At 70.5% G+C, this 82,176-nt stretch carries 81 protein-coding genes, 1 tRNA gene and 1 other RNA gene (1 of these 83 only partly in view); 28 read left to right on the forward strand and 55 right to left on the reverse strand.

The window, feature by feature from the left end:
- On the reverse strand, positions 1-152 hold the 5' portion of the coding sequence (locus tag ACGFMK_RS10665; RefSeq protein WP_392760384.1) for an aspartate kinase. The gene continues 1,114 nt to the left of window position 1, outside the view; 152 of the gene's 1,266 nt are visible here — the first part of the coding sequence; it begins with the start codon at positions 150-152; the stop codon falls past the left edge of the window.
- 229 nt (positions 153-381) lie between these two features.
- On the opposite strand from ACGFMK_RS10665, the gene ACGFMK_RS10670 reads away from it, so the two are divergent.
- Positions 382-972 (forward strand): nitroreductase family protein, encoded by a 591-nt coding sequence (locus tag ACGFMK_RS10670; RefSeq protein WP_392760386.1) that lies wholly within the window; start codon positions 382-384, stop codon positions 970-972.
- Here ACGFMK_RS10670 and ACGFMK_RS10675 read toward each other — a convergent pair.
- Positions 969-1,673: a ComEA family DNA-binding protein gene (locus ACGFMK_RS10675; protein WP_392760388.1), complete on the reverse strand. Its 705-nt coding sequence runs from the start codon at positions 1,671-1,673 to the stop codon at positions 969-971. The genes ACGFMK_RS10670 and ACGFMK_RS10675 overlap by 4 nt on opposite strands.
- A 94-nt stretch (positions 1,674-1,767) precedes the next feature.
- Entirely contained in the window at positions 1,768-2,139 is a 372-nt protein-coding gene (locus ACGFMK_RS10680) for a hypothetical protein (RefSeq protein WP_392760389.1), read from the reverse strand.
- Between the two features lie 236 nt (positions 2,140-2,375).
- Between ACGFMK_RS10680 and leuA the strand changes: the two genes are divergently transcribed.
- From leuA to ACGFMK_RS10695, 3 genes are read left to right on the forward strand one after another with little or no spacing between them, the layout of a single operon-like run.
- Positions 2,376-4,139 carry a 2-isopropylmalate synthase gene (gene leuA / locus ACGFMK_RS10685; protein ID WP_392760390.1) on the forward strand — a complete coding sequence of 588 codons (1,764 nt, stop codon included), beginning with the start codon at positions 2,376-2,378 and terminating at the stop codon, positions 4,137-4,139.
- 10 nt (positions 4,140-4,149) lie between these two features.
- Positions 4,150-4,365, forward strand: a complete 216-nt coding sequence (locus tag ACGFMK_RS10690) for a hypothetical protein (RefSeq protein WP_392760392.1) — start codon at positions 4,150-4,152, stop codon at positions 4,363-4,365.
- A gap of 7 nt (positions 4,366-4,372) precedes the next feature.
- A complete protein-coding gene (locus ACGFMK_RS10695) occupies positions 4,373-4,924 on the forward strand; it encodes a DedA family protein (protein ID WP_392760394.1) in 552 nt (183 codons plus the stop codon).
- Here ACGFMK_RS10695 and ACGFMK_RS10700 read toward each other — a convergent pair.
- A complete protein-coding gene (locus ACGFMK_RS10700) occupies positions 4,911-5,555 on the reverse strand; it encodes a peroxiredoxin-like family protein (protein WP_392760395.1) in 645 nt (214 codons plus the stop codon). The two genes, ACGFMK_RS10695 and ACGFMK_RS10700, sit on opposite strands and share 14 nt — an antisense overlap.
- A 58-nt stretch (positions 5,556-5,613) precedes the next feature.
- Here ACGFMK_RS10700 and ACGFMK_RS10705 point away from each other — a divergent pair, with 58 nt between their 5' ends.
- Complete coding sequence (locus ACGFMK_RS10705) at positions 5,614-6,222, forward strand: TetR/AcrR family transcriptional regulator (RefSeq protein ID WP_392760396.1); 609 nt, start codon at positions 5,614-5,616, stop codon at positions 6,220-6,222.
- Here the strand turns inward: ACGFMK_RS10705 and ACGFMK_RS10710 are convergent.
- Entirely contained in the window at positions 6,207-7,112 is a 906-nt protein-coding gene (locus ACGFMK_RS10710) for a LysR family transcriptional regulator (protein ID WP_392760397.1), read from the reverse strand. The two genes, ACGFMK_RS10705 and ACGFMK_RS10710, sit on opposite strands and share 16 nt — an antisense overlap.
- 86 nt (positions 7,113-7,198) lie before the next feature.
- Between ACGFMK_RS10710 and ACGFMK_RS10715 the strand changes: the two genes are divergently transcribed.
- A complete protein-coding gene (locus ACGFMK_RS10715; RefSeq protein WP_392760399.1) occupies positions 7,199-8,107 on the forward strand; it encodes an EamA family transporter in 909 nt (302 codons plus the stop codon).
- On the opposite strand, the gene ACGFMK_RS10720 is transcribed toward ACGFMK_RS10715, so the two are convergent.
- From ACGFMK_RS10720 to ACGFMK_RS10790, 15 genes are all read right to left on the reverse strand, one after another.
- Positions 8,104-8,751, reverse strand: coding sequence for a DedA family protein (locus ACGFMK_RS10720; protein ID WP_392760401.1), 648 nt, complete (start codon positions 8,749-8,751; stop codon positions 8,104-8,106). The two genes, ACGFMK_RS10715 and ACGFMK_RS10720, sit on opposite strands and share 4 nt — an antisense overlap.
- Positions 8,752-8,860: 109 nt before the next feature.
- Positions 8,861-9,502 (reverse strand): SDR family oxidoreductase, encoded by a 642-nt coding sequence (locus ACGFMK_RS10725; protein WP_392760403.1) that lies wholly within the window; start codon positions 9,500-9,502, stop codon positions 8,861-8,863.
- Between the two features lie 326 nt (positions 9,503-9,828).
- The gene (locus ACGFMK_RS10730) at positions 9,829-10,992 is read right to left on the reverse strand and encodes an RNA polymerase sigma factor (RefSeq protein ID WP_392760405.1); all 1,164 of its coding nucleotides are present in this window, start codon (positions 10,990-10,992) and stop codon (positions 9,829-9,831) included.
- A complete protein-coding gene (locus ACGFMK_RS10735) occupies positions 10,989-11,348 on the reverse strand; it encodes a YciI family protein (protein ID WP_392760407.1) in 360 nt (119 codons plus the stop codon). The genes ACGFMK_RS10730 and ACGFMK_RS10735 overlap by 4 nt, the downstream gene beginning before the upstream one ends.
- Positions 11,349-11,412: 64 nt before the next feature.
- Positions 11,413-12,525, reverse strand: a complete 1,113-nt coding sequence (locus tag ACGFMK_RS10740) for an ABC transporter ATP-binding protein (protein WP_392760409.1) — start codon at positions 12,523-12,525, stop codon at positions 11,413-11,415.
- Positions 12,522-13,517: an ABC transporter ATP-binding protein gene (locus tag ACGFMK_RS10745; protein WP_392760411.1), complete on the reverse strand. Its 996-nt coding sequence runs from the start codon at positions 13,515-13,517 to the stop codon at positions 12,522-12,524. Before ACGFMK_RS10745 ends, ACGFMK_RS10740 begins: the two co-directional genes overlap by 4 nt.
- Positions 13,518-13,523: 6 nt before the next feature.
- Entirely contained in the window at positions 13,524-14,453 is a 930-nt protein-coding gene (locus ACGFMK_RS10750; protein WP_392760413.1) for an ABC transporter permease, read from the reverse strand.
- Positions 14,450-15,451 (reverse strand): ABC transporter permease, encoded by a 1,002-nt coding sequence (locus ACGFMK_RS10755; RefSeq protein WP_392760414.1) that lies wholly within the window; start codon positions 15,449-15,451, stop codon positions 14,450-14,452. The genes ACGFMK_RS10750 and ACGFMK_RS10755 overlap by 4 nt, the downstream gene beginning before the upstream one ends.
- Positions 15,452-15,533: 82 nt before the next feature.
- Positions 15,534-17,204 (reverse strand): ABC transporter substrate-binding protein, encoded by a 1,671-nt coding sequence (locus ACGFMK_RS10760; protein WP_392760416.1) that lies wholly within the window; start codon positions 17,202-17,204, stop codon positions 15,534-15,536.
- A gap of 328 nt (positions 17,205-17,532) precedes the next feature.
- Positions 17,533-18,069 (reverse strand): uridine kinase, encoded by a 537-nt coding sequence (locus tag ACGFMK_RS10765; protein WP_392760543.1) that lies wholly within the window; start codon positions 18,067-18,069, stop codon positions 17,533-17,535.
- Positions 18,070-18,073: 4 nt separating this feature from the next.
- Positions 18,074-18,508 carry a DUF2304 domain-containing protein gene (locus tag ACGFMK_RS10770; RefSeq protein WP_392760418.1) on the reverse strand — a complete coding sequence of 145 codons (435 nt, stop codon included), beginning with the start codon at positions 18,506-18,508 and terminating at the stop codon, positions 18,074-18,076.
- A 13-nt stretch (positions 18,509-18,521) separates the two neighbouring features.
- Positions 18,522-19,223, reverse strand: a complete 702-nt coding sequence (locus ACGFMK_RS10775) for a glycosyltransferase family 2 protein (RefSeq protein ID WP_247063782.1) — start codon at positions 19,221-19,223, stop codon at positions 18,522-18,524.
- Between the two features lie 59 nt (positions 19,224-19,282).
- On the reverse strand, positions 19,283-21,250 hold the full coding sequence (locus tag ACGFMK_RS10780; RefSeq protein WP_392760420.1) for a DUF6541 family protein: 1,968 nt from the start codon (positions 21,248-21,250) through the stop codon (positions 19,283-19,285).
- An 83-nt stretch (positions 21,251-21,333) separates the two neighbouring features.
- A complete protein-coding gene (locus ACGFMK_RS10785; protein WP_392760421.1) occupies positions 21,334-22,641 on the reverse strand; it encodes a hypothetical protein in 1,308 nt (435 codons plus the stop codon).
- The gene (locus ACGFMK_RS10790; RefSeq protein WP_392760423.1) at positions 22,638-23,657 is read right to left on the reverse strand and encodes a glycosyltransferase family 2 protein; all 1,020 of its coding nucleotides are present in this window, start codon (positions 23,655-23,657) and stop codon (positions 22,638-22,640) included. Before ACGFMK_RS10790 ends, ACGFMK_RS10785 begins: the two co-directional genes overlap by 4 nt.
- Positions 23,658-23,741: 84 nt before the next feature.
- On the opposite strand from ACGFMK_RS10790, the gene ACGFMK_RS10795 reads away from it, so the two are divergent.
- Both ACGFMK_RS10795 and ACGFMK_RS10800 read left to right on the forward strand, forming a co-directional pair.
- Entirely contained in the window at positions 23,742-24,839 is a 1,098-nt protein-coding gene (locus tag ACGFMK_RS10795) for a UDP-N-acetyl glucosamine 2-epimerase (RefSeq protein WP_392760424.1), read from the forward strand.
- 59 nt (positions 24,840-24,898) lie between these two features.
- The gene (locus ACGFMK_RS10800) at positions 24,899-25,453 is read left to right on the forward strand and encodes a glucosaminidase domain-containing protein (protein ID WP_392760426.1); all 555 of its coding nucleotides are present in this window, start codon (positions 24,899-24,901) and stop codon (positions 25,451-25,453) included.
- 6 nt (positions 25,454-25,459) lie between these two features.
- Here ACGFMK_RS10800 and ACGFMK_RS10805 read toward each other — a convergent pair whose 3' ends face one another.
- Complete coding sequence (locus ACGFMK_RS10805) at positions 25,460-27,499, reverse strand: trypsin-like serine protease (RefSeq protein WP_392760428.1); 2,040 nt, start codon at positions 27,497-27,499, stop codon at positions 25,460-25,462.
- A gap of 159 nt (positions 27,500-27,658) precedes the next feature.
- On the opposite strand from ACGFMK_RS10805, the gene ACGFMK_RS10810 reads away from it, so the two are divergent.
- Positions 27,659-28,135, forward strand: a complete 477-nt coding sequence (locus tag ACGFMK_RS10810; RefSeq protein WP_392760431.1) for a hypothetical protein — start codon at positions 27,659-27,661, stop codon at positions 28,133-28,135.
- Between the two features lie 26 nt (positions 28,136-28,161).
- On the opposite strand, the gene ACGFMK_RS10815 is transcribed toward ACGFMK_RS10810, so the two are convergent.
- The 5 genes from ACGFMK_RS10815 to ACGFMK_RS10835 form a co-directional block, all read right to left on the reverse strand.
- Positions 28,162-28,626 (reverse strand): hypothetical protein, encoded by a 465-nt coding sequence (locus ACGFMK_RS10815; RefSeq protein WP_392760433.1) that lies wholly within the window; start codon positions 28,624-28,626, stop codon positions 28,162-28,164.
- An 8-nt stretch (positions 28,627-28,634) separates the two neighbouring features.
- On the reverse strand, positions 28,635-32,195 hold the full coding sequence (locus tag ACGFMK_RS10820) for an ALF repeat-containing protein (RefSeq protein WP_392760434.1): 3,561 nt from the start codon (positions 32,193-32,195) through the stop codon (positions 28,635-28,637).
- Between the two features lie 146 nt (positions 32,196-32,341).
- Entirely contained in the window at positions 32,342-33,673 is a 1,332-nt protein-coding gene (locus tag ACGFMK_RS10825; RefSeq protein WP_392760436.1) for a glycosyltransferase 87 family protein, read from the reverse strand.
- Positions 33,663-34,259: a recombination mediator RecR gene (gene recR / locus ACGFMK_RS10830; RefSeq protein ID WP_392760438.1), complete on the reverse strand. Its 597-nt coding sequence runs from the start codon at positions 34,257-34,259 to the stop codon at positions 33,663-33,665. Before recR ends, ACGFMK_RS10825 begins: the two co-directional genes overlap by 11 nt.
- 5 nt (positions 34,260-34,264) lie before the next feature.
- A complete protein-coding gene (locus ACGFMK_RS10835) occupies positions 34,265-34,624 on the reverse strand; it encodes a YbaB/EbfC family nucleoid-associated protein (protein WP_392760440.1) in 360 nt (119 codons plus the stop codon).
- Between the two features lie 78 nt (positions 34,625-34,702).
- On the opposite strand from ACGFMK_RS10835, the gene ACGFMK_RS10840 reads away from it, so the two are divergent.
- Entirely contained in the window at positions 34,703-35,560 is an 858-nt protein-coding gene (locus ACGFMK_RS10840; protein WP_392760442.1) for an N-acetylmuramoyl-L-alanine amidase, read from the forward strand.
- A gap of 269 nt (positions 35,561-35,829) precedes the next feature.
- Here the strand turns inward: ACGFMK_RS10840 and ACGFMK_RS10845 are convergent, their stop codons facing one another.
- Both ACGFMK_RS10845 and ACGFMK_RS10850 read right to left on the reverse strand, forming a co-directional pair.
- Positions 35,830-37,962, reverse strand: coding sequence for a DNA polymerase III subunit gamma and tau (locus ACGFMK_RS10845; protein WP_392760444.1), 2,133 nt, complete (start codon positions 37,960-37,962; stop codon positions 35,830-35,832).
- Positions 37,963-38,006: 44 nt separating this feature from the next.
- Positions 38,007-39,560: an ALF repeat-containing protein gene (locus ACGFMK_RS10850; RefSeq protein WP_392760446.1), complete on the reverse strand. Its 1,554-nt coding sequence runs from the start codon at positions 39,558-39,560 to the stop codon at positions 38,007-38,009.
- Positions 39,561-39,653: 93 nt separating this feature from the next.
- Between ACGFMK_RS10850 and ACGFMK_RS10855 the strand changes: the two genes are divergently transcribed.
- Positions 39,654-40,505, forward strand: a complete 852-nt coding sequence (locus ACGFMK_RS10855; RefSeq protein ID WP_392760448.1) for a spermidine synthase — start codon at positions 39,654-39,656, stop codon at positions 40,503-40,505.
- 112 nt (positions 40,506-40,617) lie between these two features.
- On the opposite strand, the gene ffs is transcribed toward ACGFMK_RS10855, so the two are convergent.
- From ffs to ACGFMK_RS10910, 11 genes are all read right to left on the reverse strand, one after another.
- An RNA gene (gene ffs, locus ACGFMK_RS10860) (signal recognition particle sRNA small type) lies at positions 40,618-40,712 on the reverse strand.
- 21 nt (positions 40,713-40,733) lie between these two features.
- Entirely contained in the window at positions 40,734-41,333 is a 600-nt protein-coding gene (locus ACGFMK_RS10865) for an ATP/GTP-binding protein (protein ID WP_392760449.1), read from the reverse strand.
- Positions 41,311-41,667 carry a DUF742 domain-containing protein gene (locus ACGFMK_RS10870; protein ID WP_392760548.1) on the reverse strand — a complete coding sequence of 119 codons (357 nt, stop codon included), beginning with the start codon at positions 41,665-41,667 and terminating at the stop codon, positions 41,311-41,313. Before ACGFMK_RS10870 ends, ACGFMK_RS10865 begins: the two co-directional genes overlap by 23 nt.
- Complete coding sequence (locus ACGFMK_RS10875) at positions 41,667-42,101, reverse strand: roadblock/LC7 domain-containing protein (protein ID WP_392760451.1); 435 nt, start codon at positions 42,099-42,101, stop codon at positions 41,667-41,669. The genes ACGFMK_RS10870 and ACGFMK_RS10875 overlap by 1 nt, the downstream gene beginning before the upstream one ends.
- The gene (locus ACGFMK_RS10880) at positions 42,098-44,866 is read right to left on the reverse strand and encodes a nitrate- and nitrite sensing domain-containing protein (RefSeq protein WP_392760453.1); all 2,769 of its coding nucleotides are present in this window, start codon (positions 44,864-44,866) and stop codon (positions 42,098-42,100) included. The genes ACGFMK_RS10875 and ACGFMK_RS10880 overlap by 4 nt, the downstream gene beginning before the upstream one ends.
- 25 nt (positions 44,867-44,891) lie before the next feature.
- On the reverse strand, positions 44,892-45,680 hold the full coding sequence (locus ACGFMK_RS10885; protein WP_392760455.1) for an ABC transporter ATP-binding protein: 789 nt from the start codon (positions 45,678-45,680) through the stop codon (positions 44,892-44,894).
- Positions 45,677-46,624, reverse strand: a complete 948-nt coding sequence (locus ACGFMK_RS10890) for an ABC transporter permease (RefSeq protein ID WP_392760456.1) — start codon at positions 46,622-46,624, stop codon at positions 45,677-45,679. The genes ACGFMK_RS10885 and ACGFMK_RS10890 overlap by 4 nt, the downstream gene beginning before the upstream one ends.
- On the reverse strand, positions 46,621-47,631 hold the full coding sequence (locus ACGFMK_RS10895; RefSeq protein WP_392760458.1) for an ABC transporter substrate-binding protein: 1,011 nt from the start codon (positions 47,629-47,631) through the stop codon (positions 46,621-46,623). The genes ACGFMK_RS10890 and ACGFMK_RS10895 overlap by 4 nt, the downstream gene beginning before the upstream one ends.
- Before the next feature lie 630 nt (positions 47,632-48,261).
- Positions 48,262-50,154: a glycosyltransferase family 39 protein gene (locus ACGFMK_RS10900; RefSeq protein ID WP_392760460.1), complete on the reverse strand. Its 1,893-nt coding sequence runs from the start codon at positions 50,152-50,154 to the stop codon at positions 48,262-48,264.
- A gap of 87 nt (positions 50,155-50,241) precedes the next feature.
- Positions 50,242-51,753: a sensor histidine kinase gene (locus ACGFMK_RS10905; RefSeq protein ID WP_392760462.1), complete on the reverse strand. Its 1,512-nt coding sequence runs from the start codon at positions 51,751-51,753 to the stop codon at positions 50,242-50,244.
- Complete coding sequence (locus ACGFMK_RS10910) at positions 51,731-52,480, reverse strand: response regulator transcription factor (RefSeq protein ID WP_043776006.1); 750 nt, start codon at positions 52,478-52,480, stop codon at positions 51,731-51,733. Before ACGFMK_RS10910 ends, ACGFMK_RS10905 begins: the two co-directional genes overlap by 23 nt.
- Before the next feature lie 174 nt (positions 52,481-52,654).
- Between ACGFMK_RS10910 and ACGFMK_RS10915 the strand changes: the two genes are divergently transcribed.
- The 4 genes from ACGFMK_RS10915 to ACGFMK_RS10930 all read left to right on the forward strand — a co-directional run bounded on the left by ACGFMK_RS10915 (position 52,655) and on the right by ACGFMK_RS10930 (position 55,465).
- Positions 52,655-53,320 (forward strand): hypothetical protein, encoded by a 666-nt coding sequence (locus tag ACGFMK_RS10915; RefSeq protein ID WP_392760464.1) that lies wholly within the window; start codon positions 52,655-52,657, stop codon positions 53,318-53,320.
- Between the two features lie 118 nt (positions 53,321-53,438).
- A complete protein-coding gene (locus ACGFMK_RS10920) occupies positions 53,439-54,593 on the forward strand; it encodes a sensor histidine kinase (protein ID WP_392760466.1) in 1,155 nt (384 codons plus the stop codon).
- Positions 54,590-55,255: a response regulator gene (locus ACGFMK_RS10925; protein ID WP_392760468.1), complete on the forward strand. Its 666-nt coding sequence runs from the start codon at positions 54,590-54,592 to the stop codon at positions 55,253-55,255. The genes ACGFMK_RS10920 and ACGFMK_RS10925 overlap by 4 nt, the downstream gene beginning before the upstream one ends.
- Positions 55,256-55,264: 9 nt before the next feature.
- A complete protein-coding gene (locus ACGFMK_RS10930) occupies positions 55,265-55,465 on the forward strand; it encodes a hypothetical protein (RefSeq protein ID WP_392760470.1) in 201 nt (66 codons plus the stop codon).
- 4 nt (positions 55,466-55,469) lie between these two features.
- On the opposite strand, the gene ACGFMK_RS10935 is transcribed toward ACGFMK_RS10930, so the two are convergent.
- Positions 55,470-55,916, reverse strand: a complete 447-nt coding sequence (locus tag ACGFMK_RS10935) for a nitroreductase family deazaflavin-dependent oxidoreductase (RefSeq protein ID WP_392760472.1) — start codon at positions 55,914-55,916, stop codon at positions 55,470-55,472.
- Between the two features lie 128 nt (positions 55,917-56,044).
- Between ACGFMK_RS10935 and ACGFMK_RS10940 the strand changes: the two genes are divergently transcribed.
- Together ACGFMK_RS10940 and ACGFMK_RS10945 are read left to right on the forward strand one after the other, a co-directional pair.
- A complete protein-coding gene (locus tag ACGFMK_RS10940; protein WP_392760474.1) occupies positions 56,045-56,716 on the forward strand; it encodes a TetR/AcrR family transcriptional regulator in 672 nt (223 codons plus the stop codon).
- Between the two features lie 70 nt (positions 56,717-56,786).
- Positions 56,787-58,307, forward strand: a complete 1,521-nt coding sequence (locus tag ACGFMK_RS10945; RefSeq protein ID WP_392760475.1) for a 3-hydroxyacyl-CoA dehydrogenase — start codon at positions 56,787-56,789, stop codon at positions 58,305-58,307.
- Here ACGFMK_RS10945 and ACGFMK_RS10950 read toward each other — a convergent pair.
- Both ACGFMK_RS10950 and ACGFMK_RS10955 read right to left on the reverse strand, forming a co-directional pair.
- Positions 58,300-58,827 carry a L,D-transpeptidase family protein gene (locus ACGFMK_RS10950; protein ID WP_392760476.1) on the reverse strand — a complete coding sequence of 176 codons (528 nt, stop codon included), beginning with the start codon at positions 58,825-58,827 and terminating at the stop codon, positions 58,300-58,302. The two genes, ACGFMK_RS10945 and ACGFMK_RS10950, sit on opposite strands and share 8 nt — an antisense overlap.
- Positions 58,828-58,965: 138 nt before the next feature.
- Positions 58,966-59,619, reverse strand: coding sequence for a L,D-transpeptidase family protein (locus ACGFMK_RS10955; protein WP_392760477.1), 654 nt, complete (start codon positions 59,617-59,619; stop codon positions 58,966-58,968).
- Positions 59,620-59,728: 109 nt separating this feature from the next.
- Here ACGFMK_RS10955 and ACGFMK_RS10960 point away from each other — a divergent pair, with 109 nt between their 5' ends.
- Together ACGFMK_RS10960 and ACGFMK_RS10965 are read left to right on the forward strand one after the other, a co-directional pair.
- Positions 59,729-60,250, forward strand: a complete 522-nt coding sequence (locus tag ACGFMK_RS10960; RefSeq protein ID WP_392760479.1) for a GrpB family protein — start codon at positions 59,729-59,731, stop codon at positions 60,248-60,250.
- 113 nt (positions 60,251-60,363) lie between these two features.
- The gene (locus ACGFMK_RS10965) at positions 60,364-60,873 is read left to right on the forward strand and encodes a hypothetical protein (protein ID WP_392760481.1); all 510 of its coding nucleotides are present in this window, start codon (positions 60,364-60,366) and stop codon (positions 60,871-60,873) included.
- Here the strand turns inward: ACGFMK_RS10965 and ACGFMK_RS10970 are convergent.
- The gene (locus tag ACGFMK_RS10970; RefSeq protein ID WP_392760482.1) at positions 60,863-61,753 is read right to left on the reverse strand and encodes a serine/threonine-protein kinase; all 891 of its coding nucleotides are present in this window, start codon (positions 61,751-61,753) and stop codon (positions 60,863-60,865) included. The two genes, ACGFMK_RS10965 and ACGFMK_RS10970, sit on opposite strands and share 11 nt — an antisense overlap.
- A gap of 15 nt (positions 61,754-61,768) precedes the next feature.
- Positions 61,769-63,463 carry an N-6 DNA methylase gene (locus ACGFMK_RS10975; RefSeq protein ID WP_392760483.1) on the reverse strand — a complete coding sequence of 565 codons (1,695 nt, stop codon included), beginning with the start codon at positions 63,461-63,463 and terminating at the stop codon, positions 61,769-61,771.
- A gap of 77 nt (positions 63,464-63,540) precedes the next feature.
- Between ACGFMK_RS10975 and ACGFMK_RS10980 the strand changes: the two genes are divergently transcribed.
- From ACGFMK_RS10980 to ACGFMK_RS10990, 3 genes are all read left to right on the forward strand, one after another.
- On the forward strand, positions 63,541-64,293 hold the full coding sequence (locus tag ACGFMK_RS10980; RefSeq protein WP_392760485.1) for a PP2C family protein-serine/threonine phosphatase: 753 nt from the start codon (positions 63,541-63,543) through the stop codon (positions 64,291-64,293).
- A gap of 44 nt (positions 64,294-64,337) precedes the next feature.
- Positions 64,338-64,422, forward strand: a tRNA-Ser gene (locus tag ACGFMK_RS10985).
- A 785-nt stretch (positions 64,423-65,207) separates the two neighbouring features.
- Positions 65,208-65,681: a HEPN domain-containing protein gene (locus tag ACGFMK_RS10990; protein WP_392760486.1), complete on the forward strand. Its 474-nt coding sequence runs from the start codon at positions 65,208-65,210 to the stop codon at positions 65,679-65,681.
- Between the two features lie 335 nt (positions 65,682-66,016).
- Here the strand turns inward: ACGFMK_RS10990 and ACGFMK_RS10995 are convergent, their stop codons facing one another.
- Positions 66,017-66,802, reverse strand: a complete 786-nt coding sequence (locus ACGFMK_RS10995; protein ID WP_392760488.1) for a hypothetical protein — start codon at positions 66,800-66,802, stop codon at positions 66,017-66,019.
- Positions 66,799-67,704: a DNA-processing protein DprA gene (locus ACGFMK_RS11000; protein WP_392760489.1), complete on the reverse strand. Its 906-nt coding sequence runs from the start codon at positions 67,702-67,704 to the stop codon at positions 66,799-66,801. Before ACGFMK_RS11000 ends, ACGFMK_RS10995 begins: the two co-directional genes overlap by 4 nt.
- A gap of 1,145 nt (positions 67,705-68,849) precedes the next feature.
- Here ACGFMK_RS11000 and ACGFMK_RS11005 point away from each other — a divergent pair.
- The 4 genes from ACGFMK_RS11005 to ACGFMK_RS11020 are packed head-to-tail and all read left to right on the forward strand — an operon-like array spanning position 68,850 to position 72,527.
- Positions 68,850-69,110 carry a hypothetical protein gene (locus ACGFMK_RS11005; protein ID WP_285457569.1) on the forward strand — a complete coding sequence of 87 codons (261 nt, stop codon included), beginning with the start codon at positions 68,850-68,852 and terminating at the stop codon, positions 69,108-69,110.
- Between the two features lie 4 nt (positions 69,111-69,114).
- Entirely contained in the window at positions 69,115-69,360 is a 246-nt protein-coding gene (locus ACGFMK_RS11010) for a hypothetical protein (protein ID WP_323324606.1), read from the forward strand.
- 33 nt (positions 69,361-69,393) lie between these two features.
- Complete coding sequence (locus tag ACGFMK_RS11015; RefSeq protein ID WP_392760492.1) at positions 69,394-72,120, forward strand: FtsK/SpoIIIE domain-containing protein; 2,727 nt, start codon at positions 69,394-69,396, stop codon at positions 72,118-72,120.
- On the forward strand, positions 72,120-72,527 hold the full coding sequence (locus ACGFMK_RS11020) for a hypothetical protein (protein WP_392760494.1): 408 nt from the start codon (positions 72,120-72,122) through the stop codon (positions 72,525-72,527). The genes ACGFMK_RS11015 and ACGFMK_RS11020 overlap by 1 nt, the downstream gene beginning before the upstream one ends.
- Before the next feature lies 1 nt (position 72,528).
- Here the strand turns inward: ACGFMK_RS11020 and ACGFMK_RS11025 are convergent, their stop codons facing one another.
- From ACGFMK_RS11025 to ACGFMK_RS11055, 7 genes are all read right to left on the reverse strand, one after another.
- Positions 72,529-72,915 carry a YbaB/EbfC family DNA-binding protein gene (locus ACGFMK_RS11025; RefSeq protein ID WP_392760496.1) on the reverse strand — a complete coding sequence of 129 codons (387 nt, stop codon included), beginning with the start codon at positions 72,913-72,915 and terminating at the stop codon, positions 72,529-72,531.
- A 122-nt stretch (positions 72,916-73,037) separates the two neighbouring features.
- Complete coding sequence (locus tag ACGFMK_RS11030; protein WP_392760497.1) at positions 73,038-73,421, reverse strand: hypothetical protein; 384 nt, start codon at positions 73,419-73,421, stop codon at positions 73,038-73,040.
- Positions 73,409-73,750: a hypothetical protein gene (locus ACGFMK_RS11035; protein WP_392760499.1), complete on the reverse strand. Its 342-nt coding sequence runs from the start codon at positions 73,748-73,750 to the stop codon at positions 73,409-73,411. The genes ACGFMK_RS11030 and ACGFMK_RS11035 overlap by 13 nt, the downstream gene beginning before the upstream one ends.
- Complete coding sequence (locus tag ACGFMK_RS11040; protein WP_392760500.1) at positions 73,747-74,322, reverse strand: hypothetical protein; 576 nt, start codon at positions 74,320-74,322, stop codon at positions 73,747-73,749. The genes ACGFMK_RS11035 and ACGFMK_RS11040 overlap by 4 nt, the downstream gene beginning before the upstream one ends.
- Positions 74,322-75,512, reverse strand: coding sequence for a WXG100 family type VII secretion target (locus ACGFMK_RS11045; protein WP_392760502.1), 1,191 nt, complete (start codon positions 75,510-75,512; stop codon positions 74,322-74,324). Before ACGFMK_RS11045 ends, ACGFMK_RS11040 begins: the two co-directional genes overlap by 1 nt.
- On the reverse strand, positions 75,509-76,084 hold the full coding sequence (locus ACGFMK_RS11050) for a hypothetical protein (RefSeq protein ID WP_392760504.1): 576 nt from the start codon (positions 76,082-76,084) through the stop codon (positions 75,509-75,511). The genes ACGFMK_RS11045 and ACGFMK_RS11050 overlap by 4 nt, the downstream gene beginning before the upstream one ends.
- 148 nt (positions 76,085-76,232) lie before the next feature.
- Positions 76,233-78,716 (reverse strand): endonuclease/exonuclease/phosphatase family protein, encoded by a 2,484-nt coding sequence (locus tag ACGFMK_RS11055; RefSeq protein ID WP_392760506.1) that lies wholly within the window; start codon positions 78,714-78,716, stop codon positions 76,233-76,235.
- A 126-nt stretch (positions 78,717-78,842) separates the two neighbouring features.
- Here ACGFMK_RS11055 and ACGFMK_RS11060 point away from each other — a divergent pair, with 126 nt between their 5' ends.
- Entirely contained in the window at positions 78,843-79,877 is a 1,035-nt protein-coding gene (locus tag ACGFMK_RS11060; protein WP_392760508.1) for a CapA family protein, read from the forward strand.
- Between the two features lie 290 nt (positions 79,878-80,167).
- On the opposite strand, the gene ACGFMK_RS11065 is transcribed toward ACGFMK_RS11060, so the two are convergent.
- Together ACGFMK_RS11065 and ACGFMK_RS11070 are read right to left on the reverse strand one after the other, a co-directional pair.
- The gene (locus ACGFMK_RS11065) at positions 80,168-80,611 is read right to left on the reverse strand and encodes a limonene-1,2-epoxide hydrolase family protein (RefSeq protein WP_392760509.1); all 444 of its coding nucleotides are present in this window, start codon (positions 80,609-80,611) and stop codon (positions 80,168-80,170) included.
- A 16-nt stretch (positions 80,612-80,627) separates the two neighbouring features.
- Entirely contained in the window at positions 80,628-81,545 is a 918-nt protein-coding gene (locus tag ACGFMK_RS11070; protein ID WP_392760511.1) for a TauD/TfdA dioxygenase family protein, read from the reverse strand.
- Positions 81,546-81,869: 324 nt separating this feature from the next.
- Here ACGFMK_RS11070 and ACGFMK_RS11075 point away from each other — a divergent pair.
- The coding region (locus tag ACGFMK_RS11075) for a hypothetical protein (RefSeq protein WP_392760513.1) at positions 81,870-82,176 on the forward strand (307 nt) is incomplete at its 3' end.

The raw sequence follows: 82,176 nt of genomic DNA on the forward strand, positions 1-82,176 counted from the left end.
AGCAGCTCGTCGGTGGTGTCACCCATCGCCGAGCAGACGACGACGACGTCGTTGCCCGCCTTCTTGGTGGCGACGATCCGTTCCGCGACACGCTTGATCCGGTCGGCACTTTCCAGCGACGATCCGCCGTACTTCTGGACCACGAGGGCCACGCCCGAACCTCCTCGACGGGCCGGGTCTGCTCCCTGGTGGGCACCGAGGAGCCCCCGCGTCCCATGTTTGAAGAGGAGCCTACCGGGGCTTCAGCGCCCCGCCACCCTCTCGACGTGGGGCGGGGTGCGAATGTCGGCGACGCGGAAGTAAATCTTCCGTAACACCAACGAAATGCACGGAGCCCTTCCTTCCGAGTGATGCAGCGCACTCATCGGTAACGTGTTGATCGTGCGCAAACCAGCTGTGACGAGCGTCCCGATCGCGTCCCTGATGGCGGAACGCTGGAGCCCCCGAGCCTACGACGCGTCGGCGACGGTGTCCCCCGACCAGGTGCGGGCCCTGCTGGAGGCGGCCCGCTGGGCGCCGTCGTTCGGCAACACCCAGCCGGCCCGCTACCTGGTGGGCGTCCGCGGCACACCGGCGTTCGACGCGATCCTGGCGACGCTCAACTCGGGCAACCAGGCGTGGGCGGGCCGGGCGGGCCTCCTGCTGATCGGCGTGATGGTGACGACGAACGAGAAGGGCTCGGTGCCCTACGCCGAGTACGGCCTGGGGCTGGCTTCGGAGAACCTGGTGCTGCAGGCGGTGGAGCTGGGGCTGATCGCCCACCAGATGGCGGGCTTCTCGGCTCCCGACGTCAGTGCGTCGTTCTCGCTGCCCGCGGACGCGGTGCCGAAGGTGGCGATCGCGGTCGGGTCGCCGGCCCACCCGGACGTGCTGGAGGAGGACTGGCGCATCGAGCGCGAGAAGGCGGACCGGGTGCGGATCCCGCTGGAGGAGTTCGCCTTCACCGACAAGTGGGGCAACCCGGCGCTTTAGACCGGCAGGACCACGGCCCGGTCGCGGATGCGGTCCAGCGTCCCGAACGGCACCACGGCGCCGACGTCGTCGACCGCGGCGAACCCGCCGACGGTTGCCCTGATGTCGACGATGGCGGCGGCGGTGTCGGCATCAAGCCCGCAAACCGACGCAATCACGTTCGCCGGCGCGTTGTTGAGGTCGACAAGTCCACCGTCGTCGTAGTTCCGCGGGAGATCGGGACGGCCGATCCGGAGGTCGCGCGCGATGAGCGGGTCTTTGGTGGCGAGCTTCCGCGCCTCGGTGCGACGATCCCGTGCGGCCAGCGCGGCGGCGAGGGCCGGGTCGGGGCCGTCGAGACGCTCACCGGGAACGTGGCGCAGGATTTCGCGGCGCAGCTTGGACTGCTGGACGCAGGCGACCGCGACCGCGGCCAAGGCCACGATCAAGGCGAGTGAGGTGAGCAGGTTCCCGGTCGTGCCGACCACCTTGCCCGCAGCGTCCGTGGGCGCCAGCGACAACAGCACGCCGACGAGCGCGGCCGCCGCCCCGAAGGCCACCGCGCGAACGTAGAGCGACTTCCGGCCCAGCCGCAGGGCGGCGTGCACGAACGGCACCCACGCGAAGAAGCCGAACGAAACGATCGTGACGACGAAGTACCAGCGGCTCCCGAGGCGGGCGACCGCACTCGGCGATGTCGCGACAGGCTGTGAAACGGACATGATCAGCACCCCTTCCGGCGTGCTGATGTCGCCCGGCATCGACACTGCGTTACGGGGCCGGGCTCCGGGTCAACCGATCGTGATCACCACGAAATCAGGAAGAGCCGCCCACCCGGCGGATCACCTTGGCCAGGATTCCCGAAACCACGAGCCAGAAGATCGCCGCGATGCCGTAGTTCACCAGCACCCGCAGCTTGGCGTCGCTCGGGGTGAACAGGTCGCTGAAGCCCAACGCGAGACCGTCCGCCCAGGAGTGGACGAACGAGACGATGCCGTTGTCCGGGTTGGCCGAGCCGACCGTGAAGATCACGTGGATCACCAGGATCGCGGCGAAGACCAAGCCCACCCAGCGGACGATCGACGCCACCGCGTTGGACACCTTGCCCCCGGCACGGCGCCAGTCGACGGGAGCCCGGCGGGAGATCTTCGTCTCCGTCTCCTCCGACGACTCTGCGTGTTCAGCCATGCCCGCAGTTTCGCACGGGGCTGGGCCGATTGCTACCCGCTGGTAACACGGATGGACGATCCCACGTAACGGTTGGATCGCGACCTCACTTCCCTCCGGCCGCGCTCGATGGTTATGGTGTGGTCGTGGCGCGTGCTCTCCTGCTTCGCTGCCGCGACGGGGCCTGACCGGACCGGCTCCCCGTCGCGGGGCTTCGTGGTGCCGGTCGCACCCGTCGAGCTGGAGACACCCCTTTCATGAGTTCGCGCATTCGCAAACCCTCTCGTCCCGCGCCCGCTGACCAGCCCGTCTGGAACACCCAGCGCGGCACGTCCATGCCGGTGCACCGCTACCGCCCCTGGTACGACGTCGTCGAGAACATCGACCTGCCCGACCGCACCTGGCCGGCCAAGCGCATCGACCGCGCGCCGCTGTGGTGCGCCGTCGACCTGCGGGACGGCAACCAGGCCCTGATCGACCCGATGTCGCCCGCGCGCAAGCGCAAGTTCTTCGACCTGCTCGTACGCATGGGCTACAAGGAGATCGAGGTCGGCTTCCCGGCGGCTTCGCAGACCGACTTCGACTTCGTCCGCGAGATCATCGACGAAGGCGCCATCCCGGACGACGTCAGCATCCAGGTGCTGACCCAGTGCCGTCCCGAGCTGATCGAGCGGACCTTCAAGTCCCTCGAAGGGGCGCCGCGCGCGATCGTCCACATCTACAACTCGACGTCGATCCTGCAGCGCCGCGTCGTGTTCCGCGAGGAGCGCGAAGGCATCAAGAAGATCGCGACGCAGGCCGCGGAGATGGTCGTCGAGCTGGCCGAAAAGCAGCCCGACACCGACTTCCGCTTCCAGTACTCGCCGGAGTCCTACACCGGCACCGAGCTGTCGTACGCGCTCGAGGTGTGCGACGCCGTCACCGAGATCTGGCAGCCGACGCCGGAGAAGCCGGTGATCCTGAACCTGCCGGCGACCGTCGAGATGGCGACGCCGAACGTCTACGCCGACTCGATCGAGTGGATGAGCCGCAACCTGGCCCGCCGCGACTCGGTGATCCTGTCGCTGCACCCGCACAACGACCGCGGCACCGGCATCGCCGCCGCCGAGCTGGGTTACCAGGCCGGCGCGGACCGGATCGAAGGCTGCCTGTTCGGCAACGGCGAGCGCACCGGCAACGTCGACCTGGTCGCGCTGGGCATGAACCTCTACAGCCAGGGCATCGACCCGCAGATCGACTTCTCGGACATGGACGAGATCAAGCGGACCGTCGAGTACTGCAACCAGCTGCCGGTGCCCGAGCGCTCGCCGTGGGGTGGCGACCTGGTGTTCACGGCCTTCTCGGGCTCGCACCAGGACGCGATCAACAAGGGCCTGGACGCGCTGAAGGACGCCGCCGACAAGCAGGGCGTGCCGATCGACGAGTACCCGTGGGAGGTCCCGTACCTGCCGATCGACCCGAAGGACGTCGGCCGTACGTACGAAGCCGTGATCCGGGTGAACTCGCAGTCCGGCAAGGGCGGCGTCGCCTACATCATGAAGGCCGAGCACCAGCTCGACCTGCCGCGGCGCCTGCAGATCGAGTTCTCGAAGGTCATCCAGCGCTACACCGACACCGAGGGCGGCGAGGTCGACCCGGCGACGATGTGGAACGCGTTCGCGGCCGAGTACCTGGAGCTGAAGACGCCGCTGGAGCTGGTCCGCCAGCACGTCCGCGACAACGGCGACGGTGAGTACGACATCACCGCGACCGTCCGCGTCGAAGGTGACGAACACGAGGTGACCGGCCGCGGCAACGGCCCGATCGCGGCGTTCTTCGACGCGCTGTCGACGGTGGGCTTCGACCTGCGCCTGCTGGACTACTCCGAGCACACGCTCTCGCCGGGTGACGACGCGCGCGCCGCGTCGTACATCGAGTGCGCGATCTCGGACCGCGTGTTCTGGGGCATCGGCGTGGACCCGTCGATCGTCACGGCGTCGCTGCGCGCCGTCGTCTCGGCGGTCAACCGCGCCAACCGGTAGCCGAACTGCCGTGAAGGCCACCTTGAGGGACTCCATGTCCCTCAAGGTGGCCTTCACGGATTTCTGGGGTCAGGCCCGCGACCAGGGCGACCTTCCCGGCAAAGGGTCCATGCCCGCACGGTTACCCCGTATCCCGGCGGCGATCGTCACCCAGTCTGTGGAAGAGCTGTCGGGTTCCTGTGAGTCCCCGGTGATCGGGATTCATCCGGGGCAGGCGGGCGGTTAATGGAGGTGTGGACGCGACTACGGCCGGCTTGCTGGTGCTGTTCGTCGTCTCGCTGGTGCCCTTGCTGCCCACCGAGGTGACGCTCCTCGGCATGGGCGTCGCGGCGGCACAGGGCGGGACGTCGCTGGCGCTGGTGATCGCCGTGGCCACGGCCGGGTGCCTGGTCTCGGACCAGGCGCTCTACGCCCTCGGCCGGTTCGGTGGCCGGGCGGCGCTGGACCGGCTGAGCCGGCGCAAGAAGATCGCCGCCGGCATCGGCTGGCTGGACGGGCGGCTGCAGCGCCACCCGCGCCCGGTGCTGGTGGCCGCCCGCTGGCTGCCCTCGGGCGGCACGGTCGGCGCGCTCCTCGCCGGCTCCCTCCGGTGGCCGATGGCGGAGTTCTTCACCGCGTCGGCCGTCGGCGTCACGCTCTGGACGTCCTACGTGGCCTTCCTCGGCTACGCGGGCGGCCAGATCATCACCGAACCCGGGATCAGCATGCTGCTCTCCCTCGGCGTCGCCCTGGTCCTGGGTTCGGTGATCACCTACAGCGTGAAGCGCGGAGCTAAAGCGATTTGACGGCCTCGAGAATCTGCGAAGGCTCGGTACGCGTCGTGTAGTCCGGGTGGACGTCGACGTACCGGATCGTGCGGTCCCGGTCGACCACGACCACCGCCGGGTACACCAGCTCCCATTCGCCGGTGCCGTTGACCTGGCCCAGGTCCGTGCCGATCGAGCTCATCGCCTCCCGGACGACGTCCGACACCCGGAACGCCAGCCCGAGCTGCCGCGAGACGACGTTCCCGACGTCGGAGAGCACGGCGAAGCCGAGCTCGTTCTTCTCCCGTGTGGACAGTGAGCCGTCCGCGGTCTGCGGGCTGATCGCGGCCAGCGTCGCGCCGAGCTTCGCCAGCTCGGGGACGACTTCCTGCTGATACGTCCGCAACGTCAGGTTGCAGAACGGGCACCACTGGCCGCGGTAGAACACGAGTACCGCGGGCCCGTCCGCGACCAGCTGCCCCAGGCTGACGGTCTCACCGTCCGCCCCCGGCAGGGCGAAGTCGTCGACCGTGACGCCGGCCTCGGCGAACTTCGTCTCGTCGGCCGCGCGCGCCATGTCGGCCTCGAAGACCTCGAACACCGCCGGCGGAAGCGCCGCCCGGCCGTGGTCCTTGGCGGCTTCCAGCCCGCTCTTCAGATCGTTCCCCACTTCGGTCCCCGTTCGTTGTACTGATCGGTACAGTGCGGCTGACTGTACTATTCAGTACATGGAGACGCAAGCAGCCGCCACGACCCCGCGTGGCCGGCGGACCCGCGACGCGATCGTCGACGCGGCGGCGGAGCTGATGTACGTCAACGGCGTCGCGGGCACGAGCGTCGACAAGGTGCTCGCCGCGAGCGGGGCCGGGAAATCGCAGATGTACCACTACTTCAAGAACAAGGACCAGCTGGTCGAGGCCGTGATCGACCGGTACCTGACGCAGATCCTCGACAACCAGCCAGCGATCTTCACGCTGGCGTCGTGGGCTGATTTCGACGCGTGGGCCGAGCAGTTCCTCGACCTCCAGCGTCGCGCCGGGGCGCCGATCCCGTGCCCGCTCGGCAACCTGGCCGGCGAACTCGGCGACGACCCGAAGGTGCGGCCGCTGCTCGACCAGGCCTACCGGACGTGGGAGTCCCACCTGACCCGCGGCCTCGAACGGTTACGGGACCAGGGCGAACTCGCGGCCGACGCCGACCCGTCGCGGCTGGCCCAGGCCGCGATGGTGTGCGTCCAGGGTGGCCTGCTGCTCGCCCACATCCGCGGCGACCTGACGGCCCTGGAGGACGCACTGCACATCGCCGTCGCCCACCTGCGCGCTCACGCCGTGAGCTGAGCGACCTCCGCGCGCAGGTCCTCGATCACCTGGGCCACGGCCGGGCGCTGCAGCGCGCCCGTGCGGCAGACCGCCTCCACCAGCCGGGCCGCGCGGATTCCCGCCAGCGGACGGCCGACCAGGCCGCTGCCGCGACGGGTGTCCATCGTGTACCGCGGCAGCAGCGCGATGCCGTGCCCGGCCGCGACCAGCCGTTCGGTGATCCGGAAGTCGTTGATCCGCTGCACCACCACCGGCCGGACGCCGGTGCGGACGGTCAGCGAGCGCAGCACGTCGTCCACCGGAAAGCCGAAGTCGACGCTGATCCAGCGTTCGTCCGCCAGTTCCGGCAGCTCGACGCGGCGCCGGTTCGCCAGCCGGTGCCCGGCCGGGAGCGCGACGTCGAGCGGTTCACGCAGCAGCGGGACGACGTCGAGGCGGTCCTGGTCGAACTCCGGCGCGTGCTCGTCGCGGTGCGCCACGACGACGTCGTAGTCCGCGACCAGGCCGGGCACCTCCGGGGGTGTCATGTCGACGTCCCGGACGTCGATCTCCAGGCCGTCGTGACCGGCGACGCGGGTCAGCAGGCCCGGCAGCAGCATCAGCCCGGCCGACTGGAAGATCGCGACCCGCACCCGCCCGCGCGGCGCGCTGCGGTAGGTGTCCAGTTCGGACTCGGCGCGTTCCAGCGCGGCCAGCACCTCGTCGGCCCGGGCGACCAGCGCGCGGCCGGCGTCGGTCAGCCGCAGGCCGCGGCCGGCCGGTTCGGTGAGCGGTAGACCGACCTCACCCTGCAGGGCGCGCAACTGCTGCGACACCGCGGACGGCGTGCAGTGCAGCGCCCGCGCGGCGGCCGTCACGCTCCCGCGGTCGGCGAACTCCCGCAGCGTGCGCAGGCGACCCAGATCCACGACGTCAGCGTACTTGAAGCGCAGCTACAAGATTCCTGCAGATATTCTCGCTGGTCCTTCACGGTCGGCCTTGTCAGAGTGGAGGCATGTCCTCCCGCGATCGCCTGCTGGCCGTGTTCGTCGCCGTCCTGTGGGGGCTCAACTTCCTGGCCATCCACGCGGCGCTCGGGCAGTTCCCGCCGGTGTTCGCCGGAGCGCTGCGGTTCGCCGTGATCGCCGTCCCGACGATCCTGTTCGTGCCGTGGCCGAAGGTGAAGGTGCGGTACCTGCTCGGCTACGGGCTCGGGTTCGGCACCGGGCAGTTCGCGTTCCTGTTCATCGCGATGAACACCGGGATGCCGACCGGGCTCGCCTCCCTGGTGCTGCAGGCGTCGGCGCCGTTCACGGTGCTGCTCGGCGCCGTCTTCCTGCGGGAACGCGTCACACCGCGGCAGCTGGCCGGGATCCTGCTGGCCGTCGCCGGGATGACGGCGATCGCGTGGCAGCAGGCCGGCAACGCCGCGCTGCTGCCGATGGTGCTCACCGTGCTGGCCGCGCTGAGCTGGGCGTTCGGCAACCTGAGCACGCGACGGGCGGAGCCGGACAACCCGCTGCACTTCACGCTGTGGATGTCGGTGGTGCCGCCGCTGCCGATGTTCGCGCTGTCGCTGGTCATGGAGGGCCCGGCCGCGCAGTGGCACTCGCTGACGACGCTGGGCACGCCCACCGGCCTGACCGCGCTCGGTGGGCTGGCCTACGTCGTGCTGTTCGGCACGATCGTCGGGTCCGGCATCTGGACGACCCTGATGCGCCGCAACCCGGCGGGTGTCGTCTCGCCGTTCTCGCTGCTGGTGCCGGTGGTCGGGCTGACGGCGTCGTTCCTGATCCTCGGCGAGCGGCCGACCGGCCTGGAGATCGCCGCCGCGGTGGTCGTGATCGGCGGCGTGCTCCTCGGCTCGCTCCGGTCGGCGCGCAAGCCCGACCCGGAGCTGCTGCCGGAGGAAGTCCCGGCCTAGGCGGCCGGTTCTTCCTGCTTGGGCGACTCTTCTTCGCCCTCGTGGTTCTTGCCCAAGCGCTTCTTCATGACGAAGAAGACGACGACGCCGATGACGATCGCGGCGACCAGGCCGTACTTGGAGAAGTTGCCGAGCCACTTTTCCGCGACCACGCCGAGGTAGTAGACGAGCGCGGTGGTGCCGCCGGCCCAGACGATGCCGCCGAGCGCGTTGGCGATCAGGAACTTCGGGTAGTGCATCCTCAGCGACCCGGCGAGCGGGCCGGCGAGGATCCGCAGGAACGCGATGAAGCGGCCGAGGAACACGGCCCACATGCCGCGTTTGTTGAAGATGCGTTCCGCGTTGGCGATGTGCGTCGGGCCGAAATGCTTCGGGAATTTCCGGCCCGCCCAGGCAAACAGCCGTTGACCGCCGGTTTTCCCGATCAGATAACCGATGCTGTCGCCGACGATCGCGCCGGCGCTGGCCAGGACGCCGATCCACAGCGGGTTGAGGTTGCTGTGCTGCGACGCCAGCAACGCGGCGCTGACCAGCACGATTTCACCCGGTAGCGGGATTCCGAGGCTCTCGATCATGATCACCGCGCCGACGATCAGGTACACCGAGAGCGGCGGGATCGCCTCCAGCCATTGGTCGACGTGCACTGCTCGTACCCCCTGGTACTCGGTCGTCTGTCACCGCAGAGTACCGGGGGCGGTCCGCACGGCGAGCCCAACTCAGGTATCCCACCGGGTACGACTCAAGTAGCGTTTTTCAGCCGAGTGCGGCGAGCGCCGACCCCACCGGGAATTCCCCGGAAACGACGTCGAACCCCTGGTTTTCGGTGAGCGGCTCCTGAAGCACCCCGACCAGCACGGCGGCGACGTCCTGCCGGGTGATCCGCCCGGGTTCGAGGTGCCCGGCGACCTTGACCCGCCCGGTGGCGGGCCCGTCGGTGAGCGTGCCGGGCCGGACGATGGTCCAGGTCAGCGCGGACTTCTGCAGGGTGATGTCGGAGATCTGCTTGGCGAGCAGGATCGACCGCACGAGCCGGTCGCCCTGGTCGGGGCTGTCGGCGAACTGCGCGGAGAGCTGGACGTACCGGGCGACCCCGGCCTTCTCGGCGGCCCGGATGGCGGTGGCGGCCCCGTCCCGGTCCACGAGGTTCACCGAAGCGGGCTCCGGATCCGGCGCCCCGATGGCGCTGATGACGACCTCGGAGCCGCGGAAGGCTTCGACGAGATCCTCCGGATCGGCGGTGACGTCGGCCACCACCGGCTGGACGTCGAGGTCCTGCAGGACTTCGGCCCGCCGACGGCTGCGCAGCCCGGCCCGCACGGTGTGGCCGTTGGCGGCCAGCAGCCGCGCAACGTGAAACCCGGTCCGCCCCGACGCGCCCAGCACGGTGACCTGCATGGGTCCGATCCTCCCGCAGGCCGGGCCGCCGCGCCGTCTCGCTGCGGTATTCGGCTGCCTTTGGCTTGCCTTGGCTCGTAAGCCCAGGGTTGTCCACAGGAGTGGTCCCCATGTGGACAACCTGGGGACAACGGCGCTGATCAGCGGGTTTCGTCGGGGGTGGCCGGTAGACTGGACGTGGGACGCCCCCCAGGGAGGGCGGGGGCCGGTCTGTGTGGGGGCGGCAGGGGGCCACACCTTTCGAGCGTCCGTGACCGTCCGCAGGCCGGGATGGCACCACGCCAACTGGTGCCGGCAGCGGAGCGCGGTGGCGAGCGGGACGGCGGTCAGGAGCTGCTCAGCCTGGCTGCCCTGGACCGCAGGTAAGCCTGCTCCGGCAGGCTCAACGTCCCCAGCGCCGCCGCCAGGTACGCCTCTCGCGCCCCGGCGAGATCCCCCGAAAGCTCCAGCAAATGAGCCCGAACCGCCTCCACTCGGTGGTGGGGCGCCAACCCGGCCTCGGCCAGCTCCGCCAAGCCCGCCTGAGGGCCGTGGACCTGGGCAAACGCCACCACCCGGTTCAGCGTCACCATCGGGCCCGGCGCCACCACCCGCAGGAGGTCGTACAACGTGAGAATCTCCGCCCAGTCCGTCTCGTCCGCGGAGACAGCCTCGTCGTGGACCGCCGCGATCGCCGCCTGCAGCTGGTACGGGCCGACCGGGGACGTCGACAGCGCGGTCGTGATCAGGGAGACGCCCTCCGCGATCAACCCGGCGTTCCAGCGGGAACGGTCCTGCTCAGCCAGCGGGACCAAGGCACCGGACTCGTCGACGCGGGCCGGGCGTCGGGCCTCCGTCAGGAGCATCAGCGCCAGCAGGCCCGTCACCTCGCCGCCCGGTGGCAGCTGGCGGACCAGGCGGATCGCTTCCGTGGTCAGCTCGACGCGGTTCAGCTCGTCGCCCGAACTCGCCGTGTGGCCCTCGGTGAAGATCAGGTACAGCACCTGCAGGACCGCGGCCAGGCGGTCCGGGTCCTGGGACGGAAGGAACCGCTCACCTCGAAGGGCGCGCTTCGCACGGCTGATGCGCTGGCCGATCGTCGCTTCCGGGACGAGGAACGCGCGGGCGATCTCCGCCGTCGTCAGGCCGCCGACCGCACGCAGCGTCAGCGCCACCTGGGACGGCCGGGTCAGCGACGGGTGGCAGCAGAGCAGCAGCAACGTCAGCGTGTCGTCGACGCCCGAGGCCGGCTCCGGTGGCGGGGCCGACGCCACCGCCTCCTCACGGCGTTGGCGGGCCGTCTCGCTGCGCCACTGCTCGATCCGGCGCCGGGACGCCGTGGTGATCAGCCACCCCTTCGGGTGCTCAGGCACACCTTCGACCGGCCATAGCAACGACGCCGCCAGCAGCGCCTCCTGAACGGCGTCCTCGCAGGCGTCGAAGTCGCCGTAGCGCCGGACCAGCGCGGTGAGGACCTGCGGCGCCAGCTCACGGAGGAGGTCGCCGGTCACGACAGGCCCATCACCGGCCGCACCTCCACCACACCGAACGATGCCTCCGGGATCCGCCCGGCGATCTCCACCGCGCGCTCGAAGCTCGCGCAGTCGAGCAGGTAGAAGCCGGCGAGGAACTCCTTCGCCTCGGCGAAGGGCCCGTCGGTCGTCATCGGGCCGGTGTCGCCGACGCTGACCTGCTTCGTCGACTCCGGGAAGGCGAGCCGCTCGGAGACGATCCGCTCGCCGGACGCGTCGAGGTCGTCGTTCAGCTGCCGGTAGCAGGCGAGGCCGGCCGCCCGCTGCTCGTCGCTCATCCCTTCCCACGCGGCGCGCGACGCAGGGTTGCCGTAGATCAGGACCACGTATTTCACCAGCGAAGGATGATACGGGAAAGGCCCCTCCGGGACGTACCCGGAGGGGCCTTTCATCCTTGGATCAAAGGATCTCGGCGGAGGTGCCGACGTCCGGCGGACCCAGGTCGGGGTTCAGGGCCCCGCTCAGTTCCACCAGTTCCGCCTTCACCTCGTGCGGCTGGATGCGCCCGTCGCGGATGTCCTCCGCGTAGTGGCACGCCACCCGGTGGCCGGCGCCGATTTCCCGCAGCTGCGGGCGGTCCGTGTCGCACAGGCTCGCCTGCTTCCACGGGCAGCGCGTGTGGAAGCGGCAGCCCGACGGCGGGTTCGCCGGTGACGGGAGGTCGCCCGCGAGCAGGATCTGCTCACGCGTGTCCTCCACCTGCGGGTCCGGGACCGGGATCGCCGAGAGCAGCGCCCGCGTGTACGGGTGCAGCGGGTCGCGGTAGAGCGAGTCAGCGTCCGTCTCCTCGACCAGCGCACCGAGGTACATCACGCCGATGCGGTCGGAGATGTGGCGCACCACCGCGAGGTCGTGCGCGATCACCACGTACGTCAGGCCGAGCTGGTCCTGCAGGTCCTCCAGCAGGTTGACCACCTGGGCCTGCACCGAGACGTCGAGCGCCGACACCGGCTCGTCCGCGACGATCAGGTCCGGCTCCACCGCCAGCGCCCGCGCGATGCCGATGCGCTGGCGCTGCCCGCCCGAGAACTCGTGCGGGTACTTCCGCAGCGACGTCTCCGGGAGGCCGACCGCGGCCAGCAGCGAACGGAGGCGGCGCTGTGTCGATTCTTTGTCCTGGTCGAGGCCGTGCGCGTGCATGCCCTCGACCAGGATCGACTCGACCGACTGCCGCGGGTCCAAACTGGACATCGGGTCCTGGAAGATCATCTGCATCCGGCGCCGGGCCTTCCGCAGCTCTTCTCCCTTGAGCTTCGCGACGTCGGTGCCGTCGAACTTCACCGAACCCGACGTCGGCTCGTTGAGCCGCAGGATCGCCCGGCCGAGCGTGGACTTGCCGCAGCCGGACTCGCCCACCAGGCCGTAGGTCTCCCCGCGGCGGATGGCCAGGTCGACGCCGTCGACCGCGAACACGTGCCCGACCGTCCGGTCGAACACGACGCCGCTCTTGATCGGGAAGTGCACCTTGAGGTCGGTGACCTCGAGCAGCACGTCACCAGCAGGCTGGTTCATCGGGCCCCTCCTCCCGCCACGACCGTCGGCCGCACGGGGTTGTGACAGCGCAGCAGCCCGCCGTGGTCGGGCACCAGCTGCGGCGAGACCTCGCGGCAGACCGGCAGCGCGTTGGGGCAGCGGGGCGCGAACGCGCAACCGCCGTCCCACGGGATGTTGTCGGCCACCGAACCCCGGATGGGGACCAGCTTCTCGCCGCGCCCCGCGTCGAGCCGCGGGATCGAGGCCAGCAGGCCGTGCGTGTACGGGTGCCGCGGCGCGCCGAACAGCTGGTGCCGCTCCGCCCGCTCGACGATCTTGCCGCCGTAGAGCACGTTGACCTCGTCGCACAGCCCGGCGACGACGCCGAGGTCGTGCGTGATCATGATCAGCGCGGTTCCGGTGTCCTGCACCAGTTCCCGCAGCAGTGCCAGGATCTGCGCCTGGATGGTGACGTCCAGCGCGGTGGTCGGCTCGTCGGCGATGAGCAGCCGCGGCCGGCACGCCAGCGCGATCGCGATCAGCGCGCGCTGCCGCATCCCGCCGGAAAGCTGGTGCGGGTACTCGGAAAGCCGCCGGGCCGGGTCCGGGATGCCGACCTTGTCCAGCAGGTCCGTCGCTTCGACGGTCGCCGCCTTGCGGGACATCCCGCGGTGGCGCTCCAGCACCTCGGTGATCTGCAGCCCGATCGGGATGACCGGGTTCAGCGAGGACAGCGGGTCCTGGAACACCATGCCGAGGTCGCGGCCGCGGCGGTCGCGCATCTCGCGGTCGGACAGCGTCAGCAGGTCGGTGCCTTCGAAGCGCACCGAACCGCTGACCTTGTTGCCGCGCCGGGCCAGCAGCCGCATGATCGCCAGCGACGTCACGGACTTGCCGCAGCCGGACTCGCCGACCAGGCCGACGGTCTGGCCCGGTTCGACGTCGAAACTGACCCCGTCCACCGCGGTGAACGAGCGCTCGCCACGGCGGACGAAGTCGACCGTCAGGTCACGGACTTCAAGGAGTGCCATGGGTTCTCACCGCCTGTTCTTCGGGTCGAGGGCTTCACGGAGGGACTCGCCGAGCAGCGTGAACCCGAGCGCCACGATGATGATCGCGATCGCCGGGTAGTACGCGAGCTCCGGGCGGATGTCGAGGAACTGGCGCGAGGCCTTGCCCAGCATCAGCCCCCACTCCGCGCGAGACGGGTCCGGGTCGCCCAGACCGAGGAACGACAGCGCCGCGGCCTCCAGGATGGACGTCGCCAGGGTCAGCGTCGCCTGCACGATGACCGGGCCGAGCGAGTTCGGCAGCATGTGCCGGAACACGATCGCCCCGCGTTTCACGCCCAGCGACGTCGCCGCCAGCACGTGGTCGGCGTCGCGCTGCACCAGCATCGAGCCGCGCAGCAGCCGGGCGAAGATCGGCACGCCGACCATCGACACGGCCAGGATGACCGTCCACTGGCTCGGCTTCGCGAACAGCGCCGCGATCGAGATGGCCAGCAGCAGCGAGGGGAACGACAGCATGACGTCGACGAGTCGCATGAGGACGGTGTCGACCCAGCCGCCGAACGCGCCCGCGACCCCGCCGATGATCACGCCGATGAGGACGCCGATCACCGTGGCCAGCACGCCGACGAGCAGCGTCTGCTGGGCGCCGACGATGAGCCGGGACAGGAAGTCACGGCCGAAGTCGTCCACCCCGAGGGGGTAGCCCGGCATCGAACCGGGGATGATGCCCCGGCCCAGCTGGACCTGGTCCTGCAACGCGCGGTCGAGCGGGTCCTTGGGGGCCAGCAGCGGCGCGAAGATGGCCAGGAGCAGGAACAGGCCGGTGATGGCGCCACCGGTGATCGCGACCGGGCTGCGCAGCATCCGGCGGAGGGCTTCCCCGCCGAGGCTGCGCCCGCTCGCCGCGGCGAGCTTGTCGATCGGTTCCTTCTTCTTGTTCAGCAGAGTGTTCATCGCACACGCACCCTCGGGTCGATGATCCCGTACGAGACGTCGACCAGCATGTTCACCAGCACGTACACCACCGCGCCGAACAGCAGGAGTGCCTGCAGCCGGGGGTAGTCACGCCGTTCGATCCCCTCGGCCAGCAGGAAGCCCAGGCCGCGGAAGTTGAACACCCGCTCGGTCAGCACCGCGCCGCCGAGCAGGGCACCGGTCTGCAGGCCGATGGTGGTGACCACCGGCAGCAGGCCGTTGCGCAGGACGTGCCGGCGGCGCACCACCGACTGGGTCAGGCCCTTGGAGTTGGCCGTGCGGATGAAGTCCTCGTTCAGGACGTCCAGCACCGAAGCGCGGGTGATCCGGGTGATCACCGCGAGCGGGATGGTGGCGAGCGCGAACGCCGGGAGGATCAGGTGCTTGATCGCGTCCCAGACGGCGTCCCACTCACCCGTCATGATGCCGTCGAGAATGGCGAAGTTCGTGATGGCCGTGGCGTCGAGACCCGCGGCCTGGCGGCCCTGCGACGGCAGGCCCAGCGGAGAGGCCAGCAGGTCCTGCATCATGTAGCCGAGGAAGAACACCGGCACCGCGACGCCGATGAGGCTCAGCACGATGATCACGTTGTCGACCGGGCCGCCGCGGAACCGCGCGGACAGGTAACCGGCCGGGATGCCGATGACGACCGCGATGATCATCGCGGAGAGACCGAGCTCGATGGTCGCCGGCAGGAAGGTGACGATCTCGCCCATGACGGGCTGGGTCGACACCAGCGAGTTGCCGAAGTCGCCGGTGAACGCCCGGCCGAGGAACCCGAAGTACTGCAGGAAGATCGGCTGATCGAGCCCGAGTACGTGGTTGAGGTTGGCGATCTTCTCCGGCGTCGCCTTGTCGCCCAGCAGGGCGGCGGCGGGGCCACCGGGCAGGGACCGGAGCCAGGCGAAGATCAGGATGGACAGGATGAAGAGCGTCGGAATCGCTTGTAGCAACCGACGCACGAGAAAACGGAACACGTGCAGTCCTTCGTAGCCAGCCCGGGATTAGGCGCAAGGGGTGGGCGCGGTAGCGCCCACCCCTTGCTTGGCCGAAATCAGATCAGCTGACGGTCACGGTGTTGAAGCGCTCGTCGGTGAGCGGGCTCGCCACCAGGCCCTTGACCTTCGGGCCGACCACGATGGCCGGGGTCGGGTACGCGATCGGGATCGCCGGCAGGAAGTCCATGATCTGCTTGTTGACTTCCTGGTACGCCTTGGCGTGGGCGTCACCGGCGGGCGAAGCGTCCGCCGCGCTCAGGGCCGAGAAGAGCTGCGGGTTGTTGAACCCGAACTCCTTCTTCTCGCGGCCGAAGAACGTGCCGACGAAGTTGCCGGCGTCGTTGTAGTCACCGGTCCAGCCGAGCAGGTGGAGATCCTGCTTGCCGGCCTTCTGGACGTCGTCCTTGTAACCACCGTTCCACGGCTCGGCGTGGGTCTCGATCTTGATGCCGATGTTCTTCAGGTCCTCGGAGATCGCCGTGAACGTGTCCGCCGGGTTCGGCATGTACGGCCGGGTGACCTCGGTCGGGTAGTAGAACTTCAGCGTCAGGTCCGTCGCCCCGGCCGCCTGCAGCAGCTGCTTGGCCTTCTCCGGGTCGTACGGGTACTTGGTGACGTCGTCGGTGTAGCCCGAGATGACCTTCGGGACGAACTCGGTCGCGACCTCGGAACCCTCGGCCAGCTTCGACTTCACGAACTGCTCGCGGTTGACGCCGTACGCCAGCGCCTGCCGGACGCGCACGTCCTTGAGCTTCGGGTTGTTGGCCTGGTTGATGCCCAGGTACAGCACGTTGAACGACGGGCGGATGAGAACCTGCTCACCGTCGTTGCGCAGCAGGCCGTAGTCCGCCGGGTTCGGGTAGTCGTAGCCGTTGATGTCGCCGGCCTTGAGCGCCTGCTTGCGGGCGTTCTCGTCCGGGATCACCTTGAAGATCAGCTTGTCGAGCTTCGGCGGCGTGGGGCTGCTGTCGTTCTTGACCAGCGTGATCTCACCCTTGGCCTGGTCCCAGCTCTCGAACTTGAACGGGCCGGTGCCGACCGGGAACTTGTTCGCGTACTCGCTGTAGGTGAACGAGTCGCCACTCTGGGTGACCGTGTCGGCGTTGTGCGCCTTGAGCGCGGTCGGGCTCTGGATGGCGAACGACGGCAGCGTGAACGCCGACGGGAACGCGCCCTTGGCCTTGTTCAGGTTCAGGACCGCGGTCGCCGGGTCTTTCGCCTCGCAGCTCTTGTAGACCGGCTCTCCGGTCGCGTCGCCCTCGTTCTTGGCGAAGCCCTCGAAGACGTCGCCGTAGTAGATCATCTGGCTCTGGGCGGCGGCGCCCTTCATGTTGTACCAGCGGTCGAAGTTCGCGCAGACCGCCGTGGCGTCCATCGGGGTGCCGTCGGAGAACTTGACGCCCGACTTCAGGCTGAACGTCCAGGTCTTGCCCTCGTTGCTCGACTCCCACTTCTCGGCGAGAGACGGTTCGAGGTCGGCGGTGCCCGGCTTGTTCTGGATCAGCGTGTCGTAGATCTGACGCGTGATCCGGAAGGTCTCGCCTTCGTCGTTGAACGCCGGGTCGAACATCTTCGGGTTTCCGGCGGCACCGAAGATCATGGTGCCCCCGGTCCCACCTCCAGCGCCCTCGTCACGCTTCGAATCCGCACAAGCGGACAGCGAAACCGCGAGCGCGCCGGCGAGCCCGATCAGGGCCACGCGGCGTGTTCGGGTCAGCCGCAATTGCTGCATCTGGCACCCCTTGGGAGATGTTCGGGTTTTAAGTCACCGTCCGGTCGGTCAGGAACACGCCGGACGATCGGTGTGCTCGCCGACACTAGCGGGAACTCGGCTCGCACTTAAGCACGTGAGGTTACGATCGCGCTACGTGGGCGACGATTTGACCGCAATGTGTCCGTAAATCACGACAGAATGTGACCGTTTGCGGGCTCTGGATGCGCCGGGTGCCGGATCCATGACTCAGATGGCGGTACCCCCGTTAGACCACCCGTGGTGACTGGTTCCGGGTCGCTTGATCGATCCGGACCGCCTTGGTCACGCTGAGTGACCGATCCGTTCCCTACGAAAGTCGGGTCCCGGCGGCCACGGGGGTGCCGTCGACGGTGAACCAGCCGCGCTCGAACCGTTGCCAGCGGCCCAGTTCCGCCCTCGAGGCCTCGCCGTCGCGGGCCACCGACCGGGCCAGCCGCTCGGCCTCCGTACCGCCGGAGATCCAGCACAGGTGGGAAAGCAGGGGCCGGACCGAAGCCCGGCCGCTCGAAACCCCTTCCAGCACCAGGACGTCCGGGACTGTCACTCGGACGAGTTCCCCCGGCCGCGGGACCCCGGTGGACCAGTCCATCCGCCGGTAGGCGCCGTCGACACCGGCCGCGAGCGGCTTCAGGACGCCTTCGACGAGCCGCGGCCACCACCCGACGGGGTCGTCCCACGTCGCGAAGGCGTCGGTGCTCACGAGGGCCGTGCGACAGCCGCGAGAACGCAGTCCGGCGACGACTTCCGCGGCCAGGGTGGACTTCCCGGCACCCGACGGGCCGTCGACGGCCAGCAGCCGGACCCCGCCGAGCCGCGCGGGCGCGGCGAGCAGGGCCTCGATCAGCGCGTCACTTGCTGACGCGCTGGACCTCGGGCAGCCCTTTGACGTCGTCCGGGGCCGCCGTCTTCGCTTCCAGGTCGGCGATCCGGCGCGCCAGCTCGCGCTTGGCGTCTTCCAGCTCGCAGCGCAGCAACGCGGTCTCCTCGACCGAGGTGCGCACTTCCTCCTCGAGGTGACCGACCTCGGTGGACAGGTGCAGCGACACGAGCGCCAGCACGACACCGGCGAGGAGGAAGACGAAGTTCGACGGCGTCTCCACGCCGGTCAGATTGGCCAGGAACTGCGCGGCCGACGGGATCACGGCCAGCACCACCACGCCGACGGCGACGACCAGCCACACACCCGCGTACTTCTCACGGAGCTTGCGGCGTCGCATCATCTCGATGACGACGAACAGCACCAAGCAGGCGATGACGATGCTGAGGATGCGCCAACCGGCCATCTTCGCGAGCTCCTTATGCCGAGTCGGACGAGTCGACCGCGGGGCGGCGGCGCACCAGCGCCAGCAGCAGCGCGAGCCCGGCCCGGCCCAGGTAGACGGCGGACTTGACGGGCGAATGACTGGGGGTGCCGCCCGCGCGCTCACGCATGACGACCGGGATCTCCTTGATGACCAGCTTGGCTCGGATGGCCATGACCAGCGACTCCACCGTGTCGCCGAGGTACTCGGCCGGGTAGTAGCCGGCGAACAGCCGGATCGCGCGCGGGCCCATCGCCTTGAACCCCGACGTGACGTCGGTGAGCTTGGTCTTGCCCAGCCGCGAGAACACCAGCGACAGCGCGACCATGGCGTACTTGCGCGGGCCACTGGCCTTGTACGAGCCCTTGCCGGCGAACCGCGAGCCGATCACGATGTCCGCGTCGTCCAGGCCGCGCAGGAGGGCCTCGAGCTCGTCGGGGTCGTGCTGGCCGTCCGCGTCCACCTGCACGACGACGTCGTAACCGCGGGCGGCGGCGTAGCGGAAGCCGGTGCGCATGGCCCCGCCGACCCCGAGGTTCACGGCGAGCCGGGCCACTTCGGCGCCGGCCGCGCGAGCCAAGCGGGCGGTGTCGTCGACCGAACCGTCGTCGACGACCAGCAGGTCACCGCCCGGGAGCGCCTTCTTCACCTGCTCGATGACCGAAGCGACGCTCGCCTGCTCGTTCAGCGCGGGCATCACGATCAGCACCCGGCGGCTGGTCACGGAGGTCAGAGACACGCGATCACTTTAGCCTTTCACTGCCCGTTACCGGCCGGAGACCCAGGAGCGGCCCCGGACGTGACGACCCCCTGCTGGCCCTCGATCTCGTAGATCGAAGCACCGGCGTTGTGGTAGACGAGCTTGAACCCGGGGCTCTTGTCCAGGTTCAGGAGGCCGACGTCGTTGGGGGTCGTCTTGGTGACCTTCCCCTCCCCGACGAAGGCGTAGCGCACCTTCAGGTTGGTGAGCAGCCGGCGCACTTCCGGGTACTTCTCGACCTCGTTGGCGTAGACGCTCAGGTAACCCGCGTCCGTGTTCAGCTCGGCGCCGTAGAAGTTCCACTGCGTCGGCATCACGCCGGCCAGGGCGTACATCCAGACCGAGCCGTCGGCCTTGTCGTTGAGCACCCGCTCGCCCGGCGCGGTGTGCTGCGCGAGCCAGGCGAACGCGGTCTCCTCGTCCTTGCTGACCGTCGGGCCGCCGCTGTAGTTGAGCTGCAGGCGGGCGGCGTTGCGGCCGATGTAGCCGCCCCGGCTGAGCCCGCCGACCACCAGGGCCACCACGACGACACCGACCAGGGTGAGCGTCGCCGGCTTGAGGTTCGGCAGCCGGGGGGCGACCTTCTCGGCGAACCAGCCCGACGCGGTGTTCGCGAACTCGCCGAACGCCACGCAGCCGGCCAGCGGCACGAGGGCCGCGACGCGCCAGTTGTCGTTGTAGAACGGGCTGCTCAGCGTGTGGATCAGGTCGCTCTCCATCGACACCGTCGCGGCGAACAACGCGCCCAGCACGACGTACGCGCCGACCATCCACAGCATCCGGCGGTGCTTCACCAGCAGGACCACGCCGATGATGGCCGGGATGCCGATCCACCACTGCGGGAACGCGGCCATCGGCGAGAACGTGATCGTCTCGCCGAACGCGCCGGACACGGTGGCCTCGGACGCCCAGAAGGCGCTGGTCACGCCACCCGCGTTGTACAGCGACGGCAGCACGACCGGGATGCCGAACGCGGCCGCCAGCACGACGCTCGCGACCAGCGACGGCAGCGACCGCCGCCAGGTGATCTTCTCGAAGCGGAACACCACCGCGAGCAGGATCAGCAGGAAGTACACGATGACGACGAACACGACGCTCGTGTGCAGCCCGGCCAGCCCCGCGGTGCCGACGCCGATGGCGGCCGGCCCGGCGATCGACCGCGGCTCGAGCAGGTGGCGCGCCACCGCGAGCATGGCCGGGATCAGCGCGACGCCGGCGACGAACGGCCACAGCGGGCCGCGCCACAGCGAGTCGTACGGGAACACCGTGAAGCACGCCGACACCGTGGCGGCCGCGGCCACCCCGATCGCCGGCATCCGCCAGGCGTGGCACATCGCGGCGACGCCGAGCGGCACGGTGAGGACCACCGCGAGCGCCGCGAGGTTCAGCGTCGGCATGATCGTCAGGCCGCCCTTGCCGAAGACCAGGGCGAGCAGCGCGTGGTAGGTGTCCGGGTAGAAGTAGTGCGTCTCGTTCGGCAGGTTCGCGATCGTGCCGACGGTCGACGGGCGCGCGTCGCCGTGCTCGGCGATCCAGCGCACCAGGTTGGCGTGGAACGGCGCGTCCCAGCCCTGCTGGACGTTGTCGATGTTCCGGAAGCCGCGCAGGACCGTCACGGTGCCGATGCCCATGCCGGCGGCGACGCCGAGGCCGATCAGCACGTGGTCGCGGACGCTGCGCGCGGGCCGCTCCGGCTCTTCCCAGTCGGGGTGGCGGCGGCGCGTCCACCGGGTCACGGCGAAGGCCAGCCCGAAACCGACCGCGGAGAGCGCCAACGTCCACAGCGCGACGTTGAGCATCGTCCAGCGGATGCCGAACCGGCCGAGGATCGGGATGCCGAGCGCGACCAGGCCGAACGTCAGCATCGGCGCGGCGGCGGCCAGCGTCCATCCCCGGAGCTGGATCGCCGCGCCGAACACCAGACCCGGCAGCCAGAACGCGAGCAAAACGAGTAGAACGTTCATCGAATTCGCTGTCCAAACCTCAACGGCATCGCGCGCCGTTTCCCGTCCCCACCGGCGAGCCCGAAGCGCACCTTACTGGGCGGCTATGAAGACGTTTCACCGGTGTCCGAGGTTGTCACGGCCGCCGATTCGGGGGCGCGGCGCAGGACGAAGGCGAGCACGACGGCCAGGCCCAGCGTCGGGGCCGCCGCCAGCGCGACAACCGCGCGGAACACGGTGTCGCCGGGCAGGAGCACCAGCAGCAGGGACGCCGTGCCGGTGACCACGGCCCAGGTGACCAGCACGAGCTTGGCCTGGGTCCGGGCCACGAGCACGGCCGTGAGCAGCTGCATCGGCACCAGCAGCACCGACGACCACACCAGCCCCGCTACCCACCAGCCCTGGACCTGGTCGTAGCGCGGGCCGCTGACGAACCGGACCGCCCACGGCCCCAGCCACATCCCGACCAGGGCGCCGAGCGCGGCGAGGACCAGCGCGGCGACCGTGCCGAGCGCCAGGACGCGGCGCAACCGGTGCCGGCCCTCTTCGGTGACCGAGAGCCGCACGACGAACGGGACGGCCAGCGACTGCACCGGCCCGATCAGCGTCAGCGGCAGCCGGGCGATGACCAGCGCGGCGAACAGGGCGCCGACCTGGTCGCGGTCGCCGCCGGGCGCCAGCAGGCCGACCAGCGCCGGGTAACCGGTGATGACCGCCGCCGTCAGGGCCGCGCCGACCAGCAGCATGCCCATCCGGCGGTTCGTGACGCCCCAGCCGTCGCCCTCGACGTGCGGGTCGAGCAGCTGCCGGACCGGCTTGGCGAACAGCAGCCACGCGAACGAGCCTGCGGCGACGGCGATCGCCAGCGAAGTGATGTTGTAGGCCACCGAGACGAACAGCACGCCCAGGATGAGCGCCCGCACCGTCGGTTCGGCGACCACGAGCAGCGAGAACGCCTTGACCTTGTGCTGGCCGATCAGCAGCCCGCGGGCGCCGAACTGGCAGGCGAAGGCGACCCCGCCGGCCAACACCACCAGTGCCAGCGACCAGTCGCCGTCGAAGAGCCGCTCGTTGACCGGCGGGATCAGCAGGCAGAGCGAGAACGCGGCCGCGACGACCACGCCGACCGCCACCGCGCGCAGCGCCGGACGGCCGGCCTTGCCGCCGGCGAGCGCGGCCACCGCGGACTGCCGGGAGAGTTCCTGTTCCAGCGGCGAAAGCGTGCTGCCGAGACCCATCACCAGGCCCCAGTAGGTGAGGAAGACCACGTACTCGTGCGGCGGCAGCAGCCGCTGGCAGGCGACGGTGAGGACGTAGCCGAGGCCGATCGACACGATCAGCGAGCCGCCGAGGCTGCCCGCGGTCGTGCGGCCGCTGCGGGCCGCGGCCGGCGTCTCCACCTCGGTGCTCATCGGCGCCGGAGGCGGGTCCGCACGGCCATCGCGAGGCCGCGCACGACACCGGCGCCGAAGCCGCCGGCGAACACCGGCAGCAGCTTGGTGACCGCGCGGGCCTCCGGCCCGGTCGCGCCGCACTTCTTCACGACCTCGCCGGCCGCGACGGCGCCGAGCACCCCGGCCGCCAGGGTCGTCTTCGGCTTCTTCGCGGCGAAGAACAACCCCAGGACGCCGACGGCGAGCGCGCCGAACAGCGCGTTGCGGGCCGGGCCGGGCGAGCCGATGTAGGAGTCCACGTAGGTCGTGCCACGGAAGTAGGCCTGCTGCGAAAACTTCTTGAAGGAGTCGCGCCCGTTGTAGGTCGCGGACAGCTCGGGGGCCAGCCAGATCTGCTCGCGCTCGGCGATCCAGCGCAGCATGCGGGTGTCGTCACTGGCGAAGCGGATGTCGTCGAACAGCGACGCGAACGCCGTGACCGAGCCTTCGAGGAGCGCGCGCGGGGCGCAGAAAAACGTCGTCCCCTTCGGGTAGACGTCGAATTCCTCGATGCCGTAGGACATCAGCCGCGGATTCGCGCAGTACTTGCGCCACGGGACCTTGACCAGGCCGGCCATGAAACCGGCGTACGGGTTGTGCTCGGAAGCGACTTTGATGTGCCCGTTCCAGACCGCCCGCTCGGGGTGGTCCACGAGCTGGTCGCGCAGGAACGTCAGGGTCGGCTCGTCGAGGATGACGCGGCTGTCGAGCAGCGCGATCCACTCGCCGGACGACTTCGCGATGCCCGCGCTCCGGGCTTCGAACCGGCCGCCGTTGGCCTGGCTGAGCACGGTGATGCCGTGGCGTTCGCGCAGCTCGTCGAGCCGTGACGGCGTGGCGTCGGTGCTGCCGTCGTCCACGACGACGACCTCGATCGGCCAGTTCGCCGCCTCGGCCGACGCGAGCAGCGCGCCGACACTGCGTTCGATCCAGTCCTGCTCGTTGTAGACCGGGATCACGACGCTGAGCGAGGGGAGGAGCGGGTTCGCACTCACCGGGCCGAGGCTACCCGGCGGTCCCGGCGGCGGGTCGGCCAGTATCCTTGCGCCACCGCACCCGACCAGAAATGGGCCTTCACGGTGATTTCCTTCATTCTCGGCACCACCGCGGAACTGATCAAGATCGCGCCCGTCTACCACGGGATCCGCGAGCGCGGGATGCGGCCGAAGATCTGGTTCACCGCGCAGCACGTCGACGAGGTGGCCGACGTACTGGCCGACCTGGACATGCCGGCGCCCGACGTCTGGCTGGTGCCGGAGGAGAAGGCGCACAACCTGGAGTCGCCGTCGCAGGTGCCGGGCTGGGCCGCGCAGGTCATGCGCACCGCCTGGAGCCGCCGTCACGAGCTGCGCGCCGCCCTCAACGAGGACGGCCGCCCGCCGCTGGTGCTGGTGCACGGCGACACGTTCACCACGCCGTACGGCGCGCTGATCGGGAAGCGGATCCTGAAGTCCCGGGTGGGCCACGTCGAGGCGGGCGCGCGGTCGGGCAGCATCCTGTCGCCGCTGCCCGAGGAGCTGAACCGCAAGATCGCGGCGAAGATCGTCGACATGCACTTCGCGCCGAGCATCCGCGAGGTGAACAACCTTCGCCACGCCCGCGGCGTCGTCGTCGACACCGAGGCGAACACCGCGATCGACGCGATGCGGCTGGCCATCAACCAGCCGCTGGACGTGCCGAACCTGCCGGAGAAGTTCGGCCTGGCCACGCTGCACCGCTTCGAGCTGGTCTCGCGCGCGGACAAGTACCGCGAGGTGCTGGAGATCCTGCGCGAGCAGAGCCGCAAGATGCCGATCCTCTACATGGCCGGCGCGCCCGAGCGCGAGAAGATCCGCTCGCTGGGCCTGGACAACCTGTTCGACGACCAGTTCATCGCGCAGCCGAAGATGCGGTACCTGAAGTTCCTGCCGCTGGTCGCGCGCGCCGAGTACGTCGTCACCGACTCGGGTGGTCTCTCGGCGGAGTGCTACTACCTCGGCCTGCCGTGCGCGGTGCACCGCGAGCGCACCGAGACGCCGCAGCACCTCGGCGAGACCGTCGTGCTCACCGAAATGCGCGGCGACAAGCTGCAGAACTTCCTCGACACGTACCAGAACCGCCGCGGTGAGTCCTGGATGGACAAGTACCACCCGTCCGAGATCATCGTGAACTCGCTGGCGCAGCTCGGCTACTGCTGACGCCCTCGATGGGGTGACGCGGGTCGCCGCGGCCGCGGGGATCGGGCAGCTTGGCCGCCATGATCCACTTCGTCCTCGCGGCGGTCCTGCTGCTCGTCCCGCCGATCGACCAGGGCTCGGTGCGCGCGGACGCGCTGAACGCGGGCTACCAGCAGGCGTACGTCGACGCGGCGGGTCCGATCGCCCTGCGGATCCGCGCCGCGTACGACATCCCGGCGTCGGTCACGGTGGCGCAGTCGATCCTGGAGTCGAACTGGGGCCGCAGCAAACTGTCGACGGCCGAGCTGAACTACTTCGGCTTCAAGTGCGTCCGGCCGACGAGCCCGGGCCCGATCGCGTTGCGGTGCGCGCGCTACCAGACGTCGGAATGCGTTCCGTCGCCGTGCCACCCGGTGGACGCGTATTTCCGCTCGTACGCGTCCGTCGACGACTCGTTCCGTGATTACGGGCGCTTGCTGACGACTTCCACGAACTACGCGGCGGCGCTACCGTCGCGGTCCGATCCGGACGCGTTCATCCGGGCGGTGGCGCGCAAGTACGCCACCGACCCGGAGTACGCGAACAAGGTGATCAGGCTGATGGACCTCTACGACCTGCGTCGCTTCGACCGATGACGCCGATCAGAGGAACACCGCCTGGGCCGCGCTGAACGTGCCGCCGCTGTTCCACTTGCCGCCGCGGTCCTCAAGGGCGCCGTTCTGGGCCGTGTGCCAGTAGAACAGGCTGGTGTTCGAGTTCCCGTAGTCGTAGCTGGCGATCACGTCCGCCCGGCCGTCACCGTCGATGTCCGGCGCGGTCCACTGCGACTTGGCCCACGACCAGGTCCCCGCACCGCTGTCCCACTTGGTGACCGGGGCGTCGAAGCCGTCGCCCGTCGCACGCCACGTCGAGAACGAGGTGTCGGCGTTGCCGTTGTCGTAGGCGGCGCCGATGTCGATGCGGCCGTCACCGTCGAAGTCGCCCGTGACGAAGCGCGCCTTGGCCGTGGTGAAGCTCGAGCCGTTCCACTTCACGCCCTTGTCGTCGAACTTGCCGGCCGCGTTCGCGGTCCAGAGGAACAGGTTCGTCGTGTTGTTGCGGTAGTCGTAGAAGGACGCGAGGTCGGCGCGACCGTCGCCGGTGAAGTCGCCCGCGACCCACGTCGACTGGGCGAGGCCCCAGACTCCGGCGGCCGTGGTCCACTGGGTCACCGGGGCGTCGATCCCGGTCGCCGTGGCGTGCCAGGTCAGGAACGACATGCTCGCGTTCCCGTTGTCGTAGGCGGCGCCGATGTCGGTACGGCCGTCACCGTCGAAGTCACCGGCCACGAAGCGCGCCTTGCTCGGCGAGAAGTTCGCGCTGTCCCACTTGACGCCCTGCGCGTCGAACCCGCCGGCGGCGTTGGCGTACCAGAGCCAGATGGTCGAACTGTTGTTGAGGTAGTCGTAGACCATCGCGAAGTCGCTGCGGCCGTCGCCGTTGAAGTCACCGGTCAGCCAGCGCGCCTGGTTGGCGTTCACCGCGCCGTTCCCGCTGTCCCACTTGAGCGCGGGAGCGCCGAGGACCGGGGATTCGACCGACCCCGGGCCGAGCGAAGGCCAGACGTAGAGACCGGTCCGGGCGTTCTTGAAGTCGTACACCGCGCCGACGTCTTCGAGGCCGTCACCGGTGAAGTCGGTGCCCTTGGACAGCGGCGTCGTGGCCGAGACGACCGCCGTCGGCGCGCTGGCCGGGCCGGACGCCGGGGTGGCGACGACCCGGTAGTACCGCGTCTGCTTCGCGGGCAACCGCGCCTGGGTGTACGAAAGCGACGACGTGGTGGCGAGCAGGTGGGCCGCGTCGACCGGGACGTCCGCGGTCGCCGAACCGTAGACGGTGTAGCTGGCGTTGTCGGCCGCCGGCAACCCGGGCCAGCTCACGACGATCGTGTGCCCGATGCCCTTCGCCGACGGGGTGACCACCGTCTGCCGGATCCAGGCGACGACGTCGTCGGTCCGGGCCGCAGTGCTCCCCTGCCTGGTCTCGGTCTCGCCGAAGCAGCCGTGCTGCCAGGAAGCGCTGCTGACACCGACCAGCTCGGCGCGGCCGGAGACTTCGCGGAACGCCGGGCCCCCGGCGTCACCGCGGCAGGTGTCCGCTCCGGCGTCCCCGGTGAGGCTCGCCGTGGTGGCGGTGTTCGCCCCGGCGGTGAAGACCGCGCTGTGCAGCTTGTCGGGCACCCACTCGGTGTCGGTGCGCCCGAACCCGGCGACCCGCAGCTTCTCGCCCGCCGCGGGCGCGTTGGCCGACAGCGAAATCGGGGTAACGTCGGTGACCGGAGCGGCGAGCCGCGCCAGTGCGAGGTCGCGCCCGGCGGCGAGCACCAGGCCGGTAACCCCGACGGCGTGGCCGGCGGACCCGGTGAGGTCGGTCCGCCCGACGACGGCCGTGGTCGCCTTCGCCGGAGCCCCGCCCTGCGGGTTTTCCGGGAAGCAACTGGCGGCCGTGGCGACCCAGTCCGGCGCGACGAGCACGCCGCTGCAGGCCCGCCCGTCCATCGTGAGCTTGGCGGTGAAGCCGTAAGACCCGTCGGCGGCGACCGAGCTGTGCGACACCGCCGACGCCGGAACGGCGGCGAGCAGCCCGGTCACCAGCAGCACACCGCCGATCGCCGTTCTTCCCGCTGTTCGTGAGCGATCCACCAGAGTTCCCCCCTTTATCTTTCGCGAAGCAGTTTCCGCCCCTCGAGGATCATCGCGAAAGATAGACAATTTTTTACGGCGCGAGCCGGTGACGCATGTCACATTTTGACTATCGGGCGGCCAAGTAACATCCGAACCTGAATTCAGGGGAGGACATACGTGAAATCTGTCAATCGCGCATTCGGCGCAGTCGTTCTGACCGCCGCCGCGCTCGTCGCCGGCCCCGCCGTGGCCACCGCGGCCGCCGACGACGCACCGCCGCCCATCGTCGAGGACTACGACTACCCGGGCGCCGACCAGATCTTTGCCGAGCACGGGATCCGCCTGCTCAAGGGCGACGGGCACATCCTGTTCGCCGACTGCGCCACCAGCGGGAACCGGATCGAAGTGTGGAGCCGCACCAACGACGCCACGTTCTGCTTCCACGTCACGGCGAACAAGGGCTACCTGAGCCTCGACCTCGCCAAGGTCTACCTCATCAAGGCCGACGACCACGCCCTCAAAGCGACGATGCTCGTGAAGGGCGTCCCGAAGGTCGTCGACATCGAAAAGAACAGCTGGACTTCGGTCGGCGAAGGTGCGGACCCGCAGAACGGGCCCTCGTCCCTCGTCGAACTCAATTCCGGTCCGGCCTGATCGCATTCTTACGGGCGGCTCACCGGTCAGGTACCGGTGAGCCGCCTTATCGCTGTCGAAAAATTTCGTCCGGACACTTCGGTCATCTTCTCGAAGAATTCGAGCCCTCCGGTGACGATGGCTGAAAGCAACTCCTCTTCACCGGCGACCGAGGTGCGGCGGAATTCCTTCCCGGCCACCGTGATCCGAAGCAGTTTCCGCGGGACCGGCTCGAGCGAAATGTCGATCGACTGATCCGGGAACGACGTCACGGCTCGCCCGTCCCGGCGGTAGTCGCCGATGAGCTGAGCGACGAAGATCCACAACAGCTCGATGGTCGAGTACAGGTCTTCGTCGAGCAGGGCGACCCCGTTGACGGTCAACAAGATCGCGCCACCCGGATCGTCGACCCTCCGCTTCGGCGGCAACTCGGTGCAGTCGAGAACGTCGACGAAGCAGAAGTCCCGCTGTCCGACGTCGAGTACGGTCCGTACCCGCTCCACCGCGCCCATCACACCTCTTACTTCGGGTAGAACTGCACGACCTTGCCACCGTCGACCGTACCTCTGTACATCACGCCGTTGACGAAGCCTTCGATTTTGGTACTGGCGTTGGTACCGCCGTTCGCGATGATCTTCGCTTGGTTCTGGGTGAGTACCTGGCGGATCGCGTCCTCGATGTCCGGGATGGTCATCCGCGCGTCGAAGAAGCTCTGATCCGTCTTGAAGCTGCCGTCCCAGTACTTCGGGTGGTGTCGTTCGAGGATGTGCTTGAGGTAATCCTGGTTCAGCCTCGCCTCTTGACCGCCGACCTGGAACGCCTTGCTCGTCCAGCCCGACAACACACCCAACGACCGCCCGCGGTACAAACCCAGCTTGTCGACGGTCACTCCGGCCGCGCGAAGCTTCAGCATCCGCTGCAGCAGCCTGCTGAACGGCTTCCCGATGCCCGCTTCCTGCGTGATCATCAGGTGGCCGCCGAGGGCCTTCAGCTGGCTCCGCAGCGCAGCGCTGCACGAGCCGCCCTTCTCGCAGTACTCCCGCAGCAGCAGGTCCGAGAACTCGGCGCCGAGGGGTCTCGCGCTCTCGTACTCTTCCGCGTGCTCGGTGATCCACGAGTCGAAGTTGCGCCCGATCGCCTCGCACGCCGACAACCCGTAGTCCGCGAACGGCAGCACCAGCCCGTTGACCAGGCAGGTGCCGTCGGTGAACAGCACCGTGACGCCATTCTCGAACTCGGCGGCCCGGAAGCGCTGCGGTGGTCCGTTCAGCTGCTCGTTGTTGTGCGTCCGCAGGAAGACCTCGGCCGCTTCGGCCGCGGCGTCCGAGGCCTCCGATGCGCTCTTGCCCGCGTCAGCGGCTGCCTTCCGAGCGTCTTCGGCCGCACTCGCGGCCCACTGGGCCATCGAGCGGGCGATCGCCGCCGAGTGCGCCGCCTTCGCCGCCGAGTCCGCCGCCCGGGCCGCGGCCTGCTGGGCCGTCGCCGCTGCCTGACGCGCCTGCTTCGCGGACAGTGCCGCCTGCTCCGCCGATGCCTGCGCCGAGGCGGCGGACGCCTTGGCCTGGTTCGCGTAGTTGCCGGCCTCGGTGGCCGACTGGCGTGCCTGCGCCGCATAGCCCGCGGCCTCGTCGGCCGCGTGGCGCGCGGTGGCCGCGGCCGCGGCCGCCCACGAAGCGGACTCCTGGGCCGACGCCGCGGACGCCGCCGCTTCGGAGACGTAGCGCTGGACGACCGCGACGTGCGCGGCGGTGTCCTGGTCCCGGCGCTGCGCCTGGGCCTTGCCGACCTGCAGGAATTCGCGCAGCTCGTCGTCCGGGCCGGCGAGGGTGATCTGCGCCGCCGCCTTGACCTCGGCCCCGCCGGTCGCCAGCGCCTGCGCGACGGCGATGCGGTCGTCCTTCTTCGCGGCGGAGAACTGGCCGGTGCGCAGGAACGCCCGCCGGTCGGCGGCCGAGCCGTCGAGCGCCGCCTGCGCGGCCTCCTTGGTGGCCGGGCCGCCCGCGGCGAGCAGCTGCGCGATCGCCGTCCGCTCGTCGTGGTCCTTGCCTGGGTACGGCTGGGTCTTCAGGAACTCGTTGACCTGGACGTCGGTTCCGCTCAACGCGGTGAGCGCGGCCTGGGCCAGCGCGGTGTTCTCGCTCTGGGCGAGGTGGCCGACCCGCGCGCGGTCGTCCTGGAAAGCGGCGGTGGTCAGGCCACCGGTGACGTACTCGACGACGTCGTCGTCGGAGCCGCCGAGCACCGCTTCGGCGCGGGACCGGCTGATCGGCCCGGCCGCCGCCAGCTGCTCGACGGCGATCTTGCGACCGTCGGTGACCACGGTCGCCCGAGGTGCGCCGGGCGCCGAAGCTTCGGCCAGCAAGCGCTTCGCTTCGGCGTTCATCCGGTCTGATTCCGGGGTGTCCCAGAGGGTTTCGGCCGGAATGGTCTCGGATTCGGTGCGCAGGGCCTGGGCGAGCTCGACCGCTTCCTCCGTTTCCGTCGCCAGGCGCTCGGCCTCCGCCTGCCGGGCCACCTCCTGGGTCCGGCTCGCCTGCGCGGCCGCCGCTGTCGCCGCATCGGCGGCTTCCTTGGCGGCGCGGGCGTGCGCTTCCGATTCCGTCGCCGCCCTGTCGGCTTCCCCAGCGTGCGCGGCCGCCTCGTCCGCGGCTGCCGCGGCCGCTTCGGCGTGCGTGGCCGCGCTGAGGGCAGCCGTCCGCGCTTCCTGCGCGGCCGACGCGGCTTCGGCGGCCAGCGCACCGGCCGCGTTCGCGGCACGGGTGGCCCGCCCCGCCGCTCGCTTGGCGTCGGCCGCGGCCTTCTTGGCCCGCTCGGCCTGCGCACCGGCCGCGGCGGACTGGTTGGCGGCCGCGCCGGCCGCGTCGCCCGCCTTCTGGGCGTTCGCGGCGGCCGAAGACGCCGCTTGCACCGCGGCGCCCGCGGCACGGGCCGCATCGCCGACCGCCACGGCGGCGTCCGCCGCGAGCCGGGCACTGGCCGCCGCCTGACGAGCTCCGATGGCGGCCTTGCGTGCGTCATCGGCCTTGCCTGCGTCGGTCCAGGCGTCGGCCGCCGCGCGCTGCGCCGCACCAGCGGCCCGGCCGGCGAGTACCGCCGCCACGGCCGCGCGCTGCGCCGCGGTGGCCGCGACCTTGGCCGCCTGCGTCGCCGCGTTGGCCGCGCCGATGGCCTCCCGCGCCGCCGCGGCGGCCCGCGTCGCGGCGTCGGCCGCCTGGCCTGCCGCGTTCGCCGCCTTGACCGAGTCGTCCCTCGCCGCGGCCGTTTCCGCCGCCGCCGTTTCGGCGGCCTGGCGAGCCAGGTCGGCGGCTTGCACTGCTCGCTCCGACGCCTGCTTCGCAAGCGTCGTCTCGGTCGCCGCGCGATCGCTTTCTTCCTTGGCCGCCGCCGCGAGGCCGGCCACGGTCGCGACCTCGCCGTCCCGCTCCCGAGCCGCGTACTGACCGGTCTCGAGGAACTCCTGCAGCTCTTCCCGCGTGCCGGACAACGCGATCTGCGCGGCGCGCTTCACTTCCGCCCCGCCGACCGCGAGGATCTGCGCGGCCAGCACCCGCTCGTCGTGCGCCAGCGCCGCGTCGTGGCCCGTCAGCACGAAGCGCGAGAGGTCCGCGACGGTGCCGTTCAACGCCGCCTGGGCCGCTTCCTTCACGCCGGGGCCGCCGACGGCCATCATCTGCGCGACCCGGACCCGCGTGTCCTGTTCCCAAGGAGCGCGGATACCGGTGGTGAGGAAGGCCTTGATCTCCTCGGGAGTGCCGGACAGCGCGGCCTGCGCGGCCGTCTTCAGCGCCGGTCCCGCGGTGGCCAGCAGCTGCGCCACCTGCACCCGGTCGTCCTGCGCGGTGGTGCTCGCGAGACCGGTGGTCAAGAACTGCCGGACGGCTTCGTCGGTCCCGCTCAGCGCGGCCACGGCCGCTTCCTTGACGCCGGGGCCGCCGGTGCGCCACGCCTCGACGGTCCGGGCACGGTCGGTCAGGGCGGGCGTGGGGTCGTCGGAGCCGGCGGGGACGTCCGCGAGCGCCGGTGGTGCGAGGAGCCCCGCCAGCAACGAAAAGAGGAACACGACGATCGCCGCGTTCCTCAAGAGCCCGATTCCCCATCTCGACGACGATCTCGGCTTCATCGCGACCCATCCCCCTGTCAGCGCGCGTCACTCGCCAGGGGTCGGTGCTCGCCGAAAAGCGGTACCGCCGTCATCCGGGCGACCCTCCCCTGGCGCCCGGACGGACTTTAAAGGAGATCATCGCCTTTGGTCAATGGATCTTTACCCTCGTCGAGCCAGGCCGGACGCAATGCCGCCAGAAGCAGCAGCGCCAGCGCCAAAGCCACGTAGAGCGCGTGAGCCAGGGCCAGCGCCACGGGCGAATGGTTTTCCGGGAGTAGCACCAGCCCCACCAGCGGGACGTCCGAGCGGCCCGTGCCGACCTTCCAGGGGAACAAGAGCAGGTAGGCCAGGACCACCAGCGCCGCCGACTGCCAGGTGCGGGAGCGAAGTACCCAGCAGGCCGCCATCACGAAGAACGGGATGAACCACACCCAGTAGTGCGTCCACGTCCAGGGGGTCACCAGGACCATCAGCGCGCCCACCACGCTCAGTGCCAGCAGTTCGCGGTTCCGGCGGTGCGCCCGCACGGCGACCCAGAAGGCCGCCAGTGCGATCACCGCCGCCACCGGCATCCAGACCTTGCCGGTGACGTCCGGAATGGACAGCAGGCGGGCGAGAGCACCGCGGATCGACTGGTTCTCCGGAGACATCGCGTCACTGTCACCCGTGATGCGCGAGGGATCCGCCAAGTTCGCCGACCAGAACATCGCCGAGTCGTGCGGAAGGGCCACGAAACCCGCCAGAACTGTCGCTGCGAACGTCGCCACCGCCATCGCCGCCGCTCGGAAACGGCGGGTCAGCAGCAGGTACAGCACGAAGATCGCCGGTGTGAGCTTGATCCCGGCCGCCAGTCCGACGCCGGCGCCGGTCCACCAGCGGTTCCGGCCGGTCAGGTCCAGCACCACCAACAGGAGCAGTACCAGGTTCACCTGGCCCGCCGTGAAGTTCATCAGCACCGGCTGCATCGGCAGAGCGAGCGCCGCCAGTGCCGCTGTCGCAGCCACCCTGCCGGGGTCTCGCGCGTACCCGAGCTGCCCGAGTGAGACCCAGACGACGGCCAGCAACGAGAACAGGTTCACCAGCACGGCGAACAACGGCAGCAACAGCTTCGGCAGCACTGTCAACGGGACGAACACGCCAGCCGCGAACGGGGTGTACTTGAACGTGCCGCCGATCGTCGGCAGGTGCGAGACGCCCGGTTCGTACAGGGGCATCCCGGCGCGCGCCGCGGCGCCCGTCGCGACGTAGGACCGGAAGTCCTCGAGGTAGACACCCGTTGCCGTCCAGACCCCGGCCCACACCGTGTAGCCCGCGAAGACGACCAGCAGCAGCGTTCCGGACAGCGCCACCCACCAAACGGGCGCAGGCAGCCGGCGCTCGACCGGCGTTTCAGGAACCACGACAGTGTCCACCAGAATCGCTCCCCCCAGATCTTGCGAGGACACGTTAGAGGACACGGCGGCCCGAGAGCGCGCGGCCCAGGGTCAGTTCGTCCGCGAACTCCAGGTCACCGCCCATCGGGAGGCCCGACGCCAGCCTCGTCACGGACAACCCCGGGAAGTCGCGCAGCATGCGCACGAGGTACGTCGCCGTCGCCTCGCCCTCGGTGTTGGGGTCCGTCGCGATGATGATCTCGGTGATGTCCGCCTCGCCGATGCGCTTGAGCAGCTCGCGCATCCGCAGCTGCTCCGGCCCGATGCCGGACAACGGGTCGAGCGCGCCGCCCAGCACGTGGTAGCGGCCCTTGAACTCGCGCGTGCGCTCGACCGCCAGGACGTCCTTCGGCTCCTCGACGACGCAGATGACCGTGAGGTCGCGGCGCTCGTCGCGGCAGATGCGGCACTTCTGCTGTTCGGAGACGTTGCCGCAGACCTCGCAGAACTGCACGCCCTCCTTGACCTTGCCGAGCACGTCCTGCAGCCGCCCGATGTCGGCCGGGTCGGTGGCCAGCAGGTGGAACGCGATCCGCTGGGCGCTCTTCGGCCCGACCCCGGGCAGCCGCCCGAGCTCGTCGATCAGGTCCTGGACGACACCTTCGTACAAGTTCGTCAGCCGCCGAAGCCGAGGGCGCCGAGGTCCGGCATGCCGCCACCGCCGCCGAGGCCGCTGGCCAGCGGGCCGAGCTTCTGCTCGGTGAGCTTCTGGGCGTTCGCCGACGCGTCGCGCACCGCCGCGACGACCAGGTCGGACAGCGTCTCGACGTCGTCCGGGTCGACGACCTTCGGGTCGATCTGGAGGCTCTTCAGCTGGCTGTCGCCGGACACGGTCGCGGTGACCAGCCCGCCGCCGGCACTGCCGCTGACCTCGGTGTTGGCGAGCTCCTCCTGGGCCTCGACGAGCTTCTGCTGCATCTGCTGGGCCTGCTGCATCAGCTGGGAGATGTCGAAACCGCCGCCGGGTTGCACCATGATCGCACTCGGTCCTCTCTGCACGCCTGTGTCACCACCAGGGTAGTCGCGCCACGGGCGGGCCCGGGGTGTGGCACCGTGGTCGCCGTGCGACGCGCGATTGCTCCCCTCCTGCTGGCCGGTGCCCTGCTGCTCACCGGCTGTGAAGAAGACGCCCCGGCAGCTCCCGCGCCCGCTCCCGTCGTGACCCGGACGGTCACGCCGACACCGGCGACCGTCACGCCTTCGCCGTCGTCGGTCGCGCCTCCGGCACCGCCGTCTTCGGCGGCCGCTCCGCCGGTCGCGGCCGGGAAGGTCGTCGTGCTGGACCCGGGGCACAACGGCGGCAACGGCTCGCACGCCGCGGAGATCAACCGGCTCGTGCCCGCGGGGCGCGGGCAGACCAAGCCGTGCAACACCACCGGGACGTCGACGAACGCCGGTTACCCCGAGCACGCGTTCACGTGGGACGTCGCCCAGCGGGTCGGGAACGCGCTGGCGGCCAAGGGGATCCGCGTCGTCTACACGCGACAGAACGACACCGGCGTCGGCCCGTGCGTCGACAAGCGGGCCGCGATCGGCAACGACGCGAACGCCGACGCCGTCGTCTCGATCCACGCCGACGGCTCGAACTCGCCCGGCGCGGCCGGCTTCCACGTCGCCTACTCGTCGCCCCCGCTGAACGCCGCGCAGGGCGCGCCGTCGACACGGCTGGCGCAGACGTTGCGCGACACCCTGCGCACGAGCGGCTTCAGCACGTCGAACTACATCGGCGGCAACGGCCTTTCGGCACGTGCGGACCTCGGTGGCCTGAACCTCTCGACGCGGCCGATCGCGCTCGTCGAGTGCGGGAACATGCGCAACGCGGCCGAAGCGGCCCGGATGAGCAGCGCGGAGGGACGCCTGCAGTTCGCGTCGTCGATCGCCGCGGCGATCGAGGCCTACCTGGCTTCCTGAGCCCCCACCAGCGTCGGCCCGAGGTCCGCCAGGGAAGTCGCCCATGCTCCCTGACGTCGGGGTCATGGAACTTCCCGAAAGCCGCCGTCCCAAGGCGCGCAACATCCTGTGACGGCCTGATCGAGGACCACGACGGCCACGATTCCCGTGGTCTGCCGCAGTACCTGCTGGGCAACCAGAACTCGCCGACCGCGGTGATCGTCCGCATCAAGGCGGACCGTCACCGGCATCGGCCCCTGGGCCTCCTGACCGCCCGGGGTGAAAAGCCGTCAGTCCAGGGGGCGGGCGCCGAGGTGGTCCGAGATCAGCTTGCGGGCCAGCTCGTCCGGGTCCTGGTCCGGCGGCGGCGGGGGTGGCGGCGGGGCCGGGCTGGCGTCCTCGTTGTAGAGGTCCTCGTCGTCCTCGCCGGAGGGTTCCGGGGGCAGCGGGATGTCCGGCTCGGTCGTCGTGACCCTCGGGCGCGCCGGCTGGGCCGGTGCCGCGGGGGCGGGCCGGGTGGGTTGCGCCGGAGCGGCGGGGGCGGCCGCCGACTGGCGGGTGAACGACTGCTTCGGCGCGGGTGCCGCCTGCTGCGCGCGGGCCGCGGGGGCCGCCGCCGGGGCGTTGCCGTGGACGCAGCGGACCTGCCACTCGCCACCGAGGACGTCGGTCAGGGCGCCGGCGATCTTGCGGGCGTTGTCCTGGTCGGACAGCCGGCGGGCCAGCGGCTCGGACTTGTGCGTCAGCGTCAGCGAGTTGCCCTCGACGGTCGCCACCGTCGCCTGCGTGAGCATCGCCTCGAGGCTGCGGCCGCCGGTGAACTTGCGCAGCGACGTCATCAGCTGCGGCCAGATGTTCCGGATCCCGGCGGCGTCCAGCGCGCCGGACGACTCGGGCGCGGCGGCGGCCGCCGGCTCGGGGTCGGCGACCGGGGCGGGGGCGTTCCCACCCGGGGCTCGCGTGGCACCCCAGCCGCTGTTGTCGGCGGCGGCCGCGGCGGCCGGCTGCGCGGGTGTCCCGCCGCCCGGCGTGCGAGGTGTGCTCCAGCCGCCGTCCGCGGGCGCCGGTTCGGCGGCAGCCGCAGCCGCGGGCGCGGGAGCGGGACGGGCCGGCGGGTTCGGTTCGGCCGCGGGCGGCTCCGGCACCGCCACGGGCGCCGGTCCCGCCGACGCCGGACGCTGCGAAGGCCGCGAGAACTCCTTCTCCGGCGCCGCGCGCACCGGCGGCTCGACACCGCCTTCGGCGGGCGCGCCGCCGCCACCGGCCACCGTCGCACGGCGTTCCAGCCGCTCGATCCGGGCCAGCAGCGCCTTTTCCGCCTCGGTGACCGACGGCAGCAGCATCCGCGCGCACAGCAGCTCGAGCACGAGCCGGGGCGACGTCGCGCCGCGCATCTCCAGGAGTCCATTGTGGACGATGTCGGCGTAGCGCGAGAGCGTGCCGAGGCCGAGGCGTTCGGCCTGGCCGACCATCCGCGACAGTTCCTCTTCGGGCGCGGAAACGAGCCCACCGGCGGACTCCGGCACCGCGCGCAGCAGTACCAGGTCACGCAGCCGGTCGAGCAGGTCGGTCGCGAACCGGCGCGGGTCGTGCCCGGCCTCCGTGACCTTCTCCACCGTGCCGAACACCGTGCCGGCGTCGTCGGTCGAGAGCGCGTCGACCATGTCGTCGATCAGCGCGACGTCGGTGACGCCCAGCAGCGCCACCGCCCGGCTGTAGCTGACGCCGTCGGGCCCCGCGCCGGCGAGCAGCTGGTCGAGCACCGACTGCGTGTCACGCGCCGAACCGCCGCCGGCCCGGATGACCAGCGGGTACACCGCCGGCTCGACCTCGACGCCCTCGGCGGCGACGTTGCTTTCCAGCAGCGTGCGCATCGCGCCCGGCGGGATCAGCCGGAACGGGTAGTGGTGCGTCCGCGAGCGGATGGTGGTGAGCACCTTGTCCGGCTCGGTGGTCGCGAAGATGAAGATGACGTGTTCCGGCGGCTCTTCCACGATCTTCAGCAGAGCGTTGAAGCCCTGCGTGGTGACCATGTGCGCCTCGTCGATGATGAACACGCGGTAGCGCGACTCCGCGGGCGCGTAGAACGCCTTGTCGCGCAGCTCACGGGCGTCGTCGACACCACCGTGGCTCGCCGCGTCGAGCTCCGTGACGTCGACGCTGCCCGAGCCCTCCGGCGCGAGCGCCTTGCACGAGTTGCATTCGCCGCACGGGTCCGGTGTCGGCCCCTTCACACAGTTCAGCGAGCGCGCCATGATGCGCGCGCTCGACGTCTTCCCGCAGCCGCGCGGGCCGGAGAAGAGGTAGGCGTGGTTGATCCGCCCGGCGGACAACGCCGTGCGGAGGGGTTCCGTCACATGCTCCTGCCCGACGACCTCGGCGAAGGTTGCCGGACGGTACTTGCGGTACAGCGCGAGAGCCACGCCGCGAGAGTACCGGGACCGTCCGACAACCTTCGCCGTGCGGGTCAGCGCAGGGCGTCCGCCTCGGCGACCAGGGCGTTCACCTCGGCGACGTGCTGGGCCGTGAAGGCGTCACGCGCCCGCGCCTTGCCCAGTTCGCCGTCGAGGTAGGCCTGCAGGCCCGAGTCCGGGCCGTCGAGCACACCCTGCGCGACGGCGTCGACCTCGGGACCGTTCGACAGCGTCTGGGTCACCTTCACCCGCACGTCGATCAGGCGCGCGGAGTACTGGCCGTGCGCCAGGAACGCGCGGACGTCGGCAATGGTGCCGTCGAGCGCCCGCTGGGCCGCCGCCTTCGTCGACGGGCCGCCGGCCGCCAGGATCTGGTCGACCTCGACGCGGTCGTCGGTGTCGCGGCCCGGGTAGTCCCCGGTGCGCAGCAGCGCGGCGACGCCGTCGTACGGGCCCGCGAGCGCGTCAGCGGCCGCCTGCCGCAGGCCCGGGCGGGCCTTCGGGTCGGCGGCGATCGCCGCCACGGCGGCGCGGTCGTCGGTCTCCTGCGCGGCGGCGAGCCCGCTGTGCACGAAGGTGACGACGTCGTCATCCGAACCGCTGAGCGCGGCGCGAGCGGCGGTCTTGACCGCGGCACCGCCGTTGCGCAGCAGGTAGACCGACGCGCGACGGCCGTTGGGCACCGTCAGCGCCGGGTCGGCCGCGTCGGCCAGCAGCTTGTCGTTGTCGGTCTTGGCCTGCACGGCCCGGGCCGCGGCTTCCTTGGCCTGCTGCTGCGCGGTGGCCTCGGCGTCGGCCGCGGCCTGCCCGTCCTGCTGGTTCTTGGCCTGCTGGGCGGCGAGCCGGTCGGTGTTCGCCTTCCGCGCGTCCGACGCGAGCTTCGCGGCCTGGTCCGCCGCGACCCGGACGCCGGTGGCGTCGTGCCGGGCCGCGGCCGCCTTCGCGGCGTCGACCTGGGCCTGAACCGCGGTGAGCTCGGTGTCGCCGGCCGCGGCGACCTGCTTCCAGACGGCCAGGAAGTACCGGACGTCGGCCGGGTCGCCGTCGAGGGCCGTCTGCGCGGCGGCCTGCACCTCGGGGCCGCCGGCCGCCATGGCCTGGTTGACCGCGATCCGGTCGTCGATGTCCCTGGCCTGCTGCAGGCCGTGGTCCAGGAAGGCGCGCACGTCGGCGGGCGTGCCGTCGAGCGCCCGCTGGGCGCGGGCCTTCACGGTCGGGCCGCCGGTGCTCATGGCCTGGCCGACGGCGATCCGGTCGTCGGCTTCCCGCGCCCGGGGCAGGCCGGTGGCCAGGAACTCGCGGACGTCGGCGATGGTGCCGTCGAGCGCCTGCTGGGCGGCGCTCTTGGTCGCGGGGCCGCCGCTCGACAGGGCCTGGGTGGCCAGGACCCAGTCGTCGTCGTCCTTGGCCCGGTACTGGCCGGTGGTCAGAAAGGCGGTCAGGTCGGCGGGTGAGCCGAGCAACGCCGTTTCGGCGGCCCGCGCGAGGCCGGGGCCGCCGGTCTCCAGCAGTGAGACGGCCTGGGCCCGGTCGGGCAGGACGTCCGCCGAAGCGGGCGTCGCGAGTACGCCGACGGCCAGGGCCGCGGCAACGAGAACTGCGTTCACACGCAAGGTGATCCCCCTCGGATCGTTGATCGTTCCGTTCCCTTATCGCCGGTCCGGCAAGAATGTTTCCGACCGCCGCTAAGGTCGGGTTCCGTGAGCCGAACGCGCAAGCCCGCCCCGGTCCCGGGCCGTTACCCGGTGCGTTTCGGGACGGCGGAGCTGCTCCGCGACGCCGACCGCGCGAACGCGTGGCTGGTGTCGGTGGGCGGGGTCGCGCAGTCGTACGTCGACCTCGACGACCCGGCGCACCTGGAGTTCGACTACGTCCGCCGGTTCGGCGACGTGGTGGACCTGCTGCCGCCGGGTCCGCTGGACGCCCTCCACATCGGCGGGGCGGCGTGCACCCTGCCGAGATACGTGGCTTTTACCCGGCCGGGATCGCGCCAGCTGGTGTTCGACGCGGACGGTGAGCTGGTGGAGCTGGTCCGCACCCAGCTGGGCCTGCGCGTCCCGGGCCTGCGGGCGCGCGTGACGGACGGCCGCGAGGGCCTGGCGACGCGCCGCGAGGACACCGCGGACCTGGTGGTGGTGGACGCGTTCGAGCAGGCGGCCCTGGCGGGCGGCCTGGCCACGCTGGAGAGCCTGCGCACGATCGCGGCCATCCTCCGACCGGGTGGCACGTACCTGGCCAACATCACCGACGGCGCGGGCCTCCCGTTCGCCCGCCGCTTCCTGGCCACGCTGCGGGAGGTGTTCCCGCAGATAGCACTGCTGGCCGACCCGGGCGTACTGCGCGGACGGCGTTTCGGGAACCTGGTGTTCGCAGCATCGGCGACGGCTCTGCCCACGGCGGAACTGGCGTCCCGGACGGCGTCCGCGGCCTTCCCGGCAAGGTGCGTGGAGGGCCCGGAGCTGGCGAAACTGGCGGGAAAGGCCAAGCCGATCACCGACGAGGACGCACCTGCGGCCCCGAAGCCCCCGGAAGACATCCTGGGCGTGTTCTAGGGGCAAGCCGCGGCAGCCACCCAGGCCGCAAGAGAGGCACCGTGGGGGTCCGGGGGCTCGGCCCCCGGGCGAAACGACGAAGTCGAGCGAAGGGCGAAGCCCGAAGCAGAGACAAAGGGGACCCCGCGCACCCGTCAGAGCCTGCTTATCCTTGCTGCCTTCCGGCCCTGGGGAGGTTCACAGGGTGGACGCCGCGCGGGGTCCGTGGCCAAGTGTAGCGGGTATGGATCAGGCCCCCGCGCCCGCCTGGGCTCGCGCTCGCTTGAACGTGTTGTGCAGGACCGCCAGCAACGCGTCTCGCACCGAGAGCTTCTGGCGGGCGTCGAACGTGATCAGCGGGACGTCCTCGCTCACCGCGAGGGCCCAGCGGATGTCGTCCAGGTTGTGGCCGAGCGCGCCGTCGAACATGTTGACCGCCACCACGAACGGGAGGCCGGCGTTCTCGAAGTAGTCGACCGCCGGGTAGCAGTCGTCCATGCGGCGGGTGTCCACGATGACCAGGGCACCCAGCGCGCCCTGGACCAGGTCCTGCCACATGAAGCCGAAGCGGTCCTGGCCGGGCGTGCCGAACAGGTACAGCTTCACCTCGTCGTCGATCGTGATGCAGCCGAAGTCCAGGGCCACCGTCGTCGTGGTCTTCGACGGGACGTGACCCGTGCGGTCGACGTTCGCCGCCACCGACGTGATCGCCGCCTCCGTCGTCAGCGGCTTGATCTCCGAGATCGACGACACCGCCGTGGTCTTGCCGACGCCGAAACCGCCCGCGATGACGATCTTGACCGGGGCCGGCGGGCGGGCCGCCGGTTCAGTGAATGGCTTCGAGTCCACGAATGACCCTTTCGATCATGCCGAGGTCGTGCGAATTGTGGTTCCCCGGCCGGCGGACGACGACGTAGCCCAATTCGGCGAGGTCGGCCACGAGCACGCGCGCGACACCGATGTGCAGGCCGAGCATGGCGGCCACTTCGGCGACCGACATCGTGCTGCGGCAGAGGGAGACGATTTCCTGGCGTTCGAAGGTCAGCTTCGGGTGCGACGCCGCGCCGAGGCGTGACGTCATCACCTGGGCTTCGATCTCGAGGCTCTGGTCCACCGGCTGCGCCCGCCCCGAGGTCATCAGGTACGGCCGCAGCAGCGAGATGTCCGGGTCGTCGTCGGCCATCACGAACCCACGGTGTTCTTGAGCTCCTCGATCAGGCCGGGCGTGAGGACCTCGGTGGCGCGGTTGGCGAACATCGCCATCTCGTAGGCGATCGTGCCGAGGCTGGCCTGCTTGTTGGCGAGCACGCCGAGCGAACAGCCGATGCTGATGGTGCAGACCAGCAGGTAACCGTGCTCCAGCTCGATGATCACCTTGTCGGGCGCGCCGAGCGGGTGGCTGTCGGAGACGCCGTGGGCGAGGCCGAGCATGGCGGACGAGATCGCGGCGAGGCGGTCGGCGTTGGAGCGCTCGAGCTCCGAGGACACCGCGATCAGCAAGCCGTCGGCCGAGACCGCGATGGCCGCGATCGCGCCCGCGGTGTGCTGCGCGAAGCGGCTCACCAGCCAGTTGAAGTTCTGGGCTTCGACGCTGACACCTGGTGCGGGGATGCTCATTTCCTGCTCTCTTCTTCTCGTTCCATCACACGACCGGCGACCACGCCTGGCGGCGGGGTGTCTGCCGTAAGCACGTCCGCCTTGGCCAGGCCGGCGGCGAACGAGTCGAACGCCGCGCGCTCGGCCGCCGGGTCCCGCTTGGGGCGGGTCACGGCGGCTCGGGCGATCGGCCTGGCCACGGCCTCCTGCTTGCGGAGGCCGGGGGCGAGCTGGGCGCCGGGCACGCGCCGGATCAGGCCGTCCCGCGAGATCGGGGCGGTGACCGGCGGCGGGACGACGGCGGACGAGGCCGCGATCCGGTCGTTCCCGGGGACGCGCACCGGGAGGGACGCGGGTTCGGCGACGACGGCGGGCGGCGGGTCGGTCGCCGTGGCACCGGCCTCGGCGGCCTTGGCGAACGCCTCCTGGAAGCCGTCCATGGCGATCCTGGTCGCCTCGGGGTCGTGCCGCGGCTTGTCCTCGACGGCGACGGCGGCGGTCGTGCCCGGGCTGGGCAGCTGCGCGCCGCGGACGCGACGGCGCAGGCCGCCACGAGACTCGGACTCGGGTTCCTCGGTGACCTCGACGGCGGCCGCGGGCTCGGCGGGCTCGGCGGGCTCGGCGTCCGGCCACACCGGTTCGAGCTGGTTGAACCAGCGGAACCCGTTGAGGTGGCCGGTGCCGAGCAGCGCCGGGATCGCCGGCGACGGCAGTTCCGTCTGACGCTCCGGCTCGGCAGGCCGGAACATGTCCAAAGTGGACGCCGAACGCGGTGACGGCGCCGGGGCGGCGTGCCGCGGTTCCGGCGAGGCGATCGGGGGTGCCGCCTGCGCCGGGATCGCCGGCGCGGGTTCGGCCTTCGGGAGCAGCCCGGTGCGGTGGCTGAACAGCGACGACGGAATCGTCAGCCGCGCGGTGACCCCGCCGGTCGTCGGCGTCGCGAGCAGTTCGACGCCGAGTTCGTGGCGCCGCGCGAGCCGGCCGACCACGAACAGGCCGAGCACACTGGTCGGCGCCAGCTCGAGGCGTTCACGTTCGACGAGCCGCTTGTTCTCCTCGCCCAGCTTCTCCGCGGTCATGCCGATGCCGTGGTCGACGATGCTCACCAGGCAGGAGCCGTCGGTGAGGAACATGGTGTCCACCTCGACCGTCGAGCCCGGCGGCGAGAACGACGTCGCGTTCTCCAGCAGCTCGGCGAACACCAGCACCAGGTCGGCACCGAGCGCCGAGGACAGCAGGATCTCCGCGACGACGCCGAGCTTGACGCGCTGGTAGTCCTCGATTTCGGCGAGCGCCGAGCGCAGGGCCGTCGACAGCTCGATCGGGCCGGCGATGCGGGTCTCGTCGCGGGTGCCGGAGACGACGAGCAGGTTGTCGGCGTTGCGGCGCAGGCGGGTGGAGAGGTGGTCGAGCCGGTAGAGGCTGGCCAGCAGCCGGGTGTCCTGCTCGTTGCGCTCGACCTCGTCGATCAGCGCGAGCTGGCGGCCGACGAGGTTCTGCGTGCGCTTCGCGACGTTCGCGAACATCAGGCTGGTGTTGCGCCGGGTGAGCGCCTGCCGTTCGACCAGCTCGGCGGCGGTCGTCTGGACCCGGTTGAACGCCGCGGCGAGCTTGCCGAGCTCGTCGTCCGAAGAGACGTCGATCGTGGCCAGCCGCGGGACCTGTTCCTCGGCCTCCTCGGTGTCGGTCACGCGGACGAGCTCGGTGCCCGCGAGGTCGGCGACCGACGTCGCCGCCGTGGTCAGCCGCCGCAGCGGCCGGGCGATCGAGCGGGACACCGCGACGGCGAGGAAGGCGACCAGCAGGAACAGCGCGGCGGCGCCCACACCGACGACCCAGGCCAGCTGCGTCGCCGAGCCGGCCCGCTCGGTGGCCGAGTCGGCGATCTCGCCGGTGACCTTCTCCTGGACGAGCTTCCGCTGCCCCGCCTGGGTTTCCGCCGCGCTGAGGACGTCGGTGACGTACCGGCCGGTGGCCGCGGCGTCGCGCGGGTTGTCGATCTGGGCGGCGAGGTCCTCGATCCGGCGGCCCGCGTCGCTCTGCTCGACGTTGACCACGAGCGCGGCCTGCTCGCTGTCGGACTCGTCGTCGGCCTGCTGGACGAACCGGTCGGTGAAGATCGGCGCCTGCTGGGTCGCGTCGTCCAGGATGGACTTACCGGAGTCGGGCGCCACCGCCGTCACGATCAACGCCATGCCACGCAACGAGTTCTCCTCGTTCGCGCGCAGCAGCGCTTCGAGGGCGGTGAGCTCCCGGGTGCCTTCGGCGTCACTGGTGAGCTGCGGGACGAGCCGCAGCGAGTCGATGACCGCGCCGATCACGGCGTGGTAGGTGCGGGCCACGCTGTCGAGCGCGACCCCGCGGCGCTCGGCGTTCTGCCGCAGCTCGTTGAGCGAGCCGATCCGGGTCAGGGCCGCGGACAGCTCGTCCGGCGCGTCCGCGCCGAGCTGCGCCCGGACGTTCTCGACCGCGGCGTCGACCGCCTTGCGCTGCTTGACCATCTCGTCCGGCGACATCGACGGCGTCGCGACGAAGGCGCCGGTCAGCAGCCGTTCCCGCTGCAGCTGCCAGACCAGGCCGCCGAGCTGCTGGGCGTGCCGCGCCACGGTCGCCGACTGCGTGGCCGCCGTGGCGCTGCTCACCTGCGTCAGCACGAACGGCACCGAGACCAGCAGCACCGCGACCAGGGGTGGCAGGAGCAGCAGGTTCAGCTTGCCGCGAATGCCGAGCCGTGCGAGGAAACCCCCGCCGCTCGCCCGTTCCGCGGTCGCCCTGCCGTGCCTCATCCCGCCACCTTCCCGTCCAACGTTCTCACTCGCCCGCGGCCACCCGGCTGACGTGGCCGCGGTGCTGCTCCCGGACGAGGTCCTCGATCCGGGCGCGCAGCGCGAGGAACTCAGGCTCGCGCTTCACCCCCAGGTCCCGCTCGGCCGGCAGCGCCACCTCGACGTCCGCGGCGATCCGGCCCGGGTCGGACGCGAGCACCACGACCCGGCCGCCCAGGAACACCGCTTCCTCGACGTCGTGGGTGACCATCAGCACCGTGGTGCCGGTGTCGGCCCAGATCCGGCGGATCAGCACCTGCATGTCCTCTTTGGTCTGGACGTCCAAGGCGCCGAAGGGTTCGTCCAGCAGCAGGACTTCCGGCTCGCACGCCAGCGCCCGAGCGATCGCGACGCGCTGCTTCTGGCCGCCCGAAAGCTGTTTCGGCAACGAGCGGCGCACCGCGTCGAGCCCCGTTTCGGCGAGGTACCAGTCGACCCGCTCGGCGCGCTCGGCCGGGTCGAGCGAAAGCAGCTCGAGTCCGAACGCGACGTTCTTCTCGACGCTGCGCCACGGGTAGAGCGCGCCGGACTGGAACACCAGCCCGCGGTCCGGGCCGGGGCCCGTCACCGGAACGCCGTCGAGCAGGACCTCGCCCTCGGTCGGCCCGCTGAGCCCGGCCACCAGCGACAACAGCGTCGACTTGCCCGAGCCGCTCGCGCCGACGACGCAGACGAACTCGCCGCGCAGCACCTCGAGGTCGACACCGTCGAGGGCGCGCGTCACCTGGCCACCGGCGGTGTAGTCCTTGGCCACGTTCCGCAGTTCCAGTGTCATGCCGCCCACTTCCCGACCCGGGTGCGCACGAGGCGCAGCACGACGTCGATGGTCAGCCCGGCGAGGCCGATCACGATGAGCACCGCGAAGATCGTGTCCGTCCGCAGGAACCGTTGCGCCCGCACGATCCGGTGGCCCAGGCCCGCCTCGGAGTTGATCAGCTCGGCGACGACCACGAAGTTCCACGCCGCGGCGGCGTTGACCCGGATCGCGTCGATCATGCCCGGCAGCGAGTGCGGCACGACGATCTTGCGCAGCACCTCGCCGCGGCGCGCGCCAAGGGTGTAGGAGACGTCGAGCAGCGCGCTCGGCACCGCGCGCACGACGTCGGCGGTCATCAGCGTGTTGAAGAAGACCGTCGCGATGAAGAGGATGGCGATCTTCGACGGCTCCCCGATGCCGAGCCAGATGATCAGCAGCGAGATGAACGCGCTCGCCGGGAGGTAGCGCAGCAGCCCGATCAGCGGTTCGAAGAACGCCTGCCCCGCGGTGAAACTGCCCATGAGGATGCCGAGCGGCACCGACACGAGCACCGCGAGACCGAAGCCTTCGAGCACCCGCCGCGTGGTCGCCCACAGGTCGCCGAACAGCTCGCCGGTGCTCACCATGTCGAACCCGGCGCGGAAGACCGCGACCGGGGACGGCAGGAACGTCGAGTCGACGGCGCCGCTCACGCTGAGCCCGACCCAGGCGAGGAACGGGATCGCGAACGACAGCACCGCCAGCTTCCAGCGGGCCGACGACCCGATCGGCGCGCGCAGGGAGAACAGCGCCGACGCGGGCTTCGGCGCGGCCCGGCGCGGCAGCGGTGCCCAGCCCGGGCGTCCCCGGCCGGCCTCGGCGCGGTCGGCGAGCCCCTGCTCGGCCTCCAGCTCCCCGGCCTCCGAGGCCGCGCGTTCGTCGGCCGGGGAGCTGGAGGTGGTGCGCGGGGTCGGACCGGTCACTGCGGCGTGGCCTTCACGAACTGGTCGTCGAACAGGCCGTCGAGCGAGGGCCGCTGCTGGGCGAGGCCGGTGCTCGTGATGAAGTCGACGATCTTGTTCGCCGAGAAGTCGAGGTGCTGCGCGGTGACACCCGGGGTGAACGCGTCGAGGTTCTGCTGGCGCGTGAAGATCGTGGTGCCGGCGTCGTAGGTCTTGTACTCCTCGTCGGAGACACCGCCGCGCTTGGCCATGATCTTGATCGCCGCGTCCTTGTTGTTCTTGATCCAGGTCAGCGTCTCGAACCAGGTGTTGACCAGCGCCTGCACGTCCTTCGGGTGCTCCTTGACCAGCTTCTGCGACGTCACCAGGTGGTCCGGGATGGCGCCGGGGAACTCGGCCGACGAGGAGATCGCGCGGCTGCCCTGGCGCTCGAGGGCCTTGGTGGTGAAGGGCGCGAACGCGCCGACCGCGTCGACCTGGCCCGCGACGAACGCGGCCGCGGCGGCGTCGGTCGGCAGGTTGACCAGCTGGATGTCCTTTTCGGTCAGCTTCGCTTCCTGCAGCGCCAGCAGCAGGAGGTAGTGGTCGACGGTGCCCTGCTCGACGGCGACCTTCTTGCCCTTGAGATCGGCGACGGCGGTGATCCCGTCCCGCGCGATGATCTTGTCGTTGCCGGTCGAGTTATCGTTTACCAGCACGATCGAGAGCTTCGCGCCGCCCGAAGCCGAGGAAAGCGTGTCGTTGAGCGTCTGGCTGTTGGCGTCGATGGCGCCGCTGGAAAGCGCGTTGATGCTGTCGGTGTAGTTGTCGAACCACTTGAGGTCGACGTTCACGCCGTTCTTCGCGAACAGGCCCTGCTCCTGCGCCACCTGCCAGGGGAACCAGCCCGGCCACGCGCTGAACCCGAGGGTGATCTTGCCGCCGTCGCCGGAGGCGGAACTGTCACTGCAGCCGGACAGAGCGGTGACCCCGAAAAGGGTCAGCAGTGTCAGGAGCGCCGTCAGCAGACGACGAGGGCGGGAAGTCACAGCGAAACTCCAGAAGGCGGGGGAAGTGGAGTGGAGCGACACCAAAGGGGTAGCCGGGCCTACCTGCCGTGACGACGAGGAGGTGGTTCGGGCAAAGCTGCGCCACCGCGCACGGTCATCGCTGCTCTCTTCCAGACGCACCTGATCGGGTCAAGGCGAGAGAACGCGGACAGGAGGTACCTACACCCAGTGAAAACCCGGCACCGCACGCACCGGATCGGCCACCCCTTGTCCCTCTCCCGGCGGAGACTCTAGCGAGAAGGACAAGATCCCCACAACGCCCTCCGGATGCCTCCGAAAGGGTGACGCTCAGGCGGGGTTACCAGCGGCTTCGCCCGACCTGAAGATCAAGTACGCGGCGTTTCTGTCGGCCGCCCGGCCAAGATCGCCGCACTCCGGAAGAGGACCGCCCGTGCAGGCGCACGGGCAGCACGGCGGCGTTGTCACACGTCGGCGCGGGGTGTCGAGATCATCACCGGCGCCGCCACGAACGAGCGAACAATCGTTCGGAACGTACCGCCGGTCGGGACGTCGTTCGAACAGGTGTCCGCCTCCTCGATTACCCCACGGGCACCGGCGCCACCGATGATTCCGCCACTGTTAACACGCCTGAAACAATTCCCTTTTCTGTCAACCGATCGATTTCGTCAGGTCGTAGACGGTGGTTCCCCCGACCGTCGACGGCGCGAAATTCTGTTCCACCCAAGTCTGGATTTCGCCCGACGTGCCCCGGCCCCCGCCGAAGCCGCCGCGCCCGCCCGCGACGTAGTAGTGGAGGTCGCCCGCGGCGACGTACTGCTGGAACCGCTGCAACGTCGGAGCCGGGTCGCTGCCGCTGAAGCCGCCGATCGCGAGTACCGGCCGTCCACTCGAGAGGGCCAGGCCCGCCGACTGCATCGCGCCGCTCTGCGCCGCCGCCCACTTGGTCGTGGTGTTCTTCAGCAGGTCGATCACCGCGGTGTCGGCCTGTCCCTCGCCGAACCCGCCGCGGCCACCACCGAACCCGCCGAAGCCGCGTCCACTCGCGACGGCCGGGCCGGACGACGGCGTGCCGCCGGAGTGCGTGGTCGCCGCCGTCGCGAAGGTGAAGGACGCCGTCCCGAGCAGCGCGCCGAACAGCCCGGCCACGGCGACGGCCGGCCCGAGCCGCCGGAACCGGTCGGCGCCGAAGAGCAGCGCGACCACCGCGAGCGCGCTCAGCACGAGCAGCGCGTAGCGCAGCCATGGCTGCCACTCCGGCGTCCGGTCGAGCAGCAGGAAGCCCCAGACCGCGGACACCGCGAGCAGCACGGTCAGCACCGCGCGGGCCGCGAAGTTCGCCCGGCCCCGCCACAGCTCACGCGCGGAAATCCCCAGCGTGGCGGCGATCCCGGGGGCCAGCGCGACCGTGTAGTACGGGTGGATGATGCCGCTCATGTAGCTGAAGACGAGCACGGTGACGACCGTCCAGCCGCCCCAGATCAGCAGGGCCGCGCGGGTCCGGTCGGTGCGCGGCGCGCGGCGGGTGAACCACAGCCCCGCGACCAGGCCGATCAGCGCGGCGGGCAGCAACCACGAGGCTTCGGCGCCGAACTCGCCGCTGAACAGCCGTGACAGCCCGGTCTGGCCGCCGAACCCACCACCGCCTGCCCGTGCGGGCAGGTCGACGCCGGTCGGGGGCGTGAAGCCGCCACCACCGCCACCGCGTCCCTCGCCGAAGATCCGGCCGAGGCCGTTGTAGCCGAAAGCCAGTTCCAGCACGGTGTTGTCGGTCGAGCCGCTGATGTACGGCCGGTCGGCGACCGGCCACAGCGCGACGACCAGGACCCACCAGCCGGCGGAGACGAGCACCGCGCCGGCCGCGGCGAACAGCTGGCCGATCCGGCGCCCGAGCGACGTCGGCGCCGCGACCGCGTACGCCAGCACGAACGCGGGCAGCACGAGGAACGCCTGCAGCATCTTGTCGAGGAACCCGAACCCGATCGCGACGCCGGCGAGTACCAGCCACCAGGTGCTCGCCCTGTCGAGCGCGCGCACGACGCAGTACGCGCCGGCGACGAGCAGCAGGACGAGGAAGGCGTCCGGGTTGTCGTAGCGGAACATCAGCGCGGCGACCGGCGTCAACGCGAGCGCGGCCCCGGCCAGCAGCCCGGCCCCCGGCCCGGAGAGCCGTCGCACGGCCAGGTACAGCAAGCCGACCGACGCGACGCCGGCGAGCGCGTTCGGCACCAGCAGGCTCCAGCTGGAGAACCCGAAGATCCGGCCCGACAACCCCATGACCCACAGGGAGAAGGGCGGTTTGTCGACCGTGACGACGTTGCCCGGGTCGAGCGAGCCGAAGAACAGCGCCTTCCAGCTCCAGGTCCCGGCCTGCGCGGCCATCGCGTAGAAGTCGTTGCCCCAGCCCGTTTTCGCCAGGTCCCACAGGTAGAGCAGCCCGGTCCCGAGCAGCAACGCGGCCACGGAAGGCTTGATCCACCGAGGTTCCGGTGCGGCCGGGGGCGCGGGCTGGGCGTGTTCGGGCGCCGACAGCGTGGTCGTCATGATCCCCACCGTCTCGGCGCCACATGTGGTGAACTTGTGCCGAACCTGTGCCCCCGCTGTGCATCCACCACGATCGTGTGAACGCCGTCACTCCGGCGCCGGGGCCTCCGCGAAGACGATCTCGAACTCCGTCCGCCCCGGACGGCTCTGCACCCCGACCCGGCCGCGGTGCGCGCTCACCACCGCCGCCACGATCGCCAGCCCCAGCCCCGTGCTCCCCGCCGCTCGCGAGCGTGAGTTGTCGCCGCGGGCGAAGCGCTCGAAGATGTCCGGGAGGATCTCCGGCGGGATGCCCGGGCCGTCGTCGGCCACGCGCAACCGGACGAAACCGTCCGAAGTGGACAGTGTGGTCGTCACCGTGGTGCCCGCCGGGGTGTGCGTGCGGGCGTTGGCCAGCACGTTGATCACCACCTGGTGCAGCTGGCCCGCGTCGCCGAGCACACCGATCGGCTCGCCGGGGACGTCCATCAGCCACTTGTGGTCCGGGCCCGCGACGTGCGCGTCCGCGACCGCGTCGGCCACCAGCCGGCACAGGTCGACCCACTCCGGCACCACCGGGCGGCCCGAGTCCAGCCGGGCGAGCAGCAGCAGGTCCTCCACCAGCGTCGTCATCCGCCGCGACTCGGACTCGACGCGGCTCATCGCGAACGCGACGTCCGGCGGCACCTGCTCGCCGCTGCGCCGGGTCAGCTCCGCGTACCCGCGGATCGCGGCCAGCGGGGTCCGCAGCTCGTGGCTCGCGTCCGCGACGAACTGGCGCACGCGGCTTTCGCTCGCCTGCCGTGCGGTCAGCGCGTTCGCGATGTGCTGCAGCATCCGGTTCAGCGCCGAGCCGACCTTGCCGACCTCGGTGTTCGGGTTGGTGTCGGCCTCCGGGACACGCTCGGACAGCGCGACCTCACCGCGGTCCAGCGGCAGTTCCGAGACGCGCGTGGCGGTCGCGGCCAGCCGGTCCAGCGGCTGCATCGTGCGGCGGATCGTCGCGGCGCCGACCGCGCCCGCGACCAGGATCCCGGCGAGCGCGACACCGCCGAGGATGAAACCCAGCCGCCAGAGCGTCTCGTTGACGTCCCGCAGCGGCAGGCCGATGACGGTCTTGTCGCCGCTGGGAGACGCCGTCGAGACGACGCGGTAGTCCCCGAGGCTGCCGCCGAGGACGATGCTGTGCGGCTTCCCGTCGGACGGCAACGCCAGCAGCGTCCGTACCTGGCTCTCGTCGAGCTGCCGGTACGGCGCCCGCCGCTTGGTCGGCGAGCCCACGCTGGAGTCGAGCACGGCCCCGGTACCCCGCGAACCGATCTGGACGGCGGCGAGCGTGCCCTCGCCCTGGCCCAGCGCCCGCAGCGGGTCCGGCGGCGGCGCGTCGCCGTAGGTCCAGGGCGGCCGTTCCCCGCCGTGCTTGGCGCGGTCGGTGGCCGCGGCGAGCCGGTCGTCCTGCTGGCGCACCAGGAACTCGCTCAGCGCGAACTCCGTGACGACGCCGACGACCAGGCACACCAGGGCGAGCAGCGCGGCGAGCTGGAAAATCAGCCGCCGCCGCAACGACCACGGCCGCTGCGCCGCGAACCGCCGCCGCTCAGCCCGCTGGCTTGAGGACATACCCGGCGCCCCGCATGGTGTGGATCATCGGCTCGCGGTCGGCGTCGATCTTCTTGCGCAGGTAGGAGATGTAGAGCTCGACGATGTTGGCCTGGCCGCCGAAGTCGTAGCTCCACACGCGGTCCAGGATCTGGGCCTTCGACAGCACCCGCTTCGGGTTGCGCATGAGGTAGCGCAGCAGCTCGAACTCGGTCGCGGTCAGCGGCACCAGGTCACCGCCGCGGTGCACCTCGCGGCTGTCTTCGTCCAGGGTGAGGTCGCCGACGACGAGCGTCGACCCGCTCGCGCCGGTGACGCCGCCCGCCCGGCGCAGCAGCGCGCGCAGGCGCAGCGCGACCTCTTCGAGGCTGAACGGCTTGGTGACGTAGTCGTCGCCGCCGGCGGTGAGCCCGGCGATCCGGTCCTCGACCGCGTCCTTCGCCGTCAGGAACAGCACCGGCAGGTGCGGCGCCTCGGACCGCATCCGCCGCAGCACTTCGAGGCCGCTGAAGTCGGGGAGCATGACGTCGAGGACGACGGCGTCGGGCCGGAAGTCGCGCGCGATCCGGACGGCCTCCGTGCCGTCGCCCGCGCTGCGCACCTCCCAGCCCTCCATCCGCAGGGCCATCGAGACGAGCTCGGCCAGCGTCGCCTCGTCGTCGACGACGAGGACCCGGACGGGACTCCCGTCGGCGCGGCGCAGATCGGCCTTGCCAGGGCCTGGTGACGTGGCGTTCATAGCGGTCATAGTGCCACCTTCCCGGTCCGCCCACAGGGTTCGCTGTGGGCTCGCTGTGCGTTCCCTGTGAGGTCCTTCGCCCGGGTAACGGAGCCACAGCACCCGCTGACGCCTCGCACAGCTCAAACACAGCCACGGCGGTGAGCCTGGGCTGGACCAGTGTGGGTACGACCGGAGGACACGATGACGACCGAGCCGACGCCGAACACCCCGCCGCAGGGCGGGCCGGCACCCGCCAGCGACCCCGCCTGGGGCCAGCCGGCCCCGGCGACCTGGGGCGACCCCGCCGCGGCCGCGCCGAAGAAGGGCTGGTCCGGCAAGAAGACGGCGATCGCGGCCGGCATCGCCGTGGTGATCGCGGCCGGCGGCGGCGCGGCGATCTGGGCGGGCACCAGCAGCGCCGACAACTCCGCGCAGCAGGGCGGCCCCGGCGGTTTCGGCGGCCCGGGCGGCCCCGGCGGCGGCCAGTTCCGCGGCGGTCCCGGCGGAAACTTCGGCGGCGGCATGGCGGCGCTGCGGGAGGCCCTGCACGGCGACTTCGTCGTGGCCGACCCGAACGGCGGCTACACGACCGAGCGGCTGCAGACCGGCGACGTCACCGCCCTGAGCGCCACGTCCGTGACGCTGACCAGCAAGGACGGCTACAAGCAGACGTACACGCTCGACGGCTCGACGCAGAAGACGGGCGACGTGAAGCAGGGCGACACGAACGTCACGGTGGTGGCGAAGGTCAACGGCCAGACCGCGACGGCGACCTCGCTCGGCCAGGCGCTGCAGCCGGGCACCGGCGGCCAGCGCCAGCCGGGCCAGCGCCGCGGCGGCGACTACCAGCCCCGGCCCACGAACTAACGCCGCTCCCACCACACCGAAATGCCGTGAAGGCCTCCTTACCGGCCATAAGAGCCGGGAAGGAGGCCTTCACGGCTTTTGGCGACCCCGGCGGCCCGGTTAGGGCAGAGTTGCGGGCGTGTACGACATCAGCGGGTCACTGCGGCGGCAGTCGCTGCTCGTCGCGGTGGTCTGCGTCGCCTGTGACGCGCTGCTGTTCAGCGTCCGCGGGCCGCTCGGCACCGGCCACTGGCAGCCGTGGGTGGTGCTGTTCGCCGGCGTCGCGGTCAACGCCGCGCTCGCCGGACCGGCCCGGTACTCGGGCTGGGTGTCGCTGGCGCACGCCGTGCTGTTCGCCGCGTCGCCGCTGCTGATCAGCACCACCGCGGGGTACGTCGTCGGCAACAACGCCGGCATCCTGATCGCCGGCTACCGGGCGGGCGCCTGGCTGCGCCCGAAACCGGCGGTGCTCGCGCTCCTCGCGATGCTCGCCGGCGTCACCGCGGGCTGCGTCGAAGGCGGCGGCCGGACCGCGGGCGACCTGCGGTTGATCGCGGTCAGCGTCAGCGTGAGCGCGCTGCTGCCGTGGCTGGTCGGCCGGTACACGACGGCCCGGCGCGCCTACATCGCCGACCTCGAGCGCGCGGCGGACGAACGCCGTCAGCACGAAGAAGAAGCCGTGCGCCGGGCGGTCACCGAGGAGCGCACGACGATCGCGCGCGACCTCCACGACGTCATCTCCCACCACGTCAGCGCCATCGGCGTGCACGCCGGCGCGGCGCGGCTGGGGTTGCCCGAAGGCGACTCGCCGGTGCGCAAGTCCCTCGGCGCGGTCGAGTCCGCGAGCCGTTCGGCGATGGCCGACCTGCGCCGGCTGCTCGACCTCCTGCACGCCGAGGACACCGCCGCCCAGCCCGGTCTGGACAACCTCGACGAGCTGGTCGAGACGGTCCGCGCGGCCGGCCTGCCGATCCGGCTGACGCTGCTCGGCGAACCGCGTGAGCTGCCCGGTTCGCTCGACGTCGCGCTGTACCGGATCGCGCAGGAAGCACTGACGAACGCGCTGCGCCACGGCGAGGGCCCGGTCGAGGTGGAGCTGAACCACGGCCGCACCGAGGTCGTGCTCACCGTGACGAACGGCCTGCGCCCGGGCCGCGTCCCCGAGCGCGAGCACGCGCACCGCGGCCTGGCGGGGATCCGCCAGCGCGTCACGCTGTTCCGCGGCCAGGTCACCTACGGCGAAACCGGCACGCGGTGGCAGCTGCGCACGACCTTCCCGGTGGAGAGCACATGATCCGCGTCCTGCTGGCCGACGACCACGCGATGTTCCGCTCCGGGATGCGCGCGCTGCTCGACACCCAGCCCGACTTCACCTGCGTCGGCGAGGCGTCCGACGGCCGCGAGGCGGTGGCCGAGACGGCCCGGCTGCGCCCGGACGTCGCCGTCCTCGACGTCCGGATGCCCCGCCTCGACGGCCTCGCCGCGACCGAGGCGATCCTTTCCGCGCCGGGCAACGACACCCGGGTCATCGTGCTCACCACGTACGACGCCGACGAGTACGTCTACCGCGCGCTGCGGGCCGGGGCGAGCGGGTTCCTGCTGAAGAGCCTGGCGCCGGAGGAGCTGGTCGCGGCGATGCGGGTGGCGGCCCGCGGCGACGCGCTGATCGACCCGTCGGTGACCCGGCGGCTGGTCGCGAAGTTCGCGTCGGTGCTGGAGCCCGCGGCCGCCGAACCCCCCGAGCTCGCGCGGCTGACGTCGCGGGAGCGGGAGGTGCTGCTGCTGCTCGCCAACGCCTGCAGCAACGCCGAGATCGCGCGGCAGCTGCACGTCGGCGAGGAGACGGTGAAGACGCACGTGTCGCGGGTGCTCGCCAAGCTCGGGCTGCCCGACCGCGTGCACGCCGTCGTCTACGCCTACCGGCACAAGCTCGTGCCGGGCGAGCGGCCTGCATAGACTGGGCCGATGAAGCGCTGGATCACCTTCGCGGTCGGGGTTGTGCTCGTGCTCGTCGGCGCCGTCTGGGTGCTGCAAGGCCTCGGCGTCATCACCGGCAGTTTCATGACCGGCCAGAAGCTGTGGTTCCTCATCGGGCTCGTCGCGTTCCTGGTCGGGATCGTCCTGGTCGCGGCGAACGTGACGCGCCGGCGCAAACCCACTTCGTGACGAGCTACTTCGTGAAGATCTCGAAGACGGGGTAGCCGGGCGCGATCTCGCGCAGCTTCTCGTCCGACGCCTTGGCGTCGACGCCCTCGAAGAACGCGCTGACCTCGAACTTCCAGCGCTTGAGGTAGGCGCGCAGGATGGCGGGCTTCTCGTCGTCGCCCAGCTCGCGGTAGGTGAAGGTGTCGTCGCGCCGTCCGACACGCAGCTGCCCCTGGCCCGCGGCACGCAGGTTGCGCACCCACTGCGTCTCGCCGCGCGCCGCGACGAGGTAGTTCACGCCGTCGATGGTCAGCAGGTTGACCGGGGTCGAGCGCGGCTCGCCGGACTTGCGGCCGACGACGGTCAGCACCCGGCTGCCCAGCAGGCTCACGCCCATCTCGGTCAGCTTCGCGACCAGCTCGTTGAAGACGTTGGTGGACTTGCCGGGCTTGAGGTAGCGGGTCTCGGTCATGGTGTCCTCCGAAGTTTTGGGAGAGCAGTGCTCTCTGTTAAGAGCAGTGAACACCCTCCTGTCACACACTGTCAAGAGCAGTGCTCTCGATTTTGTTCGGCGCTCTCGAACATGGCAGACTGACGGCCATGACCGCGACCCGGACCGCGCGCGAACGTGCCCGCGCCGAACTCACCCAGGAGATCAAGGACGAAGCCCGCCGCCAGCTCGCCGAGGTCGGCGCGAACGGGCTTTCCCTCCGCGCGGTGGCGCGTGAGCTGGGCATGGTCTCGTCCGCGCTGTACCGCTACTTCCCCAGCCGCGACCGGCTGCTGACCGACCTGATCGTCGACGCCTACAACGCGATCGGCGAAGCCGCCGAAAGCGGGGACCCCGGCCAGGGCGAGCCACGCGACCGCTGGCTCGCGATCTGGCAGGCGACGCGCGAGTGGGCGAAAGCGCACCCGCACGAGTACGCGCTGATCTACGGCTCACCGATTCCCGGGTACGAGGCCCCGCAGGACACCGTCGCGCCGGCCGCCCGCGTCGCGCTCGCCCTGGTCAAGGTGCTCACGCACACCGAGCTGCGGGCGATCGACGGCGACGTCGCACCCGGGCTGCGCGCCCAGGCCGAGACGCTCACGAAGGCCCTCGGGATCGTCGCCGGACCCGAGACCGTGGCCCGGCTGCTCATGGCGTGGACCCAGCTGTTCGGGGCGATCAACTTCGACCTGTTCGGCCAGTACGTCGGCAGCGTCGACCCGGCCGACGAGTTCTTCACCCACTCGGCGAGGCGGATGGCGGAGTTCGTGGGCCTGTAGGCGTTCGGCTCCCCGCCAGGGCCGAGACGGTACCGTCGCGCGGTAGGCAACTGCGGAAGGCGGGCACGACGTGACGGGGTGGGCCGGGAAGGTCGGCAGGATCCGGGTGATCGGGACCGGGGTGATGGGCCGCGGGATCGTCCAGCTCGCCGCGACCGCGGGGGTGACCGTCGAGCTGGCCGACGTGCAGCCCGAGGCCGTCGCGAAGGCGATCGAATTCGTCGGCGGGATGGTCGACAAGCTGGCCGCCAAGGGCAAGCTCGACGAGGACCCGAAGGCGGTGAAGGACCGGCTCGTCCCGGTCGACGCGCCGGACGCACCCGCCGAGGGCGTCGACCTGGTCGTCGAAGCCGTGCGCGAGGACCTCGCGACGAAGCGGGCGCTGTTCGCGAGCCTCGAGCGCGTCTGTCCACAGGAGACGGTCTTCGCGACGAACACCAGCTCGCTGTCGGTCACCGAGATCGCCGCCGAGCTGGGCGACCCCGGCCGGCTCGTCGGCCTGCACTTCTTCAACCCGGTGCCGCTGATGCGCCTGGTCGAGGTGGTCCCGGGCACCCGGACGTACGACTGGCTGCCCGCCGAAGCGCTCGAGCTGGTCCGCACCTGGGGTCACGAGCCGGTGCTCGCGAAGGACGCGCCCGGTTTCCTGGTCAACCACGCCGGCCGCGGGCTCGGCACCGAGGCGCTGCAGATCCTCGACGAGGCGCTGGCCGAGCCGGCCGACGTCGACCGCATCGCGCGTGACGTACTCGGCCTGAAGCTCGGCCCGTTCGAGCTGCTCGACCTCACCGGCCTCGACGTGTCCCACGCCGTGCTGGAGAGCATCTGGAGCGGCTTCCACGGTGACCCGCGGCTGCGGCCGTCGTGGCTGACGCGCCCGCGTGTCGCCGCCGGCCTGTTCGGCCGCAAGAACGGCGAGGGCTTCTACCGGCACGTCGAGGGCAAGCAGCAGAACCCGGACGAGCCGGCGGCGCCGCCGAAGCCGGCGGGCCCGGTGTTCACCGCCGACGAGCCCCTCGCCCGCGTGCTGTCGGCCGCCGGTGTGCACGTGGTGCCGGACGCCTATCCCGACGCGGTCCTGCTCGTCCCGCTCTACGGCGAGTCCACTGTGGACGCGGCCACCCGCGGCGGCCTGCCCCTGTCGCGCGTCGCCGGCGTCGACCCGCTGGGCGGTTACGAACGACGGCTGACGCTGTCGGTGCACCCCGGCCTCGACCCGGGTGTGGGCCGGGCGGCCTGGGGTGCGCTGGCCGCCACCGGAAACCCGGTGACGGTGGTCCGCGACGGCCCCGCCCCGATCGCCCAGCGCCTGCTGGCGTCCATTGTGAACACGGCGTGCTTCATCGCGGGACGGCACCTGGCGACGCCGTCGGACATCGACACGGCGGTCCACCTCGGGCTCGGCTACCCGCGCGGCCCGCTGGCCTGGGGCGACCTGGTCGGCGGCGACGTGGTGCTGCGCATCCTGCGCGGCCTCGAGGCGTCCACCGGCGACCCGCGCTACCGGCCGAGCCCGTGGCTCACCGAGCGCGTCGCCCTCGGCCTGCCGCTCACGTCGGCCGGGACGACCCCCGCGGACCTGCTCACCTGACGACCTGAACCTCGTCACCCTTGTCGAGCGAGGAGAAGAACTTCAGCGACACCGCGGCCGAAAGGTGCACGCAGCCGTTCGAGTACTTGGCGAGGCTGCCCTGGTGGAACGCGACGCCGTTGTAGAAGAACACCGAGTTGGGCATCGGCGCGTTGTCGAACTCCTTGGAGAGGTGCATCTTCTCCTTGTAGAGCACGTGCCACGTCCCGACCGGCGTGGTGCTGCCCTTCTTGCCGGGCATGATCTTCACCGGGCCGAAGACGATCTTGCCCTCGTCGAGCAGCCAGGCCTGTTTCCCGGACAGGGAAACGCAGGCCTTCGCGGTGATCGTGCACGGCACACCGGGCGCCATCACGGGCTTGGCCGGAGCAGGCGTCGTCGCCGTCGTGTCCGAAGTGGACGACGGCGGCAGCGTCCCGGCCGCCAGCCGGACATCCGCGGTGCCCCCGGCCGAACAGGCGGTCAGCACCGCCGCGGCGACCAATGTGGACAGAGCCGCCAGCGCCCGCCGTACTCGCATTTTTCCCCCGTAATCCGTGGTGAACCCCTATACCCACCAAGACGCGTGGCACGGCCGGAGGTTGTGCGCACGACGAAGCGGGCCGCCCCCGGAGATCCGGAGACGGCCCGCTTCGTGCTTCAGTTCCGTGTCACCGAGTTACGGGACAACCTGCACGACGTCACCGACGTGCAGCGTGGTGAAGTACTTCAGGGACGAGCTCGCCGACAGGTGGATGCAGCCGTGCGAGTACACCGACAGGCTCCCGGTGTGGAAGGCGTCACCCGGGTAGAAGAAGACCGAGTTCGGCATCGGCGCGTTGTCGAACTCCTTCGACAGGTGCACCTTCTCCTTCGACAGCACGTGGAACGTGCCGGTCGGGGTCGCGTAGCCCTTGCGGCCCGGCAGCATCGAGACCGGCCCGTAGACAACCTTGCCGCCCTGCAGGATCCAGGTCTTGTGCGCCGAGAGGTCCACGCAGGCGGCGGTGCCCGAGGACGCGGCGGCGGCCGCGCACGGCACGCCGGGGTCGGCGGCGGGCTTCGGGGCCGGCTTCGGCTTGGGCTTCGGCTTGGGAGTGGTGCTGGCCGGCGCGGGCTTGGTCGTCGACGGGGTCGTCGACGGCGCCGCGCTGGTTGACGTGGTGGGCGTCGGAGACGCGCTGGTCGACGCCGGAGTCGGCGATCCGCCGCCGGCGCCCGCCGCGACCGCCCCGCCGCCGACGTTCCCGCCGGTGCCGGACGCCCCGCCGGAGCACGCGGCCAGCACGAACGCCGTGGCCAGCGCCGCCGCTCCCACCAGAAGCCTCTTCACGATCCCGTACCCCCAGAAGACTCGATCACGCTCTTGGACACCCCTAAAGACGGGGTGCACCCACCAGAGGTTCGTCCACGAAGGTCACGATTGGGTAGATGATGACCCGATGGTGATCGTTTCCCCCTACAACCCGGCCTGGCCCCAGCGGTTCGCCGAGGCCCGCGCCGAGCTCCTCGCCGTGGCCGGCGACCGGTTCACCGAGGTCGAGCACGTCGGCAGCACGTCCGTGCCGGGCCTCCCGGCCAAGCCGATCATCGACGTCGCCGCGCTCGCGCCCGACCTCGACGCCGTCCCACCAGGCCTGTTCGACGGCCTCGGCTACCGCGCCGAGGACTTCGGTGCCCCGGGTCGGCTGTTGTTCGTCCGGCGTGACGGCGACGTCCGCACCCACCACCTGCACGTCTTCCCGCCGACGAACTGGGAGCACAACAAGGAGCGCATTCTGGCCGCGCACCTGCGGAAGTACCCGGAAGCCGCGCTCCGGTACGGCGAGCTGAAGCAGAAGCTGGCGGCGTCCGGGATGTCCGGTGACGCGTACACCCGGGCCAAGACCGACCTCATCCAGGAGCTGTCCGACGCCGCCCGCGCCGAGCGCGGCCTGCCGCCGGAGCCGGTCTGGGAGGAGTAGCGCGTCCACCTGGGGGTTGAGGCGAGGTTCCACCCGGGACCGACCCGCACACCGACGTAATGCGACGGCCGACGGCCGAAGCTGGAAGCACCTTCGAAACCCGGGAGCTTCCGATGTCCAGCATCGCCACCGTCCTGCTCTACGTCGCCGTCGCCGGCCTCGTCCTGTACCGCGTCGTCTACAAGCAGGTCCGCGGCACGCTGCTCGACCGCAAGTCGCTGGTCACGCTGCCGCTGCTCCTCGTCGTGGTGGGCGGTTACCTGACGCTGAAGGCGCTCCCCGGCGCGTCGGCCGCCGAACTCGGCTTCCTCGGCGTCGACCTGGTCCTGCTCGCCGGGCTCGGCGTGCTCCGCAGCACCACGACAACGCTGACCGTGCGCGCGGGCACGACGTTCCAAAAAGGCTCGGCCGTCACGATCGGCCTCTGGGTGCTGACGATCGGTGTCCGGGCCGGGCTGGTCGCGCTGGCCACCGCGCTCGGCGTCGCCGGCCCGCTGTCGTCGGCGTCGATCGCGCTCACCGTCGGCGTCAGCATCGCGGTGCAGAACGCGACGACCTACCGCCGCATCCAGCTGGCCGGCCTGCCGCTGGCCGACCGGGGCTCGGCGCGCGTCAGCCGCTGACGCGGCCCAACATCCGCGCGTACATCCGGCCCGGGCTGGCCACCGACGGCGGGGCCAGGAACCCCGGCAGCGGCGGCAGCCCGGTGACGAACGGCCCCAGCCGGTCGTACAGCGCGGCCGCGCCGGACGGCCGGGCTTCGGGGTCCTTGGCCAGCATCTCGGCGAGCAACCCGTTGAGCTGCTTCGGAATCCCCGGCACCGGCGGCGGCAGCTCCTTGACCTGCCGCTCGAACACCGCGTACGCCGTGGGCCCGTCGAAGAGCCGCTGCCCGGTGAGCATCTCGTGCAGCACGCAGCCGAGGGCGTAGAGGTCGCTGCGCGGTTCGGCGCCACCGCGCTGGATCTGCTCGGGCGCCATGTACGACGGTGTCCCCAGCAGCTGGCCGGCCCGCGTGAACTGCGCGGCGTCGGCCTCGCGCAGCACGGCGAGCCCGAAGTCCATCACCTTCACCCCGCCGTCCGGGCCGAGCATCAGGTTCGACGGCTTGAGGTCGCGGTGGCACACCGCGAGCGCGTGGGCGGCGGTCAGCACCGCGCACGCCTGCGCCGCGATCACCGCCGCCCACGGCACCGGCAGCGGCCCGTGTTCGGCGAGCAGATCGGCCACCGTCACGCCCTCGACGAACTGCATGACCTGGAACAACCGGTCGTCGTGCGTGCCGTAGTCGTACAACGCCGGTACGCCCGGATGGTCGAGCGTCGCCAGGATCCTTGCTTCGCGGGCGAAGCGGGCTTCGAGCTCTTCGTCACGGCCGGGGAGTCTGAGCAGCTTGATCGCGACGCGCCGGCCCAGCCTGCGGTCGTGCCCGCCGTGCACCGCGCCCATCCCACCGCGGCCGAGCGGCAGTTCGTCGAGCTCGTAGCGGTCGGCGATCAGCATCCGTTCCCCTCGGGCTCATTGCCCTCCCGGGCGCAGCCGTCCTTCGACGAGTCCGGCAAAGCCTAGCCGGACCAGCTCACGGCCGGTTTCGGCCGCCTCGCGCAGAACGTCGTCGAACTCGGCCAGCTGCTGGAAGGCCAGGCCGTAGCGGTACTGGACGTCGAGCGGGCACCGCGGCACCCGCACCCGCCTGCTGTCGATCCGGGTCGACGCGGAGGCGGCCGGGAGGTCGGCCGCGCGCAGGCAGCCGGCGAGGAAGTCGGCGTCCAGCCGGTTCGGGTCGACGCGGTACACCGTCAGCCCGGCACCCACCGGCTGCGCTGGTCCACTGTGGACGTAGGCGATGCCGGTCACCGACGCGACGACGTCACCCGCCTCCGCGACCGGCGGCTCGGCGTCCGCCCGCGCGGCGTGCCGCACCTCGACGACGCCGGCCTTGACCAGCTCGCCGATGGTCGTGAACGCCTGCTCGACGTCCGCCGTCGCCAGGGGTGGCAGCTGCGGTGCCAGCTCGTCGAACCGCTCCCGCACGGCCTGGAACGCCTGCCCGGGATCCTCGTCCCTGGCCCGCCACCGGGCCGGCGAGAGGTCGACGTCGTCGTCGAGCAGGTCGATGATCCGGACGCCGGTTTCGGGCCGCGCCAGGAACTCCAGCCACTCTTCTTCCACTGTGGACAGATCGTCGCCCGACTCGGCGAGCAGCACGGTGGACGGCGGGCGCTCGCCGGGCACCGGGCGTCGCAGGAGCCAGAGGTCCGGGCCGATCGACGTCAACGTGACGACCGCGCGGACGGCGCCCGCGCGCAGCAGGTTGCCGCGGATGCGCTTTCCGCTGCGCCGCCCGGCGGCCGCGCCCGGCATCAGGATCGCCACCGTGCCACCGGGCTCGACGTGCGCCAGGCAGTGCTGCACCCAGGCGAGCTCCGGCTCGCCGCGCGGCGGCAGGCCGTACTCCCAGCGCGCGTCGCCGACCAGCTCGTCGTGACCCCAGGCGCGTTCGTTGAACGGCGGATCGCACAACACGGCTTCGGCGGTCCGGCCCGCGAAGGCGTCTTCGCGTAACGCGTCGACGGCGTGGACCTCCGCCTCGATGCCGCGCAACCGCAGCCGCAGCGACGCGATCGACGCCGTCATCGGGTCGCTGTCCTGGCCCAGCACGGTCTTCGCGCCGCTCGCGAGGGCGAGCGCGCCGAAGCCGCACGCCGGGTCGAGGATGGCCGACACCGGCCCGGCGAGCCGCGCCATCAGCTCGGCGACCGGCTCCGGCGTGGTCGACAGCCGTCGCGAGTGCGCCTCGAAGTACCTGCGGCACAACAACTCGAACGCTTCGACCGGGCCGGCCCGGTGCGTCATCTCGCTGAGCAGCGTGAGCAGCTCGGGGTCGGCGAGCTTGCGGTCGAAGGTGTCGGAAAGCCCGGCCTGGAAGGCGAAGAAGGCACCCGCTCGGCTCACGCGCTCGGCGAGGTCGAGGTCGTCACCGAGGGCGCGCAGGCGCTGCCAAGCGCGTTCACCTTCGGTCAGCTCGAACTTCTTGCCACGGGCGTGGAACCAGCCGGCGACGTCGGACAGGCTGAACAGCGGGCTCGACGCCGTGCCGCCGACCGGCTGCGGGAAGTCGGGGTAACGGCGGCGCCAGTTGCTCACCGCGGCCCGGCCGACCCCGGCGAGGCGCGCGATGTCTGCCGCGCTGACCGTGGCGTCGTCGTCCATGGCGAGGACTCTATCGGAGGATCGTCCATTCAGCCGACATGCTTGTGAACTCAGTCAACCAATGCTTTCATGGGAGCATGACACACGATCGGTACGTCCTGCGGTACGCCGCGGGGTCGGACGTCGGCAGGCGTCGCCGGATCAACGAGGACTCGCTGTACGCGAGTTCCCGCCTGCTCGCCGTCGCCGACGGCATCGGCGGTCAGCCGCACGGCGAAGTGGCCAGCGCGACCGCCGTCGACGTGCTGCGTGAGCTGGACGTCGACCTGCGCCGGGTCGACCTCACGACCATCGACCTGGCGGCGACGCTCACCGGTGTCGTCAAGTCGATCGCCGAACGGCTGACCGAAGTCGCGGCGCAGGAGCCCACGACCGAAGGCATGGGCACCACCCTCACCACCCTGCTGTTCGACGGCGTCACGTTCGCCGCGGCCCACGTCGGCGACTCCCGCGGCTACCTCCTGCGCGACGGCGGTCTCCGCCGGCTGACCCGCGACCACACGCTCGTCCAGGCCCTGGTCGAGGACGGCCGCGTCGCCGCCGAAGACGCCGCCTCCCACCCGCGCCGGTCCCTGCTGATGCGAGCCCTGCAGACGACGGGCTCGAGCGACCCCGACATCTGGACGTTCACCGCGAAGCCGGGCGACCGCTACCTGCTCTGCTCGGACGGCCTCAGCGGCCCGGTCACCGAACAGACCCTGCGCGACACCCTCGAGAGCGGCACCGACCCCGCCGAACTGGTCCCGGAACTGATCCGCCTGGCCAACGAAGGCGGCGGCCCCGACAACATCACCTGCGTCATCGCCGACGTCGCCGAACTCACCGCCTGACCCGCCTTCGTAGTGGCGGAAGGGCATCCGGTATCGTCTCCTGCGGAGGATTGGCCGAGCGGCCTAAGGCGCACGCTTGGAAAGCGTGTTGGGTTCACGCCCTCGCAGGTTCGAATCCTGTATCCTCCGCCGCTGTAACCAGGCAAACGCCCGGATGGCCCAGCTCAGGGCCATCCGGCGTTTTCCGTCTTAGTCTCAGTTCTAGTCTCATTCGCCCATGGTCAGGCCCCTCCGGGTGTCGTCGTCCTCGTTCGCCATGTGGCCCGGATGACGCACTCATGCCGTCGTCGTTCCGCGGCTTCCAACCACTGACACCTTGGCACCGTGAGTATCCCCAGCGGGGCGGCGTCCGAATATGAGCGTGTCACCTGGCAGCACCGCTCGATCCACGCCGATAGGCGCGGTTGCGGTGCCGGTTGCGGACCGCCAACGGCGTTTGTTGCGGTGTTGGGCCCACTTCGTCACCCGACCTCCATCACGTCCCCTCTGCTCGCTGACCAGCCAGTCTCTCGATCCGGATCGTTTTTGACGTCGACCACTGGAGCGCTCAGCGGTCACCGCGACGCGCTCAGCCGCCACGGCGGCCGAGTCCACGAGGCCCGTGGTTTACCAGCCGTTTTCCGACGCTGGCCGGGTTGTTCGCCACCAGCTCGCGCAGGAGCGGACGCAGTTACTAGCACGGGCTGCCCTTGGATCCCTACGTCTAAAGTTCGCCGCCATGAACCTTGAGATGGCGAGCGAAGTGCTCCGTGCGGGCATCTCGACGTCTCGGGGTGAGTCGACCGCGTCAACAAGACGTGGCCGGTCAGCGTCAACACTCGCGCATACTCGTCCGCCACCACCAGTTCTACCGCAAGCGAGAAGTCAGTCGCCATGCGACTGCAGTTAGCTACGCGCGGCTTCGCGGAGGCGCTTTGAAGCTCGAAGGAAAAGCCGAGGTCGAAAGACGTCGCAAGAAGTCACTTTCCGTCATATCGGCAATTGACGGAAAGGGGCTCGATGCGGAACTCCTTTCGCACTACTCTAGATATTTATGCGTACTGATATCTGGATACGCAGAGCAGTCGGTGAAAGAACTTGCTGGCTACTACTGTAAAAAGCGTTCAGCCGACCCGGTCCACAAGTACGCGAGAGGACAATTAAGTCTCCTCAGGAATATTGACTTGGAAAAGTTGAGGAAGCTAATTCAGGCATTTAACACCGTCTGGTGGGACCAGCTAGACCGCGACTTCAACGACGAACTTCAAGCTTTTGTAAGCGTGGCATCGACACGAAATAGTATTTCACATGGTGGCGACACTGGTATCACGCTTGCCACTGCACGACAGTACTTCGAGCAGATTTCGGTAGTCCTCTCGAAGCTGTGCGAGCTTTTCGACCCAGGCTAGGCCCCTGGGAGCACCCAGTGCTCTCCCTAGTGTGAACCAAGCCTGGATCGCTCCAATTGTCCGGCCGCGAACCAGCGCCGAGGCCGGCCGGAGGCGCCGCGCATCCCCTCGCCCCCCTACTACCTCTCACCTGCGCCCGGCAGGGCGATCACCGCAGATCAGTCAGCTTATCTGACATCCGTTCAAAACCCGTCCAGCTGCAGCGTGGCGTCGAGCAGCAGCATGCCGAACCCGCGTCGCCGGTGATCGGCGGCCACCCAGACATCGCAGAGGACGCCGGAGGGCGACCCCGCACAGCTCGCGTCGGTCTGGGCCTGACTCGCCGGCTTACGCGTTCATGATGAGCAGGATCCGTCATCGGTCCATGGGCACCAGGTGGGGTCGTAGTCCCTAGTCAGATGCTTCGCGATGAACTCTTTGTTGTCGCCGTAGGTTGGCTTAAAGTATCGAGCTAGCGACAGCACGGAGACAGTCGTCGCGCCAGCCCTTCGGGCAGTGAGCGCCGCCGACTGCGCGTGCCCTCCAGAGGTCCAGGTGTCGTCGATAACGAGGACATGTGAGCCAGGCGGCAGACTCCCAACTGCCCGGAAATGATCGGCGCGGAACGCTCGGGGCGCGGCGGTTTTCGTCGCGGCAGTCAGCGCAAGTTCCGGCAGACGAGAAAGCATGGGCCTTACCAGGGCATGAAGCGGGTGCTCTCCCGATTTTGCCGGCAGGGAGGGGACCGTAGCCCAGTGCGTGATCCGTCTGCCCGCGAGCTGTTCGACACAGCGCATGTGATGCCACAGCCCGACGAAACAGAGCAAGCTCACAATGTTCCAGTGTTCCTTGACGCGTACCGGCTGTGGCGCCTTGTAGCCACGCATGACGTAGTGCGACTGTGAGCTCTCGATCGCATAGGTCAGAATGCCGACGTAATCGGCAGTGGGGCGATCGGAGCCCGCAGACCGGTGGCTGGCACAGGGCCAGCAGTAGGTGTCACCGGAGTTAACGGTCGTGGTGCATATCAAACATGTCTCGCCAGGAATGCGTAGCGTGTTACGCAGGTAACCACCAGTGGCGCTGACGAGCGTTGCTTCAAGCTGATGCTGCGGGTCTGATGCTCTGGGCGCTTCGCTCATAGGGTGGTAAGCAGCTGCTTCATGGCGTCTGCGACATCCCGGCGCTCAGAGATCACCTTGCGGACGATCTCGGTTACGTCCTTCAGTCCGCTGACGCAGTGCACTCCGGGCCGACCTTCGAGCTTCTGGGCCCAGGTGTTCTGCTGAACCACCGAGTCGGTGAGGATCACCGCGCGGCCGTGTTCTACCGCCAGTCGTGCCTGAACTCGCGTCCCGCTGGTCTCACCCGCCTCGACGACGACGGTCGCGAGTCCGTAGCCGGACATGGTCGCGTTCCGCATGAGGAAATTGTGCCGCTGCGGCGGGGCGTCCGGCCAGAACTGCGACAGCAGAAGCCCGCGCTGCGCGATCTCCTCCTGCAGATCACGGTTCGCGGCCGGGTAGTACTTGTTGATGCCAGTACCGATCACCGCGACCGTCCGACCGCTAGCTTCTAGCGCCGTGCGGTGCACTGCGGCGTCGATCCCTGCGGCGAGGCCGGCGACTGCGGTCACGCCTTCCTTGATGAGAGCGCGGCTGATCTCGCTGGCGATCCCCAGGCCTCGTTCGGAGGCGTTTCGCGATCCGACGACTGACACAGCGGGGTCCTTTGCGAGCAGCTGCCCGCGCCAGAAGAGTATGGGTGGGGCCTGGTGGATCCCGCGAAGCCGAGCCGGGTAGTCGGCATCAAGGACCGAGAGGAAGTTGACGCCAGCCTCTACCCACGACTCAAGTTGGCGATCGGCGGCCGCGAGGGCCTCGTGCTCGCCAGCTTCGTCGAACAGTGTGTCGGGCACGAGGTGGCGCCAGGTCTCCAGTGCGCTGCCGCTGGAGAGGACCTCTGCGGTGATCTCTTGCCAGCCCAGGCCCTCTGGGCGGTGCTGAAGCAGCGCGACGAGCGCGGCGTGCTCAGAACGCTTCACGTTGCCTCCCTTCGTGGCACAACCCGTACGGGTGTCGCAGGGCATCGGCACCTGCGTTACCAGTATCGAACGCACGTACGACATTTTTGCTTCGCGACACCGGTGACCAGCAAGGATGTCACTCTGGCGAGCATGACATCTGGGTGAGTTGCCATGGTCGCAGTGTGGATCCTTGCACAAGCAGGCGAGATGCGTCGGCCACCGGTTGCTCGACTGGGGGCATCACGAGGCGACGTCGCCTCGTGATGCATCGCGCATCGTCAGCCGCTCGACGTCGCTGCTCACATACGAGCGGGCGAAGCCCCGCCCTCGCGCTCCGGAGCAGGGTGCCGCACGCCCTCACTCCACTCGAGGAAGGGCGCTCGGCTGTGTTCATCACGGCCGCTAGCCTAGTCTCAGTTCTAGTCTCATTCGGTCCGATTCAGGGAGGTCTGGTGATGTCGAGACATACCTCTGACCTGGGACTTCAACACCCGCAGACGCCGTTGAACACCCCCATGCAAACTTGGAAAGCGTGTTGGGTTCACGCCCTCGCAGGTTCGAATCCTGTATCCTCCGCGCTTGATCAGGCGAAACGCCGGGTAGCCCCACAGGCCGCCCGGCGTTTCGTCGTTTCCGGCCGGGGATCCGGTACGCCGCTTCGAATTCATGTCCCGAAATCGGGTCTTCGCACTCGCAGTGACCGCCGAGCGCCGGTCGCGAGATCCGGGTAAATCCGCGACTGCGTCGCCCGGCCCTGCGCGCGCTCGTCCACCAGGCCTAATGTGAGACATCTTCAAAAATGCACTGAAGTTTCTTGTGCGGTGGCAGGGAGTTACGAACAGGGCTGAGCGCAGCCCACCGGCCAGGCCGCGATAGTCTCCCCACAACCTCGACCGCCCCCGTTCAGAGAGGCCCGAAGTGGCACGAACAACGCTCTGACCTGGGGCAGTGCAGGCCAACGACGCCAATGTGCGGTGTTCGTGCCGGGTTGACCCCCGCACGCACCGTGATCGGCCAGGCCCCGGACGTTCCTGCGTCCGGGGCCTTGCTGATTCCGGACTCGCGATCACTGGGCATCATCAGATGATCACGGTGAGTCGTGGATCTGTTTCAATGGATATCCGCCCCCGCAAGAACAACCAGACTCGAGGAGTAGAGGCCCGATGGCCGGAGTCGAAGAGATCCGCGCTGGCATCGCGCTCGCCAACGAAAAGGCGTCCGCAGGCATCGCCGCCCTCCAGCAAGCAGCGCAGTCTCTCGAAGAAGCCCAGCAGTCGCTCGCACAAGCGACGCAGGGGAGCAGCCAGCACGAAGTGAGTCAGGCCCACGGCCTGCTGGCCCAGGCTTTGCACGACATCAGTGGCATGCAGAGCACCATCCAGGCCAGCATCTCGTCCGCCGACTCGTACTCGGCGCGTCTCTAGCCGGATGACACTAGCCGAACTTCACCAGCTGCTCACCGCCGTCGTGGCCGGGCTCGCCGACGCGCGCGCCCACTCCGAGCGGGCCACAAGCCTGCTCGGGGAAGCCCGGCAAGCGCTGGTGGACGCCCAGGCCAAGGCCGATCCCTGGCTCCCCTCGCAGTACGCGCAGGCCGGCGAGGGGCTGGATCAGCTCCTCGGCCGCCTGGCCTCCGCCGAGGATCTGGTGAGCGGATACCGGTCACGCCTGTAATCCTTTCCGGGACACCTTTTCTTGGGGACGCCGATGGCCAACAAGTCAGCCGAGCAACGCAACCGCGTCGAAACCGCACTCGACCGGGTCCGCCACCAGATCGGGCTGGTGCTGGGAGCCGCGGCCGGAGCCCGTCAAGCCGCCGAAGCCGATCTGGCCAAACTCGAGCTCGAACGCGCCATCGTCCAGGTCGGCATGAACCACGCCAGCACCGAACAGCAGAACGAGTGGTCCCGCCACCCCGCCGCGCACGAGGTCTTCGGCGCGCTCGGTGCGGTCCGCAGCGCCTACTACACCGACTGGAGCCAGGGCCCGGCCACACTGCGCGAACTGGTCGCGCAGAACGCACCCGGCCCGGCCGGGCAGCCACCGGGCGAGTGGCTCGGCCAGGTCGGCCACAACGCCGGCCTCACGTCGCCCGGCCTGTGGCGCGTCGGCTCGGCGACGGCCGCCGGCGGTGACCCGACCCGCAAGTTCGACGTCGCGGTCCCGCTGCTCGACGAGTCGCACCTGGCGATCACGTCGGCGCCGAAGACCCGGCCCACGATCGACGGGATCGTGCAGAACCTGCTGATCCGCGTGCTTTCGACGTTCGAACCCGGCGCGGTGCGCGTGCACCTGTGGGACGTCGGGCAGCTGACCGCGATCCTGCCGGATCTGTATCCGCTGAACAGCACCAGCGCGCTCTCGCTGTACGACCCGGGACGGCTGGAGGACCTCCTCGACGAGCTGGCCGGGCACATCCGCCGCATCCACGCGACCGGGATGCAGGCCGGCCACACGTCGTTGCGGGAACTGCGGATCGCGCAGCAGCAGCGGATCGAGCCGTTCCGCGTCGCCGTGCTGTACGGCAACGGCGAGACCCTCGAGCCGGAACGCGCCCGCGACCTCAAGCGCGTCGCGAGCGGTGCGCTGGCCGCGGGCATCTGCCTGATCATGATCGACGTGCCGACCGCGGTCAGCGCTCCGGTCGAAACCCTGAGCCTGACCGACGACCGGCACGCGATCAGCAGCATGACCGGCACCGACCTGATCGTCGACCTCGATCCGCCGATGCCGTCCTCGCAGGTGCTGCGCGCCACCGACAAGATCGCCAAGGCGCTGATCGCCAAGCAGGGCGGCCCCCGGTCGTTCGACGACCTGCTGCCGGCCGAGCTCGGGCACCACAGCTCGGCGCGGGAACTCCGTGGCCCGGTGGGCTTCTTCGAGGGCGAGCCGGTCGAGGTCGTGATCGGGGACGCCAGCCCGCACGCGCTGATCGGCGGACCGTCCGGGTCGGGCAAGACCAACTTCCTGTACGCGCTGCTCGGCAGCCTCGCGGCGCGGTACACCCCGAACGAGCTGGCGCTGTACCTGCTGGACTTCAAGGAAGGCGTCTCGTTCGCCGGCCTGGCGCCGGGCCGCAAGGACGCGAGCTGGCTGCCGCACGCACGGCTGGTCGGCGTCAACGTCAACACCGACCGCGAGTTCGGCCTGGCGCTGCTGCGGTTCCTCGCCGACGAGCTGCGACGGCGTTCGGCGGCGGCGAAGGAGCACGAGGTCACGAACCTCGCCGACCTGCGCGAAGCCGACCCCGGCGGCCATTGGCCGCGGATCGTCGCGGTGATCGACGAGTTCCAGTACCTGTTCGCCGGCCGCGACCAGGTGACCGCGACGGCCACCCAGCTGCTCGAGGACATCGCCCGCCGCGGCCGGTCGCAGGGCATCCACATGGTGCTGGCCAGCCAGGACGTCGCCGGCATCGAGGCGTTCTGGGGCAAGCCCGCGGTGTTCGAGCAGTGCACGCTGCGGATCGCGATGCCGAAGGCGCGGCGCGTGCTGGCCGAGACGAACAACGCGGCCGTGTCGGCCCCGAAGTGGCACGCGGTGATCAACCACGACTCCGGCATCGCGCACGGCAACCAGCTGTCCCACGTGCCGGACGCGAGCAGCAAGAACGTGTTCGTCCGGCTGCAGCACCGGCTGTGGGAGGAGTACCAGGGCCGGTTCCCGCGGCCGCGGCTGTTCGACGGCGCGCATTCGCCGATCCTCGAACAGTTCCCGGCATTCCTCGACCTCAAGCCGACGTCCAAGCCGCGGGCGCTGCTGGGCCAGTCGATCGACGTCACCGAAGCGGCGTGCGGCGTCGACCTGCCGCGGGCCCCGGGCCGCAACGTCGCGGTGCTCGGGTCCGCCACCGCCGAGGCTCTGTCCATCATGGACTCCGCGGCGCGCTCGCTGTCGCGGCAGTACGACGCCGGTGAGGTCGAGTTCCTGCTGAGCTGCCCGATCGAGGCGTGCGCGCCGGCCGCGCTGGAGCTGACCTACCGGCTGCGCGAGGACGGCCACGCGGCGACCCTCGTCGACGACCTGACCGGCGTGCTCGAGTCGATGACGGGCTCGATGACCGGCGGCGCGAAGATCCTGCTGCTCTACGGCGTCGACGCAGCGCTGCCCCACCTCGAGGCGAAGGCGGTCGGGCAGCTGAAGAGCGGGCTCGACCACCTGCGCGTGATCCTCAAACAGGGCCCGGGACACGGCATCCACACGATCGGCTGGTGGCGCAGCATCGCCCGCCTCAAGGACACGCTGGGGTTCGCGGGCACCGACGACATCGGCGCGTGGGCCGCACTCGACGTCCAGGGCAACGAGCTCGCGCCGTTCGCGGCCGGCCAGGTCGTGCACTGGTCACCGCGCCCGGGCCGCGCGTTGTTCTTCGACCGGACGACCCACGGCGCACCCGAAGTGATCATCCCGTTCCAGCGCCCGGAGAACGCGTAATGACCGACGACGGTGCCACCGCGGCCATGCGGTACAAGGAGACCATCGCCCTTTCGCGGGGCTCGGCGGAGAACCTGCGCGCCTGGGAGCTGAACCGCGCGCAGGAGCTCGAAGCGGAGATCGAGGAAGCCAAGGCCGCGATCGAGGTGGCGGCCGAACGCGAACAGCGCGCGTCCGAGCGCGCGACGCGCTGGTGGAAGATGGCCCTGCACAACATCCAGGGCCTGACGTGGCTCCCCCCGGGCGACAACCCCCACCCGGTCTCGACGGCCCGCGCGGCCTACCTCGAGCGCTACCTCGAGGAGGTCAAGCCGAGCTATCAGGAACTGGTCCAGGCGGTCCTGGGCCTGGGCTGGCGAGCCAAGCGCGCGGCGGCGAAGCGCGGGGAGGAACCACCGCAGGCCTAGCTCAGACGTCGAAGACGGTATCGTAGGTCTCGTCGTCGTCCGGAACCTCCCTGCGCTGCGGCTGCCGTTGCGGCTGCCGCGCTTGCGGCGCCTGCGGTTGCTGCTCCGGACTCGCGAGCAGGCCACCGGCGGCAACGGCTTCCCGGACGGCGGCGGTGATGATCCGGCTGAGACTGACGGCGTCGTAACGCATGGCCTCGGCCGCGAGCCGCACCTCGCTGACGACACCGCCGGGTCCGGCGAGCACCGTGACGCTCCGATCCGGGGAGACGACGGTCGTGTGCCCGCTCCCGGCGATCCCCGCGAGCAGCCGCTGGTTCTCGGCCTTGCGGTCCTCGAGCTGCTTGAGCTGCCAGCGCATCTCTTCGATCAGCTGTGGATTGTTCATCGTCTCCCCGAATACCGCATGAATTCGTAGTATTTCTGGTTCCGTTGCACGGTGTACCCCCGGCTGTGGGCGAGCACCATCAGCTCGGGAAGGGTCAGCTCCTCGAAGGCAGCGAAAAGTCGTTAGAGCGGCCTGCCGTCCAGCATCTGCGCGACGTACGCCGCCCGGGGGTTACCTGTGAACGCCGTCTGGGGCGCGCCACGCGCGAACTCGTACCGCAGCACCGCCGGATTCGGAGTCAAGGCGTAACCGTGGGCCTGCGCCGTGCTCAACACATCCGGCACCGACAGGGCACATTCGGCGTAAGGGACATAGACGAGCGGGCGCCCATCGAGCCGCTGGACGAGCAGCCGGCTGCCGGCCCGCCGGCGCTTGTCGATCCGGCTCCTCACGAAGAGCGCCACCGAGATACCGACGATCACGAGCGCGACGAAGATTCCGAGCGTCTCGAAGTACTCGGTGGTACTGCCGTTGAATTTACTGCCGGCCACGTTCACGTCGACCACTGCCCCGGCGGCACCCGGCGCGGCGCGCGGACGAACTCGTAGTACTTGGTGACTCGGTGTTCGATCAGAGCGTAACCGCGGCTGTGCGCGACTCGGAGGAGATCCTCCGGAGTCAGGCCGATCTCGATCATCCGGACGCACACCTGATCGCGACCATCGAGCTGCGCGGCCAGGAGCGCCATCTGTTTGTCCCGAGGATTCCTGGACCGCACGATTCGGATGATGGTCATCGTCAGGCCGCCGACCACGAGGCCGCCGATCACGATGAACCCGAGCACGTACGCCACCGGGGACGCGGGGGCATCCGCAGCCAGCGTCCAGACGGTCATGCGTTCTCCTGGCCGCGCAAGCTCCAAGCCACCCGGGCTGTCGCCTCGGCAACGGCCGGCCAGGCGTCATCGGACCCCGCGGCGACCGAAAGCACCACCACGGAGCGACCGTCCGGCAACGGAATCTGGTACTCGGCCTTGATCTGCGCGCGTACGTCCCCTTCCGGCAGGTGGAACTCGCCGCCGCTGATCGCGACGACAGCCGGGCCGATCGGCAGCCGCACCGGCTGGACAACCGCGCGAGGATGGCTCCTCCGGTACTGCTCGGCCATGGCCGCGACAACGGCGTCCGGGTTCCTGGGCGCGGTCTCGGGCCACCGCACCACGCCCAGCGTCAGGGTCGCGACATCCGACTGCCGCGGTCCGACGGCGAACTTGCCGAACACGCGGATACCGTTGGCCTGCATGGTCGGCACCAGCGCCATCAGGTAGCTGCCGAACTCCTCGATGCTCTTACCCGCTCCGGACGCCAGGTTCTCCGCGACGGTCCAGGCGTGTCCGCGGTTCATCTTGTCGTCACTGCCCACCGGCATCCCGGCGAACCCGGGCGGCAGGTCGATCTGCAGCGGCATCAGTTCCACACCTCGTCTTCCGCCCGTTCACGACGCCGTTCCGGCGCGTTGTCGGCCTTCACACCGGCTTCCGCCGCGTTCAGGTAGGCGCCTGCCCCTGGTGAAAGGGCCATGGCCCAGTCGCCGGCGTCCTTCGGCAGCCAATAGCTCTTGAAGTCGCTGATCGGCCCTTCGAAGCTCCCACCCAGCACCTGGCTCACGGCGTCGAACTGGAACTGAGCCCCGAACGCGCCGTAGCCGAGGCCTTTCATCAGGCCACCGACACCCGGTGGTGCGACGATGCCGATCAGCGATGTCGCGGCCCCGATCCCGTCGAAGGTCAGGGTCTCCGGGGCGACATCGGCACCCGCCGCCGCCGCGGTGGCGTGACCGGCCAACGCCGCGACCCCCAGGCTGGTACCGACAGCGCCGACCACCACGTCGGCCGGCGGCGGGAGGAACTCGCCGGCGAACCCGAGAATGTTGCCGATGTCCCCCGTCACATCGGACGTCTTCGACAACAGCTCCGCGTGGTCCTGGACGAAATCCCACGCCTGATCCACCGAGTCGGCCAGGGCGTTCGAGAGGTCGGTCAGTGCCCCGCCGACGGCGTCGCCCAGCTTGTCGAGCAGGCCCGGCTCGTCCGGGGCCAGCTCCTTCGCCTTCCTCAGCTGCTCCGCGACCCTAGCCGCGGCTTCCGTGTGCTCCTGCTGCAGCTGCTTCGCCGCATCCTGAATGCTCTGGCAGCCGTCGATCGCGGTCTGCAGCCGCCGGCCCGCGTTGTCGAGCAGGCGCTGGGCGATCTGCAGTGACTGCTGGTCCGGGAACGTCCGGTTCGCCAGCGCGAGGTCCGGGTTCGCACGGGCCTCCTGCGCCGCGCGGGCTGCGGCTTCCGCCCGAGCCTCCAGGTCCACCGCACGTTTGTGCAGGTCACCGAGGTCGTGTGACCACGTTTCGAGGGCGTCCGCGGCCTGGCCCATCGACTTGGCCGCGGTGTCGAGGTACTCCGGCAGCGGGCCGACGCGCCGGGCGAACGCCTCGCTCGCGTCACCCTGCCAGACGCCCTGCTTCGTGACGATCTGCCGCAGCGAAACGTTCGCCTCGGCCAGATCGCCGCTCACCGCCCGGTACTTGCCCGCCAGGTCCGTGACGCCGTCGAGGTCGCCCGGCGCGGGGTCGAAGCCCAGCGCCGGGAAGTCCTGGGCGGTCACCGGTCGAGGCCGTTCAGGATGTCGGTGATGCCGCCGGTCGCGCCACCTCCGACCGGACCGTCACCGCCCTCGTTCCCGGGCCCCGCACCGGCCGGGCCGTCCGCCAGCCGGTTGATCCCGGGCACCCCACCGGTGGCCCCGCCGCCGACCGGACCGTCGCCCTCTTCGTCCCCCAGCACCGCACCGCCGATGCCGCCGCCGTCCGCCAGCCGGTTGATCCCCGGCACTCCACCGGTAACCCCGCCACCCACTGGCCCGCCGCCGTCCCCCAGCACCGCGGAGCCGAACTTCGACAGCTCGCCGCCGAACTGAGCCTCGATCTGCTCGTACTTCTGCTTCGCCTGCTTCAGGCGTTCAGTGATGTCCTTCGCCGCGTCACCGAGCTTGCCGATCCCGTAGCCCCAGGCCTCTTCGAACTCGACGCCCGCCTTGCCCAGCTCGGCCGTGCCCAGCGAACCGAACGCGCCACCACCGCCGAGCTTCTTGTTCGCGTCGGCCATCCGGCCCGCCGCCGTGTCCAACTCGCCGATGAGCTTGCCCAGCTCGTCGACCTTCACCGCGTAACCGTCCACGCCACCCCTCCCCTGTGGTCCCTTCGAAACGTAAGACGGCCGCCTACGCTGCGCGGTTTCGTCCTCACTTGAAGTTACCCGATGGAGTGAGCAGGAAAAGGGCCACCACCGGAGACGTACCCGGTGGTGGCCCTTTTCGCGCGTGCGGCTACGGCTGCGGGAAGTACTTCCCGAGCACCTGCTCCAGGTAGTCGAGCAGGTCGTACAGCGCGTCCTGGATCGCGTTGCCGGTGCTCGGGCGGAACCGGATCACCTGCGGGTCGTGGTCGCTGGCCTGGTCGGCGAACTCCGCGTTGATGTGGACGACGTCGTAGTCCACGCCGCGCGGTGCCTTCGACGCCAGGATGTGGTCCAGCACCTGGGACTGGCCCTCGAACACATAGCTGTAGCGCTCCGCCTCCGGCACCGATGCGATCAGGTCCTTCAGCGCACCACCCGCGGTGAGCGTCTGGACGGCCGGCGAGAACGGGTAGTCGTTCAGGTCGCCCGCCACCACGACGTTCGCGTTCTTGTCCGACGCCAGGAGCTGGTCGACGAACCCGCGCAGCACCGTCGCCTGCTTGGCGCGCTGCACCTCGGAACTGCGCACCGGCGGCTGGTTGCGGCCGTGCGTCGGCTGGTCGCCGCCCTTCGAGTTGAAGTGGTTGGCGATGACGAACACCGTGCGGCCCTGGAAAACGAACTCGCCGGCCAGCGGCTTGCGGCTGGTCGTCCAGGCGTCGTTCGCCGGGTCGACACGGCCCGGCGACGCCGTCAGGTGCGTCTTACCGTGGTCCTTGGTCACGCTCACCGGCGTCGTCGACGAACCACCCGGTCGGTCCACAAAGGACACCCGGGCCGGGTTGTACAGGAACGCCACCCGGATGTTGCCACCCGGCTGGCCGCCGTCCTGGTCGTTCACCGGGTCGATCGAGCGCCACTGGTAGCGCGGGCCACCCTTGGCGACGATGGCGTCGGTGAACTTCTGCAGGGTCTGGTCCGCGGCGACGACGCCGTCGTCGGTCGCGCCCGTGTTGTCCTGGATCTCCTCCAGGTTCACGATGTCCGGCGTGGCCAGGTGCGTCACGATCGCCTCGCCGAGCCGGTCGTACTTCGCCTGCGGGTCGCCCGGCGCCAGGTTCTCGACGTTGTAGGTCGCCACGGCCAGCTCACCCGTGCGCTGCTTGCGCGTGGTCTCGGCCTGCAGCCCGTTGTCCTTTTCGGCCCCGAGCACGCTGGCCAGCAGCGTGTAGCCGCCGAAGGTGCTGTACTCGACCGGCCCGGAGGTGACGCCGGTCAGCGCGTCGCCGACGTTGAGCTTCGGGAACGGCCGCTGGTCGAACGAGATCAGCGACTGCACCTTGAGGACACCGCTGTTGAGCTTGTCGTAGCCCAGGTAGACGCTGCCGCCGCGGACCGACCGGTGCTGGTCCGGCTTGGTCGTCACGTACAGCTCGTTGAACGAGTTCGACGGGCCGACGACGCGGGCGTCGGTCACGCTCACGATCTCGCTCTCGTGCGCCTCCCAGAAGTCCAGGGCGTATTTGGCCGGCTCCAGGGGCAGCGCCTCGATGTTGCCGCCGGGCGACGGCGCGTACGTCTCCGGCACCGTCGCCGGGCTCAGCACGGTCGGCGCGGGCAGCGCGTTGCCGTGCGAGTCGACCGTCCACTGTGCACTGCTCAGCTCGGTCAGCGACTGGTAGACCGACGTCGACGGCGTGTCCGGGTAGAACTCGCGGACGGTGCCGGTCGCGGTCACGGCGTCACCCACGGTGACGGCCGGGCTCGTCGAGCCGGTGAACACGAACAGGCCTTCGCTGGTACGCGGGTCACTGTCCGGAGCCGGGTCGGTGAACCAGAAGCCGCGGGACGAGCCGAACGTCCGGGTCGCGGTGACGACCCCGGTGACACCGCTGACCTTCTGGTCCTTGAACGGCGAGATCCGCGTCGTGCCCTGGATTTCGTGGATCTTCGCGGGCGTCCCCGGCTCACCGGGGCCACCGCCGCCGGTGGTCTCGCCCGCGGCGTTCGTCGGCGTCGGGTCGCCGACGGTGAAGTCGGTGGCGTTGTCGTCGGTGTCGGCCAGCGCCGTACCGCGCGCGACGGACGTCGAGTTCGACGGCGCGGCGGTCGGGTTGCCCTCCCGGACGGTGGCGGTGCCGAACCCGACGAGGTCCTTGACGCGCGTGTCGGCCGCGCAGTCCGCGGCGGTCTTGCAGGTCAGCGCGGTGGTCCCGGAGACGAGGGCGATCGTGCCCGCGGTCGCCGACATCGCGATCGTGCCGGTCGCGTCCGGTGCGGGCAGGGCGACGGTGCCCCCGGAGCCCTTGCCCTCGGCCACCAGGTAGCGCCCGTTCGGCGCAACACTGCCGGTCAGCTGCGTCACCTGCCAGGTGCTCGACGCGCCCGGCGAGCCGGGCAGGTACTGGACGCTGAAGCCGGCCAGGCTAGCGGCCGCAGTACCGTGGTTGCCGAGTTCGACGAAGTCGTTGGTCAGTGTGGCGCCGGAGTTGCCGCCACCGCCGTAGACCTCGGCGATGACCGCGTCGGCGCTGGGTGTGGCGAAGGCGGCCGGTGCGGCCACCCCGCCGAGCACCAGGCCCGACGCGACGGCCACGGTCAGCGCAGCCTTGGATCTGTGGGTCTTGGTCACCCTGAGTCCCCTTTTTGCTTGAACAGTCGTGGCATAGTCCCCCGAACAGATGAGGATCAGGAAGACAAAGATGCAACGATTCGTAACAACTACTTTCGTCGTCACTCGATCGGCAGAGCAGGTTTCGTGATCACGCTGGTACTCGGCGGGGACGTCAACGTTCAGGGCCGCGCGAAGCCGTCGGAAGCGTTCGAACACCTGCATCCCCTGCTCCAGGGCGCCGATCTCCGCTTCGTGAACCTCGAAGGACCGCTCTCGGGCACCGCCGGGAACTCCGGCGGCGCGGACATCCCGCACAAACCGAACTGGCGGCATTCCGCACCCGAGATGGTCGAAGCGCTGACGGCCGCCGGCATCGACGTGGTGTCGTGCGCCAACAACGTGACCTACCCGCCGGCCGCCGCGCTGGCGAGCCTCGCCGTGCTCGACGAAGCCGGGATCGCGCACTGCGGCGCCGGCACGGGCCTCGCCGCGGCGCACGCGCCGGCCGTGCTCGAACGCTCCGGGCAGAAGGTCGCCTTCCTCGCGTACACGTCGCTCTGCTGGCCGTTCGGCCAGGCGGCGCAGGTGACGGCTCCGGGCGTCGCCCCAGCGTTTGCGACCACCTCCTACCAGCCGGACCCGCGTGTCGCCGACATCCCGGGACGGCCGCCGCTGGTGCGCACGACGCCGGTGCCCGAGCACCTGGAGCGGCTCGTCGCGGACGTGAAGCGGGCCAAGGCGGCCAACGACCACGTCGTCGTCTCGATGCACTGGGGCCTGCCCGGCGCGGACCTCGCGGAGTACCAGGTGACCTACGGCCGGGCGGCGATCGACGCCGGCGCCGACCTGGTCGCCGGGCACGGCCCGCACACGATCCAGGCCGTCGAGGTGTACCGGGGCCGCGCGATCCTCTACAGCCTCGGCAACCTCGTGTTCGACTGGCCCGCGATGCGCGGGCGGCACGTCGACGGGCTGCTGGCCGGCTGCCTGCTCGGCGACGAACCCCGGCTCGAGCTCATCCCGGTGCGGCGCAATGCCGACAACGTGTGCGAACCGCTCGCGGGCGAGGAGGCGGACCGGGTGCTGCACTACGTCGCGGACGTCTCCGCACAGCGCGCCACCGCGGTGACCGTGCGGGACGGAATCGCCTCCGTGGCGGGATTAGGCGTTGGGGCGTAACGGATCGCGCGCGAGGAGTTACAGCTCGCGTTGTCCCTGTCACCCATCCGGCGCATCTGCCTTAAATGCAGGTCAAGGACCGGAGTCACCGGTGTGAAGCAGCGGTACGGTCTGTTTCGGCCGCCAGAAAAGTGGCGCACACCACTCAGGAGGCACAAGAAGTCAGCACGACACGGGGGGAGGGAGAATGATCATGTGGGGGTTGATCGTTCTCAGCTGCGTGTTCGTGCTGGTACTGGGGACCGCCGCGGTCGTGGACCTTCGGGCCCACCACCGCGGCCGTAACCGCGTCAGCGGACAGCCGACCTCGCCCGATAACGGCCGATGAGCGTCCGCGCACCGGCCAGCGCGACCCGCCCGGCGCCCTTCGCACTCGCCGCGAGCACCGTCGTCCAGTCGAAGTAGTCGCGCCACAGCACGATCCGGCCGCCTTCGACCTCGAACGTGCCACACACCCAGAACTCCGCCTCCCACGCGCCGCGGCGCAGCACGTCGGTGCGTTCGGTGAGCACGACGTTGCCGTCCGCGGCGATGTGGTGCGTCCGCGCCTCGAACCCCGAGCCGAACCGGGCCATCAGCCGCAGCTGCTTTTCGACCGCCGCGACGCCGCGGGCGGCCGGCAACGGCACGTTCTGGTACACGATGTCGCTCGCCGCGAACGTCAGCGCACGGTCGATGTCGAGGTCCTCGAGGGCCTTCAGGAAACCGGTCACCACTGCCTGGGGTTCGGTCATGCCCCCAGGCTAAGGCTCAGAACGGCCGGTCGCCCGCGATGGCGACGCGCTCCGCGATCCGGACGTGCGGGTGGTAGTCGTTCACCGCGTAGTGCTGCGTCGCGCGGTTGTCCCAGAACGCCACCGAGTCCGGCCGCCAGCTGAACCGCACCTGGAACTCGGGCGTGTGCGCCTGCAGGAACAGGTACCGCAGCAGCCGGTCGCTCTCGGCGCGTTCCAGTCCGACGATGTGCGTCGTGAACGCCTGGTTGACGAACAGGGTGCGCCGCCCGGTCTCCGGGTGGGTCCGCACGACCGGGTGCTCGACCGGCGGGAACCGCTCCTGCCACTGCGCGAGCAGCGCCGGATCGGCGAACCGGTCGAAGCCGGGGAGGTAGTCGTGCACCGCGGTGAGCCCGTCGATCCGAGCGCGGACGTCTTCGGGCAGGTTGTCGTAGGCGGCGGCCATGTCGGCCCACATCGTGTCGCCGCCGACCGGCGGCACCTCGATCAGCCGCAGCACCGAGCCGAGCGCCGGGTTGGGCCGCCAGGTGACGTCGGTGTGCCAGATGTTCTCGTAGCCGGGCATGGCGGCCGTGCGCTCGAAGCGCGTGACGTGGTCGTCGTCGCCCCGCGCGATGAACGGGTTGGTCTCCAGCTCACCCCAGTTCGCGGCGAAGGCGCGCTGCTGCGCCGACGTGATCCGCTGGTCGCGGAAGAAGACCACCTTCCACTCGAGCAGCGCGCGGTTGAGCTCTTCCCTCAGCTCAGGGGTGACGGGTTCGCCGAGATCGACACCTTCGACCTCCGCGCCGATCACCCGGCCGAGCGGGCGGAGGGTGAACAGTTCGTACGGTTCGGACGTCTGGTGCAGGACACGCGGGCCTTCGACGATGCCGTCGGCGGGCGTCACGGCCTCGCGTAGCTGAACCCGGGCAGGCAGGTCTACGGACATTGTTGTGCTCCAAGGGTTTTCGGGGGATTTCGGACGCCGGGCTCGCGTCAGGCAGGGGGTGAGCCCAGGCGGCCGCGGCGCAGGAGCAGCTCCACGGTGCCTTCCCCAACCGACCGCTTGGAGGCGCGGCCGTGCCACCGGACAGGCGTGCTTTCCGAGGTGGCGGGCATGAGCTCATGGTCACCGTTGTCCCGCCCCGCGGTCAAGACGTCCACTTGGTGGAACACCCCCAATGCCGCAGGTCACCGCGATGCGGGCGACCCGGGAGCATGAGGCAAGATCTTCCACGATCGAGTGAGCGCCCTTGACGACGGAGGTCTCCCCATGCCGGAAGGCAGAGGCTCGCGGATCGACAGTGACTTCCCGGGGCTTCGCCCCGGGGCCGGGGGCTTTGCCACCCGGAACCCCCCGAAGAGGCCTGACCGGCTGCGCACGGCGGCCGACCAGCTGGACCAGGCCGCGGCCGCCGACGACAAGGCGGCCGGCCGGTTCGCCGAGGCCCGCGTCGACTCGACGCCGTTCGGCATCTCGGCGCAGGCCCGCGAGCTCGCGGGCCGCTGGTCGGCCGCGCTCGCGGCCCGGGAAGCGGACGCGCGCGTCCTCGGCGACGCGACGTCGGACCTGGCCGGCC

The organism is Amycolatopsis sp. NPDC049252 (assembly GCF_043197175.1).
GTDB lineage: Bacteria > Actinomycetota > Actinomycetes > Mycobacteriales > Pseudonocardiaceae > Amycolatopsis.

Excerpts from the sequence above, each read along its gene's own strand:
- ACGFMK_RS10815 (WP_392760433.1), bottom strand. The coding sequence starts at position 28,626 with ATGGGCGCGGTGGAGCGGGTACGGACCGTACTCGACGTCGGACAGCGG.
- ACGFMK_RS10905 (WP_392760462.1), bottom strand. The coding sequence starts at position 51,753 with ATGTCCTCAAGCCAGCGGGCTGAGCGGCGGCGGTTCGCGGCGCAGCGG.
- ACGFMK_RS10900 (WP_392760460.1), bottom strand. The coding sequence starts at position 50,154 with ATGACGACCACGCTGTCGGCGCCCGAACACGCCCAGCCCGCGCCCCCG.
- ACGFMK_RS10935 (WP_392760472.1), bottom strand. The coding sequence starts at position 55,916 with ATGACCGAGACCCGCTACCTCAAGCCCGGCAAGTCCACCAACGTCTTC.
- ACGFMK_RS10980 (WP_392760485.1), top strand. The coding sequence starts at position 63,541 with ATGACACACGATCGGTACGTCCTGCGGTACGCCGCGGGGTCGGACGTC.
- ACGFMK_RS10965 (WP_392760481.1), top strand. The coding sequence starts at position 60,364 with ATGTCCAGCATCGCCACCGTCCTGCTCTACGTCGCCGTCGCCGGCCTC.
- ACGFMK_RS11005 (WP_285457569.1), top strand. The coding sequence starts at position 68,850 with ATGGCCGGAGTCGAAGAGATCCGCGCTGGCATCGCGCTCGCCAACGAA.
- ACGFMK_RS10745 (WP_392760411.1), bottom strand. The coding sequence starts at position 13,517 with ATGGCACTCCTTGAAGTCCGTGACCTGACGGTCGACTTCGTCCGCCGT.
- ACGFMK_RS10960 (WP_392760479.1), top strand. The coding sequence starts at position 59,729 with ATGGTGATCGTTTCCCCCTACAACCCGGCCTGGCCCCAGCGGTTCGCC.
- ACGFMK_RS10870 (WP_392760548.1), bottom strand. The coding sequence starts at position 41,667 with ATGGCCGACGACGACCCGGACATCTCGCTGCTGCGGCCGTACCTGATG.
- ACGFMK_RS11015 (WP_392760492.1), top strand. The coding sequence starts at position 69,394 with ATGGCCAACAAGTCAGCCGAGCAACGCAACCGCGTCGAAACCGCACTC.
- ACGFMK_RS10780 (WP_392760420.1), bottom strand. The coding sequence starts at position 21,250 with ATGAACGTTCTACTCGTTTTGCTCGCGTTCTGGCTGCCGGGTCTGGTG.
- ACGFMK_RS10740 (WP_392760409.1), bottom strand. The coding sequence starts at position 12,525 with ATGAACCAGCCTGCTGGTGACGTGCTGCTCGAGGTCACCGACCTCAAG.
- ACGFMK_RS10910 (WP_043776006.1), bottom strand. The coding sequence starts at position 52,480 with ATGACCGCTATGAACGCCACGTCACCAGGCCCTGGCAAGGCCGATCTG.
- ACGFMK_RS10975 (WP_392760483.1), bottom strand. The coding sequence starts at position 63,463 with ATGGACGACGACGCCACGGTCAGCGCGGCAGACATCGCGCGCCTCGCC.
- ACGFMK_RS10675 (WP_392760388.1), bottom strand. The coding sequence starts at position 1,673 with ATGTCCGTTTCACAGCCTGTCGCGACATCGCCGAGTGCGGTCGCCCGC.
- ACGFMK_RS10770 (WP_392760418.1), bottom strand. The coding sequence starts at position 18,508 with ATGGCCGGTTGGCGCATCCTCAGCATCGTCATCGCCTGCTTGGTGCTG.
- ACGFMK_RS11040 (WP_392760500.1), bottom strand. The coding sequence starts at position 74,322 with ATGCCGCTGCAGATCGACCTGCCGCCCGGGTTCGCCGGGATGCCGGTG.
- ACGFMK_RS11070 (WP_392760511.1), bottom strand. The coding sequence starts at position 81,545 with ATGTCCGTAGACCTGCCTGCCCGGGTTCAGCTACGCGAGGCCGTGACG.
- ACGFMK_RS11020 (WP_392760494.1), top strand. The coding sequence starts at position 72,120 with ATGACCGACGACGGTGCCACCGCGGCCATGCGGTACAAGGAGACCATC.
- ACGFMK_RS10880 (WP_392760453.1), bottom strand. The coding sequence starts at position 44,866 with ATGAGGCACGGCAGGGCGACCGCGGAACGGGCGAGCGGCGGGGGTTTC.
- leuA (WP_392760390.1), top strand. The coding sequence starts at position 2,376 with ATGAGTTCGCGCATTCGCAAACCCTCTCGTCCCGCGCCCGCTGACCAG.
- ACGFMK_RS10785 (WP_392760421.1), bottom strand. The coding sequence starts at position 22,641 with ATGAGCACCGAGGTGGAGACGCCGGCCGCGGCCCGCAGCGGCCGCACG.
- ACGFMK_RS10915 (WP_392760464.1), top strand. The coding sequence starts at position 52,655 with ATGACGACCGAGCCGACGCCGAACACCCCGCCGCAGGGCGGGCCGGCA.
- ACGFMK_RS10835 (WP_392760440.1), bottom strand. The coding sequence starts at position 34,624 with ATGGTGCAACCCGGCGGCGGTTTCGACATCTCCCAGCTGATGCAGCAG.
- ACGFMK_RS10725 (WP_392760403.1), bottom strand. The coding sequence starts at position 9,502 with ATGCAGGTCACCGTGCTGGGCGCGTCGGGGCGGACCGGGTTTCACGTT.
- ACGFMK_RS10680 (WP_392760389.1), bottom strand. The coding sequence starts at position 2,139 with ATGGCTGAACACGCAGAGTCGTCGGAGGAGACGGAGACGAAGATCTCC.
- ACGFMK_RS10930 (WP_392760470.1), top strand. The coding sequence starts at position 55,265 with ATGAAGCGCTGGATCACCTTCGCGGTCGGGGTTGTGCTCGTGCTCGTC.
- ACGFMK_RS10925 (WP_392760468.1), top strand. The coding sequence starts at position 54,590 with ATGATCCGCGTCCTGCTGGCCGACGACCACGCGATGTTCCGCTCCGGG.
- ACGFMK_RS10800 (WP_392760426.1), top strand. The coding sequence starts at position 24,899 with ATGATCCACTTCGTCCTCGCGGCGGTCCTGCTGCTCGTCCCGCCGATC.
- ACGFMK_RS10875 (WP_392760451.1), bottom strand. The coding sequence starts at position 42,101 with ATGAGCATCCCCGCACCAGGTGTCAGCGTCGAAGCCCAGAACTTCAAC.
- ACGFMK_RS10940 (WP_392760474.1), top strand. The coding sequence starts at position 56,045 with ATGACCGCGACCCGGACCGCGCGCGAACGTGCCCGCGCCGAACTCACC.
- ACGFMK_RS10970 (WP_392760482.1), bottom strand. The coding sequence starts at position 61,753 with ATGCTGATCGCCGACCGCTACGAGCTCGACGAACTGCCGCTCGGCCGC.
- ACGFMK_RS10775 (WP_247063782.1), bottom strand. The coding sequence starts at position 19,223 with ATGCCCGCGCTGAACGAGCAGGCGAGCGTCGCTTCGGTCATCGAGCAG.
- ACGFMK_RS10715 (WP_392760399.1), top strand. The coding sequence starts at position 7,199 with ATGTCCTCCCGCGATCGCCTGCTGGCCGTGTTCGTCGCCGTCCTGTGG.
- ACGFMK_RS10950 (WP_392760476.1), bottom strand. The coding sequence starts at position 58,827 with ATGCGAGTACGGCGGGCGCTGGCGGCTCTGTCCACATTGGTCGCCGCG.
- ACGFMK_RS11025 (WP_392760496.1), bottom strand. The coding sequence starts at position 72,915 with ATGAACAATCCACAGCTGATCGAAGAGATGCGCTGGCAGCTCAAGCAG.
- ACGFMK_RS10885 (WP_392760455.1), bottom strand. The coding sequence starts at position 45,680 with ATGACACTGGAACTGCGGAACGTGGCCAAGGACTACACCGCCGGTGGC.
- ACGFMK_RS10705 (WP_392760396.1), top strand. The coding sequence starts at position 5,614 with ATGGAGACGCAAGCAGCCGCCACGACCCCGCGTGGCCGGCGGACCCGC.
- ACGFMK_RS10760 (WP_392760416.1), bottom strand. The coding sequence starts at position 17,204 with ATGCAGCAATTGCGGCTGACCCGAACACGCCGCGTGGCCCTGATCGGG.
- ACGFMK_RS11065 (WP_392760509.1), bottom strand. The coding sequence starts at position 80,611 with ATGACCGAACCCCAGGCAGTGGTGACCGGTTTCCTGAAGGCCCTCGAG.
- ACGFMK_RS10750 (WP_392760413.1), bottom strand. The coding sequence starts at position 14,453 with ATGAACACTCTGCTGAACAAGAAGAAGGAACCGATCGACAAGCTCGCC.
- ACGFMK_RS11035 (WP_392760499.1), bottom strand. The coding sequence starts at position 73,750 with ATGACCGTCTGGACGCTGGCTGCGGATGCCCCCGCGTCCCCGGTGGCG.
- ACGFMK_RS10995 (WP_392760488.1), bottom strand. The coding sequence starts at position 66,802 with ATGAGCGAAGCGCCCAGAGCATCAGACCCGCAGCATCAGCTTGAAGCA.
- ACGFMK_RS11010 (WP_323324606.1), top strand. The coding sequence starts at position 69,115 with ATGACACTAGCCGAACTTCACCAGCTGCTCACCGCCGTCGTGGCCGGG.